Genomic DNA, 115,343 nt, shown 5'->3' with positions numbered 1-115,343 from the left:
CCAAAAAAGGAATTAGTTTTTGAGGAAGAATAAGATTATTAAAAAAAAATACAAAAAAACACCATACTGTATAGGTATGATGTTAATTTTTGATGTTTTTGATTCTAATTAAAGAATACTATGATGTATTATTTAAATTTTTAAGAGGATTAAAAATCTAATTTTAATGCAGATTGCACGGCATTAAAATCAGATAAATCTATTTTGGTGTTTTTTGCAAATTCTGAAGGTACAACTACAACTCTAAACTTTTGATTATTAGTGAGGTCAGCTGGAACTAAATCTAGATTGTTACTCTCAAGAATTACATCAACATCTCCAGAAGTGAAGTTATATCTGTATTGTACAGAAGTGTCGTCAACATCATTTAAAAATATAGTTACTGTAGGTAATGGTTCCCATACTTCAAGACCATTGTCTACATTTTCAAGACGATATACTAGTACAACATCTGAGTCAAATATATTTTCGGGAAACATAAAACGATCGCTATATTCATTAGAAGGGCTAAAAGTTGTTGTGAAATCAAAAGTCTGTCCAATGGTATCTGTATCGATAAAATCATCGTCATTGGAGCAAGAAGTAAATATAAATGTTGCTAGGCATAGTAATGTGAAAATTTTTCTCATGAATTTTAAATTTATTTATTGTGATTTTATTTTTTATCAAAATTTATACTGATAGAGTTCACGCAGTATCGTTGTCCTGTGGTGGTTGGTCCGTCATTAAATACATGACCTAAGTGACTCCCACAATTCGTACAAACAATTTCTGTACGTATCATACCGTGTGTGGTATCTCTAATATATTCAACATTTCCTTCTATAGATTCATCAAAACTTGGCCATCCACAACCCGAATCAAATTTAGTAACACTTTTGAATAGTGGAGTATCACATGCCATACAGGTATATACTCCTTCTTCAAAATGCATATTGTACTCTCCTGTAAAAGGTCTTTCGGTTCCTTTTTGCCTTAATACTCTATACTGCTCATCAGTAAGTTTTTCTTTCCATTCTCCTTCTGATTTTTGAACTGGATATTTACTCATCTTTTTATTAATTTGATTTGAATACCAGTGCATCACCATTGATGCAATGTCTCATACCTGTTGTCTCTCTGGGCCCATCATTAAAAACATGTCCCAAATGGCCACCACATGTTGCGCACAATAATTCTGATCTGGCATATCCTAATTTATGATCTATATCTCTATCAACGCTTCCTTTTACAGATCGGTCAAAACTTGGCCAACCAGTACCACTATCAAATTTATGTTTGCTCTCGTATAATGGTGTTTCACAAGCAGCACAGAAAAATGTACCTGCTTTATATAGTTTGTTTAACGGGCTTGAAAAAGGTTTTTCTGTACCTGCCAGTCTTAGCACATAGTATTGCTCTGCAGTCAAAATATTTTTCCATTCAGCATTAGTCTTAGATACTTTATAGATTTTTTTCTCTTTTGTTTCTTTTTGAGCAGTAGTTGTACAACTAATAGCTAAAACTCCTATCAATAATAAAATAAAACGTCTCATAGATTTCTAATTTTTATTTAATAAAGCAATTATTAAATAATAGTCGTACAAATTCATAATCAATAACACATCAATAATTATTCCAAAATAAAGGTTGTAATTTTAGAGATGACTTCAGGGTTTCCTAGTATTTTTCTATGTCCCAGATTTTCAGTAATTAATAATTTACCATTTTCTAGATTATCAACAATTTCGTGTGCGGCACTATAATGTACATCAACATCGTTTTTATCATGAATTACTAATGTAGGTATTTTGATTCCTTTGGCAGAAACAGCACCAGAATAATTATCAAGATCTTCTCCAAACTTTGTGTCAAAATAAGATTTTAAGAGCTCCCCTGCTTTTTGATCCAATTGTAGGTTATATGCAAAATTTTTGGCTATGGCAGTAATGCTATTTGCTGTACCAATAATGATTAGTTTTTTTATCTGTAAATTGTATTTTGTAGCTCGTAGTAACGACATTCCTCCTAGAGAATGTCCTATTGCACTTTCAAAAGGGCCATGAGTTTTTTCTAATTGATGTATTGTTTCTATAAAATGAGGCATTATAGTTCTTTTTCCAGGAGCTCTACCATGAGCAGGAGCATCAAAACTTATTGTGCTATACCCATGTTCTAATAATTGATCTGCAATTTTGGAAAGTTGTGTGCCGCTTCCTGACCAGCCGTGGGCTAGTAAAATTTTCTTAGGAGAATTACCATACGAATAGACGATAACTTGTCTATTGATTTTTTTTATATAAACTTTTTCCTTTTTACTCTTTTCATACATTACCTTTTCTCTAGTAGGCATTTTGTATCCAAATGGCGTCAAAAATATTCTTGCAACAAACCTAGAAGCGAGGAAAGGAGATATCCGATTTAATAGTTTAGCAGTATTTACTATTGATTTTGGAATCAATAGTCGTTGTACAGGAATTAAATCTTTATCTTTTTTTTGCATTCGTACTATTATTTAAAAAATTAAAATTACTATAAGAATAATTTTGCAGTCTATACATTATGAATAATTAACATTTTTTGTCAAAAATGAATATATAAATAAAATACTTATACTATAAATTTCTAGTGATATTGATGTGGTTTAAAATTACGTATACGTAAATATATTGCCTTAATTCTTTCGTATAACCTTTTAAAGTGTTTAATTTTGTAGCTTATTTTAACCGAGATATTCATGGGGTCACGATCTATAGGGACTGATAAAAAGCAACAAAAAGTACTATATGACTATCAGAAACGAGATATTGATAAGATATTTAGTAGGTTAGAAGAGTTTCCTGAAAAATACAATTTACTATATCAACTCCCTACAGGAGGTGGAAAAACTGTGATTTTTTCTGAAATTGTAAGGAGATATATAGAAACTACACAGAAAAAAGTAATTGTTCTTACACACCGAATTGAGTTATGTGCACAGACATCTAAAATGTTGTCAGAATTTGGTGTGAAAAATAAAATTATAAACAGTGCTGTAAAAGAGCTTGACGATCAAAATGAATATACATGTTTTGTAGCCATGGTCGAAACTCTTAATAATCGACTTAATGAGGATCATCAAGAATTGTATGATATAGGGATGGTTATTATTGATGAGGCACATTATAATTCATTTAGAAAGTTATTTCGGTTTTTTAAGAATTGCTTTATACTTGGGGTAACAGCTACACCACTGAGTTCTAACATGAAGTTGCCAATGAAGGATAACTACCATGAATTGATTGTGGGAGATACGATAAATTCGCTGATTGGTAGTGGTTTTCTTGCAAAACCTGTTACATATACTTATGATGTGGGCTTAGGAGCGTTGAAAATAGGGATGAATGGTGACTATACAGTAAAATCTTCTGAAGATTTATATACAAATATGTTAATGCAAGATAAGTTGTTGCATGCATATGAAGAAAGATCTAAAGGGAAAAAAACATTAATCTTTAATAATGGGATTAATACTTCTGTATATGTATACGAAACTTTTAAAAAGGCGGGATATCCAATTCGTCATTTGGATAACACAAACAGTAAACAAGAGCGAGAGGATATTTTATTATGGTTCAAACATACTAGTGATGCAATATTAACTTCTGTAAGTATTTTGACTACTGGATTTGATGAACCTACTGTAGAGAGTATTATTCTTAATAGAGCAACAAAATCTCTTACGTTATATTTTCAGATGATTGGTAGAGGGTCTCGTATCCTTCCATCAAAACAAGAATTTGCTATTCTTGATTTGGGTAATAATACGGCAAGATTTGGGTTGTGGAATTCAGAGGTAGATTGGCAATCTATATTTAAATCTCCTGATTTTTATTATGATAATTTAGTAGGAGATGAAGAGATAGAAAGAAATTTTAAGTACGTACTTCCTGAAGAATTAAGAAAGGAGTTTTCAAAATCTGAAGATATTGATTTTGACATCGAAGAAGAATATGCGAGGACAAAAAAATATGGATTGAGAAGCCTTACAGTTCTTGATAATTCTATAGTGCAACATGCTAAGATGTGTGTGCAAAATAGTGAAGATGTTTTTGATGCTCGAATTTTGAGTAAACTGTTGGATCAAGACATAGAATATCGTGTACGTCGGTATTCATATTGTATTAGTAAGAGTACAAAAAACTATAGAGATTGGCTCGAAGAGGATTATAAGCGAAAATTAAGATCTAAGATCAATCAATTATTTATGGACTAATCTTAGACCTTAAAAAGTGCTAAATATCTATTTCTCCAATTAAATAAGAAACAGCATAACCACTTAGAAACACACGATCACCTTCTATAGCACACTGTATTTCTCCTCTTCTTGTAGATAATTGTTGGGCCAGAAGTTTTGTTTTGTTAAGTTTTTCTGCCCAAAAAGGCACTAGAGAGGCATGTGCAGATCCAGTCACAGGATCTTCTGGCAGAATAGTAGCATTGGCATCAAACACACGAGAAACAAAATCAACATCTTGCCCTTTTGCGGTAATTATAATGCATAAATAAGGAAGCTCTTTTAATAAATTTAGATCAAGAGTAGCGTTTAATATTTCTTTTTCTGATGAAAGTGTTATGATTAAATCGCGTGCGGCATAAGCTGATAAAGGTTTTACATTAAGAGCTTTATGTACCTGTGAAGGTATTTCTATAGCAACAGGGGGTCTAGAAGGGAAATCTAAGGTTATGGCTCCGTTATCTTCTTTTTTAGCTTTTAGAAGGCCGCTTTTTGAAGAGAATGTAATTTCTGTAATAGATGAATCTATATAGTTAAAAATTACATAAGCAGATGCAAGAGTGGCATGACCGCATAAATCAATCTCATCATGAGGCATAAACCATCTAATCTCATAGATTTCATCTTTTTGTACAAAGTAAGCTGTTTCAGCCAAATTATTTTCTATTGCGATATTTTGTAATGTTTGGTCATCTAACCAATGTGGTAAATGACATACAGCTGCGGGATTGCCACCAAATAACTTTTGAGTAAAAGCGTCGATTTGATAAATTGGAATTTTCATGAATTTTGGTTTTAGTATTTTTTATAAATAGTACCTGTGCTTTTATTTATAAGTAGTTGTTTGTAACATGCTACTACGTCCTGGATAGTTACAGGAAAATGACCTGCGAACTTTTGATTATTAGGAAAATCTCCTGCAATAGCTCCTGGAGCGACGGCATTAAGACGAATTCCACGTTTCAACTCATTTGATGCGGTGTTTATAAAGCTGTGTATTGCACCATTGATAAATGATAATGCTGTGGTGTTGGGTTCATAGTGTTCTGCTAGAATACCTGTTGTCAATGTTATAGAAGCATTGTCATTAAGATACTCTTGAGCAATGTGTACTAGATTAATTTGCCCCATTAATTTACTATGAATTCCTGTATAATAATCTTGTTCTGATAGTTCAGAAAAAGATTTCCAAACAGCTGTGCCTGCGGTATTAATTACAGCATCTAATTTTGGTAAATTTTTAAAAAGTCCTTCTATAGAGCTCTTGTGGGTAATATCTATAGGATAAGATACACTATTTCTATGAGCCCCATATACCTCATTATACTGTTCTTTAAGAGTATTGTATACTGCTGATCCAATCGTTCCTGTTGCGCCTATAACTAATATTTTCATAAACTTATAATTGAAGTTTTTACTTAATTTACATTATTATATATTTAATTTTATGAATATGTATTTTTAAATTTTTTATAATTCTTTTTGCATTGCAGTTAGAAACTCTTTGATTACCCCCTCATTTCTTTTAAAATATGTCCATTTACCATGTCTTGTTGTAGTAAGTAAACCAGCTTTTTGCATACCTGTAAGATAATGAGATATAGTAGGCTGTGATAATCCAGATTTATTTTTTATAAAAAGGCCACACACACCATCATCAAAATGACCTAAATCTTTATGAGGAGGGAAGTGTACTTCAGGTTTTTTTAACCATTTAAGAATCTCTAAACGAGTAGAATTGGATAAAGCCTTATTTATTTCAAGTATTCTTTGAGTATTCATTTTACAAATGTATATATTTAATTTTATAAATATGTTAAAAGTTAGATGTAAATTACTTTTTTTGAAGGATGTTTTTTAAAAAAATAATATATGGTTATTTTTTTTTATTTTTTGTGTAACAAAATTCATACATGGGCGTCTAGTAAGTATAAGTAAATTAGCTTTAACGGTACATGTAGGGCGCTTATCTTGATACTTATTGAGATGAGTGCTTTTCAAAAGGAAATTAAAAAATCATAATTAGAGCGCTTATCTTGATATTTCTTGAGATAAGTGCTTTTTTATTTGTACCCTATAAATTCCTTTTTATTTTATGATTTTGTTTTTTTAAAATTAATTATAGCATGGATTACTATATGTGAGTAAAATAATTATTATTCTTGCAGAAGATGAAGATTGTTCCAGATATAAAGACAAAAAGAATTGCTATTAAGCTAAGACCATCTGCAGAGAAGATGGTAAAACGCAAGCACCCTTGGATTTTTGAAGATAGTATTATCAAACAAAATGTAGAAGGAGAAGCTGGAGATTTAGTAATTGTATATGATACCAAAAAGAATGCATTTTTAGCCTGTGGATTGTATGATCCATATTCTCCTATACGAGTTAAATTAATTCAATTTGGGAAAACTGCACAGATAAATAAAGAATGGTTTGAAGGCACTATTTCTAATGCATATGATCAGAGAAAACCTTTATTAGAAACAGATACTAATAGTTATCGATTATTATTTGGAGAAAATGACTATTTACCTGGTTTTATTGCAGATGTTTATGATAAGGTTTTGGTTATCAAATTGTATTCGCATATATGGTTTCCATATCTTAATTGGATTATTCAATCTTTGATTGATACTACAAATTGTGATTGTGTTGTTATTAGATTGAGTAGATTGCTGCAATCGCAAGGAGAAGTATTTGGTTTTAAGGATGGTCAAGTGATTTATGGTACTCTTGAAAATGAAGTGGTCATTTTTAAAGAACATGGTGTTCTGTTTTCTGCCAATGTAATTAAGGGGCATAAAACTGGATATTTTTTAGACCATCGCCATAATAGGAAAAGAGTAGGGGAGCTAGCTGGTGATAAAACTGTTCTTGATGTTTTTTCGTACGCAGGAGGTTTTTCTGTTCATGCATTAGCAGGAGGAGCAAAAAGAGTGGTAAGTCTTGATATTAGTAAGCAAGCTTTGGATATGGCAAAAGGAAATGTAGATTTAAATAGCCATAAAGGGATACATGAAATAATGGCAATAGATGCTTTTGTGGGGTTACAAACGTTAGTAGAAACTAATCAAAAGTTTGATATTGTTGTAATAGATCCGCCATCATTTGCAAAAAGAGAAAGCGAAATTCATAAAGCTAAAATTAGTTATGCTAGATTAGCTGAATTAGGAGCAAGATTAGTATCCTCAAACGGAATATTGGTTTTAGCTTCCTGTTCTTCACGAGTATTGGCAGATGAATTTTTTGAAATCTCTGAAGAAAACATTCTTACATCTGGAAGGAATTTTACGATACTCGAAAAAACGCATCATGATATAGATCATCCTATTTCTTTTCCTGAGGGTGCTTACTTGAAATGTGGCTATTATCTATTGGATTGAACCCTACATAAAATGAATAATAAGGTTGATTACTAGTTGCTAAAAAATGTATTCAACCTTATTCTGATTTCAATGTTTACCAAAAACATGAATTTTCGCCTTTTTTATTGATGACTTTTTAGTATCATAAATAAAAGTGATATTTCTAATAATACGTTTGTTTCCTTTTAAATCAATAATTCTTGTTTCACTTTTTCTTGAAAAATTATGTTTTAATTGGATGATATCTTTTTTTCCATTCCCGTATTGAACTACCATTTTATGCATTGTAAGAGATCCGCCTGTAATTTTAATTTTTAATTTCCTAAAGCTTCCTTCTTTGGCAGTTAGTTTTATTACGTCTTTATCTAACCTATAATTGACAGTTCTTGACCCCAAATGTTTCCAATCAATTCTGGTAGTTGTAAAGCTGCTACTTATAAGTAGAATAGTTAAGATGGATAAGAAGAAAGAAAATCGTGGTAATGTAAGACTTTTCATAGTTTCTGTAATTTTGATTTATAATAAGACAGCAGAACTACAAAAAAGTTTAAAATGAAGTAATAGAAAAGCGGGATAATTATAAAACTTATCCCGCTTTTTATATGTTTAAAAATATGTTTTTCTTATACTAGTTAGAAGATAACATAGCAAAAAACTTATCCATATTTGGTAATAAGACAATTCTTGTACGTCTGTTAATCGCCATATTTTCTTTAGAATCATTTTCTACCAATGGCTTATAACTACTTCTACCAGATGCAATTAATTTAGCAGGGTCAACACTATAAGAAGATTGTAATTTTCTAATAATAGATGTTGCTCTTTTTACACTTAAGTCCCAGTTGTCTTGTACGACAGCATTGTTAATTGTTCTAGAGTCAGTATGACCTTCTACCATAACTTCTAAGCTTGGCTCAGAATTGATAACTTCTGCTAATTTCTTTAGTATGTTATCTGCTTTACTGCTAACTCTATAACTACCACTATTGAATAACATTTTATCAGAGATAGAAATCATTACTACAGTGTTGTCTATATCTATTGAGATATCTTCATCATTTTTTAAATCATCAGATAAAGAATTTTTTAAATTATAAGATACAGCAAGATTCATTGAATCTTTTAAAGAAGTAGCATTTTGTAATTTTTGCTGATCAACTTTAGCCAATGTAGCTTTCATTTTTTCTTTAGTATTGTTAGATATTGCGGCTACACCACCATCTACCATTACCATTTTTTCGTTATTCTCATCTCTCAAAGAGTTGATTTTCGCATTATAGTCTGCTACTCTAGCTTCAATCTTCGCAAATTTATCTTCTAGTTCATCTTTCTCTACGGCAGTTTTTTGTAGCGTACTACGTGTTTCCTGTAATTCTTGTTCTAAAGCAACATACTTCTTTTTTGATACACAAGATGTCATAATCAATGCTCCTGACATTACAATTAACGTGGATAATCTTTTCATGGTTATTTAATTAATAATTAGTTTTTATCTAAACTGTCACTTGCGAGATTTATTGTTTTATTAATTATTAATATTTTCATATGAATTTCTTAAAAAGTGTTAATATTGCATCTGGAAAATAAAGGCTATAAAAACTATACAGAAATGGTATATTTTTTATGAGTAAATAACTGTTTGATATTCAAAAAAATATAAGTTTTGTTAAGCTATTGATTGTATGAATTACTAATGTAATCTATGTTTTTTTTGTAACAACATGTTATTTTAGCAGTTTTATATAAAGTAGAATTGATACAGCCCTAAATTGTTTTGAATTGATAAAATGTATAATAATTAGATGTTTTTAATGAAAAAAAGGTTCGTATCCTGTTGTTTGTTATTTATATCCTTTTTTGTGATCTCTGGTCAAGAAACGGTAACACAAGAAGAGAATAAAGTAATTGATTATAAAAAGATGGTATTAGAAGGTAAAATAATATGTTTACCTATCTATCCAAGAAAAGCTAAACAGTTTCCTGTAGAAGATATTTTGTCTGACCATATGGAAACATATAATACCAAATGGGATACTCTGAATTTTAATCCATATTGGGATGAACATCTTAGTTTTCCTTTTCAATTAGAATTTGATGAAAAAGATTTCTCACCACCAGTTTCTGGTAAAATGGTGATTACTTCTCGTTTTGGATGGAGAAGAGGGCGTGCTCATAAAGGTATAGATATTGATCTTCAAGTAGGAGATACTGTGAAAACAATATTAGATGGTAAAATACGATATGTAGGATATCATGGTGGGTATGGTAATACTATAGTGGTACGACATCATAATGGATTAGAAACGGTCTATGCACATCTTTCTAAAACAATAGTAAAAAAAAATGACAATGTAAAAAAAGGTCAAATGATTGGTGAAGGAGGGGTTACTGGAAATGCTAGAGGTAGTCATTTGCATCTAGAAGTACGGTATCATGGCAAAGGAATCAATCCAGAATATTTATTTGAATTTACAAAAGATAGAAAAATACGATCAGATACGCTTATGGTGACCAAAAGGTGGGTTACCCCAAGATACCATCGGTCTACGCGTATGAGTAAAATAGTGGTTTATAAAACAAAGGATGATATTGCAAAGGCAGAAGAAGAGAAAAAGAAGATTTATACTGTAAAAAAGGGAGATACACTTTCTCGTATAGCAAATAAATATGGGTTGGCAATCTCTGAAATATGTAAAACAAACTCTTTACGACATAATTCTATTTTGAGAATTGGACAACAAATAATTATATATTAATTTTCTTTTACAGAAGAACTATTTATGTATTTATGAATCATTTTTAATAAATGATTTTTGTTATAAGGTTTTAAAATATAATCATTGAGCCCAGCTCTTACAATTTGCCTGTTTAATTGAGTAACATCTACAGCAGTAAGTGCAATGATAGGAGTTGATGTATTGAATTTTCTTATTCTTTTGGTGGTTCCAATCCCATTCAGTCTTGGCATATTGATATCCATAAGTATAATATCATATTCATTTTCTTTGGCAAGGTCTATTGCATCAAAACCATTATCAATAGTGGTACAGTCAAATTGCTCTTTAGATAATATTTTGTCGGCTACAAGAAGATTTAGTTTGTTATCATCTACAATTAAAACCTTGTAATTGGTAGATTGTAGAGAATCATCAAAAATAACTTTCTTAATCCCATTACTTGTTGGTTGTTGTTGAAATTCAAAGTCCATAATCAAGATATATTCAGAACCTGAATGAGCATTATTTTTTATTACAATTTCAGCACCTATAGCCTTAGCAAGGCGATTGATGATTTTTGAATTAATTCCAGTACCAAGAAAAGATTCTTTGGTGTTTTCTGTATTAATAAACTCTTGATAAATGGATTTTTCATCTTCTTTAGAGATATCATAACCATTATGATTAATTTTGAAATGAATAGTGGCCGTATTTTCAACTTGCTTATTTGAGCTAACCAAAAAATATACATTTCCGTTTTTTGTATATCGAAGCGAATTACTTATTAGGTTCATAAGGATTTGCGAAATAATAGCAGCATCTCCATAAACCATATAATCTATTTTAGAGTCAAATTCAAAATGAAGGGTGTTGTCACTATTTTCTGTAGCGTAACCAAATGAATTAATTAGATTTTGAGTAACCTCTTTTAAATTAAATAAGTTGTTCTGAACAATCATTTCTTTCGAGTCCAAAAAATTTACATGAAGTACATTATTGATCAATGTAAAAAGATAATCTCCAGAAAATTTTAGAGACTTGAGATTTTTATCATTTTTGATTTCAGGATATTCTTCTTCTATGAGATTAGTTAATCCCATAATACCATATAAAGGAGTTCTTAACTCTTGGCTAAGAGTAGAGATAAAATCTTGCTGTAAACGAAATTGTTCGTTAGCTTTTTGCTGTAGTTCGATGTTTTTTTTATCAAGCTTTTTACTGTTCTTTTTATAGATAAACCACAAAAAAAGAAGCCCAACAAGAAGTGTTCCTTCTATTATATAATGAATCATATCATTTTTAATAACAAAATAAGAAATATACCACTCATCATACAAGTTTGTTAGTGTGTTTTTTTTGATTACTAGAATAACTTAACAATTATGTGTAATTATTAAGAATTAATAGGGTCTTTATAGGTAAATGCGATTGATCAATAAAAAAGATATAATGTAATTTATGATCCTTAGACTTTAATAATTACCTTTGTATATTGATGGTGGAATATGAATATGTTATGAAAACTTACTTATTTTTACTTTTATTTTTATGTTGTGGTATAGTGATGTATGCACAAATAGAGAATACATTACCTGCTTTGGGTGGTGATATTAATAATACAGTACCATCTAGATTATCTGGTGGGATATTAACTTCCGAACCAGAATCTTCTCCTTTATTGCACGATTCTTCAAAAAAGTTAGGTGAATATGATCGAAATGAACCTAATTTTGATATGAGAGGTAATACTGGCTTTTTTGAACCAGAAATAGAAAAAACACCTAAATGGTTTACAAAAGATAAAGAGATTAAAGATGCCTATAAGAGTGACCAATATTTTGGCGATTTTAAAAGTAAAGGAGAATTTGTTAGATTATTATATAGGGATCATGAATATGTAGACGGTGATGTAGTTAGGATTTATCTTAATGATACAATGATTGTTTCAAAAGTATTTTTAGGTGGTGATTTTAAGGGGATAGGTATTGATTTGATAAAAGGGTTTAATAAGATTGATATAGAAGCGTTAAACCAAGGAGAGTCTGGTCCTAATACTGCAGAGTTTCATCTTTATGATGACCAAGGTAGTCTCATAACCAGTAATGAATGGAATCTTACCACTGGAGTTAAAGCTACATTGATTGTAGTTAAAGAGTAATATTTTTGTTTATTGAGTTAGACTTTAATGTTCTGAAGCTTGTTTTAAACAAATACTTCATGGGGTTTCCTAGATGTAGTTTATTTTAAAAAATCTAACTGTTAAGAAATCCAAAGATTAGATTGTGATTTTTTTGCAAACCAAACTAGAAAAAAAGCAACCACAATAACAATACATGGCATTATAACTCTACTTCCTGATAGTGCTATATAATCTTGTATAAAGAAATTGTATACTGCTTGTCCTAAGACACCTAGTAGAGATGCTATAAAAAGAAAAGAAGCCCATTTTCTTCTTACTAATAAAGCAATACATCCTAAAGTACCTGAGAATACAGCTATTGCAAAAGCAGCAGTGACCCAAATAGGAGTGTTTTTATAAAAATTTTGTTCATTTTCTGGTAAAAGAGCCAATGCTTCATTAGTTATAAAAGCCTGACCAATATAAGCCATTACTCCCATAATATTCCATAATAATGCTATGATACCTATAACCCAAAACCACACAGGGGGTTTGTTTGTGTTTTTCATAAGATATTGATATTAAGTTGTTTTGTGGATTGCAATGTACTTAGAAACTGAGTGAAATACAAATTTAGATAATTTTCTATGAGAGGTATAGATGAAAAATATTTCAATTAAAAAGATTAACTTTTATCTAAATATGTATTTAGGTTATCTAAAGTATCATCCCAAAATTCTTCATAGGTTTTTAACCATTGATTTACTTCTTTCAAAGGGTGCGTGTCAGCATAGCAATATCGTTCTCTTCCATTAGTGTTTATACGAATTAACCCAGCGTTTTCTAAAGTTTTTAAGTGTTTGGTAATACCTTGTCTGCTGATTTCAAACTGATCAGATATTTGAGTTATTGGTAAAGCAGTTGCAGATATTACCAAAGCATGAAATATTTCGCGTCTAGTAGGATCTGCAATAGCCTTTAATATTGTGGTAATGTTATTGTGCATGAATAGTTTGTTTTAGGTAATCAAAGAGACCAGAGATACAATGATCCCATCCGTTGGTAAAACTACTAAACATTTCGATAGCAGTCTCTCCTTTGTAGTTTGATATTCCCGAATGTTCAAGATACAATTTGGTACCACCTTCAATTTCTTCCAAAATCCACTTTACTGTAGTTTCTACAGGAGCCTCTTTTACAATCCAGGAATAAACCAATGTATAGGGATCTGCTTTTTTTACTTCCCCTTCGATAGGAGAGCATTCTTTTTTTGTAGAAATAAAAGTGTACTGATACCCTTTTTCTGCCTTGAAATCGGCTTGCAAAAACCAAGTTGAAATTTCTGTAGCATTGGTGATTGCATTCCAAACTTTTTCTATAGGATGATTAAATATTCTTTCTTTTGTGATTAAGTCTTTCATAATGTTTATTTTAAAATTAATACGCAACTATATAGTTGCTAAATTACTGATATTTTTTTAATAAGCAACTTTTTGGTTGCCTATTTGTTGTTTTGCTATAATTTAACCTTGAAATTCAAAGAAACAATTGTGTAATTATCAAAAATAGAATACTTTACGTAAATGCAAGCTATTCTTGATTATTTTGAAACGATACCTTCTTCGCACCGCAGTTTTATTCTAGTAGGAGGAATTGCCTTTTTTTGGCTTATAGAGTATAACGCACCATTATTTAGGTTTAGGTACAAGAAATTTAAACATGCATGGCCTAATTTGTTTTTTACATTAACTACTATAATCATCAATTTCTTGTTGGCATTTATCTTGCTTAAAACAAGTGATTGGACAGTAAGTCATAAGTTTGGAGTGCTACAATGGTTGGTGTTGCCAACTTGGGCTACAGTATTGTTAGGTGTTGCGTTACTTGATTTGGTTGGAGCATGGGTGGCACATTATATTCAACATATGATAAAACCACTATGGATGTTTCATTTGGTGCATCATACAGATAATCAAGTTGATACTACAACAGCCAATAGGCATCATCCAGGAGAAAGTATTGTTCGTTTTTTATTTACTACACTCGCAATTTTTATTACTGGAGCGCCAATTGGGGTAATTATGTTGTACCAATCTCTATCAGTACTATTGTCACAATTTAACCATGCAAATATTTCTTTGCCTAAAAAAGTAGATACAGCCCTTAGCTGGGTTATTGTTTCGCCAAATATGCATAAGGTACATCATCATTATAAATTACCTTATACAGATACTAATTATGGGAATATTTTTTCTATTTGGGATCGGATTTTTAAAACATATTCTAAAATATCTAGTAATAATTTGGTATATGGTGTTGATAGTTACCCTAATATCAATTCAACTACAGATATTAAAAAGTTACTTAAATTACCTTTTTCTAAATATCGTTCACCCACCGAAATTGATTTTGAATCAAAAGAATTTTAAATCAAACTGTTAGGTGTGTTAAGTCTTTTAGAGAATAAAAATAATAAAATATGAAAATAATATCGATTGCTTGTTGTATTCTTATATATAACTTAGGTTTTTCTCAAGAAGTGATTGCTATAGATGATATTGTACCAAATGAGAATTATAATAATATTTTAGTAAAAAAAGTATATACAGATGCAAACGCTTCTACATTTGTAATTTGGATAAAAGATAAAGTGAATCCACACATTCATAAAGAGCATACAGAACAGGTATTTGTACTAGAAGGAAAAGCAAAAGTTTGGTTGAATGGCAAAGAGCAAGTAATAAAAAAAGGAGACTGGATTACAATACCTAAACAGACAATACATAGAGTAGCAGTGTTGTCAAAAATCCCTCTAAAAGTAATCTCTATTCAAGCCCCAAAATTTGAAGGGAAAGATCGAATATTTATAGATTAAATACCCCTTTTATTATCGGGTAGGATTCACCTTTTACTTCTTATTTATTTTTAGTATTCGCTTTTGCTTGAATTTAGTATCTTTAGGTACAATAGATTATGCAAATTATCTTAATGTTTTTTATGTTAATTCATTAATTAACTCAACTTAAACTATTCTTAAAACCAATGAAAAAAAGTACCATCTTTATGCTGGTGATATCGTGTATCATCAGTATTTCTCTTTATGCACAAAAAAGTAATAAAGAGCTCGCCAAAGAGTATTTAAATCTAAAGGGAGAAGTAATCTTTGATTTTACAATTACTCAAAAATCACAATTAAACCTCATAAGCAAAGAATTAGCTATCGTGCATTATGATGAAAACACAAATACGGTCAAAGTAATGGCTAATAAAAATCAATTCTCTTCCTTTTTGCAAAAAAATATTCCTTTTACTGTTACTACAGAAGATAATATTATTGGATATAGAACCATGACTTCGGATTTAGCTGGTAAAGCAACTACATTTCCGCTTACAGCATATCCAACCTATTCAGATTATGAGACAATGATGAATGATTTTGCTATCAATTATCCAACTCTGTGTAAAGTAGAGAATATTGGTGTTACTACAGAAGGAGATAAATCTTTATTATTTGTGAAACTGTCAGACAATGTAAATCTTAATGAGCAAGAACCGCGGGTAATGTATACCTCGTCTATGCATGGAGATGAAATTGCTGGATATCCTATGATGCTTAATCTTATTGATTATTTACTAGACGCTTATTCTAATACTGCGCATCCTAAACATAATGATATCAAGAATTTATTAGATAACAATGAAGTTTGGATTAATCCTTTAGCAAATCCAGATGGCACTTTTCGTAATAGCCCAAACAATACATCTGTGGCCAATGCTACTAGAGGAAATGCTAATAATGTAGACTTAAATAGGAATTATCCAGATCCTGATGATGGAGCTCACCCTGATGGCAATACGTACCAGACAGAAACTATTGCATTTATGAATTTTGCAGATGCTCAACACTTTGTGTTATCAGCAAATTTTCATGGAGGAATAGAGCTGGTTAATTACCCTTGGGATACGTATGCAGGAGCACATCCTGATGAAGATTATTTTGTACATGTTTCTGAAGAGTATAGAAATCACTGCCAAGCCAATAGTCCAGCAGGATATTTTGATGATATAAACAATGGAATTACCAATGGTTTTGCATGGTATGAAGTACAAGGAGGAAGGCAAGATTACCAAATATATAATCAAAAAGGAAAAGAAATAACCGTTGAATTATCAACCAATAAGACTCCGCCAGCAAATCAATTAGTAAACTTTTGGAATTATAATAAAGAAGCGTTAATTTCTTTTTTAAAACAAATAAATTATGGCATCAGAGGGGTAGTTACAGATGTAGTAACAAATCAGCCTATACAAGCAAAAATTACTGTAATAGGTAAAGAAAGTTATGAAACATGGACTCCCACAGAATTACCAGAAGGAGATTATTATAGACCTATAAAAGCAGGAACATATGATCTTTTGTTTGAAGCCGCTTGTTATGAGTCGCTTACACTTACAGGAGTAACCGTAGCAGATTATGCTGCTGTAATCAAGAATGTACAATTAACTCCAATAGGAGGTGTGGCACCTACAGGATTGGTAGCTTCAAGTATTCAGCCTACAACGGCTACATTAAGCTGGAATACAAGCTCAGGAGCCACATATGATATAAGATACCGTGTGATAGGTAGTGCTAATTGGGTAAACGTATCGTCTACTACAAATACGATTAATATTACAGGTTTGGTAGCGAGCACTTCTTATGAATCTCAAGTAAGAAGTAATTGTGCTGGAGGAACTAGTTCTCCATATAGTACATCTACAAACTTTACAACACTCGGTACTCCTACTTGTGCAGGAATAAATTCATTTCCATATATAGAAAGTTTTGAGGCAGGTTTAGGGCTTTGGACCAATGTGTCAGGGGATGATATAAACTGGACAAGAGATTCTGGAGGAACTTCTTCTTCATCAACAGGCCCTTCTACTGGCCAAGAAGGAGCTTTTTACCTCTATACAGAAGCTTCATCCTCTGGTAGCCCTAATAAAACAGCACTTCTTGAGAGTCCTTGTATTGATTTAGGAGTTTTGTCAGGAATTTCTTTAGAATTTGGGTATCATATGTATGGTAGTCAAATGGGGATATTAGAAGTCTTAATCAGTACAAATGATGGCGGTACGTATACTTCATTATGGAGCAAGAGTGGTAATTTAGGAAATATATGGAACACAGCAACTGTTGATCTTAGTGCATATGCTGGGTCTGTGATCAAATTGCAATTTAAGGGAATTACAGGAACAGGTTTTAGAAGTGATATGGCTATAGATAACATTACTATAAAATCTTCTACACCAGATACAGAACCTCCTTCTGTTCCTACAAATCTAACTACATCATCTATTACGTCTACTAGTATTGGACTTTTATGGAATTCATCTACAGATAATATTGGAGTATCTGGATATGAAATATATCAAGGAGCAACTTTATTAACTACAGTAACAAATACAAATTATACTGTTACAGGATTAAGCCCTAATACAACATATACGTTTTCTGTAAAAGCAAAAGATGTAGCAGGAAATGTCTCTGCTCATAGTGCTATAATTAATGCAACTACATTAGATCAGGCTATTTCATATTGTGTATCCAAAGGAAATAATGTAAGCTATGAATATATTGACTATGTTGGGTTGGGTGAAATAACAAATACAACAACAGCAAATTCTGGATATGGTGATTTTACTAGTTTAGTGGCAAATATAGGATATGGGGCAAACACCATTATAGTAAGTGCAGGATTTACAAATACAGCATATAGAGAATATTGGAGTGTATGGATAGATTATAATCAGAACGGTAGCTTTGAAGCCACAGAACAAATAGTATCGAATCAATCAAATAGTAGTGCAAATCAATCTTTTAATTTTAATATTCCCACAACAGCATTATCAGGCACAACCAGAATGAGGGTTTCTATGAAATATAATGTAGAACCAGGAGCATGTGAAACATTTACATACGGTGAAGTAGAAGATTATGCTGTAAATATAAGTACAACTCCAGCTGCAAAAGAAGGGGGAACTATAAGAAAAGATAATAGTGATATATCGGTATATCCAAATCCTGTGAAAGACGGAATCTTATTTGTACAGACAAAACATGTTAAAAATAATTTATCATATAAGATTATTAATTATATCGGTCAAACAGTAATGGAGAATCAATTATCAGAAAACAAGATTGATATTTCTTCATTGCCAGAAGGTGTCTATATCTTGAGAATAGATATAGACACAAAAATGATTACCAAAAAAATTATGATTACGAGGTAATCAAATAGAGTTTTCAAAAATATAGTAAAAGCCTCTGGATCTCCAGAGGCTTTTATATTTCCATATAGGTTGAAAAAAATATACTGCAAAAACCTCGTAACATACGAGGTGAGATAATACTATATCAAAATAGTTTAGTGGTATTCTAAAAAAAAAGACTTATCAAGTTTGTATTTAGAATTTTATTGATCCTTATAATCAATAATATCTTTTATATCAACATCCATATAGTTGGCAATTTTTTGCAGTCTTTCAAAATCTTTTACAAGATCTTTTCGCTTCACAACATAATCACCTGCCTGCGGACTTACTCCTAAAGCTTTTGATATACCATATACCGTTTTAGCTCCTTTACTTTTTTTAAGGAGCTTTTTTAGTTTCCTGTTTACCATATCGCAAACATACATATAACATTTGATTATTCAAATAAATTTTTATTAAAAAAATACTTGTATATTAAAAATATGTTTGTATATTCGTTGCATACAAATCAAATCATCTAATTATGAAACTTTTATTAGCAACAGTAGTGTTTTGCGTATCTATGGTGAGCGCAACTCCATTAAAAACTGAACCTTTTTTTGGAGGTAAAGAAAAAATTGAGCGTAAGAAAAAAGCTAAAGAAAGAACATCAGCAAATAAGAATGTTCACTCTATAAAGAAGTGGAAAATAACAATAGAGTATACGAATGGTAATACAATATCAAAAACTATCGTTGTCAGTCAAAATTCAAAATTAAGTGCCTTAGAAACCGCATTTGAAGAAGCAGAGAAGCACTTAAAAAACACAAAAAACATAAAAGATTATAGTATATCTCCTGTAACAGATTCTTATGTGCTATTAGCAGGAAATTAAAAGTTAATCAATACCAGGAACTTACCTATTATTACATTAAGAGATCACATTGCGTGGTCTCTTTTTTTATGTTCAAATTAGGGTACTATAAAAAAGAAACTATTTTTGTACCCCATACGTATGTAACTATTTTAAAGCATAGTCGTCATATAAGGTAAGGAATAAGGAATATAAGTAAGTCGAGGTATACACAAGTAATGAATTTATAAGCATTACATATATCTCTATATAGTAGAAGAACACAATTAAGTGAGGGAAAATATATGTCAAAACTTTTTACAATTACAGCGCTAAAAAACTTAAAGCAAACAGGAAGTTTGTTTAGAAGCTCTAAGAAATTAGCGAGTCAACTGGTCAAACCTTTGGATGCAGATAAGAAATTGACAGTTGTCGAGCTAGGTGCTGGTGATGGAGTGATAACAAAACCTATTTTGAATAAAATAGGAATAAATTCATGTTTGCATTCTTTTGAGATTAACCTCTCATTTATTCCAAAATTAAAATCTATAAAAGATAATCGGCTAACAATACATAATACATGTGTATCTAATTTGAGTTCTATTTTTGCAGAGAACAAAGTAGACTTTGTAATATCTTGCTTGCCTTTGGCTAATATTGAATATAATTTCAAGAAGCAGTTGATAGATGATATCAAGTTTATACTTAAAGAAGGAGGGAGCTTTATTCAATATCAATACACAAAAAAAGATCAGGAACTTTTAAAAACTAATTTTTTAGAAGCCAAAACAACACTTTGTATTAAAAATATTCCGCCAGCTTTTATCTATAATTGTCAGAATTGATAAGACCTCATAAAGTAAATAAGAATCATTAAACTTCTGTTAAACAAGGTGAGGTATTTCATTTTTTCGTAAATTTGTTGCGTAAATGAAAGAAATCATTCAAAAAATATCAGCAGTTTGCATGACATTAGTAGTATTATTTTCTACAATGTCATTTACTATTGATATGCATTATTGTGGAACTACCTTAGTGGATATTGCGCTATATAAAGAAGCAAAGACATGTGGTATGAAACAGCAGGTTTCTGACAAATCAACTTGTTCTATACTACTCAAAAAAAGTTGTTGTAGTGATAAACAATTAACGATTGATGGGCAAGATGAGCTACAAAACTCATTTGATAGCCTAACTTTTGAACAACAAGTTTTTATCAGCTCTTTTTATTATTCTTTTATAGACCTTTTTGAAGGGTTAGAAGCCAATATAGTCCCTTTTAAGGAGCACTCACCACCTTTTCTGGTCAAGGATATTCATATCCTCAACGAGACTTTTCTTATTTGATGAATTAAATAATTAAAAATTGCCTAATATAATTTATAAATTGGGTTAGGTTGTTGTATCCTATAAACAACAATTTTCTTTAATTGTTTAATAATCAAATAATATGCTAAATAAAAGCATCAAATTTATTATAGAGAATAAGCTTGTAGCCTTGCTTATGCTTATACTATTTGTAGGGTGGGGTATTATAAATGCACCTTTTTCATGGCAAACAGGACTATTACCTACAGACCCTGTAGCTGTTGATGCCATACCTGATATAGGCGAAAATCAGCAAATTGTATATACAAAATGGCAGGGTCGATCCCCACAAGACATAGAAGATCAGGTTACCTATCCATTAACAACATCACTTCTGGGAGTTCCAGGGGTAAAAACTATTCGTAGTTCCTCAATGTTTGGTTTTTCTAGCATCTATATCATTTTTGAAGAAGATATAGAATTCTATTGGGGTCGAAGCCGTATTCTAGAAAAACTTAATTCGTTACCAGGTAATTTATTGCCAAAAGGAGTGAAGCCATCCCTAGGGCCGGATGCAACTGGATTGGGTCAGATTTTTTGGTATACTATAGAGGGAAGAGATGAAAACGGAGAAGTAACAGGAGGATGGGATTTACAAGAAATAAGAAGTGTTCAGGATTATTATATAAAATACGCATTATCATCTGCAAGTGGTGTAGCCGAAGTAGCATCAGTAGGAGGGCATGTTAAAGAATATCAGATAGATGTAGACCCTGAATTGATGCGACAATATAATGTAAGTCTTCGAGATGTTGTACAGGCAATAAAACAATCTAATAAAGATATTGGTGCACAAACACTAGAGATCAATCAGGCAGAATATCTGGTTCGTGGTCTTGGGTATATACAATCTATTGCTGATATAGAAAATGCCGTAGTCACATCAGAAGAATATACTTCTATCCGTATTAAAGATATTGCCCATGTGCATATAGGTCCAGCAACCAGAAGAGGAATATTAGATAAAGAAGGAGCAGAAGTAGTAGGAGGTGTTGTTGTAGCTAGATATGGTGCAAATCCAATGGAAGTCATTAATAATGTAAAAAATAAAATAAAAGAACTTAGTACAGGGCTTCCATCAAAAAAATTAAAAGACGGGCGTACATCACAATTAACGATTGTTCCATTTTATGATCGTACAGAACTTATTCAAGAAACTCTGGGAACATTAAGCGAAGCCTTAACTCTAGAAATTTTGATAACCATTCTAGTAATTATTATAATGGTATTTAACCTCAGAGCATCTATTCTTATTTCAGGACTTTTACCAGTAGCAGTTCTAATGGTGTTTATAGCCATGAAAATTTTTAATGTAGAAGCCAATATCGTTGCATTATCAGGTATTGCCATTGCTATAGGTACTATGGTTGATGTAGGGGTTATTCTATCAGAAAATATAATCAGACATATTGATGATGATAAAGAGAGTGTACCGATCAATACTGTAGTTTATAACGCAACAGCAGAAGTTTCAGGGGCTATCCTTACAGCGGTTTTGACAACGATTATTAGTTTTATTCCTGTATTTACTATGATTGGTGCAGAAGGTAAATTATTCAGACCTCTAGCATTTACAAAAACAATGGCACTCTCAGCGTCAATTATTGTCGCTTTATTTCTTATTCCACCATTTGCAGCATTCTTATTTCAAAAAAGACGCATAAAAACGATTGTACAATATATAATCAATGGTTTATTGATATTGTTAGGAGTACTAGCTATTTTTAATAAAATATGGCTAGGTATACTTATAATTGTTTTTGCAATAACTTCAATTCTTGGTTTACAAAAGAAACTCTCTTCAAAACGATCTAATCAGATTTATATAGGAGCCTTTATTATTACAATAGTGTGTTTATTAACAATACATTGGCGTCCATTGGGAGTAGGAGAAAATATGTTTTGGAATCTCATTTTTGTACTAATAATCTGTGTAAGTATATTAGGGATTTTTACTTTTTTTCAGAAGTATTATGCAGTAATTTTGCAATGGGCATTAGAACACAAGATAGCTTTTTTGTCACTACCAGCTATAATTGTACTTCTTGGTTTTGTGATTATGAAAAACACAGCAAAAGAGTTTATGCCATCCTTAGACGAAGGATCTTTCCTATTAATGCCAACAACTTTACCCCATGCTGGTATCGAAGAAAACAAAAGGATTTTGAAACAATTAGATATGGCTGTAGCAAGTATTCCTGAAATAAAAACAGTGGTAGGTAAAGCAGGAAAAACAGAATCTGCTCTAGACCCAGCACCCTTATCTATGTATGAAAATATCATTCAATATAAGCCTGAATACATGCTTAGTCATAAAGGAAAAAGACAACGATACAAAACCAATGATGAGGGCTTTTTTATAGGAAAAGATAATGCACTTATTTATAATGAAAATAATATTATTGACGCTACCGATATTCTAAACGCAAAGAAAGAAGGAAAGGTTGTTTTGAATTCATTACACATTAAAAAGAAACAACTTATTCCAGATGATGAAGGAGAGTTTTTTCGTAATTGGCGTCCAGAAATACATTCTAGAGATGATATATGGAAAAAAATAGTACAAGTCACCAAATTACCAGGAGTTACTTCTGCTCCCAAATTACAACCTATAGAAACTCGATTAATCATGTTACAAACAGGAATGAGAGCACCTATGGGGATCAAAATAAAAGGCCAAGACCTTAAACAGATCGAGAAATTTGGAATTAGATTAGAAGAAATAATAAAAGAAGTAACAGGAGTAAAAAAAGAAGCTGTCTTTGCAGATCGTATTGTAGGAAAACCTTATCTACTCATAGATATAGATAGACAGCAACTAACCCGTTATGGTGTATCAGTAGCGCAAGTACAAGAAGTACTTGAAGTAGCAGTAGGAGGGATGCCTCTTACTCAAACTGTAGAAGGCAGAGAACGCTATCAAGTACGTGTACGCTATCCTCGTGAACTTAGAGCAAACCCAACAGATTTAGAAAAAATATATGTGCCTGTAGAAAAAGGCAATACCGTTCCCTTGAGTGAATTGGTCAATATACGTTATCAACAAGGACCACAGGTAATCAAAAGTGAAGATACTTTTTTGGTAGGATATGTATTATTTGATAAACTCGATGAATTTGCAGAAATCAATGTAGTAGAAAATGCTCAAAAACAGATTGAAACGAAAATAAATAAAGGAGAACTTCATATCCCAAAAGGAATAAGTTACGAGTTTACAGGAACCTATGAAAATCAACTACGAGCAGAAAAAACTTTATCTATGGTGGTTCCTCTTGCTTTAGCGATCATTTTTTTGATACTATATTTTCAGTTTCGCTCTGCTATAACATCAATGATAGTATTTACAGGTATTGCTGTAGCATTTGCAGGAGGATTTATAATGATTTGGTTATATGGCCAAGAGTGGTTTCTAGATATAAATATATTTGATATAAATTTGAGAGAAGTATTTCAAATACAAACAATCAATCTAAGTGTGGCAGTATGGGTTGGTTTTATAGCACTCTTTGGTATTGCAACAGATGACGGAGTTGTAATGGCAACCTACCTTACTCAAACTTTTGATAAGAATAAACCACAATCACTATCCCAGATTAGAGCATCGGTAATAGAAGCAGGAGAAAAGAGAATTCGTCCATGTCTTATGACAACTGCAACTACGATTCTTGCATTATTACCTATTCTTACATCAACAGGAAGAGGAAGTGATATAATGATACCTATGGCAATTCCATCTTTTGGAGGAATGAGTATTGCTTTAATCACATTATTTGTTGTCCCCATTTTATATGCATGGACAAAAGAAATTAAACTTAAAAGAAAAACAGTATGAGATATCTAAGTATTATTATAGGTAGTCTGCTCTTTTTTTATACCGCAGAAGCACAGCAACTAGAAGCATATATACAAGAAGCCATGATAAATAATTCTCAAATTCAATCCTTTGAGATTCGTCATGCTATTGCAAAAGAAAAAGAGAATGAAACACATACATTACCCAACACACAAATAAGTGTTGGATATTTTGTAAGCGAACCCGAAACGAGAACAGGAGCACAACGAGCAAAAATTTCTGTACAACAAATGTTACCATGGTTTGGAACACTCACTGCAAGAGAGCACTATGCAAATACAATAACAGAAAAAGAATATTTAGAAGTTGTTGTTATTAAAAGAAAAATAGCACTCGCAATAGCTCAATCCTATTATAAATTATATGCTATCCAGTCAAAACAAAAAATAGTTACCGAAAATATAAATTTATTACAAACCTATGAAAAACTAGCATTAACATCGGTAGAGGTGGGTAAGGCCTCTGTAGTAGATGTATTAAAATTACAAATTCGACAAAATGAATTGCAACAATATAGAGATGTACTTAAAGAGCAAGTAACAGCAGAACAAGCAAGTTTTATTGCACTAATCAACAAAAAAAAAGATAGTATCGTGGTATCTCATAGACTAAAAATCCCACTACAAGACACAGAAGCTCAAAGTGAGGAAATAGCATTAAATCCAGAAATACTTACTTATGATGCACTATATCAAAGTGTATTACAATCAGAACAGCTCAATAAAAAAGAAAGTGCTCCTCAAATTGGTTTTGGGTTGAGTTACATTCCTGTGTCAGAACGATCTGATATGATCATATCGGATAATGGTAAAGATATTATAATGCCAATGGTCTCTCTCTCTATCCCGATATTTAATAAGCAATATAACTCTATAACACGGCAAAATGAGCTCCATCAAGAAAGAATAACAGCAGAAAAAGAAGAGAGAATAAATCAGCTTACCACAATATTAGCCAATGCATTATCAAATAGAAATAAAGCAAGAATCCAAAATAACACACAACAAAAGAACTTGGAACAAGCCAAAAATGCTGAGAAAATTCTAGTAAAAAGTTATGAAACTGGAACCATAGATTTTAATGATATACTTGATATTCAAGAACTACAACTTAAGTTTCAGCTCAATCAAATAGAAAGTATACAGCAATACTATATGCAAACAGCAATCATTAATTATTTAACAAACCAATAGAAGTAAATAAACATTCAAAAAAGTAGAACAATGAGAATTTCAAAAATTAATCTAATACTAATCGCAACAATAATATTTACAACCATATCATGTAAACAAGGAAATACCACTATAGATAATGAAAAAGAGCAGCATTCAGAAATAAAAAATGATAGTGAAATGCCTAATAAAAATCAGGAAACAGAGGTTGTAAAAAATGTGAAGTTTAACAATGCAACAGCCGATGCTATTTTTCAACATTATATACATATCAAAACAGCATTAGTTAACACAGATGTAAATGAAGCTAAACAAGGAGCAGATATGCTAGCAGAAGCAACAGAAAATACTGTCCTTAAAAAAGTAGCTAAAACAATTAGTGATAATGTAGATGTAGAAAAGCAAAGAATAGCATTTGTAGATCTCACAGCTCGGGTAGAAAAAATATTGAAAGGAAATGTATCATCAGGAGAGATATATAAACAATACTGCCCAATGGCATTTGATAATACTGGAGCATATTGGTTATCAAAAGAAAAAGAAATAAGAAACCCTTATTTTGGTGATCGTATGCTAAAATGTGGAAGTATCACCGAAACCATACAGTAAAAACAAACCACGGTTATCAAACAGAAAAAGGTAAGAATTCAATAATTTTACAACACAATTTTTAAAAACTAAAAGATACAATAAGTCTGCGATAGTTTACTAGATAGAAAAGAGATGATGGTAGACTTATTGTATCTAATTATTGAATGATAATACATATAAACTAAATGGAATATACATATAAAATATCTGGAATGACCTGTAATGGGTGCCGTACAAGTGTTGAAGAAAAGTTATCCAAGGTAGAAGGAGTTCATAAAGTATCTGTTAATCTTGAAAAAGCAGAAGCTACAATCGATATGGCATCAAGTATCACTATTTCTCAACTACAAAAAGGATTACCAGAAAAATTTACAATTTCAGAAAGTTTTACACAGAAAACAATCCCTGAAATAAAAGCAAAAACCAAATTACAACAGTTACAACCTCTATTCATCATATTTGCATACATTATCATAACCAGTATCTTATTACATTATAAACAATGGAGTATTAGTGAGGCAATGTTAGATTTTATGGGGTTATTTTATATTGTATTTAGTTTTTTTAAAATGTTGGATTTAAAAGGGTTTCCAGCTTCTTTTGCTATGTATGACCCAATCGCAAAGCAAATACCTATCTATGGTTGGATATATCCTTTTATAGAAACAGCCCTAGGAATCATGTTTTTAATGAGAATTCAAATACCTATAGCATTAGTAGTAACATTGGTTATTCTTGGAGCAACAACCATAGGAGTAGTAAAAACATTGATGAGTAAAAAAACAATACAATGCGCTTGTTTAGGCACAGCTCTCAAATTACCAATGACAGAAGCTACTTTTATAGAAAACTCTATAATGATAGTTATGGCAATAATTATGGGAATTCAATTGTTTTAAAAAAATGGTACAAAGACAAACTGCAACAAAAATTAGAAAAACACATAGATACTTAGGTATCTTTTTAGGAATTCAGTTCTTATTATGGACTATTAGTGGTCTCTATTTTAGCTGGACAGATATTGATGAGATTCATGGAGATGAATTTAGAAACAAGAATAGTTCACTACAATCTTTTGATAATTTACTAAGTCCAACTCAAATAAAAACAGAAGACCCTATTCAATCATTAGAACTCAAGGAAATAGGAGGGAATCCTTATTATTGGATAAATGATAAAAACCTTTTTGATGCAGTGACAGGAATATATAAATCAGAAATTACAGATACAGAAGCTTTAAAAATAGGAAAGAAAAATATGTCTTCTCATCTCAAAGTAAAAGATATAGAAAAAATAACAGAAGTAGGTAATCATCATGAATATAGAGGCAGACCATTACCAGCTTATGTGATTTCTTATGATCATCCACAAAATGTGCGTGCATATATCTCTGTAAAAGACGGAAGTTTTCAACGAGTAAGACATAGATCATGGAGATGGTTTGACTTTCTATGGATGACACATACAATGGATTATGAGGGAAGAGACGATTTTAATACGATACTTCTTAGAGCTTTTTCTTTATTAGGAGTAGTAACAGTACTGAGCGGTTTTGTATTATGGTTTATTTCATCACCAACCATTAGAAAAATTAAAAAAAAATGATAATATGAATAAGAATATCATTTATATCATAATAGCAGTAGTTGTAGGATTTATAGTAGGATATCTTGTTTTTGGTAATGAGAAAGAGCAACAAGATAAAATCAATCAACAAGACAAAGAACATCAGGCAAAAGAAATGTGGACATGCTCCATGCACCCACAGATTAAGAAAACAGAACCTGGTGATTGCCCTATCTGTGGGATGGATTTAATACTAGCAGAAATTGGTGAAGGAGCACTAGCAGAGAATCAATTTAAGATGACCGCCAATGCCATAGCATTAGCAAATATTCAAACCACTATTATAGGAAATCATACAACCGATAAAAACAGAACTACGCTATCAGGAAAAATAATAGAAAATGAAGAAGAAAATGGAGTGCAAGCAAGTTATTTTGATGGTAGAATAGAGCGATTAATAATCAATTATAAAGGTCAGAAAATAAAAAAAGGACAAAAACTGGCTACTATATACTCACCAGATCTTATTGCAGCTCAACAAGAGCTTATAACTGCTTCATCATTAAAAAAATCACAACCATCGTTATACAAAGCAGTCCGTAATAAATTAAAACTATGGAAATTATCAGATAAACAAATCAATACCATAGAAATATCTGGTAAAGCTCAGGAGAATTTTACAATTTATGCAACCGTTTCTGGAACAGTATCAGAATTAATAAGTGCAGAAGGAGATTATGTAAAACAAGGACAACCCATTTTAAAAGTAAGTAACCTAAAAACAGTATGGGCAGAATTTGATGTCTACGAAAATCAAATTTCACAATTCAAAAAAGGGCAGAACGTAATAGTAAAAACCAAGGCATACCCAGATAAAAATTTTAAAGCTACCATCTCATTTATAAACCCTGTATTAAACAATAAAACAAGAACGGTAAGTATACGAGTAACACTTGTTAATCATGATAATATTTTAAAACCAGGAATGTTTGTTACGGGAGAAGTAAAAGGAACTACCATAACAGGAGCAAAACAGCTTATGATACCTTCTAGTGCTATACTATGGACAGGAAAACGTTCTATTATCTACCGTAAAGTAAATGCAGAAACCCCAATTTTTGAAATGAGAGAAGTTACATTAGGCAACAATGTAGATAATCAATACGTAATCCTTGAAGGGCTTAATGATGGAGATGAGATTGTTACCAATGGCACTTTTACAGTAGATGCAGCAGCACAATTGCAAGGCAAAAAATCGATGATGAATCAAAAAACAGATCGTATAAGTAATACCGATAAAGAAAGAGAAACTAGTTTGAAATTATCAAAAGCATTTCAAAAAGATTTCTTACCAGCAATTACAGAATATCTGTATATGAAAGAAGCTTTTATAACATCAGACGCTACTCAAGTTATTGTATATGCAACTAAGATGGTGAACATACTAGAAGCAATAAAAAGTATAGACATAGGTAATGCAGGAAAAAAACACCTTTCAAAAAGTATAGAAATACTAAATAGCATTTCAAAAAAAGACAATATAGACAATCAGCGCACACAATTTATTTCTTTAAATGAAGAAATAATTAAACTGATATCAAATTTTGATACAGTAGATATGACAATATATATACAGCAATGCCCAATGGCTAATAGAAATAAGGGTGCAGTATGGATAAGCTCAGAAAAAGAAATCAGAAATCCGTATTTTGGGGATAAAATGCTTACTTGTGGTAGTATAATTGATACAATTAACTAATTGTAGAAATATTTTATATAAATTATAAATAAGAACAAAAAGCCACCATATTTCTTTATTTTAGTATGTAAAACAATGAGTTATCATTTTTTTTATGACCAAAAAACTTGCTCAAAATAGCATTTATGATATTTTATATTAGAAACTTTAATATTTTTCATCATAAAATTCTTTAAAAAACCACGAAAGGCATTAATTTTACACCCCAAAAAAAAGAAGGCTATGTCAGAGATAACTACGGAACCAGAAGATAAAAAAACGGGAAAAGAATTATATAGCTACCAGAAGGGAGCAATAGATAGAATTTTTAAAAGTTTTGAAGATGCGCCCGAAGATTATCACTTGTTATATCAATTACCAACAGGAGGAGGTAAGACTGTAATATTCTCTGAAATAGTTAGACAATACCTAAAACATCACAATAAAAAAGTATTAGTGATGACTCACCGTATAGAACTTTGTAGACAAACCTCTAGTATGCTTACGGGTTTTGGAGTTCTAAATAAAGTAGTGGATAGTAAAGCCAATTTGGATGACCAAAGTAAGTATAGTTGTTTTGTGGCTATGGTAGAGACTTTGAATAATAGATTAACAGAAGGTAAGTTAGATATTTCTGATGTTGGTTTAGTGATAATAGATGAAGCACATTATAATTCATTTACAAAACTATTTAAGTTCTTTGAGAAGTCTTTTATACTAGGAGTTACTGCTACACCATTGAGCTCGAATATGAAGCTACCAATGAAAAACAATTATAATGAATTAATTGTTGGAGAAACGATTGAATCTTTGATCAATAATGAGTTTTTGGCACGCGCAGAAACTTTTGCATATAATATGGGACTAACCTCATTAGAAATTGGTTCTAATGGAGATTATACCGTAAAATCTTCAGAAGATTTGTACACAAACAAAGATATGTTGGATAAGTTATTAGATACTTATAAAAGACATTCTTTGAATAAAAAAACATTGATTTTTAATAATGGAATTAATACCTCTCTACATGTTTACGATACATTTAGAGCAGGAGGATATCCTATTGCTCACTTAGATAATACAGCGACCAAAAAACAAAGAGCTCAAATATTGAAATGGTTTAAAGAAACCCCAAATGCAATTCTTACCTCTGTAAGTATTTTGACAACAGGGTTTGATGAACCTACAGTAGATACAATTATACTGAATAGAGCAACAAAATCATTGACATTGTATTACCAAATGATAGGTCGTGGCTCTCGTATCCTTAAAAATAAATCTAAATTTTCAGTAATAGATTTAGGAAACAACCTCTATCGTTTTGGTCCTTGGGGAGCAGATTTAGACTGGCAAAAAATCTTTAACTCTCCTAATTACTATATGGATAAACTCCTTAGTGATGAAGAGATAGAAGGAAAATTCAGGCATGAAATGCCAGAAGAATTACGCGCAGAATTTGCAAACTCTGAAGAAGTTTATTTTGATATCAAAGAAACATACATAGAATCAGTAAAAAAAGGAGAATCATCTAAAGTGGTATTAGAGCGATCCATTGCACAACATGCCAAAATATGTGTTGAGAATAGTGAAGATGTATATGACGCATTAGCTCTTGCCAAAATGTTAGGAGAAGATATAGACCATAGAATTCAAGAATATGCCAAGTGTATAAGTAAGAGTACCTATAACTTTTTAAGCTGGTTAAAAGACGATTACAGAAAAAAGTTAAACGCCTCTTTACGTGATAATTTTGATACCTTGTTTGAAGAAATCCACGGGCACCCTCCTGAAGAATAGGAGTGTGGTTTAAAACTTCCAGAGGATAAAACGACTTTTTTTATTCCCTTGTGTCATCGGTATAATGGTGTGCTGCGCTTTTAGTTTAGTCAATTGTTTTTCTAATTTAGGTAAGTGTTCTTTTTTAGAAACCAAACTCGTGAAAAAACCAACTTGATTTGCAAAAGCAACACTTTGTTTAATCATACGTTTCAAAAACAATGCTTCGCCACCATTACACCATAATTCATTTGCTTGACCACCAAAGTTAAGTTTTAGGTTTTGTGAGTCTCCCAAATTCTTTAATTTGCGTAGTGTTCCCTTGGAAGCCTCTTCTTTTGATGTATGAAAAGGAGGATTACACATGGTAAAATCAAAATAGTCATCATCATTAATAATACCCTCAAAAATATGAGCATTATTAGTTTGATGGCGTATATCAATATTTTTTGATAGCTGTTGATTACTATCCATATTATTTTTTGCAGCTGTTACGGCATTTATACTAATATCAGAACCTACCATATACCAATCATATATCTGTACTCCTAAAATAGGATAAATACAATTAGCCCCCATACCAATATCCAAGCCTCTTACTTTTTTATCACTCTTCTCTTTTTCAAGAATATCATTCAGATGATGAATATAATCAGCTCTGCCAGGAATAGCAGGACAAAGATATCCTTCAGGAATATTCCAATCATTTAAACCATAATGATATTTTAAAATAGCCTTGTTTAACTCTAGAACAGCCTTTGGATTCGAAAAATCAATCGTTAGATTTCCAAAAGTATTTGTATGTAGAAAAGATTCTAAAATAGAATGGCTATTTGCTAGCGCTAAAAAATCGTAAGAAGTATGGTGAATATTATTTGGATGCAAACTAGTATATTTTTGATAGCAAAGATATAGTTAATCCTTAAATTTTCTAATGCATAAAATTAGGTTTAAGAAAGCGTATATTCCTAATAAATATGAAAACTGAAAATTATAAAAAGCAGTCAAATATCATTATTTCCAATAATTTTATCATATTTGCACCATAATTACAAACCAAAAGAAACAAGTTTTATACCTATGATGTTGTATTGTTTACATAAAAAGGACGTGAAGAATGAGGAGTATGAATCCCGATGATAAGGTAAAAAGACTATAAATCATATAAAACAAAGAGCGTCCATCATATTGGACGCTTTTTTTATGCAATTTTTTTAAATGCTTTATTAAATCTTTAAAATTATTCGCCAATCGATAAGTCCAAGACCCTTAGGGATTTGTCTTAAAATTCCTTTCTCCGTATAAAACGGAAAGGGATTCCTATATCTTAAATTAAAATTAACTAACTGATAATCAGTAAAATAAATTTATTTTTTATTTGGATTTTTAAAAAACAAGATTCATATTTGCACCATCAAAATAACCATGTATAACCTTTAAAAACCGAAGTACTATGACTTTTATTAAAACATATGACAGTACTGCAAAAGAGCTAGGTTCTTTTACAGGAACGCTTCGGGACTTCCTTCAATAATACATAAACTGCATTATATATGAAGTCCGAAGCCATAAAGTTTCGGACTTTTTTATTCAATCTTCAAGTAAGGTCAAAAAACTTCTGAAACCGATATCAGTTTATTAATAATCAAAAAAATAAAACAAGTGCAATCATATTCGAATCATTAATAGCGATTTCGAACATTCAAGAGAATAACCGGAATCATTTATAAGAAGACATTCTAAATTAAAAAATATGTCTAATGAAACCGGCACATATAAAAAGCCAAAGACAAAAAGAAGTTCGTAGTATTCGCAAGAGGCAATATCAAATCTTGCTAGAGCAAAAAGCACTGGGATACATTAAATTAGAAAAACCAATACGTCATGGTTGGTTTAAAGAATTAGTGATTACTACTCATGTAGAACGCTATAAAAATCAAGAACATATTCTTGAAATATATAAATCACTAATAAAATCATTTTGGGGAAGAACAAAAGAAGAAGCCGATAGAAAATGGAAGGCAGAAACCTCAAAATATTTGATCAACAAAGATATTCCAACGCTAAGCAAAAGGAGATATAATCAATTAAGTGATGAAGCAAAGTGCTTATGTGTTCCTTTTTATTATTACACAGAGAAGAAAAAACTAAAACTAAGGTTTTATGTTAATCTTCCTCAAGGAACCTATAAAATAAAATTTACAAGAGCATATGTAACTCACAGTAAGAGAATAGATCCTGAACTAGAAAGCGAAGCAGCACTTTTGAGTCAAGAACTCTTAAAAAACGAATACTACAATATAAGTCATAAAGGATTAGGGTGGAGAGACCGTTGGCAAACCTCTCTAAATAGAAAAGAAAAATTAAAAATCAATTGTATACTTAGGGAACTTAAAAAACACCCTATACAATCGATTTGTAACCAGATATTATCATGGGAAAGAAATTAAGCGGAAAGGACCTAATAAAATTAGGTTTTCCAAAAAACAATAGTATTAATGTGACTTTGGGTCAAATTAATAGATATCAGAAACGAGTAAAAAAAGAAAAAATATTAGCAGAAGCCAAAAGAGTATTACTTAATCCAGCATCATACCAAGGAGATGGCGTGTGGGGTAAGATTGCAGAAAGTTTATTAAAACCAGTAGAAGTCAAAAAACACAGCTTGAAGCCAGTACGATCACCATTTACAATATATGGAGCAAATGAGATAGAAGAACAAGCAAAATACCAATTGTTTGATGCACTCAAGCTACCAGTTTCTGTAGCAGGAGCACTAATGCCCGATGCACATGCAGGATATGGATTGCCTATAGGAGGTGTACTAGCAACAAAAAATGCAGTAATTCCTTACGCAGTAGGAGTAGATATAGGCTGTAGAATGTGTTTAACCATGTATCCAATTGCAATCTCTTACCTCAAAGGAAAAAAGCAACAGTTAGAAAATATACTATCTGAGCATACCAAGTTTGGCATGTATGAAACCCATAAAGTAAAGCATGATCACCCAATCTTTGAACGAGATGAATTCAAAACCATTCCGTTGGTAAAAAGATTAAAAGATAAAGCTTATAAGCAATTGGGAACCTCAGGAGGGGGAAATCATTTTGTAGAATTTGGTGTTGTTACAATTACCGATACGTCAAATGAATGGGGATTAGATGCAGGAGAGTATCTAGGAGTATTATCACACAGTGGTTCGAGAGGTTTAGGTGCAAATATAGCAAAGCACTATACCTATTTAGCCACCAAGCAATGTCCGTTACCAAAACATGTACAACAATTAGCATGGTTAGATTTGAATACACATGACGGTCAAGAATATTGGATGGCTATGAATCTTGCTGGTGATTATGCGCAAGCATGTCATGATAATATTCATTTCAGGATTGGCAAATTATTAGGAGCAAAACCTGTAGTGAAAATTGAGAACCACCACAATTTTGCATGGAAACAAGAAGTGAATGGAGAAGAGTGTATAGTACATAGAAAAGGAGCAACACCAGCGGGAAAAGGAGAATTAGGCATTATTCCGGGATCCATGACAGCACCAGGATATATAGTGAGAGGATTAGGTAATGAAGAAAGTCTAGAATCTGCATCACATGGAGCAGGGCGGTTACTATCCAGAAGAAAATGCAAAGAAACCTTAACCAAAAGTGAGATCAAAAAACAATTAAAATCTCATGATGTCACCCTAATTGGTGGCGGGGTAGATGAAGCACCTATGGCATACAAAGACATTAATAAGGTGATGGCTAATCAAAAAGAGCTAGTAGAAGTTCTGGGAACATTTACACCCAAAATTGTTCGAATGGACAAATAAAAAGATATAAAATGAATCAAAAAATAATACAAATAACAGCAGGTAGAGGCCCAGCAGAATGTTGCTGGGTAGTTGCCAAGGTTTTAAAATATTTTCTTCAGGAGGCACAAAGTATAGGGGTAACATATACGATACTTCAAAGAGAAAAAGGGATAGAAAATGGTACAGTACAATCTGCCAGTATTCGACTGGAAGGAAAAGAAGTGGCATCGTTTTTAAAATCGTGGATAGGTACTATCCAATGGATTGGTAATTCAACTTTTCGTAAATATCATAAACGAAAAAATTGGTTTATAGCCATGTATGAAGTAGAACAATTTTATCATGACAAGGTCAATGAAAAAGATATTACATATCAAGCCATGCGTAGCTCTGGACCAGGAGGTCAGCATGTAAACAAAGTATCTTCTGCCATTCGGGCAATACATCAACCTACGGGGATAAATGTAGTAGCAATGGATAGCCGTTCTCAACATCAAAACAAAAAAATCGCAACCAAACGATTGATAGAAAAGATACAAGAAGCTGAATTAGAAAAGATAAAGAAATCATTAGCCACACAATGGGAAAATCACCTTGCAATACAACGAGGTAATCCTATAAGAGTGTTTAAAGGAACAGACTTTAAAAAGCAAACTAAAATCAAAAATTATAAAAATCAACGAAATCAGTTAAAACAAGAGTTGAAAAATAAATTAAAGACATAAAAAATGAACAATTTATTAGATAAGTACATATTTCAGGCATTAGACGCCTATCCATATAATCTAGAGGAAGCTGTAGAATCTTTGAATTATGCACTGTCTTATGATGACAAAAACCCAATAGCATTAGGCTTAATGGGACAGATATATGCCGAAAATTTGAAGAATTACGAAACCGCAAAAGAATATTATCAGCAAGCATTGGCAGAAGATATGTATACACTTGATGTGTACCCAAAATATATCAATGTTCTGTTATGGAACGAAGATTATGACGAAGCAGAAAAATTAATTGATTTTGCACTTACCATCAAAGGGACTGATAAAGCAGTGTTACAGGTAAAAAAGGCAATTCTTTTTGAACAAAAAAGGCAGTATAAAAAAGCATTAAAATGCTTAAAAATCGCAAAAGGATATACATATAACACTCATTATATCAATACTATTGAGGATGAGAAAATGAGAATTAAAAACAAAAAACCTAAGAAGAAGAAAACTTCAAAAAAAGGAAAAAAGAAATAACAATGGGAGCACCACATAATAAAAATAGATACGGAGAGCTCTGGCCAGCGTATAGAATTCAATATGCTCTAAAGGCTCTAGAACCACTACAAAAATTAGTCACATTATCAGGAGGATGGGCATGGCATTTTTTATCTCCAGTAGGGCATATAGAGTATAAGCATGCCCACGATCATAAGGATATAGACCTGTTTGTACACCCAATAAATGTAGCAGAAGTCATGTCTATATTGTTGCAAACAGGTTTTAAAAAAGTATGGACACGCTATGATAGGTTACCAAGTAAAGAAAACTTTAGAAGATATGAGAAAATCATAACCGCAAAAGAAAATGTAACTTTTAGGATTACCATAGATTTTTTTGTGAGAGAAGTACCGTATAAGATTGTAAAAGGGTGGAATGTATTAGAACCATCATTCTTACTAGAGTTATATAGCAATATACATTCTAGTGATAAATGCTGGGCAGTACAATCTGCTATAAAATTATTAAACAAAAATATAGCCCCTCTTGATAGAGAAGAATTGGTCGCAGTTCCCAAATGATAAAGCTTAAAATGATACGTGCCATTTAATAGTTAAAGGGATTAAAAACATATTATACATGAAAACAACAAATACAATTATAATTATAGATCTTGAAGCCACTTGCTGGAAAGGGCCTGTACCAAAAGGTCAGGTCAATGAAATTATCGAAATTGGCATTTGCCTTCTAGATACGCAAACAGGAAACATATCAAAGAATCAAGGAATATTAATAAAGCCAGAAAGATCAGAAGTAAGCCCGTTTTGTACAGAACTTACTACAATTACTCAGGAATTATTGGATGCAGAAGGGGTTTCTTTTGAAGAAGCTTGCAAAATTCTAAGAACAGAATATCTGGGATATCAATATACTTGGGCAAGTTACGGACAATATGATTTAAATATGATACGAAAACAATGCTCAATACGAGGAGTTGATTATCCATTATCTGCCAATCATATCAATGTGAAAACACGATTCTCTGAGGTCAAAGGACTAAGAAGAAAAGTTGGTATGAAAGGAGCTTTAGGTATATTAGAAATACCACTAGAAGGCACACATCATAGAGGAGTAGATGATGCCAAAAATATAGCCAAAATTTTAAATTGGTGTTTGAAGCAACAAAATGATAGATTATAAAAGGTAAAAGCTCTATTTTTAGATTACATTTCTTAACACTAAGATTTTTTACAATAATTTATAAAATAACAAAAAAATGTATGCATATTTGTATAACAAAATGAAACAGAATAGAATACATACCACGTTAAAACCACTGTATAATCAGTGTGTATCCCGAGAAATCTATAAGATGTATACTCAAAACAGGACGTTATGTAGCTATTTTAATCATCATTCTATAAAGTGATTTAAAAACAAAAACTAGATATAACTACAAACGTCCAAGAAATTGGACGTTTTTTTTATGATTTTTTTTTTAAGAATATGAATAAATAATAATTAGTACATACAAAGTAATAGTTGGAAAGTAAGCATCAGAGAGACAGACGATTGCCAAAATATCCAATATCTGTTGAGAAACGGACTGGAATTCTCATGTTTAATTTCGTGTTTAAAACATTGATAATCAATAAAGTAAATAGAGAATAAATTTGTGTATTAAAAAAAAGTTTTCATCTTTGCATGGCAATCAAGAAATAAGAAGAGATTGTATTTATAAATATAAAATAATAGAAATGACACTAAATAATCTGCAACATAGTACCCGTCTCATTCTCAAACAAAGGGTGTATTGTTCTAATAAGAACATAAAAGGTGTCTGTTTTATAAAAAAGATGAATATAAGAACATAACTTATACAAACATCAAGATATATAGAAGGCATCCTAATAAGGTGCCTTTTTTTATTTATACAATCTAGACATAGTAACAAACATAATGATGCACACAGTTGTGTGTTCTATACCTCAAATTCAATCAATACTATATAAAAAATATCGTAACACAATAGAGAGTGTACTCAACTATCTCTTAGAAAAGTTACGGGTTTGAATACCGTTGATACTGCAACGTCCAAATAATAAGAATAACAAGTGTAAAAAATTGAATAGGTAAATCAGCTTCAAAAAAATAGACAGGAATAATATTGTAATCAGCTAATTTTAAAATTATTAATTATGAAAACTTACTTAAATACCACAAAAGGAGAAATGAAAAAAAAGAAGCCATGGATCATAAGAATACTAGCAAAGTGGGCTTCTAATTACATAAATGCAATGAGTAAAGCACTATACCCTCCAGAAACCAATGGAGTAACAAGTAAAAATGATAGACATCGTACTTTTCATAAGTAAAAGAAATCTATAACTGCCAGTTGATAGTAATGCATGAATTGGGTTCAATAATATGGTATGAAAATCACTGATAATTTAAACTAAAGCTCTGCTATAATACATAAGTTAAGCAGAGCTTTAGTAATTGTATAGCACCATTAAAATCATAGATCATCTATTTTGATTATTCAATTGTGTTTCACCGATAGTTTTTGTTTATAAATGTATTTGTTTATAATATCCAGAATCATTGTTAGGAAGCCTAACAATGACTTAATTTGTTAGAGCTAAGCAATACTTCTTAATCAGAAAAATTCACGCAAGAATGTCATATCCTAATTACTAGAAAGTAGATCCAAACTATAAATAAAGGTCAAATAAAGCCTTATAAAAAAAACTACCAATCTAGATTTGATATCACCTGAAAAAAAGGAGTATTCAAGATAAAACAATAACAAACACAACTCCTAAAACAATGTTCAAAAACATTGGGGCTGGGAGACTAAACTCAAAACTTACAATGAAAAGAAGAATTTTAGTATTCGCATGCATGGCAGTATCAGTACTGGCCTTTGCCCAGAAAAAAATGGACAACAATATGACCTCTAGCGGAGGAGCACCATTAAATGGAGATAAAGAATCTCTAACGATTGGTGAAAATGGTCCTGTACTATTAGAAGACGTACATTTAATAGAAAAGCTACAACACTTTAGTAGAGAGAGGATTCCAGAACGAGTAATGCACCCCAGAGGAACAGGGGCGCAAGGGTATTTTGTAACGACCAAAAGTATCAAGAACTTAACAAAAGCCAAGATATTCTCAGAAGTCAATAAAAAAACCCCCATATTAATACGTTTTTCTAGTGTTATTCATTCAAAAGGATCACCAGAAACAGCAAGAGACCCAAGAGGATTTGCTGTAAAATTTTATACAGAAGAAGGAAACTGGGATTTAGTAGGAAACCATATTCCAACCTTTTTTATCAGAGATGCAATCAAATTCCCTGATTTTACACACGCAAATAAACCATCACCTATAACCAATATTCAAGACGAGAATAGAGTGTTCGATTATTTTTCGCTAACCCCAGAAGCCATACAAACGCTTACTTGGTTATACTCAGACAACGGAACCCCTAAATCATATAGAGAAATGGATGGTTTTGGAGTAAACACCTTTAAGTTTATCAATGACAAAGGAGATATTCACTGGGTGAAATTTCATTTTAAATCTCATCAAGGCATCAAAAACCTATCTGCAGATGAATTAGTCGAGGTACAAGGAAGAGACTTTAACCATATGACTCGAGATTTATATGATAATATTGGTAAAGGGAATTTCCCAAAATGGGATTTAATGGTAAAAGTGATACCTAATAAAGATATCAATAAGTTTGACTTTAATATTTTTGATGATACCAAGCAATGGTTTGATGTAGAAGAGTTTAAAGTAGGTACCTTAGTACTAGACCGCATTCCTCCAAATTTCTTTCAATACACAGAAAGTGCAGCCTATGCACCATCAAGAGTAGTACCTGGTATTGGGTTTTCACCAGATAAAATGCTTCAAGGAAGAAACTTTTCATATGCAGATGCACAAATGTATCGCTTAGGAAAAAATCATCAATTGCTACCAGCCAACAGACCTGTGGTAGAAGTAAAGAATTATCATATTGATGGCCCTATGAATTTTGAAGAAAGAACTGGTGATATCAACTATTTCCCAAGTCGTAAAAGTAAATTGACAACCACTTTTAAGCCAGAAGATAAAAGATTGATTCAAGGCTATATGGTACGAGAAGAAATAAAAAGACCCAGAAATTTTTATCAAGCCGGAATTTTATATAGAGGATATTCTAAACAAGAAAAAGATAACCTGATCAGGAATTGGGTAGGTGCTTTACAAAAGGTAAAAAGTAAAAAAGTACAATCAAAAATGGTAAGCTATTTATATAAAGCTGATAAAGAATACGGAACTAGAGTAGGTAAGGGCTTGAGTTTATCTAAAGAAATGTATACAAAATAAAAACCCAGAAAACACAATGGAAAATATAATCAAATCAAAATATTTGGGAATTATTACCATGTTGCTATTGCTATTAAATATACAGAGTACTACAGCTCAAAACGAATTAACAGCGCAGCAAGAATTAGAGAAATCTTTTTTTCATGGAGCCAGAACCTCAGATATGGAGTTATTAAACAAGTTCATTGAATCAGGAGTAGATATAAACTACCAAGGAGAGAATGGATATACAGGCCTAATGGTTGCTGCCTATAATGGACAAAAAGAAGCCGTAGAGTTTCTCTTGGATAAAGGTGCAAACCTTTGTATAAAAGATAAAAGAGGAAATACTGCATTAATGGGAGCTATAGTTGCAGCAGAAGACGAAATCTCAGAAATTTTAATAAAAAAAGGAAACTGTGATGAATCTATAAGTCAGAGAACCTTGGAGTTTGCAACTCGTTTTGATAGGAAAAAAATTATCACTCTTTTAAAAACAAAAAAGTGACTCATTTTAAAATGTTAGACCATTTACAACATAAAATTTAACATTTGTTACTAATTAAGCAGGAATCTTAACAAAAGATTCCTGCTATTTATGTTAAATTTGGGTTAATTAAGCTTTTATATTTTATATAGTTAGGATTCCTAACTATATTTGAATTATAATTAAAAAATGCTAGAATGAAGAAAAAATTATTACTCCTTTTCTCAATATTAATGTTTGTTTCTTGTAAAGCACAGGTTAAAACCAATGAAGATCCATCGTTTAAATCATCAGATGATTTAAAAATTACAACCGCTACAGTTACTTACGATAAAGATCTTGAACATCATATTTTTGAGATTAAAGTAAAAGGAAAAGCTGGAGAAAATAAACCAGTCGCAATTGGTAACGTTAATGGAGCACCAGTACTAGGTTACGTATTTCCAACCAATTTAAAATCAACAGATGTTGGTTTTTCTAAAACCGAAGGAATTGTTGCGTTAGCCCTGACATCACATCCAGATTTTGATGATACGCCATTGTGGGATGAGGATTTTGATTTTAATTACGCAAATGACGGTGTTATATGGCATCCACATTGGGTTGTTTTGATCAAGGACAAAAGAGTACCAGGTGGATTAAGTGTGAAAACTTTTGATGCCAAAGACAAAAGTATCAAACTTCCTGCTACCAACCCTGGAATGCCAATGTACATGGATTCTCCAGGGTACAATGTGATTATCAGAGGAAATAGCATTAAAACAGTGGTACCAAAATTTAGAATTAATAATGTAACAGATTTTTCTTTTGATGGAGTTGCCGCTTATATGCAAGTAAATACAGAATGGAAAGAGAAAGATATGCCAATGTTAGGAGTATATGCAGTGTACAGTATAGCATCAGGAGATTTATCTCTTCCATACAAAGTAAAAAATATCAATTAGAAATAAATGTTAACCCTTTAAAATAATTAAAATCATGAGTAAATCAATTTTCTATCATGCTGGATGTTCAGTTTGTACTAGTGCAGAACACGATATCATAAACTTGCTCGGAAATGAAAATGTAGAAGTAGTTAATATTGGTGAAGTTAGAAACCGTATTGATGAAGCCGAAAAGGTAGGAGTTAAATCTGTACCAGCACTTCTTACTCCAAATGGAAATGTATTACACCTTAATTTTGGAGCATCAATGGCAGATGTAAAAGGCTAAGTTCAAACATTATTGTTATGTAGGCGGTGTTAAAACTACACCGCTTACTTTTTTAAAGATAAAAATAGAAAACATGAAAGTTTCAGTTTATAACACCTATATGCCAAAAGAAAATTACCATTGATTTGAAGTGATTTAAACTTTTTTATTTATTATTTAAAGAATAGCATTATGACTCAAGAAATTTGGTTACATAATTTACAAACCAAAACACCACAAGAAGGTTTTGAATTAGCAATAAAATTATCAAGAATGGGGGTTAAATATACACAACCAGATATAGAGGTATTAAAAGAATTAAGAAGTAAATATGCAAATGATGCAAGTCGATTAACAGCTGCTTCGCAGGTGGTTGCTCTACATTTTCAAACAGTATCTGCAGCAAATAACTATTGGAAAAAATAAAGTTTTGAAGAAATTAGATTTACATTTTAATCAAGCCTTACAAGGAGAATTTGTTTTGAGAAAGCTAAATTTTCTTTTCGTTTTTCAAGTAAACTGCCCTGGTTGCTTTTTATATGGAATTCCGTTTGTAAATGAGTTACATAACGAGTATAACAAGGATATATCGTTTTTAGGGTTATCCACTGCTTTTGAAGATTTTGATTATAATAACGAAACAAATACTAATCTATTGATTAATTCTGGGCAAATCGTAGGAGAAACTAAAAAAGCTATGATTGAGCAAGGTTTTGATCGCTACCCTAAGAATATAGATTTTCCGGTAGCAATGGATAAAATGGCTGATGAGTCATTTGATTTTTCTATTGCAGCGGCTAAAATTTGTCAAATTAATCCAAATTATAAGATTTGGCCAGAGTTTGAGCAACGTGCACTTCTAAAAAAAGTAATTGAATACTTGAAATCTCAAGAGAAAATTGCATTAACATTTATATTAAATCAGTTAAAAGGAACACCTTCTATGCTTGTTTTTAATGATAGTTATGAAATATTGTTTGAACAATTTGGGCATGTTGAAAATACAGTAGTTACAACCAAGTTAGAAAGCCTTATCGATACATATGGTAAGGATTGTTAACTTTGTGTGAATAATTTTAACATAAATGGATTTAAATTCAAAAGTTACGGCAGGTTTAAGTAGACTCTCAGAAGTATTTAAAATACTTTTGTGGGAACAAGCAAAAGAACTGAAATTAAGTCCTATACAAATACAAATACTTAATTTTATAGTATATCATAAACAAGAATTATGTAATGTAAGCTATTTATCAAGAGAGTTTAATGTAACAAAGCCAACCATAAGTGATGCCATACGAGTATTGGTAAAAAAAGAAATATTAATTAAAGATTATTCCTCTAGTGATAATAGAAGCTATACATTGATGTTATCTCTAAAAGGTAAAAAAATAGTAGACCAAACAAAGAATTATACAAACCCAATAAAAAAACAACTAAGTAAAGTAGAAGAAGAAGATCTAAAGTCTATTTATAAAACAGTAAGCAAGTTAATTTATCAATTAAACCGTACAGGGGTACTTTCTGTACAAAGAACCTGTTTTGGTTGTACATTTTATAAAGAAAAAAAAGAAGGGCATTACTGCAACCTTTTAAAATCAGAGCTTCAGGATATAGAAATAAGATTAGATTGCCCAGAATATCAAGAAACTGTAAAATAACCAAATAATGATCTGTTGTTATGTTGTCTTTTATAGTAATTTACCTATTTCGATCAACCCTTTTCTGAGATCCTCTGAAGAAAGTGATGCATACCCCAAACGCAAGCCCTGTACCTCTTTTTGATAACTGAATTTATTAGGATGAATTATTTCAATTCTTTTTTGTAACAATGAAGTATAGACATTCTCATAATCTATGACCTCATTTGATTGTACCCAAAAAGCCAATCCTCCTTCAGGAATGGTATAAGTGATCTTACCAGACAAATGTTTTTCCAATAAGCATTTAAAAGCTTCTCGTTTCTCTTTGTAATAAGCAGTAGCACGTTTTAGGTGTTTTCGTATCTCACCAGAATGAATCAAATCAAGTACAGCAAGCTCCATAATAATATCCCCTTGAACATCAATAGTCTCGCGCAAAGACCCAATTTTATGTATAAAATCAGGACTACCTACCAGATAACCAATACGCAATGCAGGAGCTACCACTTTACTCATTGACCCAATATACAAGTAGTTTTGAATCTCCTTATGGCTAGATATAGGAAGCACAGGCCTTTGTCCGAAATGAAATTCATGATCATAATCATCCTCTATAATGGTAAAACCATACATATTAGAAAGTTCAATAAGTTTTAATCTACGAGTTAAACTCATCGTTACTGTAGTTGGATATTGATGATGTGGTGTCACAAAAACTGCTTTAATTTTTGTGTTCTTTTTTAGAATCAACTCTATGTGATCCACCAAGAGTCCTTCACGATCAATCTCTACAGGTATAACTGTTACCTCAGATGTTTCAAAAGCTTTCCATGCAGAAAGGTACCCCGGGTTTTCTACAATAACAACATCCCCCTTGGTAAAAAGAATTTGTGCAATTAGATACATAGCCATTTGGCTACCACGAGTAATACAAATATGATCAACATCAATACACAACCCTCTTTTGAAATATAACATTTGTGCAATAGCCTCTCTAAACTCTACAGAACCCAATGCATTACTATAATTCATTAATCTTCTACGTGCTTTTTGATTAAAAACTCTTCTATATGCGCGCGACAAGGACTCCATAGGAGCAATATTTGTATCAGGGATACCATCATCAAAAATAATATCAGCCTGTATTATTTTTTTTCTAGTGTATTTAGGAATTTCAGAGACACTAGTATTTGTATGCATTTCAGGAATGTTGCCAGCCACAAAAATTCCTTTTCTTTCTATAGAAACCAACCAACCTTCAGCCGTTAGAATATTCAATGCTTTTACAATCGTATTACGATTTAAATTTAGTAATTCAGCAAGATTTCTACTACCAGGAAGCACCGTATCTTTTTGTAAAACCCCTGATTTTATACCATGAATAATAGCATTCACTATTTGCATGTAGATAGGAATTTTGCTATCAGGATCAGTTTTTATTTGAAGATTCCAAGGACGTAACACTGGACTATATATTTATGTTAAAACTGTATCATTTAGATAGTCCAAATATATAGTAATTTTGTCATTTGATCTTTATATGATTTGTTATATCAACGTATATTAGGTGCAACTTAAAAAAACATTCAATTACAATAACTATTAATGGCATATAATTATAACACTACTTTTTTTGAAAACAAGGAAGAACATCACTTAACCGATGTTTTTGCAGATCAAGATACAGCAACTCAACTAGCACTTTTTATAAAAGAATACAATCAAAGAGAATTACTCGATCAGTATAATTTACCTGTAAGTAGGAAACTATTATTTTTTGGACCTAGTGGGTGCGGAAAGACGTTTGCAGCAAAAGCACTGGCAACAGAGTTAAACAGAAAATTACATACCATAAATCTATCATCAATAGTATCAGCCAGATTAGGGCAAACAGCACAAAATATATCCGAACTTTTTCAAAAAGCAAAAAGAGCCAAATCAGTATTATTTCTAGATGAATTTGATTCATTAGGTTCTATTCGTGAAATAGATAGTAAAGAATCCGGCGAAATGAGAAGAGTGGCAAATGCGATTATACAACTAATAGATTATCTTGATAAAGACATTCTATTAGTAGCAGCTACCAATCAAGTTAAACTTATTGATCACGCCTTAATAAGGCGTTTTGAACATAAAATAGAATTTACATTACCAAACAATGAGCTACTAGATACGTATTATGACCAGCAATTATCTCGTTTTCCTTCTCGGTTTCGTGACATAGATAGACAATATGCCATCTCATTTGCCGAAGCAAAAGTAAAAGTCATTAATACGGTAAAAAAAATGGTACTAGAAGAAGGAGAAAAAATCAATACTTCAAACAATATAGAAAATCAATGAAAAACCCCATCAAAGAAAATCTCGAAATACTAGAAAAAAGAATACAAACAGCATGTGAGAATTCGGGCAGAGATCCGAAAGAAGTAAAAATATTGCTTTCTACCAAAACTGTTGAAACAGAAAGAATACAACATGCCATAGATGCAGGTTATACACTAGTAGGAGAAAACAAAGTAAAAGAAGCAGAAGGCAAATACGAACTACTAAAAGAGCAAAATTGTACTTGGCATATGATAGGGCATTTACAAACCAATAAGGTAAAATATGTACTCAAGTATGCAAATTTGATCCAATCTATAGATCGAATACGATTGGTAGAAAAATTACAAAATCGTTGTGAATATGATCAGAGAGATATTGATATATTTATTCAAGTAAATACCTCATATGAGCATAGCAAATTTGGGGTTCCGCCAGAAAAAGCATTAGAATTTATAAAACAAGTTTCAAAATACCCTCGATTACATATCAAAGGGCTCATGACTATCGGGATTCTATCTTCACAAAATGATAAAGTACGTGATTGTTTTAAACGCCTAAAAGAAATTCAATCAAAAGCTATAGCATTACAGCTACCCAATACAAGTTTTGATGAACTCTCAATGGGAATGTCAAACGATTTAGAAATAGCCATTGCAGAAGGTAGTACTATGATACGAGTAGGTACAGCAGTTTTCGGAAAACGCCCATATCCAGATAGTTATTACTGGAACGAAGGGTAATACGATATAATTATCTATGAAATATATTTTTTGATACGCCCCCTAGTTGTGAATAAAAATTGTATGTTTTTATAATAGGTACTTTTTTTGTAGTAAATAACCTCATACATTTATACAAAATAAAACAACCAAATAGTATAATTATGACTCTTATTATAAAAAATATGGAAATTATTAGACGTATAGATGATTCCATTAGAGAAGGAGCTACAGGAAGACCAGAAGATTTTGCCGCTAACATCGGAATCTCAAGAACAAAACTACATAGATTACTCAATGTGATGAAATCCCTAAACGCTCCAATTATATTCGACTCAGAGAAGAAGAGTTATTTATATACAGAACCAGTTACATTTAATTTTGGTTTTTATAAAAACAAACCTTAAAACTTAGAGATAAATACCTAAGAAGTTTTAAGTTTAAATTCATAATTTTGCGTATATGATACGCCAAAATATTAAAGTCGCCGTAGATGCAGTAGTCTTTGGATACAAAGACAAATCATTAAATGTATTATTAATCAAAAGAAACATTGATCCTTTTAAGGATTCTTGGGCATTACCAGGAGGATTAGTAGTAGAAAATGAAAGTTTAGAACACGCTGTAGAACGAGAACTAAAAGAAGAAACCAATGTAACTGTAGATTATATGGAGCAGTTATATTCTTTTGGTACACCCGATAGAGACCCTAGAAATAGAGTAATAAGTATTACCTATTTTGCATTGGTAAAACCAGAACATCATAAAATCAAAGCAGATACAGATGCCAAAGATGTAGCCTGGTTTGATCTTCAAAAACTCCCTGAGTTAGCTTTTGATCATAAAATGATTTTACAAAAAGCAAAAGAACGACTACAAAATAAACTAACATACGAACCCATAGGGTTTGACTTATTAGAAGATAAATTTCTGTTTTCTGATCTAGAACGACTGTATATGATCATTTTAGAAAAACAAATAGATAGAAGAAACTTTAGAAAGAAAATACTCAGTTTTGATATACTAGAAGAACTAGACGAAAAAGTATCTGAAGGAAGAGGAAGACCTGCAAACCTCTTTAGATTCAATAAAAAACAATACTTCACCCTAAAAAGAGAAGGGTTTCTGTTTGATATAAAGTAGTTATTTTTCTTAACGATCTCTGTCTTTTTAATAATAACTATGCTTTCTTATAGATACCATTTAGTGAAATAATACATGAAGTAAAACTTGAGTAACATGAAGCAATGCTTGGGCAATGTGAAGCAATGCTTGAGCAACGTGAAGCAATGCTTGGGCAACGTGAAGCAACGCTTGGGCAACGTGAAGCAATGCTTGAGCAACGTGAAGCAATGCTTGAGCAACGTGAAGCAATGCTTGAGCAACATGAAGCAATGCTTGGGCAACATGAAGCAATGCTTGGGCAACGTGAAGCAATGCTTGGGCAACATGAAGCTAGAGACTGTTCATTAAAGTGTGTCATAAAGATTCAACTATATAAGGTAGTGTTCAATTAAGTGTGTCAATATTTTAAGCATAAATAGGGTATATATAAGCAAGGAATTTATTTTATTGTAATTTTTACGCAAAATATTTGGTAGAATATAAATAGTATTCTAAATTTGCGTAAAAATAACACAATTATGAAGTATTTACATCTTGATCCAGCATTTACCCCATATAAAGAATCTATAGTATTTGAAGCCTTTGTGTTTAATGGGGGAGAACCTCATATAAAAATTTTAGAGCAAAACATAGGAGAAGAAATAACCATAACACACCGTATCAATTCATTTAATGATCTAGGGTTGCTACTTATTGCAACAGATGCACTAAGAAGAATGGATGTAAAAATTATAAATGTATTTATACCCTATTTTCCAGCAGCAAGGCAAGATAGAGTGATGGTAGCCGGAGAACCCTTATCAGTAAAAGTATATGCAGATTGTATCAATGCGCAACAATACGATCAGGTAACCATTTTTGATCCACATTCTGAAGTAACCCCCGCATTGCTAAACAATGTAAAAGTGATTCATAATTATGACTTTGTAAAACAATGCTTAGATACAATTAATGAGGATGTTTTACTAATCTCTCCAGATGGAGGAGCACTAAAAAAGATTTATAAAGTTTCTGAATACCTAGGCGGAATAGAAGTAGTAGAATGCTCTAAAAAAAGAGATGTCAAAACAGGTCAGTTATCTGGTTTTACAGTATATCAAGAAGACCTAGAAGGAAAACACTGTGTGATAGTAGATGATATATGTGACGGAGGAGGAACTTTCTTAGGATTAGCAAAAGCACTTAAAGATAAAAATGCAGGAAGACTTAGTTTAATCGTAAGTCACGGTATTTTTAGTAAAGGAACAACAGTAGTACAACAAAGTTTTGATACTGTATATACAACAAACTCTTTTAGAGATATTACAGAAGAAAAAGTAGTACAGATACCCATACAGTAATGAACGTAATAGAAGCCCCAGAAGAAGTAAATATAAACAACCAATTCAGTGTCTTTCTAGCAGGAAGTATAGAAGGAGACAAAGCAACCAAATGGCAGGATATTATTATCCAAAACCTGACCAAAGAAGAAATAGTAATATTAAACCCCAGAAGGTTAAGTTGGGATAGTAGTTGGAAACAAGAAATAAGCAACCCAATATTTAAAGAGCAAGTAACTTGGGAGTTACAAGCATTAGAGCAAGCAGATATGATTATTATGTACTTTGATAAAACCACAAAGTCCCCCATAACATTATTAGAATTGGGACTGTTTGCAAAAAGTAAAAAGTTGACCGTATGTTGCCCAAAAGGATTTTGGAGAAAAGGAAATGTAGATATTGTATGCGAACATTACAATATTAAACAAGTAGATACCATAGAGGAGTTAATTGAGAAAGTAAAGAAGGAATTGAAATGAAATACACATTACAAGGAATACAAGAACAATTCAATAAAGGAAAAAGTATCAAATACCTATTTTTCTGGGGGCATACACCCAATAAAGATGGCAGTATAGGAAAAAGCTGTTTCAGCCAATGGTGGAAATCTGCCTTTATAGTAGATCAAGAAACTTATAAAACAGCTGAACATTGGATGATGGCAGGAAAAGCAAAACTATTTGGAGATACCGATATACAAAAACAAATAATAGCATGTAATGACCCTATGGAAGCCAAACAGCTAGGAAGAAAAGTAAAGAATTTTGACCCAGAAGTTTGGAACCAACATAAATATCAAATAGTAAAAGAAGGAAACCTATATAAGTTTTCTCAACATAAAGATCTAAAAGAATTTTTGTTGAGTACAAAAAAGCAAGTATTGGTAGAAGCCAGTCCAAGAGATAGAATTTGGGGGATTGGTATGGGGCAAAGCAATGAAAAAGCACAAAACCCTAACCTGTGGAGAGGACAAAATCTATTAGGGTTTGTTCTAATGGAAGTCAGAGATGAATTAAGTCCATGAGGACTATAAAAGAAATTAAAAAATGCAAAAAACATTACGAAAAATAACAGCAAAAGAAACCCTTAAAATTACAGAGCAAGGGTTCTATATATTTGACAAAAGTATCAAAGTTTCTATTGCCAAAATACAAGAAGAAGCCGTTCAAGGAACCAAATATTATTCTTCTCAAGAATTAGATACTATAGTAAATGATCTAGAAATGCCTAACAACCATGACACATCATTTGAAGTTGTTGAAGAGACAACTATTCAGAGTGTTCAAAGGCTTATAAAAGAAGGATATAATAACCCGATGTGTTTAAATTTTGCTTCGGCAAAAAATCCAGGAGGTGGTTTTTTTAATGGCGCACAAGCACAAGAAGAAAGTATAGCAAGATCTTCAGGCTTATATCCCTGTCAGATTTCGGCAATAGAGTTTTATGAACTACATAGAGGAATGAAATCCTGTATCTATACAGATGGAATGATTTATAGCCCCAAGGTACCTGTTTTTAGAAAAGATAATGGTCAATTACTAGAGACACCATTGCAGAGTTCTATAATAACATCTGCCGCAGTAAATACAGGGGTAGTAAAACGTTTTGAATCTCATAAAATATCGGCAATAGAAGAAATTATGAGGATACGAATAGATAAACTTTTAGCATTATCAACACTATATAAACACGATACCCTCATTTTGGGAGCTTGGGGGTGTGGCGTATTTCAAAACGAACCAAAAATGATAGCCAGATTATTTTCAGAATTGTTGAAAAATAAATATAAAGGAGTATTCAAAAAAGTAGTTTTTGCAATTTATGCTAAGAATAAAAAGTTTTTAGAAGCTTTTCAAAATGAATTTGAGTAATGAAATTAGAATTAGAAAAATATACAGAACAACAAAAAAAGTGGCCACAACAAGGATATCATATTATGGGACAATATAATGATGATAAAATTGTAGTGTACCAGTCGTATCGACCTGAAATAGGAAATTTTGCAGTAAAGAATCAGTATTTCGGAGGAGCATTCAGTCTGGAACGAATGACATGGATCAAGCCAAATTTTTTATGGATGATGTATCGTAATGGTTGGGGAACCAAAGAAGGACAAGAAGTAGTCTTGGCAATACACCTCAAAAAAAAGGTTTTTGAAAAATACCTGAAAAATGCAGTATATTCTTCTTTCAAACCAGAATTGTATACATCCTATGAATCATGGCAAGAAGATATACAACAATCAAATATACGATTGCAGTGGGACCCAGACCATGATCCATACGGAGCTAAACTAGAACGAAGAGCCATACAAATAGGGTTGAGAAAAGAGTTTATAAAATCATTTGCACAAGAAGATATTATAGAAATCGAAGATATCTCAGCATTTGTTAACGAGCAATATCAATTAGTGAAATCTCAAAATATTGATAAACTCATGATTCCTAAAGAAAAACCATTGGTTTTTGAGGATGAAAAATTAAATACATACCTAATGTTAAAATGAATATGACACATTACATAAAAGGAGATGCTACAGCTCCAAACGTTAAAGGAGTAAATTGCTGTTGAAGCATAAAAATTAGAAGCAAATATACATATGCCTAGAATAAGTTGTGGATTAGCGGGTGGAAAGTGGGAAAAAATAGAATCCATAATAGTAGAAGCATTGCTAAACAATAATATATAGGTATATGGGTATGATTTTGAATAGAACATGAAAATTTCAGTAATTCAATCAGATATAACAATAATAGACACTGAGGCTATTGTAAATGCGGCAAATTCTTCTCTTTTAGGGGGTGGAGGGGTAGATGGTGCCATCCACCGTAAAGGAGGAGAGGAAATCCTAAAAGCATGTCAAGCTATCAGAGCAAAACAAGGGAAATGTAAAGTAGGAGAAGCGGTAATAACTACAGCTGGTAATCTACCCGCAAAATATGTGATTCATACAGTAGGACCTGTGTGGAATCAAGGAGGAAAGGAAAAAGAAATGTTATTGGCAGATTGTTATAAAAACACAATGAATCTTGCATTAGACAATAAAATAAGTACTATAGCTTTTCCAGGGATAAGTACAGGTATTTATAGGTTTCCAAAAGAATTAGCTGCACAAATTGCAATAAAAACTATTAAAGAATACAAACAACAAAAAATAATAAAAGAAGTAATCTTTGTATGTTTTGATCAAGAAAACTTTGAGCAGTACACAACATTAATATCAGAATAAAATAGTAAACTATGAAACTTCATAAAATAACTGATAAAATATGGACTATAGATAATTTTCTTTCTATAAAAGAGTGCGAAGACCTCATTTTATTTAGCGAGCATAAAGGGTATGATGAAGCAGACGTTAGCCTAGCAACAGGAGCCAAAATAATGAAAAACGTTAGGAATAATGAACGTTTGATTTATGAGGATAGTAATTTTAGGGATAAGATTTGGTTAAAATTAGCTTCATTTATTCCCACACGGGTAGGAAATATGAGAATAGGTGGATTAAACGAAAGGTTCAGGTTTTATAAATACGATACTGGGCAAAAATTTAAAAGACATATAGATGGTCGTTTTAAAAGAAATGAAGAAGAAGAGAGTAGAATCACTTTTCTCGTTTATTTGAACGATAACTTTACAGGAGGTAAAACAAAATTTGATGACCTTACCATTCACCCAGTTCAAGGAAAAGCATTATGTTTTATCCACGAACAAAAACATGAAAGTACTCCTATACAGGATGGGGTTAAATACGTATTGCGAAGCGATATTATGTATAAAAAATTAAAAAATGAAACCAAACCATAAACAAATAAGTAAATTTTTAAGCCTTATTCTTAGGCATAATCCCGATAAAATAGGATTACAACTAGATCAAAACGGTTGGGCTAATGTAGATGAATTACTAATAAAAGTAAAAAAACACCAGCCACAACTAGATAGAGATATATTACAAGAAATTGTTGATACCAACGATAAAAAACGTTTTGCTTTTAATGACGATCAATCAAAAATAAGAGCAAATCAAGGACATTCTATAACCGTTGATTTAGAATATAAACCCATAAAACCACCAGGATATTTATATCATGGTACTGTAGCAAAATTTATGCCTGCAATCAAGCAGCAGGGATTACTCAAAATGAATAGACATCATGTACACCTTAGTGAGGAACTAGAAACAGCTACAAAAGTAGGTTCAAGAAGAGGAAAACCTATTATATTAACTATTAGGTCAGGAGAAATGTATGCTCAGGGAATTGAGTTTTTTCAATCAGAAAACGGTGTTTGGTTAACCGATACCGTACTTCCTGAGTACATTCATTTTAAATAAAAAATGTAAAGTGATTGTAGTATGAGAACGCTAGTAATAGGGGATATACATGGCGGATGTAAAGCATTACTTCAAGTGCTAGATAGGGCAGATGTAACCCCCAATGATACATTGATCTTTTTGGGAGACTATGTAGATGGGTGGAGTGAAGCAGTAGAAACAATCGAAAAATTAATCGAGCTATCGCAATCAAATACCTGTATTTTTATAAGAGGAAATCATGATTTTTGGTGTGGATCGTGGTTAGAAACAGGAGTAACAGACCCTATATGGATGGCTCATGGGGGAAAAGAAACTATAAACAGTTATATCCAATCAGGGTATCAATCCCTATATACATATACTCATAAACCCTTTTTTAATACCCTACAAAACTATTATATAGATCAGGATAACAGATTGTTTCTACATGCAGGATTTACTTCAATGCATGGAGTAGGGCGTGAGGAGTATGAATCTAATTACTATTGGGATAGAACATTGTGGGAATCGGCATTATTGGCAGATAAAGTAGACAAGCATACTCTAGAAGATATTCTAACCAAACCCAAAAGACTAAATCATTATAAAGAAATATATATAGGTCATACACCTACTATACACCATGATAGAGATACCCCAATAAAAGCATACAACTTATGGAACATTGATACAGGTACCGCTTTTACTGGTAAACTTACAATACTAGATATAGACACCAAAGATTTTTGGCAAAGTGATCCGCTACCCTCATTATACCCAACAGAAAAAGGAAGGAATTAGACTTACTATTACAGGACAAAAATCGATCCTTAAAAAAAGAACAACACACTTTTTTACTATATCTTTATGATTCCTCAACATGTAATTAATACCCAAAAATAGTGTTTTAAAAAATTATATTTTAACTGAAAACAGGGGGTATAAAGCACATGAATGATTCTACCTTAGTCTTTTTAAAAAATCAAGAATTATGAGTTTATATACAAAAGAAATATCCCCTAGCATTTTTTATAAAACTCTGGTAATAGTTCTGGTTATTTTTCAATATAATTATATGGAAGCACAAGAAAAGGAACAAATTAAAAGAGATAGCTCTTATGTAATCTTAGAAAATCCTCAGGATTTTTATGAAGGAACTTATAAAGAAGAGAAACCATACAAAGGGTATTTTAAGCAAGGAGAAGACGAGTTTTTTACAGTAGATTATTATGAAAAAGGAATAAAGAAATATACATACTCATTAGATGTGATGCATATGTTTGATGGAGGAATGGAATCAGAATTAAATGTAAAAACTACTTATAAAAATGATGAAATTTATACAGGGGTAAAGCTATACAAGGCAAAAGACAGAATTGTAACAGAAGAGTATGAAAAAGGAATCGTTATTGGGGTTTATGTCGATATTTTTGCGGTACATTATTATAATAGAATACATTTTAAGAAAGAAAATGATGCTATTACTATCAAGTCGTTTAGAGAAAAAGACCAGAGCATTCGAGTTTTTCAAAAAAACCAAAATGTAGTAGCAGAATTATTGAATAATGATGTCATACTAACCAGAGTACAAAGTGTTAATAAAGACCAATCTGTTTTTCCCGTAGATAGTGATATAAGAATGTATGAAGAAGAAGGAATTGTAAAAGGAATAGCATATCAAAATTTTGATACATCAGAAGAAGTGTATAGTAAATCAGAATTGATGTTAAGGATTTTTAATCAAATAGATGTACAGTCTACAAAAAAACAATGGGGGATCTTTGAACAGTTTAAAAACTCTTTAATTTCTGGGAAAGATTTTATAGAAGAAAGAACTTACGATCATTCTTCAAAAATAATGGGGTACTTTGTTACAAACAACGATGGTACAATTAAAAACGGAATTCGTTTTTTGAATGATAAAAAAGAAGGCTATTATCAAATATTCAAAGACAGTAAAAAGATCAAAGAAGAAAAGACTAATGTAGATACATTTCAAGAAGTTTTTGAGGCATATGTAAAAACACTCTATCCTGAAGATGATGAATAACAAACCTAGCTATAAAAGTGAAACAACCGCTTTGTAGGTAGTCAACAAATATGAGCTACAACCAATAAACAGATCTGTATAAATAGATATTTACTTACATGTAAACCATTTTGGGGTATCTAATGAAATCCAAACATACGGACTAAAATTATAAGAATGATACACTGTAGCACCATATCCATTTACACTGGTATTTTCACTCATAGGGTTTGAACCCATAGCCATTAACAAATCATACTTATATCCACTAGAAGTGGTCATATTTTCCTTAATTCTAATCTTTACCTTTTTATTATTAGGGTTGATTGCTTCAATTACTGCAGTACTATTAAAGTTGTATAATCCATTTTTGCCAACTACAGTAAAACCACCTCTGAAACATAATTCATCACCTTCATAAACTGTTCCCAGGTTCTTTCTTCGTTGGGTATTCCATTGAAGATACATAAGATCGGTTGAGGATACATCAATATGCGAATACAGATGATCAATATTAGTAGCCATCTTGTATCCTTTGTTTACCAATTCATTTGTCGACTCTAAAGTCTTTTTCATTTTATCAGGAGCATCACTTTTTACGATAGAAGCTGCAGCCATAAAAAGAGCATCCAAACTACCACTTATTTGGTAGGCTTTGTAATAATTCTCAGCCGCTTTGGTCATATATTCAGGCTTAGTTCCTCTTTTCTCCCAATATTTTCCATAAGAAAAATAATAGGTATTTTCATTTTTTTTGGTCTCTCCAAAAAATAGATCAAAATAGCGTTCAGCCTTATCCAAATTATCATTGTTAAGATATAAATTTGCTAATTGGAATTTTGCCAGATGTACATTCTTTTCCAAAGCAAGCTTAAATTGTTTTTCTGCAGAAGAGTTGGCTAAAAACTCATCAGAATGCAAATAATATATTCCTTCTAGATAATACGATTCAGGAAAACCATATGAATGAGTTTTTTCAGCTAATTTTTTTAATTCATCAAGCTTTTTTTCTCTTACTAGTGTCATCGCTTTATCGTGATAAAACTGTTCAGACTTTTTATGGGAGTTTAATTTTACAATTCCAGAAGAATTGATTTGCCCATCTACTTTAGTAACTATAGGAGTATTTCTTTTAATATCTTTTTGAAGGACTTCCAGTTTAAAATTTCCATCCTTATCTACTACTACCTTATATTTATCAATATTTTTTCTTAAACTAAAACCAGTACGATTGTAATTTGTTTTAATGTGAACAAATTGTACAAATACCTCTCCTACAGGAATTCCTTGGTCATATACACCTTCAAAAAATATAGGGTTGTTATCATAATTGATCATTCCAACACCTTTACCATGTAATTTCCCATTTTGAACCTCTCCAGTCCAAGCAGATGTTTCAAAATTTTCAAAAACAAATTGTCCTTCTTTTTTAAAAAAAGGTAGTAATCCAGTAGCTTTTGTTTCGTAATATGCTTTATTCGAAAAACGTTCAAAGAAATAACTTAGGTCATTCTCAGGCAAGAAACTGAACTCAATAACATACGTAGAAGAAGAACCACTTTTTTTATTCTTAATTGTCCTTTTTTTATAGGAAAGAACACGATACTGGGAGTTCCTATGAAAATTTGTAATTTTTGAAGGGGTTAAAGGATCAATAAATGATCTTGGAGCAATAGGATCTTGTTTATAAACATACGCATTTTGATATATACGCCCTTTGACAATTATTTTATCTATTTTTTTCTGTCGTTGCCCATAAAAATTAAAGACAATAAAAAAAGTAGATAAAAAAAGAAGTAGCCGTATCATATGATTTTGTTTTTATAGGCCTAAGTTGAGTTTTGTATGCTGTCAAAATTATTTTTTTTTAAATAAAATTACAAGTATTTTGCTCTAAAATAATGAGCCTTTATTTTTATTCAAAAATTTATAAATTAAACTTATTTATTTTGACTACTCGAAAAAATAATATATATTTGCGTATGATTAACGCAAAATAAATTTAAGTATGAATCCATTACTATTAACAGACGGTTATAAATTAGGTCACAAAGAACAATATCCACAAGGAACTACTTTGGTATATTCTAATTGGACACCACGTAAGAGTAGAGTAGAAGGAGTTGATAAAGTAGTATTTTTTGGATTACAATATTTTGTCAAGGAATATTTGATCAAACGATTTAATCAAGAGTTTTTTGAACAACCCAAAGTAAAAGTAACAGCAGAATACAAAAAATATGTAGACCATTACCTAGGAGTTGATTATGATATAGCTCACATAGCAGCATTGCATGACTTGGGATATTTACCTATAGAAATAAAAGCAATACCAGAAGGCACAGAAGTACCCATACGAGTACCTATGTTTACAATGGTCAATACCAAACCAGAGTTTTTTTGGTTGACAAACTACCTAGAGACATTATTATCTTGTATTATCTGGCAACCCTGCACTTCTGCAACCATTGCAAAACAATACAAAAAAATACTAAATCAATATGCAAAAGAAACGGATCAGGCAAATCAGGAATTTGTAACCTGGCAGGGTCATGATTTCTCCATGAGAGGAATGTCTGGTACAGAATCGTCATTACTAAGTGGAATGGGACATGCATTATCGTTTTCTGGGAGTGATACCCTTCCAGTAGCCAAAGCATATGAGGTTTTTTATAATGCTGATGTAACCAAAGAACTTGTGATAGGTAGTGTGAATGCAACAGAGCATAGTGTTATGTGTGCAGGTAGTAAAGATGATGAGATAGGTACATTCAAAAGGCTACTAGATACGTATCCTACAGGAATCCTGTCTGTAGTATCTGATACCTGGGATTTATGGAAAGTACTTACAGAGTACTTGCCACAATTAAAACAAGAAATACTAGAACGTGATGGTAAACTAGTAATAAGACCAGATTCTGGAGATCCAGTAGATATAATCTGTGGATGTGAGCATGAAAACCCTGTCGTAGCCAAAGGTGTAATAGAATTGCTATGGGATGAGTTTGGAGGAACCATAAACGAACAAGGCTATAAAGTGCTTGATCCTAAGATAGGAGCTATTTATGGTGATAGTATTACACTGGAGAGAGCTACACAAATATGTGAACGTCTAAAACAAAAAGGATTTGCCTCTACCAATGTAGTTTTAGGAATCGGTAGTTTTACATATCAATATAACACTAGAGATACTTTTGGGTTTGCTATGAAAGCAACATATGTAGAAGTGAATGGAGAAGGAAGAGAAATTTTTAAAGATCCTATTACCGATGACGGTACCAAAAAATCTGCAAAAGGTCGTATTCAACTATACGAACACAATGGTGAGATTGTTTATAAAGATCAGGTAACCAAAGCAGAGGAAGAAGAAGGGCTTTTGCAAACAGTGTTTATAGATGGTAAATTGGTTGTTGATGATACATTACAACAAATAAGAGAACGATTATCATAATATAGTACTCAAAAAAACATAAAAACAGCGCTTGTAGTTCGTTGCTACAAGTGCTGTTTTTTTTATACAATTATCTAGAAGAAATTAATATTTTACTGTCAAACCAAGTCCAAACTGATCTCCTTGGTTAAAATTGGGAGCACCACTACCATTCTCATATTTCAAATCAATAGCCATGGTATCATCATTGGTCAAGGTCATTCTAAAGTTTCCAGCAATGCGGTGATAAAAATCATCAGAAAGAATATCATACCATCCTGTAGCATCTCCCACAATGCTAAATTTAAAAGTTCCTAATTCAAATAATTTTTTGCTATCAAATAGAAAAACTCCTTTCGCTCTAAAAATAGGATCTTCTATATCTTCTTCACTTTCATCTTTATCTCCACCCACATTGATGTCCTCAGCATTAATAAAATCAAATTTATACCCTCCTTGAGCAAAGATTGCAATACTAGTAGTCTCTTTAATGATTTTAGGCATTTTTTTATTGAAACTAAATAGGGGTTCATATCCAACTTCTGCAATACTATTAAGAATAGTAAAATCATTATTGGTTTCTACTCCAGCAGCAAAATGAATAAGGTGTAAAGTACAATCAGAGCACCCTGTAGGGGTTCCTCCAACCTCTACAACTCTTACAGGAACATAGGTAGCTTTTGCCTGTAGATCAATACTAGAAAAAGCATCTTCTCCTCCAGATCTCATGGTCAAATCAGGAGCTAATAACCAAAAACCTTTTGGTCGTATCATTTCTGTAGCTATCTCATCAATTTTTTTATCAAAAAAATCAAAAGCATAACTAATTGCATTATTTTTTAATTCTGTTTTTATGGTTGATAATGATATTGTAATAGGCTTTTCATCCTGCGCATACGATATATACTGAAAACATAGAATCAATATAGTAATTAGGGTTGTTTTTTTTAAATCCATTAGTCTAATAATTTAGTAGCAAGATCTTCCAATGATTTGTCAAACCATGATTTTGGCCAAGGTTTATCTTCTCGATCATTTATCAATAAAGTATATCGAATAAATCCTTTATATAATCTTTTGGCTTGCAATGAAGTTACACCCACATCACGATTCAATACATCTTTATGAATGGTGTCTTTTGTAATATCAGTATCAGTATCAGTCAGATTTTTAGCATGATAGATCATTACTTCAATTAAATTTTCTTTTGTCATCATACAATAGTTAGTAGTTTATAGTATTTAAAGAATACATAGTGTATTCAAACATAATATTATTTGGTGATAGGTATAATTGAAAAATAACCAGTTAAAATGGTAATAAGTATTGAAATTTACTAAAAATTAGTGATTGAATATTTGTATGATTTTTGATTAGTATTTATTTAACATAAGAAGTGAAAATCAATTATTTTTTAAGTATTAGAAGCCATAATTGATAATAAATAGGGGGTAAGATGATAAGGTTTCGTTAAAAAAATAAAGAATATTCATACAATTTCTATTTTTAACCGAAAATGAATTGAAATTTGATCAGATGAGGCACTTTTTGAAAGCCATAGCAGCGCTACGGGTAAGAAAAGTAACGAAATATGAGTGGATTTTAGCCATTTTTTAGGAAATAGAAAGTCAAGTGAGTTCAATAAATAACAATACTCATTAAGCAAATAAGCAGATTTAAAATAGATCAATCATTTTATGAAAACTAATACCATTTATTTATTTCTAATAACTACCGTACTCTTTATGGCATGTTCCAAAGAAAAAAAACAGGCAGAAAAAAAACAGGTATCTATAAAAGCTCCTGTAGCCAAAAAAATACCTAAAAAACTAGAAGCGCACGGTGACACACGTGTAGATGATTATTTCTGGATGCGTTTAAGTGATGCACAAAAGAATGCTGAAACTCCAGACGCACAAACCCAAGACGTATTAGATTATCTGATTGCAGAAAATACCTACAAGGATAGTGTAATGAAACATACACAAGGTATTCAGGAAAAATTATATAATGAGATCGTTGGGAGAATTAAAAAAGATGATGCTTCTGTACCTTATAATGATAATGGGTATTCATATTATACACGATATGAAAAAGGAATGGATTATGCCTTATACTGTCGTAAAAAACTTACTGATAAAGAAGCAAAAGAAGAGATCATACTTAACGGGCCAAAATTAGCAAAAGGCCACTCATATTTTGCAGTAGGAACTCGTACAATAAGTACAAACAATACACTGCTAGCTTATAGTGTTGATACAGTTTCTCGTCGTCGATATACAATTTATTTTAAAAATTTAGAGTCTGGAGAATTACTATCGGATAGATTAGAAAATACAAGTGGTAATATTGTATGGGCAAATGATAATAAAACCGTTTTTTATGCCTCAAAAGACCCTGTAACGTTACGACAGAATAAAATCTACAAACACATCTTAGGAACAAAACAATCTGAAGATGTATTAGTTTTTGACGAAAAAGATGAAACTTATCTTTGTTTTGTATTTAAATCAAAATCTAGTAAATATATAATGATAGGTAGCAGCCAAACATTATCAACAGAATATAGATATGTAAGTGCAGATACCCCTAATGACGATTGGAAAGTTATTCAACCAAGAGAAAAAGATTTAGAATATAGTGTAGATCACTATAAAGATCATTTTTATATCAGAACCAATCTCGACGCACGAAATTTTCGTTTAGTAAAAACACCAATTACGGCTACAACAAAAGAAAACTGGGTAGATGTAATCCCCCATAGAGAAGATGTTTTACTACAAAGTTTTGTAGTGTTTAAAGAACATTTGGTATTACAAGAGCGTGTAAATGGATTACGTACCCTAAGAACAATGAAATGGAATGGAGACGACGATCACTACATAGAGTTTAATGATCCTGCGTATGCTACTTATTTGCGTGATAACCTTGATTTTGATACCAATATTTTACGATATGTATATACCTCTTTGACTACTCCAAGTAGTACTATAGATTATAATATGGATACCAAAGAAAAAGTGGTGCTAAAAGAGCAAGAGGTGTTAGATCCTAATTTTTCTAAAGATAACTATGTATCAGAACGGGTATATGCTACAGCCAAAGATGGTGTTAAAGTTCCAATCTCGATAGTATATAAAAAAGGAATCGAGAAAAGTAGTACAACTCCACTATTATTATACTCTTATGGATCATATGGTAGTAGTTCTGAACCAACATTTAGATCCAATAGACTTAGTTTATTAGATAGAGGTTTTGTATATGCAATAGCACATATACGAGGAGGTCAGGAAATGGGTAGACATTGGTATGAGGATGGAAAACTACTAAAAAAGAAAAATACATTTACTGATTTTATTGATTGTGGAGAGTTTTTGGTAGAAAAAGGGTATACGAGCCCTAAACATATGTATGCAATGGGAGGCAGTGCCGGAGGATTATTAATGGGAGCCGTTCTAAATATGAAACCAGAATTATGGAATGGTGTAGTTGCCGCCGTACCTTTTGTAGATGTAGTTTCTACTATGATGGATGAAACAATACCCTTGACCACATTTGAATTTGATGAATGGGGAAATCCAAAAAATAAAGAGTACTATGATTATATGAAATCCTACTCACCTTATGATAATGTAGAAGCAAAGGAATATCCTAATATTATGATTACTACAGGTTATTGGGATAGCCAAGTGCAATACTGGGAACCTGCCAAATGGACAGCAAAACTTAGAGAACTCAAAACCGATGATAATCTGTTGATTATGGATTGTGATATGAAAACTGGTCATGGTGGCGCATCAGGTCGTTTTGAGCGTTATAAACGTACAGCCTTAAATTATGCATTTATGATGGATCTAGAAGGAATAAAAAAATAGATAATTTATCATTTTTTTTAAGAAAACTACCGTAAATCAACGGTAGTTTTCTTTTTTATATATTTAGCAACATGATAATTACCAAAGGAATTAGTGTAGGGAAATTGATAAAATGGTCAGGGCATCATATTATCTGGTTATTGATTTTTATGAGTTTGATAACAACATTGTATTATTTTAAAATTATAAACATTGTTATTCCTTGGTTACCTGTATCAGTTATTGGTACAGCTGTTGCCTTTTATGTTGGTTTCAAAAATAATCAAGCCTATGACAGAATGTGGGAGGCTCGTAAAATTTGGGGAGGAATTGTTAATGATAGTCGTTCCTGGGGAATGATGGTAGATGGATTTATTACAAATCAATTTACAGAAAAAAAGATATCAGAAGATAAAATTAAAGGGATTAAAAAAAGATTACTATATCGCCACATAGGTTGGTTATATGCACATAGAAGTCAACTTTTGGTTGCTACCCCTTGGGAACATATAAGTCAAAGTGGGCATATTGCTAAGACAGCAAAAATGTATCAAAGAAAATTTGGGATTGGTTTAGTAGATGATGAAGTAACCCGTACCGAACTTAAATTGTTTTTACCACCAGAAGAATACGATCGATTAATTGGATATGTAAATACAGCTACTCAGATAATTAATGAACAATCCAGAGATTTAAAGAAATTGAGAGAACTAGGTGTGATAGAAGACTTTCGCCATATGGAAATGGTAAACTTGTTAAAAAACTTTTATACATTACAAGGTAAAAATGAAAGAATAAAAAAGTTTCCTTTACCCCGGCAGTATGCCAATATGAGTAGGTACTTTGTTGCAATTTTTATATTTCTATTACCGTTTAGTATGATCCCAGAGTTAATGAAACTAACAAATTTTGGAATCTGGTTATCCATTCCTATTGCAACGTTAATAGGCTGGATTTATGTAATGATGGAGGTGGTAGGAGATTATTCAGAAAACCCATTTCAAGGAATGGCCAATGATATCCCTATGTTATCTTTATGTAGAATAATTGAGATAGATTTACGAGAAATCCTAGAAGAAACCGATTTACCACCTGCCATAGAAGCAAAAAAAGGAATATTAATGTGATATAGAAACAATATACTCAGGAAAAGGAATTATACCCCAAGTATATTGTCATGTTACAATTGTGTATCAAACCTTTCTTTTTCAGGTTCAGGGATTTTGTTTTCATCATCATCAATCATTTGTCGGATATCAATTTCTATACCTCTAGACATAGTTGTTATAGGCACATCATTAGGGTTACCTTCAAAAGGGTTCTCTGTTGACTCGCCAATACGTTCCATTGTATGAAATACCCACGATAAAATAGCACTAAAAGGTACAGTAAACCAAACGAAATGTTTACCTATTAATTCAATAATATAGTGGTATCCTCCAATAGGATACGGTTTATATTGATTCATATTCTCAACAATTTTTATACCTATTTCATCAAACTCATTCATCATTCCAAATGGTAATAGAAATATGAATATCCATACAAAAATATAATTCAGTGTGGCAAATTGTCTAGGGTAAGGGAAATTTTTAATCCGTTCACATTTACCTTGGAGCGTATATAATTCTACTAATATTTTTTCTATTTCCAGGTATGAAAACTGCCAGATTAACCCTTGTTCTTTTATATTTCTTAAATGTTTAGACTGTAGATTTATACATGCAGTTTGCTTATTTCTTTTACTTAAAATATACTGTTTTTCATCATTAGAAACATATCCTTCTAATTCATCTTCTAAAGTATAAGTTCGCTCTCGTACTTTATGACGCTTCATATATTCTTTATCAGCTTTATTACGTATAGAAACCTCCCATGGTTTTGGAGTTCGTAGTGCATGGCGCAAAGAGGTCATCCATGCTATATGTCTAAGTATCATTTTTTTTCTTATAGAAAATAATTCTTCATCTGATAGTTTTTTGATAGCATGCTCATTTGTGATAAAATCATTAACCATAATGGTAAAAGAACGAGAAGTATTTACAATACCTCCCCAAATCTTACGAGCTTCCCATAAACGATCATAAGATGCATTGTTCTTAAAACCAATAACAAAAGCTACCGCGGTACCCAAAACTCCGATAGGTAACCATGGTAGATGCAACCAATACCAATGTAGTTGAGTATATAAAACAACAGGTATAGCTGAAAGAATAATAAATACATAAATATTTCTACGAGTCCATAGTAACATAGCTCGTAAAGGATAATTTTTTCTAGTAAGCATGTGAGTTGTGTTTTTAAGAAAAGTATAACTATTTAAAAGACAATGTACAAAAAAAGAAATATTAATAGGAATGTATTAGTTTTAGGATATTTTGAGTATTTCCATACATAAAAAACGATTGTGTTTTTTCCTGAAGAAGTGTTGTATATGAGAAGTTGATGATTTAAGTAAACATAAAAGATAAATTATGAATTGATATTACCCCTGTTTTCAGGGGGTAATATCTTATTATAAAAAGCTATTTTCCCGCTATTAAAAGCAGCCATACCTGTATGGTATATTATCAATTGTTTAAAATAAAGAACTTCGGGGCAAGCCAAGAATTCGTTTGAAACCAACCTTTAATTTTGAGGCAAGCTTAGGAACATTAAAACCTCACTTAGTGAGTAAAATAGCATATTATGATTAAAAATGATTTACAAAAATACCTTGTAGTTAAGAAAGATAAAAACACCCATTTTTGTCTTATTATATCAAAAAAAAATATCAGTATTATTACTACTGGAACATCAGAACAAACAGTAACGTTCGAAATAAAGAAATATGAAGATAGCGAAACTTTACAGAAAGAAGTAAATAGCCTTATTCATATTAAACTAGAACAAGGATATAAAGAAGAAATACAACCTGAGGAGCTTTCTGTCTTTTCTATTGCCATAGAACGGTTAAAAACTGAAGATATAGTTCAATTTGAGAATAACCTTCTTACTTTAAAAAACCTTGTAGATATCTATGATAACAGAAATGATCATCCTTTTGTTAAATTTCTTGAGATAGAGATGAAAGATGAAGAGTTGGTAACAACTCCTATACTAGATGAATTTCTACAAAAGCATATGAGTGCTCTTTCGTCATCATCATTAGTACATGTGTTTAAGATGACACTACAGAATATTTATTTTAATTTTGAAGCTACAAGTCTTGTAGTAGAAGAGATTATTAAAAGAAAAGATCTAGAGGCACAAATAGCTATTATAGACCAATTTTTTGAAGCTTGTGAGTATTATGATGCGGGTCATCGATTTTGGAGTAGTACCAATCAAGATGAATTAATAGATACCTTTTTTCCTAAATTCGAATCAGAAGCATTATTGAAATTATTAAAAAATATTTCAAGAGATATGCTTCATAGTGATGAGATGGATGGTCTTTTTATTCATGCATTACATAATACAGATGACAAAGACATCCAACAAAAGATACTAGATATTCTGGAAGCTTATAAAAAAGAATATGAAGAAGAAGAATATGTAGACGAGGAGTATTTTGACACCTTATTAAAAGGAATCTTGGAGGTTGATTCTACCAATGATACTATTGTTGAGGGTATTGAACGTATAAAAGAAAATAAACAAAAAAAAGAAGTCTTACTTGATGCAATTGAAGAATTTAACCTCTTAAAAATAGAAGAACTACTTGATCAGGAAATACTATTTGATGAGCAATTAATCGAAAAAGTACTTGAGAAAACATTAGAAAAAAATGATTTATCCTTTGTTAAGCTATTTAAAAATAAAGGAATCCAATTTAATATAGAAGAGCTTTTTAAGAACCCAGAAGAACATATAGGTCTATTAATTGAAGGTATAGAAACAGATATAATAGCGATTGATTATATAGCTAAAGAATCAAACAAGAACTTATTATTCTTTGTAGATGAAAACAAAGACCTTTTAGAAGTATTATTAAAAAAAGGAGTAAATGTAAACCATAGAGATAGTAAAGGGGATACTATATTAAGGAGCGTATGCTCTTATGCAAAAGGAGAGAATCAAAAGTATATAGATGTAGTAAAACTTCTTTTAGAGCATATGGCAAACCCAAATATTAGTTTAAATGAAGAGGGTTGGGAAAAAGGTATGATGCCACTTCATTATGCAGTAAAAAATGAAGCTGTAGAAATTACTAAATTACTTATTAATGCTGCTGCAGATGTAAATGCAATGCCTAGTAATGGTAAGAACCCTCTAATGCTAGCACATCAGGGTGCTAATGCTATGTTGATTGATATATTGACTCAGGCTGGTGCAACTGCACCCGAAAGAGAGCTTCTTAAAATTAAGTTTATAAGATGTGCCTCCAAACAAGAATGGGATCAACTTGTTGAAATGGAAGAAGAGATCATTGCAGAGTATCCTGAAGAGTTTATCATTATCCTTAATCTAGCCCAAGCACATTATTTCTCAGAAGCGAATTATAGAAAAGCTTTAGAATATGCAAAACGTGCGCTATCACTAGAATCCAATAACAAATCATTAAATATTCTTTTTATGAGCCTTATAAGACTTGGTCAGGCTCAGGAAAGTATCGATTTATTTTTAATACATAAGAAAAACTTTCAACCAGAAAGAGCATTAGCAAGTAATATTATAGCCAATCTTATTGTAGCTTATTGTGCTAGTAATCAAATAAAAGAAGGTATTGAAGTTTTAAGTCCTTTTTTTAGTATATGTACAGAATCTAAGCATGAAAAAGGAGTGATGAATTTTAATATTGCCTGTATGTATGCATTAGCAAATGACATACACGAAATGTTACCATATGTTATAAATGCTTTAGAACGTAAATATACCAAAGAAGATTTTATTAACGAGAGCGATTTTACAGCATATCATGCAAATGAATTATTTCTGTTTGTACTAAATCAGGATCATAAAAATACCATAGAATTAGAAGAATACGCAGAAGATTCTGAATCTAAAACTTTTAAGAAAATCAATGTAAAAGCCTTTTACAATACAGGAACGTTTTCTTTTGAAAATGAAGAACATGAAGTAAGTTACACAACAGGAACTATTGGAGAAGAAGGAAAAGTAATAGAACGTTTATATACATCAAAAGCACAGGCATTGGTGATGTATTTTAAAAAGCTAAAAGAGCAATCACCTTATGGTAAAAATAATTATTTTATCTTGAAAGAAGACACTTCTTCAGATTCAAAAATAAGGATTAAAGCTCCCGAAGAAGTATTAGGTAAAATAGATTTCTTATCAGGAAATAAAGTTGAATTGCCTATGGATACTCCAATAGTATTTGTTACCAACGCAAAAGCAGGAGATACAATACGTGATTTTAATAGTGGTAAAATCCCTGTTATATCCAAAAAATTTCTTGATTTGCTTCTAGAGGCTGGTGTAGATACCATACAAACATTTCCTGTGAGCATCAAAAGTAAAAAAGATGGAACCGTATGGGAAGATTATTTCGCAATAAATCTTTTAGATGTAATTGCTTGTGGCGCTTTTCCTAAATCTATATTTAAAGAAAATAAACCAAAGGATTGGATACGTTGTGAACTTGTAATAGATGCAGAGAAAGCTAATGGAGCATTATTCTTTCGGTTGAAAGAGCATTTACCAACAATACTGTTTCACCGTAGTGTGGGTAGATATATCATAGATAATGATCCAGATGAAATGATCAATTGGGAATTTGAGGGTATTGTTCAATAAAAAAAGTAAGAAGTATTATCGAGTCATTCGACCAGAATATAAAATATAATTATTACGATCTATCACTAGTCTAATAAACATAGGGAGATAAGAATAATAAAATAAGAATGAGGCTGTCTAAAAAGTAATTTAGGCAGTCTTTGTTTTTGGGTTATTTTGAGATACCCACAAATTTTCAAAACATTTGTGATTATATGTTTTTCAATAAAGGGGGAGTTGTTTTTTTGTTAAAATTAAGATTTCCTTATGTTAAAATACTATTAATCAAGGTGTTTGTTGAGTTAAAGTGTGTTTTGAAAGCCTGCCTTTTTGTATATTTAAGTAATATCAATAGGTAAAGTGCTTTTTGAATGCAATTTACGATAGCTTTTTAGTATGAGTGAAATTTCTACATCGCCAGATCATCTCAAAACATTTTCTATACTAAGGACAATTCTAATTTTTATAACTATTGTATTTGTATATACTACCGCTTTTACGCAAGGAATAGGTACTATAGACCCATATGATAATAGAAGAATTGAAGAAGTACAAATAATCATTTCTAATCCATCAAAGGATTCAATTCTCAATAATCGAATTCAAGAAAAAGTACGACAAGATTTAAATGTATTTCCAGATAATAAATTTTCAAGAAATCAGGTTGAATTTTCTTTATCCTTATCACGTCGTGATTCTAGAATAGCATCCACTATGATAGAACCTCAATTTGGTGCTACTGGTGGCGTAATTCTTACTATTTATGTGGTAATAGGAACTGATGTAGGGGAGTTATCAGAAAAAGGTTTTTTGAAAACAAAAGAAATAACAGATTTACCCAGACTGTATGACTCTAGAGGTACATTTATTAGATTAAAATTAGAAGCACTAGCCATTCATTATAGTAATACAGATGCTTGGTATGGTGATCCAGATGCACTTCTTGATGGTAATCCGCTTGTTTCTGGAAGACCATCAGGAAAAGGGTATAAAGATTGGGTAGAAGGTTTTACTCATCTGGGAGTATACGGTATTACGCCTTTATATAAGAACCTGCATCTGTATGGTGGTTTTAGTACAATAATAAGCGGATCAACAGGAAATGAACTTTTTACCAATGAATCTAGAGCTTATATAGGTGTTGAAGATGCATATATTGGTTTAATAACAGGTAAAACATGGAGCAATGGTGATCGTCTTGTAATAAATGCATCTGCAGGGCGACAACGATTTACACTGGGAGAAGGGTTTCTTATCGTAAATACTTCTGCAAATGGAAGCAAACGAGCATCACTACAATCAAATCCAAGATGGGCTACAGATATGCTCGCCCGCGGTAGTATAAAATATAATAATAACTTACTTGAATTCTTTTATTTAGATCCAGATGAATTACCTGTTGTAGATTCCAAAACAAGAATTATGGGGGTCAATGCAGAAGTAAAACCATTTACAGGAGTTTCTCTGGGAGGAAGTTTTTTGTATGTACCAAAATCTGAATATGGGTATTTTACACCTACAGAAGTTTTGAGTAGAGAAGGGCTTCAAGTTATAGATGCACGTTTTAGATGGCAACCACAACCTTCTGGACATTCAGGGATGTTCTTGGCTGGAGAAGGGGGAATACAAACAAATACAGATTTCCCAATGCATGCTTATGGTTTTTTTGGAGAAATAGGCTGGAATTTTTCAAAATTACCTTGGAAACCCACATTTAGTTATCGTCATGCTCATTTTTCTGGAGATGATATAAATACAGATAGGTTTGAACGTTGGGATCCATTATTATCTGGAGGAACGGGAGAACAATGGGTACAAGGAATAAATCATTTTAAAGTAGTACAAATATCAAATGTTATTGCTCATAGATTTCAACTACGTTTACGCCCAAAACCAAAGCTAGAATTGGTACCTCAGTTTTGGCTATTTAGAGCAGATAGTAAAACAAACCTAGGAGGTAACCCTGCATTATCATTTCTAGAATCAAAAGATTATGGATTCGAAGGAAATTTGACTTTTAAAGTATTCATGTCCCGTAAAATTTTTATTCAAGGGCATGTAGCAGCAACATTTCCTGGGGATGCAGTAGAAAGAAACCTAGAACAGAAAGCTTCTAATTGGTGGAGTACTATGTTGTTTATACGATATGCATTATAGAATTAAATCACACTCACTAACTTATAAAAACGAAAGGCATGAACCGAAGAAATATGTTAAAAAACACCACTTTAGCTACCATAGGTGCTACGGCTGGTATAAGTTGTACTAATGATCCAAATACACCAGAAACTATTGCTGGAATAGCTACACAAGATACTACTGATAATACAGACGTTTCCCCAATAAATCCAAATTATTTTATTTCTGATCGCTTTAAAGGAAAAACAATTATTGTAACTGGTTGTGCTAGAGGTATGGGAGCAGCCGCAGTAAGAAGAGCGGCTAAAGAAGGAGCAAATGTAGTGGGAGTAGATTGGTTAAAGGATGAAGGAAGTACCGTAATTCAAGAAATAAATAAGCAAGGGGGGACTGCCAAATTTGTTTATGGGGATGTTTCTACCAATGAGACCTGTAAAGAAATGGTAAAAACAGCAGTAGAATCATATGGTAGATTAGATTATGCCATAAATAATGCGGGAGTGATGGATGCTATTTTTCCAGGAGATGCTATAGATTATGATAAACAAAAACACCTTACATTTAGTAGGTGTCATGAAGCCACAGATGAATATTGGGATGTCGTCATGCGAGTAAATACCACAGGAGTATTTAAGTGCATGCGGGAACAACTAAAGCAAATGGTAGCACAAAATCAAGGAGGTGCTATCGTAAATGTAGCTTCTGTAGCTGGTTTACGTGGGTTTTCGGGAACACCTTCATATGTAGCTAGTAAACATGCTGTTAATGGGCTTACCAAAAATGCAGCTATTGATTATGCAGAATATGGCATACGAATTAACTCTGTATGCATGGCAAATACTGCTACACCAATGGTAGAACGTGCATATAAACTAGTTATGGCCAAAGTTAAGGCTAGTAAAGGAGCAGTTGGAATGGGAAATATCAAAACAAAAAGCTTGTTACAGTATACTGACTCTAATCAAAGAGATGCTACTCCAGAAGAACAAGTAGCAGTAATGTTATTTTTGTTATCTGATGAAGCATCAAACATTACTGGAGCAAATTATGCTACAGATGGAGGGTTTACTTCCTATTGAATTTATAACATTACTTTGAAATGAAAATAATAAAGAAGCTAGGTGTTTTGTTTACAATCTATTTAATTATTAGCTCTTGTTCTCATAAGCTAGGGTCTAGTTGGACAAAAGAGGGATATTATGGGGATACTTTTACTAAAATTGCCGTTATAGGAATTAGTGATAACCTAAAAGCACGAAATGAGTTTGAGAAAACTGCTGTTCAAAAACTGGCAGATCAAGGGTATAATGCAATCGAAGGGGTCACTATTTTTCCTCCTAAAATGACTAAAGAAAAATTAACCCCAGAAAATTTGATTGCTATTATAAAAGAAAATAAAGTAGATGCAGTAATCACTATTAGTCTTATCGATTCAAAAGAAAATTCACGTTATAAACATGGTCAGGATTATGTAATGCCAGGGGGGTATTATCGTGTAGGAAAATATGTAGTAAGACGCTATGAAACGATTAGAACTCCAGGCTACTATGTTCCGTCAAAATCATATTTGATAGAAGCCATCTTATACAACCTTAAAGAAGAAATATACAAAGGAAAAGAGACTGTTGTCTGGACTGGGCAATCTTCATTAATTGATCCATCTTCTATAGAATCTGCGGCTAGTAGTTTTACAAATAAAATGGTACATCATTTAGTAAATGATTCAATTCTCAAAAAATAAATTAGCTTGAAGTTAGCCCATGAAGTATTCATTTGAAGAGAACCTTTAATTTAGAAGCAAACTTTGAAGCATAAAAATCTTACTGAGTGAGTAATAATAGAGTATTATAATATCTTTTTTATTCTATGAGTAGCTCTAAATGAGAAATCTAAGTATAGATGATCTTGTACTACTGAATAGAAGTACTTTTTTAGTACTTGTTTGTGTGTTTTTATCTTAATTTGCACTTATGAAAACATTCATTTCTCTCTTTATAGTAATTTTTTGTAGCTCGTTTATTCAAGCACAAAAATTGCTAGATGATCCAGGCGAAAGTTTGACAGAACGTTGGCAAATCCATAATGATTCTACTAAATTATTCAAAATAATACCGTATAAACCAGTCTATTTCTTATTGGCTAATTATACATCAGATATGAATAATCAGCCAATGAGCGGTAATTCACTTAATTCTGTAGAAGAACCTTCTGATTTTTTTAATACAGAATTAAAATTTCAGCTGAGTTTTAAGACGAGAGCAGTACGCAATTTACTCGGTAAAAAAATAGGTGGAGATTTGTGGGTTGCATACACTCAATCTTCGAGATGGCAATTGTATAGCCCTCATATTTCCAGACCTTTTAGAGAGACCAATTATGAGCCAGAAGTTATGTTGATTTTTCCAACTCCGTACAAGTTTTTTGGGATTAATGGCACATTTGCAGGAATTGGGATTAACCATGAGAGTAATGGAAGATCAAATCCTTTATCTCGAAGTTGGAATCGAGTTGTAATGCAATTAGGATTAGAGACTCCTTCTTGGAGTGTAGTATTACGTCCATGGTGGCGAATTCCAGAAGATCCTATAGAAAATAATAACCCTGGAATAGAAAATTACATAGGACGCATGGAGGTACTATCTGCATTTTCTAGAGGGCGACATGATGTTAGTATTCTGGCAAAACATTCGTTGCGTGGAGGTAGCAAGAGTAGAGGGAGTGTTACATTGGATTATGCAGTTAGAATACTAGGGCATTTGCAAGTTCATGCTCAGGTATTTCACGGATATGGAGAAAGTCTTATTGATTATAATCATAAACAAACAACTTTTGGAGTAGGTTTATCTCTTTTACAATGGAGATAAATACTTAATTAAGAATACAAAATCAGAAATACACCCATCATAATACCCAATAAAGGAATTAACTTTTTGCGTTTGTTTTTCTCTTTAAATACTAAACCACCAATGACAACTGCAATTAGTATCTGACTTCTTTTTATAGCAGATAATAACATAATTAATGCATCAGGGTCTTGAAGTGCTTTATAATAGAAATAATCTGCAGCCTGTAATAAAACTCCAACAGCAGGAATACTCCATCGCCATTTAAATGCTTTTCTTTTTTCTTTATTAGGAAACCAAGTAATCGATAAGATGATTAGCAGAATTATACTCATGTAGAAACAAAACCAAAATTGTAATGTCTGTGGATTTAATTGTAAGCTCTGAATCAAGAATTTATCATACAATCCACTAGAAGCCCCTAAGAAAGTAGCACCAATAATTGCAAATATCCATTTATTCTTTTTAAAATTTATACCTTCTTTTTTTCCAATTCTAGAATATAGTAATACCGAGAAAATAATAAGGAAAAAGCCAATCCATTGTAAAAAATTAGGTTTTTCCTGATAAATTAAAATAGCTCCTATAAATGTAAAAAAAGGACCTGCCGAACGTATAGGAGTAACAATCGTAATAGGTAAATGTTTTAAAGCTTGATAGGCTAAAACCCAAGATCCAGCCATAATCATTGATTTTATAAAAATAAAACCATGAATTTTCCATGAAATATCAGTAATAGTAAACCCAATTTTATTAATATAATCAGGGAAATAGACTGAGCCAATAAAAACAGGAAGTAGTACTAAAAAACCTGATCCTATTGTGCCCAACAGCACTGGGAATACCTCGTTTCCTTGTACTGCATGTTTTTTACATAAGTTGTGTAATCCTAAAAATAAAGCTGTCAAAAGACCTAAATACATCCACATGGGCGCGAAGATAAGTTTTTAAACAACTTTGCAAAGTGAAGTATTTATAAAAGTTAATCTAGAGAAATTTATTACAGACAATACATAGGTTTGTTTATATATCAAATAGTTGTTACCAACCATCCAGCACACATTGCATAGTATATGTTGTGGTTTCTGATAAAGGTATTTCTTCTAGCGTATCTTCCAGAAGATTACCACTAGCAGAACCCGTAACTTCTTTAAAACGATATGACCAGCAAAACCTTAAGTTAGGATGTTCTTGAGAATAAGTAACTAGGTTATCAATTAACACTACATTTTTAAAATCACTAAAAGCTACAAAATAGCCAAGAAATTTATTACGTCGAACATCTGCATCAGCACTTTTATACATATACATACCACAATTATTACAAACATTATCATGTACATAAGTGGCTCGGTTATGCCCTTTATCACCACCACTTGAGTATTGAATGTACCCTAATCGTCCATTAACTGATCCAGAATCCATAGTAATGGTATTTCTAGCAATAATAGTATGAGTTTTATGCCAACTTACTATAGGGCCATCTACATAAGTATTTCCATCACCCTGTTCCATACTATTATCCAGAATATACACATTTTCTCCACTGGTATTTACAATATCACCACCAGTATTGTGATGAAAATAGTTTTTATGAATTAATATATCTTCATCTATACGTCCAGGGCCTTCAATATCAATACCAAATTGAGGAGTTGTACCATTAATATGGTGTATCTCATTATCTTTTATTTCAATACGTGTACCTCCAACGATAGATATACCTTGTCGTCTGTTGTTATAAATATTATTATCTATAAAAGTGACATCATTTGCATCTAGTACCAAAGAGCCATCTCCTGTCAAATTATGAATAATCATGTTTTTTACTAATACCTGATTACTTTTATTCCAAACACAAATACCATGACCTTCATCATGCGCAGTTTTCCCATCATTTTCGCGAGGTGTAAAAACATGCGTATCTCTATCTCCTTTTATAGTACCATCTCGAATAATAATATTATCTCCTTTGAGGCTGATAACACAATAGTTCCATTTATTATTAGTGTCAATTTCTAAAATTGCACCTGGGCTAAATACAAATTCAGTATTCTCATAAATTTCTATCCCTCCTTGGTAAATATTATTTACATCTTCACCAACCAGATATTCCCCAGTAGGTAATATAACTCTACTATAGCCTTCTTGGTGAGCCCAATCTATTGCCGCTTGTAAATTTGCCGTAGTTTTAATTGCATCTGTTCTATTATTAGGAATATCCCAACGAGCCAAATCAATAATATACTCTTGATCATTGGACATAGTAGGTAATTGTATATCAAAAATAATTTTTGGTAATCCGTTTTCGTCTAAATCTTCAGAACTGGTTCCATTTCCAGAATCATTAGTATCTATATCTTCATTACTACATGAAGCAATAAAAATCATAGCAAGAATAAGTAGGTAATTGGTTAGGTTTTTCATGAGAGGGTGTAAAAATTAAGTTCGTTAATAGTTTACAATCTATTAAAATCAATTGATAATGACAAGTTATAGTATATGATATAGAACAAGAAGTATGTAGGTTATTTCTTAGTTATATAAATGTAAATACACTGATTATCTGGTGATTTAAAGACATATTTCAGGAAAAAAAAGAATAAACAAAAAGCTCTTTTGAAAAAATAATGGATTATTTAGTTATAAATCAAATAATTGGCATCATCTTTGCAAAACTAATAGTATTATAAATTTTAATTAAATTACAATGAGTAAAGGAACAGTAAAATTCTTCAATGACGCTAAAGGTTTTGGTTTTATCACTGAAGAAGGTGCTAACAAAGATCACTTTGTACACATTTCTGGATTAATAGATGAAATTCGTGAAGGCGATGAAGTTGAGTTTGATCTAAAAGAAGGAAACAAAGGATTAAATGCAGTAAACGTAAAAGTTATTTAATACATATACTTTCAAGTTTAATTTTAAAAGCTCATCATATTGATGGGCTTTTATTGTTTTATATTTTGAGCACAGCTATTTTTATCTTTATAAGGAAAAGAATATAGTACTTATTACAAACAAAAGAATCATAAAAATATGAATCTCAACCAAATTACAGTACCGTCACTAGATGTCTCAAAATCCATTATTTTCTATAAAAAATTAGGATTACATCTTATTGTAGAGTCTTTACCTCATTATGCTCGTTTTGAATGTATAGAAGGAGGAGCTACTTTTTCTATTCATCAAGTAGAAAAAATACCCACTATAGATGGAATATACATCTATTTTGAAATTGAAGAATTAGATCAAGAAGTGGCTCGTCTTATTACCAAAGGAATTCAATTTGATCAAATGCCAACAGATCAGCGTTGGTTATGGCGTGAAGCCAGATTAAAAGATCCTGATGGAAATCAAATCATTTTGTATTTTGCAGGGGATAATAGAAAAAATCCACCTTGGAGAATCAATTAACCTATGAATATGAGTAAACCGATTATAGATACAACTTTTGAAAATAAGGATTTTTCTGAACAAAAACTCCCCTCTAAGGAATATGACAATTGTATATTTATTAACTGTAATTTTAGCAATACAGATATGTCTGTAGTTTCGTTTTTAGAATGTAGGTTTGATACTTGTAATTTTAATAAAACACTTAATAAAAAAACATCTTTTCAAGAGGTGATTTTTTACTCTTGTAAAATGTTAGGAATGAATTTTAGTAGCTGTAGTGATTTTTTATTTCAAGTAGAGTTTGATCATTGTCATATGGATTATACTTCTTTTTATGATTTTCCTATCAAAAACACATTGTTCAATCATTGTAGTTTAAAAGAGGTTGATTTTACAGCAGCAAATATTAGTGGATCTATATTAAATGAGTGTAATTTATATGGTGCTATTTTTGATAATACAATCGCAGAAAAAACTGATTTTAAGTCAGCTATCAATTACACGATAGATCCAGAAAGAAATAAAATACGAAAAGCAAGATTTAATATATCAGGAGTATTAGGTTTATTGTCTAAATATGATTTAGAAATAGAACTATAAGTAAACATACATTATAATTTTTATACATAATGTTTAGATTCGAAAAAAAAAATTTCACCTTTACGGTATCTTTATTTCTTATAGAAGTTATCATTGCAGTTTTTATTGATGATGTTATTATACGTCCACATATAGGAGATACTATATTTGTTATTCTGTTGTATTGTGCAGTAAAAAGCTTTTTTGAGATAAAAACAATACCATTGGTTATAGTAGTTCTCATGGTATGTTATATACTCGAGATTTTACAATATTTTGATATTATTGGTATAATGGGATTAAAAGAGTGTACATTAGCCCCAATTATATTAGGTAAATCGTTCTCTTGGTTGGATATAATAGCATATACTTTTGGTGCGATAGTGGTAATTTGGTTTGAAAAAGAGAATAACTATAATAAGGATATAAAAAAGCAATAAAAGACCATGTAGAATAAGGTTCTTTTTACTATGATTCAATCAATTCAAACACTTTTACTAGTTTATCAATAACCTGATAAATTTCTTGTTCATTCAGAGAGGCAAACCCCATACGAATACCATTATGTCCAGAGTTATTATTATCATAACGCCTCCAGTTAGTACTTAAGTTTAGGCCAATAGCAGTAGCTTTCTCAGAAACATCATCCCAATTATAAGAAGTATGCAATTTTACCCATACAGCCATACCACCTTTAGGAATTTCAAAATCAAAATAAAAGCTGAGTTTTTCTTCTAGTAATTTACAAAATAGATCTCGACGGGATTTATAAATTTTAAGTACTTTACTACAATGTCTTTGTATATCTCCTGTAGTAATCATTTGACTCAAGGTTTGTTCTAATATAGTATCTCCTTGACGATCAATAATTCGCCTTAATCTGGCTGCTTCTTCAACAAAATCAGTAGGAGCAACGAGATATCCAATTCGCATTGAAGGAGCAATAAGCTTGGTGAAACCACCTATATAAATTACATTTCCATCCTCATCATTACTAGCTAGTGGCAAGATAGGAGCATTACTATAATGAAAATCATAATCATAATCATCTTCTATAATAGCAAAATGATACTGTTGTGCAAGTTGTAATAAATGCATACGCCGTTTAGCAGATAGGGTTACAGTAGTTGGGTGATGATGATGAGAAGTAACATATACAACATCAATCTTTCTGGTTTCACATAATTTTTTAAGAGCATAAGTATCCAACCCTTCCTTATCTACAGGAATATATATAATTTTACCTCCTGCTTCTTCAAATGTATTATCGGCAGTCATATAATTTGTATTACCAACAACAATAAACTTATTTTTAGAGGATAGTAATAATTGACTCACCAAATAGATTCCCATCTGGCTACCACGTGTAATTAAAATATTGTCTATAGTAACACGTAACCCTCTGGTTTGATTAAGAAAAGTTGCCAGAGTTTTTCTAAGGTCCAGATTACCATATATAGAACCATAAGTCAATAACTCTTGATAATGTGTTTTCTTGGTAATATTTCTATATACTTTGGCAATTTCCTCAATAGGAGCTAACCTGTGGTCGGGTATTCCATCATCAATTTTTATAGAATGTTGAGCAACATTAGTAGGTCTACGTACCAGATGTGGTCTGGTGGTATAAGAAAAATTACTTTTATTTTTTGTTTTAGATTTGGTTACCGATAGATCAAAGTTTTTAGGTTTGATGACAGGTAATGATGCCATTACAAAAGTTCCTCTAGCAGGAATTGTTTCTATCCAACCTTGAGATGCAAGCTCCTCATATGCAGCAATAACAGTTTTGCGGTGTATGTTTAAGTCATCTGCTAATTTCCTAGACCCTGGTAATTTTGTAGACGGAGGCAATTTTCCAGATTTTATAAATCCGATAATCTGATCACATAGCTGTAAATATAAATTACGAGTATGATTACGAACAAGTATAATATTATTTTTAAAAGGAAACATAACTGGACTATTAGTTTTGTGCAAACTGGATTATTATAGCACACCATAAAACTATTATTTTTGGTCAAGAAATAAAAGGAAATTATGGGAGAATATTCAATATCAAAACTCAATAAAGTAATTCGTGGCTCAAAAAGGGCAACTTATGATGTGACAAGTATTCATAAAATATTAGATGATGCATTTTTATGCAATATTGGATATGTATATGATGATAAAGCAATTGTTATACCTACAGCTTATGGTAGAATAGACGATAAAATATACATACATGGCTCATTAAAAAACCGAATGATGTTGAGTTTACTCAAAGCAGGAGAAGCTAGTGTATCTGTCACACATTTAGATGGTTTAGTATTGGCACGATCTGCATTTCATCATTCTGCAAATTATAGATCGGTCAATATTTTTGGTAAAGTAAATAGAGTAGATGATCCTGACACAAAAATGGACGCTCTAAAATGTATATTAAATCATATGGTTCCAGGTCATTGGGATAATGTGCGATATCCTAATGATAAAGAGTTTAATGCTACTTTGATATTAGAGATTTCTATAGAAACAGCATCTGCAAAAGTTAGGGCAGAAGGAGTAGTCGATGAGCAAAAGGATCTAGAGCTACCAATTTGGGCAGGAATTGTACCATTAAAAATGGTAGCAGAACCAGCAATCTCTGATCCAGCTTTGGATAAAGGAATAAAAATACCAGATGCGGTACTTAATTATGTAAAAGAAAATACCTATTAAATTCGCTTTATGCATTAGAAAATCTATTTCATCTTGTAAGTTTTGTAAAAATGAATGTTACACTGTGTTTTTAAATTGAACCGTACGGTGCATGCTAAAATTAACCCCCACCTTTTTATTGTACTTTCTAGCTTCATAACGAAGTTCTAATATATAAAGAGGATTAAAATAAAAACTATGTTGACTGATGAAATAAAAATGTATATCGATAAAAGTGTTTTGTGCTGGCTGGCAACTTCATCAGAAGACAATATTCCTAATGTATCACCAAAAGAAGTATTTACATATTTTGGTGAATCTGAAATTATAGTAGCTAATATAGCTTCACCGCAAACGATCAGAAATATAAAACAAAACTCTAATGTATGTATCAGTTTTATAGATGTATTTATCCAAAAAGGATATCAATTAAAAGGGAAAGCAAAGATACTGACAAAAGAGAATGCAAATTTTGAATCCATGAAAGCGTCTTTATCAATACTAACTACAGACAAATACCCTTTTTCTAGTATAACCAATATTTATATAGAAAAAGTAAAACCTATTCTTGCGCCAAAATATATCATATATCCTGAGACGACAGAACAACAGCAAATAGAAGAAGCAATAAAACAATATAAACCATAAAAAGAACACACATATGTTAGAAATGAGACCCACTTGTGAAAATTGTAATAAAGCGTTACCTAATACTAGTGATGAAGCTATGATTTGTACTTTTGAGTGTACTTATTGTACGAATTGTGTAGATACAATTCTATATAATGTGTGTCCTAATTGTGGTGGTGGTTTTGAAAAAAGACCTACCCGACCAACAAATTGCTTTACTGGTGCTTGCATAGAAAAATATCCTACAAGTACCAAAATAGTACATAAACCTATAAATAAAAGCAAGTTTGAAAAAGTTTTAGAGGTTTTCATAAATATAAACCCTCGTAAACGATAGTACTTATTTTTTAGGAAAATACGTGCCAAAAACCTTATCCCAAATTACTGTATAAAAACCAAAGTTATATTTAGAATATTCATGGTGGTTTTTATGAAAAACATTGTTTCCAAATACTATTGTAGCTCTATTAGAAGAAGTGTTTAGGTGTGATAATACGCCTATTAACCAATTAAATACAAGAAAAACAATAAAACTATATAAATTAAGTGGTAACAAATAGGGGATGATTGTCAATACAAAACCAAATAGAATAGCCTCAGCAGGATGCATTACATATAAACTGATCTCATTAAAATTATAATGTTCATGATGTGCTTCATGAAATAGTTTGAATGGCCAGATATAATGAGATGCATAATGAAATAAATACATCAAAATATCTACAACAAAAAAAAGTACTATAAAATCTCTTAAAAAATTGGTGTCAGTAAAAGTAATTTTAGAATTAATAAATAATAAATAACCTGGAATTGCAATAATTACATTGATGAATACTACCAGAATAGATGCAATAATATCGTTCTTTTCCAGTGGTAATTTTTTATGTTTATAAACAGAAGACCATACATAACTGGTTATGATTGTGAGTAAAAACATTATTATGTTAGCAACAAATAATATTCCCCAAAAAGACCAAGGATTTTGTATATAATCGAGATATTTTGTAATAGACATTCTTAAAGTTGGGTTCTATTTCCTATTTTATAATTAGGAATTATAAAAATCATTGTAATATACGAATTTGCTTTTTTTAATGATATATCAGTATCTAATACCATATATTTTCACTGAAAAAGGGGGGATTTCATAGTATTAATAGCGCATATATTTGTAATAAACTTATTCTACCAAAAATGACAAAAATAATAATTTGGAATAGTTTGATTATAACCACTCTTAGTGTATTGTATTAAAGAGTATTACTGATGCCTAGAAACCCAAAAGTTGAAATAAAAGAAAGCCATACAATAGGATGGTGGTCTAAACAAAATACCCTAACTGTTGAAACTTTTGAAGTTAAAATAATTGAAAGTAAACTTAATTTATTCAATAGTCAATCTCTTATAAGTTATCATATAAAGGGAAAATTATGTTATGAGAACAATAGGAAGCCATTTATAAAAAATATTCATGTATCCGAAAGGTTTCTAGACCATACCAATGATTCAATTCATAACAAACAAGCAATCATAGAAATAACACCGATAGTAGGTGTTAAAAAAGATAAAGATTATGAAGGAGAACAACTGGAATTTGATGTTACAAATGAAAAAATCATTAATTCGTTTCAATGGGGAGAGAATCCAGTAAAATTTAAATGCTTGAATATTATAAATAATATTATAGTATCACAGCGAAAGTGAGAAGTAATATAATTATAGTTTTTACACCCTGTTAAAATAAAGTTACGAATACACATACTAATAATTTAAACTATTGAAAAAACTTATAATGAGAAACATACAATGTTTTTTAATCTTATTTTTATGCTCATTAATTAACGTAAGGGGACAACGATATAGTGAAGAATACATTTTTAATGTTGATCAAGCGTATCACATGTTTGGTGATAATGTCAAACTAAGAGAAGCCCCAAATACTAATTCTGAAACTATCATTTTATTACCTATAGGAAGTGAAGTGAAAATATTAGAAAAAACAAAAGTAACATATACTTATAAAGGAATTGTATCGCTCTGGTATAAGGTAGCTTATAAAAACACTATTGGATATGTTGTAGGAGGGTTAATAGCTATGGATAAACTTGTTGGGAGTACTAATAAAGAAGACTCTTTTCTATTTATTTTATCCAAAAAAGATGAAATTACTTCTGTAAATGTCAGAGCTATAAATAAAAATAAACTCATAAATGAATTGTCTATACGATTAGTTGGTAATGGAGGATTTAGTATTAAAAACGAAGGTAATAAAGGAGTGAAAAATATTCGTGATATTCTTATTGTTGACAATGAGAGCGAATCTTGTGGGGTTGATGGAGGGAAGTCATATCTTTTTTGGAATGGAATAAAATTAAGCAATATTGCCAATACATCAGAAATTAGTGATGGAGATTTATATCATTACGAATCAAAATATATATTTCCTGATGATGATAGAGGAATACCTAATGTAATTGTTTATCAAGAAGAACAAGGAGAAATGAAAGATGAAGAAACAGAATGGTATGTAACTATAAAACAACAATGTAATCTTACATGGGATGGAGAAAAGTTGTTACCAGAGAACTATAAAAGCAGAAAATAAATTTTGTTAAAAACTTGTTTTTACTTTCCCGAAAAAATGTGATTTCTTTGCCATCGGGAAAAAAAGAAAAGATTGGAACAACAGGAAAAGGAACACGTAAAAGTATATACACGATATAACTTTTTTAATAAAACGTATTGTGTATTTAGAGGAGCTTCGTTACGAGAAATATCAAGAAGAAAACCTAATTACAGGAGTGACTCAGGTAGTACTTATTATTATACTAAGCATGGTGTATACAGATTATCAAACCATTGGGGTAGAGCTGCAAATTGCCAATGGCGTTTGGTATCTGATTTACCAGTAGAGATAGATGATTTAAGATTAGGATTTGCGGATTGGTCAGATTTTAGAGAAAACCTTGATCCAGATGTCGATGCTTACTATATTTCTGTAGATTTTGAATACAAAAAAGTAAGCTACATGCATAAAGACAACCCTGATTATGATCAAGTAGCTGTGTTGCGCTCTGCTGATGCCACAAGAAAACTTATCAAGCAGATAAAAAATCTTCTAGAAACTCATAAATGGGCAAAATATTATGATTATGATGACTTAGAAGAGTTTCGTGAAGAAGTAATTACAAGGCTTATTAATAGTAATATTACGCTAAATGAATTAAGAAGAGAATTGGTGTAATATTATATGTTTTTTCCTTTCATCATTTTATTCCAATATAGATAAGGGAGTCCTATTTTTTTGAATACCCAGAGTCTCCAATGTTCTTTACTACTATCAAAGATGAACATTCGTTTGAGTTTGGGGTCTGGTACGAATTGGCTTTTATAATCAAATTCTGCAAGAACCATTTTTCCGTATCCAGTAACCAAAGGACAGGAGGAGTAGCCATTGTATGATTTAACACCTAATTTATTTTGTCGTAGTAATAGTAAAATATTGTCTACAATAACGGGAACTTGTTTTCTAATTGCCGCCCCAGTTTTGGCGGTGGGCAATCCAGCTACATCTCCTACACCAAATATATTTATAAATTTATTATGTTGTAATGAGTAGTGATCCACATCTAGCCATCCTTCTTTATTTGCCAAAATAGAATCTTTTATAAATTTAGGAGCTGTTTGAGGTGGTGCAATATGTAATAAATCAAAAGGAATTGCTATCGTTTCAGGATTATTATTTGTAGTTGATGTAGCATCTTTGTTTATAATACATTTGTTCTCATCTGGGCTATTATTTTTAAAATATATAATTTTATTTTCTGAATCAATTTTATATAAGGTATAAAAAGGCTTAAAATCAATACCATAACGTTTGATTACTTTCATTAAAGTTTTTTTAATTGGTTCTACACCAAAGATGACGCTTCCAGGAGTTGCAAAAGTAATATTTACAGTGTTTTGTAGTTTCTTTCGTTTAAAATAATCGGCAGTTAAATATGCGATTTTCTGCGGAGCGCCACCACACTTTATTGGTGTAGCGGGTTGTGTAAAAACTGCATTTTTTCCTTTAAAATTCCTTATACTAGACCAAACATATTCTGGATCAATATAGATACTACATGCAACACCTTTATCTATGGCTTCAGGTAAACCTTCTATAAGCTCAGGAGCCATAATCAATCCAGGAGCTATAACAAGATAATTATAAGTTATTACACCATTTGACTCAGTTGTCACACTATTATTTTCAGGATTAATTACAATGGCATAATCCTTTACCCAAGTTGTTTTTTCAGGAATTAAATCAGCCATAAAACGCCATGTATTTTTAAATTTATAAGCACCTCCAGCTACCAAGGTCCATGCTGGTTGATAATAATGTTTTTCTGAGGGTTCTATAATTCCTATATTCAAGTTTTTATCCCTTTTTAATAGTTGAGTAGCAGTCATTATACCTGCTGTTCCTCCTCCAACAATTAAGATTTGATGATGTGTGGTCATTTTCTTTACTATTTTTATTCCTAATAAAATTAGAAGATAAAAGAATGGATATATGTAACATAAGTTACATAAAGAAGAAATAATATAAAAATGGATTTATTTAGTAAAAACCTGCATTTCTGGAAGATAGTTTTATCAGTCGACAAACAGAATAAAAGTAAACCACTTACTTTAAAATAATTTACTATCTTTTCGTTCAATTATAGAATCAACTTAATATAATCAACCTTTAAACCTATCTATGGAAATTTTTTCTTCATACAATGTCATTATAGGAGTTTCACTTATCATCATACTGTCTTTTGTTTTTAATGGAGTAGCAAAAAAAACAAACGTTCCCGCAGTATTATTATTAATCATTCTAGGAATTGTAATCCAATATATCCTTAAATCTTTTGGAGGTGATATTATTGATTTTTTCCCCATGCTTGAGATATTAGGTATTGTTGGGCTGATTATGATTGTACTCGAAGCTGCTCTAGAGCTAGAGCTCAAAAGTGATAAGCTCATGCCCATTCTTAAATCTATGGCTATTGCTTTAATCGGATTAGTCGCTTCTACATTTATAGCCGCAGTGATTCTAAAAGCATTGGTGGAAGGAATGACGATGGAGTCTGCATGGTTGTATGCCACCCCTTTATCTATATTATCTAGTGCTATTATAATCCCTAGTGTTTCTTCATTATCACTTGCCAAAAAAGAATTCCATATTTATGAGAGTACATTTTCTGATATTTTAGGGATTATGTTATTCTATTTCTTGACAGGTAGATTAAATCCAGCAGAAGATGCTGGGGTAGGGGGATTTTTCTTAAATCTGATTATTACCATAGTAATTTCTCTAATAGCGAGTTATGCAATTATATTGATATTTCAAAAAATTAAAAGTCAAGTAAAGTTATTTTTATTGATTGCCGTGTTATTGTTGTTATATGCACTAGGAAAAAAGATGCATCTATCGTCATTGATAATAATTTTGATTTTTGGATTGGTTATAGCAAATATGAAATTATTTTTTCAAGGTAAACTTCGAGGATATCTAGATCTAGAAAAAGCAAAATCAATTTATCATGAATTACATGTAATTACCGCAGAGACTGCATTTGTAGTACGTACCTTATTTTTTGTGATTTTTGGAATTACAATTGTGCTTTCTTCATTATTAAGTCTTAAGGTTACTTTGATTAGTCTTTTGATATTAATCTCTATTTATGTCATACGCTATGGGTTGTTACGTGTTTTTATGGGAAAAGATATTTCTCCCCAATTATTTATAGCTCCAAGAGGATTAATTACGGTACTTTTATTTTATGCAATTCCAGCAGAAGCAATGATAGAAGGTTTTGAACCAGGAATTTTATTATTTGTTATTATTGGAACCAGTTTAATAATGACTGGGGGAATGATAAGAGATAAAAAGAAAAGGCCAGTAGAAGAATTGGTAACCGATGAACCAATAGAAAGTATAGAAGAAACAGAATATTTTATTAATAATACAACCGATTTGAGTGATTTAAGTGATACTACTTCCTCTGATCAACATGAAACAGAGTAATGAAACGGTTACATCGATTAACAGCGATATTAGTAAAATTACAATCCAAAAAAATTGTTCAGGCATCAGAACTTGCTGATAAGTTTGATGTAAGTATGCGAACGATCTATAGAGATATGCAAGCACTTACAGAAGCGGGGGTTCCTATTGGTGCAGAAGCAGGTACAGGATATTATCTGGTAGATGGGTATTCACTACCACCAATTATGTTTACAGAAAAAGAAGCTAATGCCTTGCTTACTGCCTCAAAGATTATAAAAACAAATAATGATCAATCATTAATTAATGAGTATCAGGAGGCAATTGATAAAGTAATTGCTGTACTCAAAACGACGCAAAAAGAAAAGCTAAAGATTCTTGAACAACGTGTTTTTACATATAATAAAATTCAAACGCAACCCAGTACTTCTTTATCAGTAATTCAACAAGCAATTACAGATAATAGAGTATTAGAAATGGAGTATACCAAAGCTTCTGGAGAATATAGTAAAAGAAAGGTAGAGCCATTAGGTGTGTATTTTACAAATAATACCTGGATAATGATTACTTATTGTCGGTTGAGAAAAGAATATCGAGAGTTTAGAACAGATCGTATACATAACCTTATTGAAACTCATGAAATATTTTCTTCTAAGCATTTTAGTCTAGAAGAATACTATAAAAAACAAGCAGAAGCATATAATTTTTCTTCAACTTTTCCTTAAAATAAATACTACTGACATAGGGTTGTCATTTACTGGATTTACTTTTGGTTAAAATAAATACTCAATTTTAATTAATCATGGTCAACCTATTATTTAATACTACACAAAAACCCAATTCTTTTTCTTCTATACATACCCAAGCCAAAGTAGTAGAGGTCGTATTGTTTGAAATAAATCCTGGGTATTCTAAAAAAGAAGCAGAAAAGGCATTGTCATCTTTTAATGATGTTATAAAGTTATATTATGGATTTGTAGAACGAATTACAGCTAGTAACGAAGATGGAAGATATATTGATATTATTTATTGGAGCGATATAGACTCTGCCAAATCTTCTGCTATAGACATAAAAAATAATAAGGAAGCAACAGCAATTTTTAGTATTATAAAACCTGAATCTATCCAGATGTATCATTTTGATACGTTTAATAGATTCGAAGAATAATTTTGAATACTATTATTTTAATTCTGAAATAACACCAATAAACTCGATTTCTATATGTGAAATTTCAAGGCTAAAAAAAGAATAAATAATAAACTACTAAATTTGAGTACATACTAAATATTGATTATAACTAGATAATATGATTCCACAACACATAAGTAATAGAAAAGGGGCGAGAAGTTTTAAAGATATTGATGACGAGGTCATGGAGTATTTAAATAATGGATTGATAGAGACAGCAAATCTTACAGAATGGTTATCTGTAAATCAATTAGCACTTCTTAAAAAGGTATTAGATGAGATCAAAAAACCAGCATGGTATGATAGTTTTTATGAAGCAATAGCTGTGCAAAAAAAACCTTCTGCAAATTCTAATACCAAAGTCATAGGAGCTACATTTTTTCAATTAACTCACGATAAAGATATACTTACATATCTATACAATCATGTATCTGATGTTCCTAGGTGTTGGGCAGCACAATGGATCGGTTTAAAAGAAACTGAAATTGATAAAAAATTAGAAGCAATACGCCCTTATGCTGCTGACTCTCATTTTGGAGTTAGAGAAGTAGCGATTTTTGCAAGTAAAGATGCGATTATCAAAAATTTAGACAAAACAATTGAGATATTATCAAAATGGGTTCTTGATAAAGATGAAAATATAAGACGATATGCTATAGAAGCCATTCGACCTATTGGAGTGTGGACAAAAAAGATTGATGCTCTTAAAGAGCATCCAGAAAAAGCAATCTCATTATTAGCTCCTCTCAAATCTGATACTTCAAAATATGTAAGAGATTCTGTTGGTAACTGGTTAAATGATGCTAGTAAAACAAGACCTGATTGGGTACAAAAAATATGTAATGAATGGGAAAAAGACTCTCCTTCAAAAGAAACAGCATATATTCTTAAAAAAGCCTTACGTACAATCAATAAATAGATGTTTTTTTGTGGGGTTAAAGTATTTGTAATAAGGGTTTAAACTGTTGTTTGTAAGTGTTTTGCGTAATACATGAAAGGGTAAAATGTTTTACTGTAAAGTATATATAAATTCATCAATATTAATAATGAAATTTTTTAGTTATTTTTTTATTAAATAATCATTAATACTGCTTCTTTTTATAGGTAATACAACTGGTTTCTAGTAGGTTTTTTATAGCTTTAAAATAATTAAAAAACTAAAGAAACCAGCTGATTTTATTTTATGAATATTCTTCACACAAGTTTTGAGTGCTATCCTATTGCAAAGGTTGGTGGGTTAGCTGATGTAGTAGGCGCTTTACCAAAATATCAAAACAATGTAGGTGTTACAGCAAGTATTATAACACCGTATTATGACAATCAATTTAATAGTACGTCACGACGTAAATCAATATATAAAAATACGATTCACCTTGGTGATACTTCATATCGATATTCTATAGAAAAAATATTGTCTCCACAATTAGGATTCGAGGCTTACCGTGTATATATCAAAGGGCTTTTAGATAGACCTAATGTATATAATTATGATGATGATGCAGAAAGATGTATTGCTTTCCAGCTAGCAGTTCTTGATTGGATAACCAATACAGACAATATCCCAGACATTATTCATTGCCATGATCATCATACAGGTTTAATCCCTTTTTTGGTTTCTCATTGTGACCAGTTTGCAAAGCTACAAAAAACACCTACTGTTCTTACGATTCACAATGCTCAATATCAAGGACAACTATCCTATGATAAGTTGCATTATTTACCTCCTTTTGATCATAATAAAATAGGTCTGTTAGATTGGAGTAATTGTATAAATCCACTAGCGTCTGGGATAAAGTGTGCATGGAGAGTTACTGCAGTTTCACCTACTTATATGCAAGAATTACAACAAAAAGCAAATGGGTTAGAACAACTTTTACGCCACGAGAAGAAAAAATGCATTGGAATTCTTAATGGCATTGATACGCATACATGGAATACCGAAACCGATCCAATGATTATTAAAAATTATAAAGAAACCACGGTTGTATCAGGAAAAAAAGAAAATAAAAAATGGATTTGTAATCACTTTGGTTTAGACATAAATAAACCTCTTTTTGGTTTTATAGGACGACTAGTAGAAGAAAAAGGAGCCGATCTATTACCAGAAATTATAAGAGAAACCTTAACAAATTTTGATTGTAGTATAGTTGTTTTAGGCTCAGGTAACTTAGAAGTAGAAGAAGAGTTGCAATCCTTGATAAACGAGTTTACAGGGAAATACAATACACATATTGGATATGATGAGAGGTTATCCCACATTATTTATGCAGGAGTTGATTTTTTGCTGATGCCATCTAGAGTAGAACCATGTGGTTTAAATCAGCTATATGCCTTACGATACGGAACAGTACCAATTACTAGAAAAACAGGAGGGCTCAAAGATACAGTTATTGATATCGGAGAAAATGGCTTTGGTATATGCCATGAGAATACCTCTGTTTGGGATGTTTGTTACTCTATACAACGGGCTATAAACTTGTATGAAGATCAACAAAAATACAGAGGAATACAACATCAAATTATGAAAATAGATCATTCTTGGAGCCAGTCAGCTCATCAATATATTACTATATATGAATCACTAACCAACCAATAGACAATAAATGATCAACAAAAAAGTTCTAGCCATTATTCTAGGAGGAGGCCAAGGTACTAGATTATCACCTCTTACAGACCAGCGATCTAAACCCGCTGTCTCTATTGCCGGAAAATATCGATTAGTAGATATACCAATTTCTAATTGTATTCATTGCGATATAAAACGAATGTTTGTGCTCACACAATTTAATTCGGCATCGCTAAACAGGCATATAAAAAACACCTACATTTTTAGTAATTTTAGTGGTGCATTTGTTGATATTCTGGCAGCAGAACAAACTCCAGATAATAAAACATGGTATCAAGGTACTGCAGATGCAGTACGACAATCAATGTATCAGTTATTAAATCATGAATTTGAATATGCATTGATTTTATCAGGAGATCAATTATATCAAATGGATTTAAACGAAATGCTGGATGCTCATATACAAAAAAAAGCAGATATTTCTATTGCTACCATACCTGTTAAGGCAAAAGAAGCAACACAGTTTGGAATTCTAAAAACAGATGACCATAGTTTTATCTCATCTTTTATAGAAAAACCAAAAGCAGAAGAACTATCAGGGTGGGAATCTGAGGTACATGAGGATATGAAAAAAGAGAACCGAAACTACCTGGCATCCATGGGGATTTATATTTTCAACAGACAATTATTAATTGATATTTTGTCTAACCCTGATACAGTAGATTTTGGAAAAGAAATAATTCCAGAATCTATCAATAAGCACAAAGTATTAGCCTATCAATACACAGGATATTGGACAGATATAGGGACTGTATCTTCATTTTTTGAAGCTAATATTAGTTTAACCGATGATATTCCTCAATTTGATCTATTTAATAAAGAAAATACGGTGTTAACACGTCCTAGAATACTGCCACCATCAAAAATATCAGGGACACAATTGGATAAATCAATGATTGCAGAAGGATGTATCATTAATGCTAAAGAAATTGAACATTCTGTGATAGGAATACGATCTAGAATAGGAAATGACACTACTATCAAGAATACCTATATGATAGGAAGTAATTCATATCAAAGCTTAACAGAATTAGAAAATGATCGTATGAAAGGGATTCCAGCTATTGGAGTAGGAAACAGATGTACAATTACAAATACAATTATAGATAAAGATGCAAGAATAGGTGATGATGTCATCATTAACGGAGGGGCACATCTTGTAGATACAGAACAAGAATCATATGTAGTAAGAGAAGGAGTTGTTGTCATCAAAAATGGAACTATAATCCCTAATGGGTTTAAACTATAATAAAAAGCAATATATGAGCAAGGTAGTTTCTTATAGTTTTTTTTCTGAATTTGATATCAACCTCTTTAAGGCAGGGAAGCACTATCGCTTATACGAAAAATTAGGATCACATATCACTAGTGTAAATGGAGTAGAAGGAACCTATTTTTCGGTTTGGGCACCCTCTGCCAAGTCTGTTGCTGTAATTGGAGATTTTAATCATTGGAATGAAACAGAACATCAATTGTTTGTGCGATGGGATAAATCAGGTATTTGGGAAGGGTTTATTCCAAAAATAGGAAAAGGAACCTTGTACAAATATAAAATTCACTCTAATCACAATCAGATTATTACTGAAAAAGCAGATCCATACGCCCGACGATTTGAGCACCCTCCCAAAACTGCCTCTGTGGTCTGGGAAGATCATTATCAATGGAATGATATTGAGTGGATCAATACACGTAAAAAAAATAATGCACTCAATGCTCCATGGTCTGTATATGAAGTACATTTAGGGTCTTGGAGAAAAAAAATAGAAGAAAATAGATCTCTGTCCTATATAGAATTAGCAGACGAATTAGTAGCGTATGTAAAAGAAATGGGATTTACTCATGTAGAATTAATGCCAGTAATGGAGCATCCTTATGATCCCTCATGGGGATATCAGATTACTGGATATTTTGCACCAACATCACGTTTTGGGTACCCCGAAGAGTTTAAAGTATTGGTAGATAAATTTCATCAAAACAGAATAGGAGTTTTATTAGATTGGGTACCTTCTCATTTTCCAGAAGATAGCCATGGATTAGGTTTATTTGATGGTACATGCTTATATGAACACCCTGATAGAAAAAAAGGATATCACCCAGACTGGAAAAGTCTGATTTTTAATTATGGTAGAAATGAAGTAAAGAGTTTTTTGATAAGCAATGCTATTTTCTGGTTAGATCAATACCACGTAGATGGATTACGTGTAGATGCCGTTGCATCCATGTTATATTTAGATTATTCTAGAGAAGAAGGAGAATGGGATGCCAATATATACGGCGAAAGAGAAAACCTTGAAGCCATAGCTTTCATTAGAGAGCTCAATGAGGAGGTATATCGTTGTTTTCCTGATGTACAAACAATAGCAGAAGAATCTACCTCTTTTTCTATGGTTTCTAGCCCAACAGATATAGGAGGATTAGGTTTTGGTATGAAATGGATGATGGGGTGGATGAATGATACACTTCAGTATTTTGCAAAAGAATCAATTTACAGAAAACACCACCAAAATGAAATTACCTTTAGCCTCACCTATGCATTTACAGAAAACTTTATGCTTCCTTTATCGCATGATGAAGTAGTGCATGGCAAAAGTAGTATACTTAATAAAATGCCTGGTGATGAATGGCAACAATTTGCCAATTTAAGGTTGCTATATACCTATATGTTTACCCACCCTGGAAGTAATCTCTTATTTATGGGAGGAGAATTTGGGCAACGAGAAGAATGGAATTTTCGGCAAAGCTTGGATTGGTATGTATTACAATATGAATATCATTATGGAGTTAAAAAAATTGTTACCGATTTAAACACGTTATACAAAGAAACTCCTGCATTGTATGAAAGACAATTTGAAGATGCTGGTTTTGAATGGATTTCTTATGATGACCATGAGAACTCTGTAATAGCTTATATAAGAGAGGGGAACCAAATAAATGATCGTCTAGTGATAGTGTGTAATTTTACTCCTGTTCCTAGAAATAGTTATCGAATAGGACTACCAGATACAGGAAAGTTAATAGAATTATTTAATAGTGATGCTGTTATATATGGTGGTAGTGGAGTATCTAATTCAAAAGCGATAAGTATAGAATCAGTAGCATCTCATTTTAGAGAATATTCAGTAGAAATTGTAATACCTCCACTAGCAGCACTTATTTTTAGAATAGAGAATTAAAAAAACATAACCTAATTAGAAAAAGAGAAACATATGATCATTAATACAGAATTAGAACAAAAAGGAAATATGTTTCCCGGTAAGATTATTTCCTTTTCACAGCATGTTGATACACTAAATTTTACTACAGAAAACGGAGTTATTTTACAACTTACAATTTTACGGGGTAGTGTAATCCGGTTTAGGTATGCTACAGATAATAATTTTGAAAAAGATTTCTCGTATGCTATCAGCAAATATGGTGTAAGAGGATATAGTATTCTTAAAGTAGAAGAAGGAGATGATGAATATATTATAATCACCGCAAAAATTACCATTCGTATTGCAAAAGCTAATATTCATGTGGCAATCTATGATAATGATGGCAATGTGATTTGCAAAGATGATTGGGGGTTTCATTGGGAACAAAGCTATGAATACGGAGGTAACATAGTAAAAATGAGTAAATCTGCGCCTCAAGGAGAATGTTATTACGGATTAGGTGATAAACCTATGCATCTTAACCTAAAAGGAAAACGATTACAAAACTGGGCTACTGATCAATATGCATATGGTAAAGACCAAGACCCTTTATATAAAAGTGTTCCTTTTTATATAGGGATGTATGAAGAAAGAGCGTATGGGATATTTTTTGATAATACTTTCAAGACATTTTTTGACTTTTGTCATGAGAGGCGTAATGTAACTAGTTTTTGGGCGCAAGGAGGAGAAATGAACTACTATTTCTTCTATGGCCCCAATATGCAGGATGTAGTAACACGGTATACAGATCTCACTGGTAAACCAGAACTACCCCCATTATGGGCATTAGGGTATCATCAATGTAAATGGAGTTATTATCCCGAAAAAAAAGTAAAAGAAGTAACTCAAAAATTCAGAGAACTAAGGATTCCATGTGATGCTATTTATCTGGATATTGACTATATGGATGGTTTTAGGTGTTTTACCTGGAATAAAGAATATTTTCCTGATCCAAAACGTATGGTCGCAGAATTGGCAGAAGATGGTTTTAAAACTATAGTAATTATTGACCCAGGAATCAAGATAGATGATGAGTATTCTGTATATCAAGAAGCTATGCAGAATGATTATTTCTGTAAAAGAGCCGATGGCCCTTATATGAGAGGTAAAGTATGGCCTGGAGAATGCTTTTTTCCAGATTTTACAAATCCGAAAGTAAGAGAATGGTGGGCAGGTTTATTTAAAGAAATTATAGATGAGATTGGTGTAAAAGGGGTGTGGAATGATATGAATGAACCTGCAGTAATGGAGGTTCCAGATAAAACATTTCCCAATGATGTTCGTCATAGCTATGATGGTAATTACTGTAGTCATAGAAAAGCACACAATATTTATGGTACTCAGATGGCTAGAGCAACATACGAAGGCGTAAAACGTTTTGCATACCCTAAGCGACCATTTATCATTACAAGATCAGCATATTCTGGAGCACAACGATATACTTCTTCTTGGACTGGGGATAACATTGCCACTTGGGAACATCTCTGGATAGCCAATATACAAGCACAGCGAATGAGTATGAGTGGTATGTCGTTTACTGGTAGTGATATAGGCGGTTTTGCAGAACATCCAACAGGAGAATTATATGCTAGATGGATTCAATTGGGAGTATTTCATCCATTTTGTAGAACACATTCTTCAGGAGATCATGGTAATCAAGAACCTTGGACATTTGGAGAAGAAGTAGTAGATGTAACAAGAAAATATGTTGAATTACGATATCAATTGTTGCCCTATTTATACACCATGTTTTGGGAGTATGCAGAAGAAGGGATACCTATGTTAAAATCATTAGTACTATATGATCAGAATGATTTACAAACACACTATAGAACAGATGAATTTGTTTTTGGAAACCAAATTTTGGTATGTCCAATACAAGAACCTAATGCAAAAGGAAGAAGAATGTACGTTCCTAGAGGTAATTGGTACAACTATTGGACTCGTGAGTATGTAAAAGGAGGAATGGAACAATGGGTTGATGCAGATTTGGATATTATTCCGTTATTTATAAAAGAAGGGGCAATTATTCCAAAATATCCAGTACAACAATATGTAGGAGAGAAAGAAATAGACGAATTAAAACTGGAAGTATATTATAAACTTGGAGATAAAGAAGTGTCCAAAGTATATGAAGATGCACAGGATGGATATGATTATACAAAAGGTAGATATAGTCTTAGAAGTTTTTCATTTACAGGAAAAGAAAATGAAATTATCATTCAACAACATAAAAATGGAAGCTATATCACCGATTATGATTTTATAAAAATAGAACTAATAGGAATTCCTTTTACTATCCAAGAGATTGAGATTGACAATGTGGTAGTTTCTTTTGACAGTGTACAATTTGATGTGAATAATAATATAGTTATAGTTCCTAAAAACTTTACAGAAGTACATATTACAGCTGGATAATAGTGCGCTTTATCGGTATTTTAGGTATTATATAGATTATTTAATGTAAATATTATCCTATGTTTTTTGAAGTTAGACTGTTATTTTTGTAAATTTAACAGAAAGAATCTTACGATAACTATGAATACACGAAACACTATAGCCCTTGCAGGAACTATTTTATTATTTATGTCCTGTGCGACAAATCCATTTACAGGTAAACAAACACTGGCATTAGTACCCAATTCTCAGATTTTACCAATGGCTTTTCAACAATATAATCAGTTTTTGGGAGAGAATAAGGTGATACGTGGTACATCTGATGCACAAATGATTAGTAGAGTTGGTCAGAAAATAGCAAAAGCATCAGAACGTTGGTTGAATGCCAATGGATATCAAGGATATCTTAAAGATTATAAATGGGAATACAATCTAGTAGATGATAAAAATGTAAATGCTTGGTGTATGCCTGGGGGTAAAATTGTATTTTATACAGGAATTTTACCTATTGCAAAAAATGAAAATGGGATAGCCGCAATAATGGGACATGAAGTCGCACATGCATTAGCAAATCATGGACAACAACGCATGAGTGCAGGTCAACTTCAACAAGTAGCAGGAGCCGCCACAGCGATTGCTATAAGTGGTAAAGATGAAAAAACACAACAAATTGTAGGTACTGCCTTTGGTTTAGGTAGTCAATTTGGAGTAATGTTACCTTTTAGCAGAAGTCATGAGACAGAAGCAGATCGTATAGGGTTACAGCTAATGGCAATTGCAGGATATAATCCTGATGAAGCAGCAGAGTTATGGAGACGTATGAAAGCAAATAGTGGCGGACAAGCACCACCAGAGTTTATGAGTACTCACCCTTCAAGTGATACACGTATTGCAAACCTTACCGCATGGGCTCCTTCTGCTAAAGCAGAAGCTAGAAAATTTGGAATTACTTCCTTTAAATAATTGTAAAGACTACATTCTTAAAAAGATTATACTTATTTTAGAAGCTGTTCTGGGAATTCCCAGAACAGCTTTTTTTATGTGATATTTTTTTGTTTTTTCAAGACTTGATTTTTTTTTCTTTAAAAACAATCACTTAGATTCGTTTTTGTATTACAACTTTAAAAATAATTATGAAAAAAATACTACCAAAAGGACATAAAAAGTTATTGAATGCCTGGGCTTTTTATGACTGGGCAAACTCAGTATATAATCTAACCATATCATCAGCTGTATTTCCTATTTTTTGGGGAGCATTGACCATAACAAAAGATGATGATGGTACTATAATTAATGATACAGTCCGGTTTTTGGGATATGACTTCAATAATGATTCTCTAATTAGCTATGTCACAGCATTAGCGTTCTTGGTAGTTTCTATTATTAGCCCACTCTTATCTGGTATTGCTGATTATGTTGGTAATAAAAAGAATTTTTTAAAGTTTTTCTGCTATTTGGGTGCATTATCTTGTATAGGACTTTATTTTTTTGACCTTGACCTTAATGAGGATCCCGATTATTTATGGTTCGGACTACTATGTTATTTTCTAGCATTAATAGGATTCTGGTCAAGCTTGGTTTTTTATAATTCATATTTGCCAGATATAGCTTTTCCTGAGCAACAAGATGCTATCAGTGCCAAAGGCTATTCGTTGGGGTATATAGGGAGTGTTATCCTACTTATTTTAAATTTAATAATGATAATGAAATACGATTGGTTTGGTTTTGAAAATGAATGGATGCCTATGAAGATTTCTTTTGCCATGGTAGGGATATGGTGGATAGGATTTAGCCAATATACCTACTATCACCTTCCAAAAGGAAATAAAAAAGATGTGTTGACCAAAGCAGTAGTTTTTAATGGTTTCAAAGAGTTGAAAATGATCTGGAAATCTTTGAAACAAGACAAAAGACTACGTAGATATCTAGGTGCTTTTTTTGTATACAGCATGGCAGTGCAAACCATAATGCTGATAGCTACTTATTTTGGTATAGAAGAATTAGATTGGGGAGAGCAAAATGCTACTACAGGATTAATTATAAGTATTTTATTAATTCAATTAGTAGCAGTATTAGGAGCTATATTAACTTCTAAAGCATCTTCAAAATTTGGAAACATCAATACGCTAATCGTAATTAATATTATTTGGATTGGAATCTGTATATATGCATACACCGTTACTACTCCCAATCAGTTTTATGTAACCGCCGCTATAGTAGGGTTGGTTATGGGAGGAATACAAGCACTATCAAGATCAACATATTCTAAATTCTTACCTAAAGACGCTATAGATACAGCATCATATTTCAGTTTTTATGATGTATCAGAAAAAATAGGAATTGTGATAGGAATGTTTTCTTATGGTATTATTGCTCAAGTAACAGGAAGTGTAAGGTATTCTATTCTTTTTCTTATCCTCTTCTTTGTAATAGGGCTTATTTTGTTATTCAGAGTCCCAAAAACAAATTCCTAAAAAGATATTATTTAGTAACTGTACGGTTTAAACGACTTTGTAAAAAAGGATAGTACGCTATAAGATGTTTTATCCTTTTTTTATGCATTTTATCTACTTTTTTGAGATTTAATATAGTTTGTTATTAAATATAATTTTGAAATATAATAATATTGGAAACCTTATCGTTATTAGCTACTTTTATATAATAAAACTCATTACAATGAAAAAAATCATCTTATTATTGGCTGTTGTATTAATGGCCTCTTGTAATACTACTCAGCAAACTGTTATTGCTGCCAAAAAAACACTAAAAGGAGAATGGTCTCTTGATGAAATCACGTATGATCGCTCAGGGATATTTGAAGTAAACCTTTATAATGATGCTCCAGCAGAGTGTTTTAGCGGAAGTGTTTGGAAGTTTATCCCAAATAACAATACAGGAAAATATGTAGTAAACCAAAGTAGTTGTGTTTCTACAGGAGCTAGAAATTTTAGATTTACAATCCCTAAGCCAGAATCAAATGGTGATTATAGCTTTTTATTTAAACCTATAAACGAAAAGAAAAAAAGCACGAATAACAATGCAGGGTATAGAATGTTGTTAAAACATTTAGATACAACAACAATGACATGGACAATGACTGTGAGTCTAGAAGGGAAACCTTTTGTAATCACGATGAACTTTAATAAACTACAATAACACTCAAATTTTTAAATGATGAATGCAAATCTCAAAAAATTAGCGGTTGCAGTTATGGCTGTTTCAATGTTTACAAGCTGTGAAGCCGTTAAAAATTCAAACAATACACAAAGAGGAGCTGTAATAGGTACTACAGCAGGAGCTGTGCTTGGAGGAATTATAGGAAATAATGTAAAAAAGAAGAATTCTGCTCTAGGTGCTGTAATTGGCGGTGTTGTAGGTGGTGTTGCCGGGGGGGTAATCGGTAAACAAATGGATAAACAAGCTCAAAAAATAGAATCAGAAATACCAGGAGCCGAAGTAACTAGAGTAGGAGAAGGTATTGATGTAGTATTTGATGAGAATAGTGGAGTTTATTTTGATACTAATAAATCAGCTATCAATGCAAAGTCAAAAGCAAATCTTAATAAACTTGCTGGTATTTTTAAAGAATATCCAGATACCAATATTGTTGTAGAAGGACATACAGATAATACAGGTAATGATAGTTACAATATGACATTGTCTCAAAAAAGAGCAAATGCAGTAACTAACTATTTAGTATCTCAGGGAATAAGTAAAAATAGATTAACAACCTATGCACATGGAGAAACATTGCCTAAATATGACAATGCAACACCAGAAGGAAGAGCAAAAAATAGAAGAGTAGAACTTGGTATTGTAGCGAATGAAAAAATGAAGCAAGATGCAGAAAAACAAGTGAAACAATAAAATTTTGTAATATTTGATTCAAAATCCCGACTATACAGTCGGGATTTTTTTATGCTCTAATTTTACGTATCTTCATTACATAAATATGCATTCACACGTTATAATTATAGGAGGAGGATTGGCAGGGTTAACTAGCGCTATCCATTTGGCAAGAGCAGGAGTCCCTGTTACTCTGGTAGAAAAAAATGTATACCCTAAACACAAAGTCTGTGGAGAATATATATCTAATGAGGTGCTTCCTTATTTTGATTTTCTAGATATCGATGTTCAGAGTTTACAACCCACTAATATTTCAAAATTTGTTATTACTACGCAAAAAGGGAATCGTATAGAGAGTGAATTACCTCTAGGTGGATTTGGTATAAGTAGATATACGCTAGATTATTATCTCTGGAACAAAGCCGCAGTTTCTGGGGTACAATTAATACAAGATCAGGTAATAGATATAAAATATAAGCAGAGTATAGGTTTTAAAATAGAAACCGCAAAAAATCAAATGCTCACAAGTGATTATATAATTGGCGCATATGGAAAACGTGCACAGTTAGATAAAAAATTACAACGTGATTTTAGCTTTAAAAAATCATCTTGGCTAGCGGTAAAAGCCCATTATACTGCTAATTTTGATCCCAATACGGTTTCCTTACATAATTTTGATGGAGGATATTGTGGCCTTTCTATGATAGAAGAACAAAAGGTGAATGCTTGTTATCTTGTAGCATATGATAGTTTTAAAAAGCATAAAAATATTACAGATTTTCAAAAAGAAATAATGGAGCAAAATCCATATTTACATAGTTTTTTTAAAGAAGCTACATTGCTTTTTGAAAAACCAATAACGATCAGTCAAATCAATTTTGATAAAAAGAAAGCGGTAGATAATCATATCTTAATGGTAGGAGATGCTGCAGGTTTAATTCATCCACTTTGTGGTAATGGAATGGCAATGGCTATACAAGGTGCTCAAATAGCTAGTAAGCTATTGGCTACTAATTATTTTGAAACTACAAAAAAATCAAGAAAAGAGATAGAAAAACTATATAAAAAGCAATGGGATCAAGCATTCTCTAAACGATTATATACAGGTAGGATTTTGCAAAAAATACTACTCAATGATACGCTACAAGAATTCTCTTATACGTTGGCAAATACGATACCTGCCATTGTACCAAAAATTATAAAACAAACTCATGGAGCTCCATTGATATGCTAGTAAATCTTAAACATAGAAGCAATGAGGTAGAACTTATGGATGATCCAAAAGTCAATAAAAAAGACCTCTTGGTAGCTTTATCAGATATATCTAGAGCTAATCAACTACTAGGGGGGAATAAAATAACAATTAGAGCTGTAGATAAGTTGAGTAAAGATGTGCTCAATAATAGCTGTATAAGTATTCTTGATTTAGGATGTGGAAATGGGGAGATGTTGAGGGCAATAGCAGATTCCTTTAGAAAACAGAAAAGAGCTGTAAAATTGATAGGTGTAGATGTAAATAAAAAGAGCATAGAATCTGGTAAAAAATTAAATATCTCATATCCAGAAATATCAATATATCAACAAGATATTATAGATATAGAGCCATCTCAATTTTCATGCGATATTGTTATTTGTACATTAACGCTACATCATCTCAGCAATCAAGAGATAGAGAAAGTGATAAATAAAGCTATAAAATTAAGCACTATTGGAGTAATTATAAACGATCTTCATCGTAGTACAATAGCCTATTATTTGTTTAAATTATTTAGTTTCTTTTTTATAAGAGGATTTATAGCAAAAAATGATGGGTTGGTTTCTATAAAAAGAGGGTTTAAAAAGAGTGAGCTACTAGATTTAGCAAACAATCTTAATTTGAATACTTATTCCATTGACTGGAAATGGGCTTTTAGGTATAGATGGATCATAAAACAACAATCACAAAGATAAAACTGTAAATAATTTGAGTGTAAAAATTGCTGCCGTAACCAAAGAGCTCCCACAATACAAAAGAGAGACCAAAGAAATAGTACCCTTTGTTTCTAGGTGGTTATCGGATCAGAACGATCGTTTCAAACGGAAGGTTCTCAAAATTTTTGAAAATGCTGCTGTAGACAAACGCTATGGCATCATGAGTATAGAAGAAGTGTTTTCTGCAACTTCGTTTGAAGAGAAAAATAATATCTATGTGCGAGAGATTAAAAAACTAGGAGTTTCTGTGCTAAAAAAAGCTTTAGAAGAAATAAATTGGACACCAGAGTCTATAGATTATATTATAACAGTAAGCTGTACAGGCATCATGATTCCTTCTGTAGATGCATATATTATCAATGAGCTACAACTCAAACAAGATATTGTACGACTTCCTGTTACAGAAATGGGATGTGTTGCAGGGGTTTCAGGAATTATTTATGCCAGAAACTTTCTACAAGCCAATCCAGGTAAAAGAGCAGCTGTAATAGCGTTAGAATCTCCAACTGCAACATTTCAACTAGATGATTATAGTATGACCAATATGGTAAGTGCTGCCATTTTTGGTGATGGTGCTGCTTGTGCTTTATTATCTTCAGAAGAAAATATAGTTGGGCCTAAAATAATAGGCGATGAAATGTATCATTTTTATGATGTGACTACAATGATGGGATTTAAGCTTAGTAATGGAGGTTTGCAAATGATTTTGGACCCAAAGGTTCCTGAAACCATCGCTTCACATTTTCCACAAATCATTCATCCATTCTTATCAAAACATAATACAACGATAGAAGAAGTCGATCATCTAATTTTTCACCCAGGAGGAAAAAAAATTGTACAAACAGTAGAAGAGCTTTTTGGACATATGGGCAAAAATATTGAGGATACAAAGGCGGTTTTAAAAGAATATGGTAATATGAGTAGCGCAACAGTTTTATACGTGCTAGAACGATTTATGAGGCAAAAACCTTCCTCTGGAGAAACAGGGTTGATGCTTAGTTTTGGTCCTGGTTTTTCTGCTCAACGTATATTATTGGAATGGTAATTTTTTTGATGAATTAAACAGCATTTAAATTTCAGTATGAGTAAAGATTTTATAAATAAAAATGAATGGGCACTTATTCTAGGTGGTAGTAGTGGTTTAGGACTAGCATCAGCCAAAAAACTAGCACTTCATGGTATGAATATTATCATTGTGCATCGCAACCGAAAAAGCGAAATGAAACAGATAGACACTGATTTTAATGAGATTAGAGAAATTGGTATTGAATTCCTTTCGTTTAATATAGATCTACTGAAAGAAGATAAACAAAAAGAAGTAATTACAAACATCAAGAATACGATTGGTAACGGATTGATAAAAACAATTATACACAGTGTTGCCAAAGGAAACCTAAAACCAATGGTAGATGCGACACATGTGCTAAAAAATGATGATTTTCGATTGACAATTGATGCTATGGCAATTAGTCTTTATGACTGGGTGTCAGCTGTATTTAAAGCCCAATTATTTACAAAAGATACGAGAGTTATCTCTTTTACAAGTGAAGGAAATACAAAAGCATGGACTAATTATGCAGCAGTTTCTGCCGCCAAAGTTGCGCTGGAAGCGATAAGTAGAAGTATTGCTCTAGAATTTGCACCTTATGGGGTGAAAGCAAACTGCTTACAACCTGGCGCTGTAGATACACAATCATTACGAATGATACCGGGATATGAGCAACTTATAGCAAATAGCCTGCAACGTAATCCGTTTAATAGAATAACAACCCCAGAAGATGTAGCTAATGCTGTATATTTATTATGTAAAGATGAAGCCGCATGGATTAATGGTTGCATCATACCAGTAAACGGAGGAGAACATTTAAATTAAAATAAATAGATGATGAAAAATATATTAGTACTGTGTTTGCCCATGCTATTCTATAGTATGTCGTGTAAAGAAGATAATACAATAGCAGAGGGTGATATTTCTGAACCTAATTTTCAGGCAGAAATTATTAGTGTTACTGTTTCTGGGGATGAAGGCAACTATTCTTTTGCCGTAGGGATTAAAAGCCCTGATAAGGGTTGTGAGCAATATGCAGATTGGTGGGAGGTTATTTCTGATGAGGGAGCACTTTTATACAGGAGAATTTTGGCACATAGTCATGTGAATGAACAACCTTTTGTAAGATCTGGAGGGCCGATAGCAATAAATAAAGAGCAAACAGTCTATATACGCGTTCATATGAATACGAGTGGATATAGTGATAAAGTTTTTACAGGTAATGTAAACCAAGGGTTTAAAAAAGGTACTTTAGAAAGTACGTTTGCCGTTGATTTACAAACAAAAGAACCACTTCCTGATGGGTGTGCATTTTAAATCAATTTTATTTTGAATAAAGAAAATATCATACAGAAATTACCATATACCAAACCTTTTCTATTTGTAGATGAAATAATAGAGATAGATGATATACATATTAAAGGGGCGTATACATTTTTGCAAGATGAGTATTTCTACAAAGGTCATTTTAAAGATAACCCTATAACTCCTGGAGTTATTCTTACCGAATGTATGGCTCAAATAGGAATGGCATGTTTTGGGATTTATCTATTAAAAGGAGAGTGGAATCAAGCAAAGAATGGGATTGCCATAACTAGTAGTGATATGAATTTTTATAAACCAGTGTATCCAACAGAAAAGGTGGTTGTAATTGCAGAGAAGGAATATTTTAGATTTAATAAGCTTAAATGCAAAGTAGCGATGTATAACTCAGAAGATATTTTGGTTGCCAAAGGAATTGTTTCAGGAATGACTTTTATAAAAAATGATGAATAAAAGAAGAGTAGTTATAACAGGTTTAGGTGTAGTTGCTCCAAATGGAACGAGCGTTTCAGATTTTAATAATAATATCCAAAAAGGAAAAAGTGGAATTCGTTATATTGAAAAACTAAAAGAATTAAATTTTTCATGTCAAATAGCTGGAAAACCATTATATAAAGAATCTTATTTAAACAATTACTTTAATAATATTCAGTTAAAAGGATTGAATGCTTCTGGAATGGAATATGGAGTTATCGCAGGAATGGATGCATGGAAAGATGCTGGATTATCAATCAATAATTCTCAAACTCCTCTTTGGGATACAGGAGTAATTTTTGGAACAGGAATCTTAGGAGTTGATAAATTTCGTGAAGCAATTTATAAAGTAGATGAAGGAAAAGTAAGAAGGTTAGGTAGTACTAGTGTCACACAAACAATGGCAAGTGGTATTAGTGCTTTTTTAGGAGGAATGCTTGGGTGTGGTAATATAGTTACCACAAATTCCTCTGCCTGTAGTACAGGAACTGAAGCTATCTTGATGGCCTATAATCATATTGCACAAGGTAATGCCGAAATTATTCTTGCTGGAAGCACAAGCGATAGCGGGCCGTATGTATGGGGAGGTTTTGATGCGATGCGTATTTTGCCTTATAAATATAATGATAACCCTACCAAAGCATCGCGACCAATGAGCGCAACAGCCAGTGGCTTTGTTCCTGGTAGTGGAGCGGGAGCTTTAGTTATAGAAAGTTTAGAAAGTGCGCAAAAAAGAGGAGCTACTATTTATGCAGAAATTTTAGGAGGACATGTAAACAGTGGTGGGCAACGTAATGGAGGGAGTATGACTGCTCCTAATAGTCAAGCAGTACAATACTGTATTCAAAAGGCTATTACCAATGCACATATTAACTCTAAAGATATCGATGCTATCAATGGTCATTTGACTGCCACCACTATGGATAGTATAGAAATACAAAACTGGAGCGAAGCCTTGGGGAGAAAAGGGAAAGATTTTCCTTATATTAATTCACTCAAAAGTCTTGTTGGCCATTGTCTTGCAGCTTCAGGTAGTATAGAAAGTGTTGCCGCGGTATTACAACTCAAAAATGGATATGTTTTTGGAAACATTAATTCTGAAGATTTACACCCCGCTATAGAAGCTTTGATACCACGAGATCAAATTCCTCTTAAAACAATTAATAAACCTCTTACCATTATAGCAAAAGCTAGTTTTGGATTTGGAGATGTGAATGCTTGTGTTATTTTTAAAAAATACTAGATTAAAAAACAATTATTTTAATACATCACAATGCATATAATTTTTTTCAATAAAATATAGAATACAACGGTATGAATAAAGAAGAATTACTATCAAAATTAAAGGCTATTATAACTCCTTATGTACAAAATGAAGAAGGACTTAAAAATCTCAATATACATACTGATTTTATTAAAGATCTAGAGATAAACTCAGCAAATTTGGTAGATGTAGTGCTAGATGTAGAAGATGAATTTGATATAGAGATAGATAATGAATCTATGGAGAAAATGCTTACCGTAGAAGCTTCTATTGCTATTATAGAAAGTAAATTACAAGAAAAATGATTGGTAATGATATCGTTGATTTTCAAGTAGCCACCCAACAAAGCAATTGGCAGAGGAGGGGGTGGTTACAAAAAATATATACAGGTGTTGAGCAACACTATATTTTGACTTCAGAAAACCCAGAAACATTGATTTGGAAGTTTTGGAGTATGAAAGAAGCTACGTATAAGGCTCACCAGAGACGTTTTGGGTTTTCCCCTAGGTACAACCCCAAAAGTTTTGAATGTACGCTCAAAAATAAAGTAAATGTAGACTCAGAGCAATATGATCTTAATGTTCAAGTCTTTAAATACTATGTTCATAGTATTGCTTTTACTTCAAAAGTATCATATACTACTGCAGTCTATAAAAATGAGAGAGAGATTTATACTAAAATAAAAGAAAAAATCGCAGAAGAATTTGATATATCAACAGTCTCTATAGTAAAAGATAAAAATCGAATCCCTGTGATTTGCATAAATAAAGAAAATACTACTATTCCTGTATCATTGACACATCATGGTGATTATACTGCATTTGTCTTTCAGAAATCAAAATAATTAAAAATAGTATGGAGTTAAAATTTATCTACCCTAGATGGGGAAGTGCAGATATGAAATGGGAAACCTTTTTGAAGAAGGTGAAAAACGCGGGATATCATGGTGTTGAGATTGATTTACCACTAAACCCCCATGCGAAAAAAGAAATCTTATCAATCCTTGCTGATTACGAGTTAGAATTTGTGGGGCAACATTGGGAGACAAAAGAACTTGATTTTAAAACACATTTGGATACATTCAAGAAACACCTGTACAACTTAGCAGAAGCCCAGCCCTTACTCATAAACTCGCATACGGGACTGGATTTCTTTTCAATTGATAAAAATACTTTATTACTTCAAGCGGCGGCAGATATCGAAAACGAAACAGGAGTACCTATAGCACATGAAACTCATAGATCTCGATTTTCTTTTGCATCGCATGTTTGCTATTCATATTTAAAAGAATTTCCGGATCTAAAACTTACTTCCGATTTTTCACATTGGTGTTGTGTAGCAGAATCATTGTTAGAAAATCAAACAGAAGCTGTTACCAAAGCTATTGAACATACCTATCATATACATGCCAGAGTGGGTTCTTCACAAAGTCCTCAGCTATTAGATCCAAGAGATCAGCGATATGGTATAGAACTATCTACATTCAAAAAATGGTGGAAAGCTATGATTGATAATGCTGAATTACAAGGTAGAACGTTTATAACCATCACTCCTGAATACGGCCCTTATCCATATGCTAATTACCTACCTAATACAAATGAACTAATGGGGGATCAATGGGAAATTAATCAATTTATAAAAGAAGAAATTATAAGTAATCAAAGTAAAGGGAAATAGAAATGTATTTTTAATTTATTCTTTTTGTGATCATCATGAATATGAATATTAAAATCACTGGTGTAAATTATTGTTTTTCCTAAAAGTTTTTTATCATATAGAGAAAAGGTAATAATTACTTCTTTTTGAATTCCTTTGATTGTAAGAAGACCAATAACCTTGTATGTATTTTGCTCAAAAGCGACTACTTGCGTGCTTACAAAGGATATTTTAGGGTATTTTTTTTTATGGAAAAACTTTTCCCACATCAAATGACCATCACGCAAAAAATTATTGGTATCTAATGTTTTAACAAGTGCTGTACCACTAAATACAGCATTTTCTACATTTTTAGGACTAAAATTAATTTTAAAATCTAATCCAGAGATTGTTCCAGAAGTCTGGTCTTCAATAAAATTAAAAGATATTTTAGAATTCTCTTTATCAATATCTAATTTTTGTGAATCATCGATTAAGGCATAATCTGCCGCACTAAAATCTTGACTAAATCCTTGGATAGAAAGAATACTGATTAAAATATAAAAAAGTGTTTTCATATGTTATGATTCATGTTACAAGATAAAAAATAATGAAGAACTCATTACATAAATGCATCTCATTTTGACTAATGTATAGTATAAAAGAGAATTTTTTATTTTTTTAGAGTATAACAACTCTTAAAATAAATATAAATCATTAATAAGTAGTGGGTTAAAATCAAAAAAAAGTGATAAATTAGAAAGAGAGTTCATTGTTAATTAGGTAATTCATATAAAACTTAATGATTATGAGTAATAAAGAGAATCACACTAAAAAAAGACGATTTGCAGATTTCCAAAATAAATATAGAAGATCTTCTAATTTTGGATATGGGTCAAAAAGAGATCGTTTTGCTATTGCCGGAAATGGTGATTTATCGGTATCAAATAACCTTAATGATCTAGAAAAAAGTACATCTTAAAATTAAATACTAGGGTGTTATTGTCTTTTTTCTTGATATTTTGATATAGATAAGAATGCAAACAGAAAGGACTGCACAGGTCAAAAAACCTACGAATAGAGGTAGGGTAGTACCTGTAACAAATCTACCTATGTAAGTACTTATAGGAACAGCCATAATGGTTGAGATAAATCCCGTAATTGCCGCTCCAATTCCTGCAATATGTCCAATAGGTTGCATAGCCAAAGCTCTTAAATTTCCAAACAGAAAGCCAATCGCAAAAAACTGCAAACCAAAAAAAAGGAGTAAAACTTCAATCCTTGGATTTGGGGAATTATAAAACAATACTATATAGAGAAAAGAAATGCTTAAAAAAGAAATGAGAGAAATGGTAACTAGTTTTTCCATTCCATATTTTACAACCAATGTTCCATTTAGAAAAATAGCTGTACCTATAGAAATTGCCAAAAGACCAAATATATAGGGAAATTCATCTTTGAGATGGTACTGTTGCTCAAATATTTGTTGAGAAGTACTCAAATACACCATAAAAGAACCTGTAATAAAACCTGAAATAATAGTAAAACCGATCGTTGTTTTCTGTTTAATCAGTTCCAGAAATCCATCAATAAAAATAGAAGGAGTAAACTTAATGCGCTTTGATTCTATGAGTGTTTCTGGTTGTCTTTTCCAAAACCAAAATGAAATTAGTAGACTAAATAGTAGCTGTATATAGAATATTGCTTGCCAATTATAATGATCCAAAACAGCTTTACCCAAAGCTGGAGCAATAATAGGAACCAGAATAAAAACTACCGTAATAAAAGACATAATACGTGCCATATAATCACCACTATAAATATCACGAATCATGGCAATACTGATCGTTCTAGGTGCAGAGAGTCCAATACCTTGTAATATTCTCCCTAAAATCATCATTTCTACACTTGAAGAAAAAACACAAATAAAACTTGCAATAATAAATAGAAAAATACCAATGTATACAATGGGTTTTCTACCCAGACTGTCAGATATAGGGCCAAAAATTAACGGACCAATACCAAGACCTAAAAAGATCATGGTGATTAATAATTGATTATCGGCAACCTCGGTAGTTCCAATGGTCGTACCTATAATATCTAATGCTGGCAAAAGCGCATCAATAGCCAAAGCTACTATAGACATTAAAGATGCCATAAGGGTTACAAATTCAAACTGAGCTAACTTACTTTTTTGCATCTGGCAAAAGTAATGTATTTGGATCACAAAGATTTAAAGTAAAATGTTATAATTATGTAACGTTATATCATTTTTGATAGTCCTTAATGGGAATGTTTTTTGAATCAATACCAATCACATAATTATGAGAAATAGTAACTCTATAATATCTAATAAACACAAATTAAAACTGTTTCAAATATCTAAGAAAAGGTGTAATGTGCTTGTAATAGGAATTGTATGTTCTATTTTTTTATCAGGAAAACAAATATATGCGCAGAAAAGAGAAAAAGCTGTAAATGATGTAGGGCATGAGAAGTCAAAATTAGCAATCGGTGGATTTTCATATTCTGGACTGTCAAGTCGTGAACAACATTCATATTTTACAATTAACTATAAAGTAAATTCGAATTTATTTATAGAAGTACAGGGATATAATGATACATATCTATTTGCAGGTGTTTTTAAAGTACCAATTAGAGGAAAATTGTATTTGACAGATAAATTCCATCTTTCTTCTGGTTTGGAAATAGAATATACACAAAATGCTGATATTTATGATAAAATAACAGCTCCGTTACTACAGACTAAAGTTATAAATGGTATGGGGTATGATTTTGATACTAATTTTTCTTTAGAGGTAAATCATAATCTAAACTTTGGTGCATCAGAGCTTGGATATTATGGAACCTCAAACTTATTATATGTGAAAGGAAGGTTTAAGTTTTAGAAATTAAAATAGCATATTTATAAACTGATTAACTGGGTTTTAGGTGTTAATATTTTAAAAAATGGTATGTTATTTGATACAATTATTAGTATATTTTCAATAAAAATGAAAACTCTTTTTTTAATATTTACAAGCTGTTTACTAGTTAGTTGCGGAAGCTCACAAAATCTGGAGATATCTACAGGGAAAAGTAAGGTTTTAGACGAATTGGTGGCACAAAAAAAACTCGAAATCATCTCTGATTGGGCATCTCCGTTAGCGAGTAGTAGTCTTAATGCATTGTCGAATAGTGGTTTATTTCCAGCAGGAAGTACAGCAAATAATATAAACCTAATCGGAAACTTCAATCATTTTAGAATTCTGGGAGATAGTATTTCTGTGTATTTACCATACTACGGTGAACGTCGAATATCTACAGGCTTTAATAATAGGAATAATAATATAGAATTTGATGGTGTGCCAGAAGATGTTAAGATTACCTATAATGAGAAAAAACAACGGTATTTGATGAAATTTGGAATTAGGAATGCTACAGAATGGCTTAGAGTATCAGTAACACTATATCCAAATATGAGAAGTGATATCATGATACAGAGTAACCACCGAACATCAATACAATATAGAGGTAAAGTAGTAAAGCTTGAAGAAAAAAGTAATAATACAGTATCGAATAATTAGTTGTAATTTGAATCAATAACAGGGGAGTTTTTAAATACACTATTTTACATAATATAAATTATAGTACAAATATATATTGTAGCAAATTGGCGTATACGTAGTATTTTACATAATTGCAGATATAACGACACCGTTAGGTGTTTTATATCGTCAGCAATTATGTAAAAGCCAATTTGCGGCATCTATAGTTCTATTGTAACTATAATGTAGTATTATGTAAAATATCCCACTGTGATTCTATTTCGTTATAAACTTAGCTACTGGGGTCATTAATATTTCTTTAAGACGTTTATGATTAAACCTCACGTTTGACATTTGTAGCTATAATTTGCCGTTATGTAAAATTGCCGCGCCCAACCGCTTTATTGTTTTGTAAATAAAAATGCTTAATGCATTTTTCTCTACACACAATTTGCCATCGCTTGGCCACACCAAAAAAAGCAAAACTTTTAGGAAGTTTATAAATCGCGTATTTGATCAATCATACGTAAAAAAAGTTTTTATGCGATTCTCGTGAAGTTCCCGCAAGAGTATAAAATTACTCTGCGAGATAATTTCTATACACTTGCTATAATTCTGCTATGATTCAACATTTTTAAAAGTTTGCATTATCTTTTTCCTTGATGAAAAAGAAACAAAAAATCAAGGCTGCACAAAACTTTGGAAACAATGTACGGCGCAGTCGCTATATTTTAGAAAGCATTCTGACTTATAATATTGCTTAGAACTAGAATTAATACTTATAGCTTTGGTTAAACTTTAGTACTAAACCTCTAAAATATAAACGCTCCTTTACCTATTGTTTTCTCCAAAGTTTTCTGAGGCCGTTTTACCAACGCTACATCTGGGTAAAAACGCACTAGTTCTATTTTACATAATATTATAAAACTAAACTTTTAGTTTATCAGTCATCTTTTCTAACGAGTTTTGCTCTAATTCTGGGATTGTATTACTAGATACTTTAATCTCCCAATTAGATAAACTAGGTATTAAACTTACTTCGTTCTCTATGAATATGTTACTTTCAGAATGTGATAAATCTTTCGAAGGAATTAAATAAACAACCTTTGGTGCTGCTCTATTATTAAAACTAAAACGATAAACAAGTTATCTTTTAGTTCTCCTAAATCTTGTTTTGCTATTTTAATACTGCGTTGCGAAGTATCTAAATCTATGGATTGTAGATATATTTCGTTACCCCCAATTAAAAAATCTACTCCTTCCCTCCCATTATTGAAAAACTTTATGATATATAAAAACCACCTTCTTTTACTTTTGGAGTAATTGAAGGACAATACTCTTTAAAAACATTTATAAATATTTCAGAAATTTTAACTTTTAAATCTTCAAAATCAATTGATTTGCATTGATAAAGAGCTGCATCATGCATAGGTAAAATGAAATCTACATTTTTTATTGTCTTATCGACTTCAATCAATGCTGTTTTAAATATTAAAGAAGCTGTAGCTTGTATTTTATGGCTTAGAGCAATATGGTAATCCTCAGTAATAATTCTATTATTACCCATATCCGTTCCAATTTTACCTTTTTTCTTTGCTTCAGCTATAATATCTCTAGTATATTTTTGAACATCTATAAATTGTAAGAAATAGGCTTTTTCTTTTTTTTCTAAAGATTTATCTCCGTAAATATTTCGGTAAAATAGAGTTTTGGCTTTCCCTCTTTTTTCGTCCGTACCATTCACAAATTCAGATATATCTTTATAAATATCTGAATCATATAGATTTATGAGTAATTTATCTTTACTTAAATGAGCCAATATTCCAGCTTCAAATTGCGAAAAATCTATATAAAGTAATTTATATCCAGGATCTGCGGATATTATTTCTCTCGTTCTTCGCCTTAGGTTTTGTAAAGCAGGTTCTCTTAGTGTAATTCTGGAAGTTATTGTGCCAAACCCAATGTAAGAAGGAAAAGTTCTTGTCTGAGAACCTTTTGCTGCTTTTAGATAAAGTAAACAATCTAAATCCTTTTTTGTACGCAATTGTTGATAAAACAAACCGCATGCATCAGAATGATCTTGATGATTTTTAAAAGTCCTCTCTAAACTTCCCACAACATTTATATTATTTTCCTCTAAAAAATTAAGTTGAACTATTTTATTTTCGGGAGAATAGACATTATGTGTTAATTGCAAAGTGTTTTTTAGCGAATACAATTCTTTTTCTAATTTTTGAATTTTTGAATTTAAAATGGTTGAATTTATAGCAATCCCTAATCTTTGTCTCTTATAAATTAAATCATTTATTGGAATTTCAATTTTAAAAAACCTATCCAATTCTTCCGCTTTAGTTTTGTTAAGTATATCTTGAATAAATACTGCAATATATTTTAAATAATCATCAATATTTTCAGCATCGATTTGATATTCATTTAATAAAATATCCATTTCTTTCATTAACTTAAATAGGCTCCATCTTTTTTGAAGAGTCAAAGGCTTAGCTTTTTGAATGAATTGTTTAGAGAAAGATTCAATATCTACTAATTTTGGCGAATCTATTGAAGAATTATATTCTTCAATATCTTTAAGAAATATTTCAATTTGGATAGAAAAAATAATTTCACCCTTTTCTATATCATTTAAAAGTTTATCTATTTTATATCTCTTAGATAACTCGTCTTTAAATGAAAATGAGAACCAATCATCTCCATACTTTAATATCGCTCTACCTTTCATAATGAATATATTTGTTGTAATTCGATTTCTAATTCTTCATTATCCTGTTCACCAGCTATATACACTAATTCTTTGTTTTTATATTTATGTAGACTTTTATGAATAGCTTCATGAGGAGATCTTTTGTTGAAAATATCTTCTGTTTCAAATCCTCTAAGGACTATTAAAGTTATTCTTTCTTGAAAATGACCTCTGGCAAAACCCTCTTTGTATTTACTAAGGATTATTCTCCTATAGTTTATGTCAATACTACCCATATAAATCATCAATCCAGCAACGACTGGTTTATTAATCTCATCATTAGATTTTAATAATTTTGATGCAAATTGTGAGAGATTTACAGATTTTATTTTGTGCTTTGCAAATAATAACCATAAATGATAGCACTGCCATGAATAGATATTATAGGAGTCCTTGAGAACAATTTGCTCGATTTTAACCCAGAATTCTTTTGGAATACTTTCTTTATCTAGGATTCCAATTAATGAACATAGTTGTGGTGTAATCCATGGTTTTTCTATTAGTAAATTAAAAGCTTCTGAGAATAGATTTTGAAATTTACTTTTTTCATCAATTGTAACTCCTTTTGCGTAACATTTTTTAATAGTCGTAAGTGCTAAAGATAGTGTTCTTTCATCTTTCAATCTTCCTTCCGAATCTTCTTT

At 31.5% G+C, this 115,343-nt stretch carries 118 protein-coding genes (1 of these 118 cut by a window edge); 89 read left to right on the top strand and 29 right to left on the bottom strand.

What is annotated here, in order from left to right:
* Window positions 1-149 precede the first annotated feature (149 nt).
* The 4 genes from DG508_RS16680 to DG508_RS16665 all read right to left on the bottom strand — a co-directional run bounded on the left by DG508_RS16680 (window position 150) and on the right by DG508_RS16665 (window position 2,482).
* Window positions 150-629, bottom strand: a complete 480-nt coding sequence (locus tag DG508_RS16680) for a hypothetical protein (RefSeq protein ID WP_108869234.1) — start codon at window positions 627-629, stop codon at window positions 150-152.
* Window positions 630-655: 26 nt separating this feature from the next.
* Window positions 656-1,051: a peptide-methionine (R)-S-oxide reductase MsrB gene (gene msrB / locus DG508_RS16675; protein ID WP_108869304.1), complete on the bottom strand. Its 396-nt coding sequence runs from the start codon at window positions 1,049-1,051 to the stop codon at window positions 656-658.
* A gap of 7 nt (window positions 1,052-1,058) precedes the next feature.
* On the bottom strand, window positions 1,059-1,535 hold the full coding sequence (gene msrB, locus DG508_RS16670; RefSeq protein WP_108869233.1) for a peptide-methionine (R)-S-oxide reductase MsrB: 477 nt from the start codon (window positions 1,533-1,535) through the stop codon (window positions 1,059-1,061).
* A gap of 77 nt (window positions 1,536-1,612) precedes the next feature.
* Entirely contained in the window at window positions 1,613-2,482 is an 870-nt protein-coding gene (locus DG508_RS16665) for an alpha/beta fold hydrolase (protein ID WP_108869232.1), read from the bottom strand.
* 234 nt (window positions 2,483-2,716) lie between these two features.
* On the opposite strand from DG508_RS16665, the gene DG508_RS16660 reads away from it, so the two are divergent.
* A complete protein-coding gene (locus DG508_RS16660; RefSeq protein WP_108869231.1) occupies window positions 2,717-4,234 on the top strand; it encodes a DEAD/DEAH box helicase in 1,518 nt (505 codons plus the stop codon).
* Between the two features lie 19 nt (window positions 4,235-4,253).
* Here DG508_RS16660 and DG508_RS16655 read toward each other — a convergent pair whose 3' ends face one another.
* The 3 genes from DG508_RS16655 to DG508_RS16645 all read right to left on the bottom strand — a co-directional run bounded on the left by DG508_RS16655 (window position 4,254) and on the right by DG508_RS16645 (window position 6,037).
* On the bottom strand, window positions 4,254-5,039 hold the full coding sequence (locus DG508_RS16655) for a PhzF family phenazine biosynthesis protein (protein ID WP_108869230.1): 786 nt from the start codon (window positions 5,037-5,039) through the stop codon (window positions 4,254-4,256).
* A gap of 11 nt (window positions 5,040-5,050) precedes the next feature.
* Window positions 5,051-5,650 carry a short chain dehydrogenase gene (locus tag DG508_RS16650; RefSeq protein WP_108869229.1) on the bottom strand — a complete coding sequence of 200 codons (600 nt, stop codon included), beginning with the start codon at window positions 5,648-5,650 and terminating at the stop codon, window positions 5,051-5,053.
* Between the two features lie 75 nt (window positions 5,651-5,725).
* Entirely contained in the window at window positions 5,726-6,037 is a 312-nt protein-coding gene (locus DG508_RS16645; RefSeq protein WP_108869228.1) for an ArsR/SmtB family transcription factor, read from the bottom strand.
* Window positions 6,038-6,426: 389 nt separating this feature from the next.
* On the opposite strand from DG508_RS16645, the gene DG508_RS16640 reads away from it, so the two are divergent.
* A complete protein-coding gene (locus DG508_RS16640) occupies window positions 6,427-7,641 on the top strand; it encodes a class I SAM-dependent rRNA methyltransferase (RefSeq protein ID WP_108869227.1) in 1,215 nt (404 codons plus the stop codon).
* A gap of 69 nt (window positions 7,642-7,710) precedes the next feature.
* Here DG508_RS16640 and DG508_RS16635 read toward each other — a convergent pair whose 3' ends face one another.
* Complete coding sequence (locus DG508_RS16635; RefSeq protein WP_108869226.1) at window positions 7,711-8,121, bottom strand: DUF2541 family protein; 411 nt, start codon at window positions 8,119-8,121, stop codon at window positions 7,711-7,713.
* A gap of 130 nt (window positions 8,122-8,251) precedes the next feature.
* Complete coding sequence (locus tag DG508_RS16630) at window positions 8,252-9,088, bottom strand: OmpA/MotB family protein (protein ID WP_108869225.1); 837 nt, start codon at window positions 9,086-9,088, stop codon at window positions 8,252-8,254.
* A gap of 346 nt (window positions 9,089-9,434) precedes the next feature.
* Here DG508_RS16630 and DG508_RS16625 point away from each other — a divergent pair, with 346 nt between their 5' ends.
* Window positions 9,435-10,379 carry a peptidoglycan DD-metalloendopeptidase family protein gene (locus DG508_RS16625; protein ID WP_159090877.1) on the top strand — a complete coding sequence of 315 codons (945 nt, stop codon included), beginning with the start codon at window positions 9,435-9,437 and terminating at the stop codon, window positions 10,377-10,379.
* On the opposite strand, the gene DG508_RS16620 is transcribed toward DG508_RS16625, so the two are convergent.
* Window positions 10,376-11,632 (bottom strand): response regulator, encoded by a 1,257-nt coding sequence (locus DG508_RS16620; protein ID WP_108869223.1) that lies wholly within the window; start codon window positions 11,630-11,632, stop codon window positions 10,376-10,378. The two genes, DG508_RS16625 and DG508_RS16620, sit on opposite strands and share 4 nt — an antisense overlap.
* A 224-nt stretch (window positions 11,633-11,856) precedes the next feature.
* Between DG508_RS16620 and DG508_RS16615 the strand changes: the two genes are divergently transcribed.
* Window positions 11,857-12,498: a hypothetical protein gene (locus tag DG508_RS16615; RefSeq protein WP_159090876.1), complete on the top strand. Its 642-nt coding sequence runs from the start codon at window positions 11,857-11,859 to the stop codon at window positions 12,496-12,498.
* A 101-nt stretch (window positions 12,499-12,599) separates the two neighbouring features.
* On the opposite strand, the gene DG508_RS16610 is transcribed toward DG508_RS16615, so the two are convergent.
* The 3 genes from DG508_RS16610 to DG508_RS16600 all read right to left on the bottom strand — a co-directional run bounded on the left by DG508_RS16610 (window position 12,600) and on the right by DG508_RS16600 (window position 13,880).
* Window positions 12,600-13,028, bottom strand: a complete 429-nt coding sequence (locus tag DG508_RS16610; RefSeq protein ID WP_108869221.1) for a hypothetical protein — start codon at window positions 13,026-13,028, stop codon at window positions 12,600-12,602.
* A gap of 116 nt (window positions 13,029-13,144) precedes the next feature.
* Window positions 13,145-13,465 (bottom strand): ArsR/SmtB family transcription factor, encoded by a 321-nt coding sequence (locus tag DG508_RS16605; RefSeq protein ID WP_108869220.1) that lies wholly within the window; start codon window positions 13,463-13,465, stop codon window positions 13,145-13,147.
* Window positions 13,455-13,880 carry an SRPBCC family protein gene (locus DG508_RS16600; RefSeq protein ID WP_108869219.1) on the bottom strand — a complete coding sequence of 142 codons (426 nt, stop codon included), beginning with the start codon at window positions 13,878-13,880 and terminating at the stop codon, window positions 13,455-13,457. The genes DG508_RS16605 and DG508_RS16600 overlap by 11 nt, the downstream gene beginning before the upstream one ends.
* A 162-nt stretch (window positions 13,881-14,042) precedes the next feature.
* Between DG508_RS16600 and DG508_RS16595 the strand changes: the two genes are divergently transcribed.
* The 3 genes from DG508_RS16595 to DG508_RS16585 all read left to right on the top strand — a co-directional run bounded on the left by DG508_RS16595 (window position 14,043) and on the right by DG508_RS16585 (window position 18,732).
* Window positions 14,043-14,888 (top strand): sterol desaturase family protein, encoded by an 846-nt coding sequence (locus tag DG508_RS16595; protein WP_108869218.1) that lies wholly within the window; start codon window positions 14,043-14,045, stop codon window positions 14,886-14,888.
* Window positions 14,889-14,938: 50 nt separating this feature from the next.
* A complete protein-coding gene (locus DG508_RS16590) occupies window positions 14,939-15,334 on the top strand; it encodes a cupin domain-containing protein (protein WP_108869217.1) in 396 nt (131 codons plus the stop codon).
* Window positions 15,335-15,501: 167 nt separating this feature from the next.
* Window positions 15,502-18,732, top strand: coding sequence for a M14 family zinc carboxypeptidase (locus DG508_RS16585; protein ID WP_108869216.1), 3,231 nt, complete (start codon window positions 15,502-15,504; stop codon window positions 18,730-18,732).
* Between the two features lie 182 nt (window positions 18,733-18,914).
* On the opposite strand, the gene DG508_RS16580 is transcribed toward DG508_RS16585, so the two are convergent.
* Window positions 18,915-19,139, bottom strand: coding sequence for a hypothetical protein (locus DG508_RS16580; protein WP_108869215.1), 225 nt, complete (start codon window positions 19,137-19,139; stop codon window positions 18,915-18,917).
* A 98-nt stretch (window positions 19,140-19,237) separates the two neighbouring features.
* Between DG508_RS16580 and DG508_RS16575 the strand changes: the two genes are divergently transcribed.
* The 10 genes from DG508_RS16575 to DG508_RS16530 all read left to right on the top strand — a co-directional run bounded on the left by DG508_RS16575 (window position 19,238) and on the right by DG508_RS16530 (window position 31,631).
* Complete coding sequence (locus tag DG508_RS16575; RefSeq protein ID WP_108869214.1) at window positions 19,238-19,588, top strand: hypothetical protein; 351 nt, start codon at window positions 19,238-19,240, stop codon at window positions 19,586-19,588.
* Between the two features lie 263 nt (window positions 19,589-19,851).
* A complete protein-coding gene (locus tag DG508_RS16570) occupies window positions 19,852-20,391 on the top strand; it encodes a class I SAM-dependent methyltransferase (protein WP_108869213.1) in 540 nt (179 codons plus the stop codon).
* Between the two features lie 85 nt (window positions 20,392-20,476).
* The gene (locus DG508_RS16565; RefSeq protein WP_108869212.1) at window positions 20,477-20,893 is read left to right on the top strand and encodes an HYC_CC_PP family protein; all 417 of its coding nucleotides are present in this window, start codon (window positions 20,477-20,479) and stop codon (window positions 20,891-20,893) included.
* 103 nt (window positions 20,894-20,996) lie between these two features.
* Window positions 20,997-24,746, top strand: coding sequence for an efflux RND transporter permease subunit (locus DG508_RS16560; protein WP_108869211.1), 3,750 nt, complete (start codon window positions 20,997-20,999; stop codon window positions 24,744-24,746).
* Window positions 24,743-25,960 carry a TolC family protein gene (locus tag DG508_RS16555; protein WP_108869210.1) on the top strand — a complete coding sequence of 406 codons (1,218 nt, stop codon included), beginning with the start codon at window positions 24,743-24,745 and terminating at the stop codon, window positions 25,958-25,960. Before DG508_RS16560 ends, DG508_RS16555 begins: the two co-directional genes overlap by 4 nt.
* A 30-nt stretch (window positions 25,961-25,990) precedes the next feature.
* The gene (locus tag DG508_RS16550) at window positions 25,991-26,548 is read left to right on the top strand and encodes a DUF3347 domain-containing protein (protein WP_108869209.1); all 558 of its coding nucleotides are present in this window, start codon (window positions 25,991-25,993) and stop codon (window positions 26,546-26,548) included.
* Between the two features lie 167 nt (window positions 26,549-26,715).
* A complete protein-coding gene (locus DG508_RS16545; RefSeq protein ID WP_108869208.1) occupies window positions 26,716-27,429 on the top strand; it encodes a heavy metal translocating P-type ATPase in 714 nt (237 codons plus the stop codon).
* Window positions 27,430-27,433: 4 nt separating this feature from the next.
* Window positions 27,434-28,135, top strand: a complete 702-nt coding sequence (locus DG508_RS16540; protein ID WP_108869207.1) for a PepSY domain-containing protein — start codon at window positions 27,434-27,436, stop codon at window positions 28,133-28,135.
* 4 nt (window positions 28,136-28,139) lie between these two features.
* Window positions 28,140-29,855 carry an efflux RND transporter periplasmic adaptor subunit gene (locus tag DG508_RS16535; protein WP_108869303.1) on the top strand — a complete coding sequence of 572 codons (1,716 nt, stop codon included), beginning with the start codon at window positions 28,140-28,142 and terminating at the stop codon, window positions 29,853-29,855.
* 222 nt (window positions 29,856-30,077) lie between these two features.
* The gene (locus DG508_RS16530) at window positions 30,078-31,631 is read left to right on the top strand and encodes a DEAD/DEAH box helicase (protein WP_108869206.1); all 1,554 of its coding nucleotides are present in this window, start codon (window positions 30,078-30,080) and stop codon (window positions 31,629-31,631) included.
* A gap of 9 nt (window positions 31,632-31,640) precedes the next feature.
* Here DG508_RS16530 and rlmF read toward each other — a convergent pair whose 3' ends face one another.
* A complete protein-coding gene (rlmF, locus tag DG508_RS16525; protein ID WP_108869205.1) occupies window positions 31,641-32,495 on the bottom strand; it encodes a 23S rRNA (adenine(1618)-N(6))-methyltransferase RlmF in 855 nt (284 codons plus the stop codon).
* Window positions 32,496-33,370: 875 nt separating this feature from the next.
* Between rlmF and DG508_RS16520 the strand changes: the two genes are divergently transcribed.
* The 14 genes from DG508_RS16520 to DG508_RS16460 all read left to right on the top strand — a co-directional run bounded on the left by DG508_RS16520 (window position 33,371) and on the right by DG508_RS16460 (window position 44,321).
* The gene (locus tag DG508_RS16520) at window positions 33,371-34,060 is read left to right on the top strand and encodes a hypothetical protein (RefSeq protein WP_108869204.1); all 690 of its coding nucleotides are present in this window, start codon (window positions 33,371-33,373) and stop codon (window positions 34,058-34,060) included.
* Entirely contained in the window at window positions 34,045-35,436 is a 1,392-nt protein-coding gene (locus tag DG508_RS16515; protein ID WP_108869203.1) for an RtcB family protein, read from the top strand. Before DG508_RS16520 ends, DG508_RS16515 begins: the two co-directional genes overlap by 16 nt.
* Window positions 35,437-35,447: 11 nt before the next feature.
* Entirely contained in the window at window positions 35,448-36,143 is a 696-nt protein-coding gene (gene prfH / locus DG508_RS16510) for a peptide chain release factor H (RefSeq protein ID WP_108869202.1), read from the top strand.
* Between the two features lie 3 nt (window positions 36,144-36,146).
* Window positions 36,147-36,662, top strand: coding sequence for a tetratricopeptide repeat protein (locus DG508_RS16505; RefSeq protein ID WP_108869201.1), 516 nt, complete (start codon window positions 36,147-36,149; stop codon window positions 36,660-36,662).
* Between the two features lie 2 nt (window positions 36,663-36,664).
* Window positions 36,665-37,207, top strand: coding sequence for a hypothetical protein (locus DG508_RS16500; RefSeq protein ID WP_108869200.1), 543 nt, complete (start codon window positions 36,665-36,667; stop codon window positions 37,205-37,207).
* Between the two features lie 58 nt (window positions 37,208-37,265).
* The gene (locus DG508_RS16495) at window positions 37,266-37,826 is read left to right on the top strand and encodes a 3'-5' exonuclease (protein ID WP_108869199.1); all 561 of its coding nucleotides are present in this window, start codon (window positions 37,266-37,268) and stop codon (window positions 37,824-37,826) included.
* Between the two features lie 998 nt (window positions 37,827-38,824).
* Window positions 38,825-39,001, top strand: coding sequence for a hypothetical protein (locus DG508_RS21075; RefSeq protein ID WP_159090875.1), 177 nt, complete (start codon window positions 38,825-38,827; stop codon window positions 38,999-39,001).
* 499 nt (window positions 39,002-39,500) lie between these two features.
* Entirely contained in the window at window positions 39,501-41,006 is a 1,506-nt protein-coding gene (locus tag DG508_RS16490) for a catalase (RefSeq protein WP_108869198.1), read from the top strand.
* Between the two features lie 16 nt (window positions 41,007-41,022).
* On the top strand, window positions 41,023-41,493 hold the full coding sequence (locus DG508_RS16485; protein WP_199912803.1) for an ankyrin repeat domain-containing protein: 471 nt from the start codon (window positions 41,023-41,025) through the stop codon (window positions 41,491-41,493).
* A 176-nt stretch (window positions 41,494-41,669) separates the two neighbouring features.
* Window positions 41,670-42,416: a hypothetical protein gene (locus DG508_RS16480; protein WP_199912802.1), complete on the top strand. Its 747-nt coding sequence runs from the start codon at window positions 41,670-41,672 to the stop codon at window positions 42,414-42,416.
* Between the two features lie 34 nt (window positions 42,417-42,450).
* Window positions 42,451-42,684 (top strand): thioredoxin family protein, encoded by a 234-nt coding sequence (locus tag DG508_RS16475; RefSeq protein ID WP_103866131.1) that lies wholly within the window; start codon window positions 42,451-42,453, stop codon window positions 42,682-42,684.
* A 171-nt stretch (window positions 42,685-42,855) separates the two neighbouring features.
* A complete protein-coding gene (locus DG508_RS16470) occupies window positions 42,856-43,089 on the top strand; it encodes a hexameric tyrosine-coordinated heme protein (protein ID WP_108869196.1) in 234 nt (77 codons plus the stop codon).
* 4 nt (window positions 43,090-43,093) lie between these two features.
* On the top strand, window positions 43,094-43,723 hold the full coding sequence (locus DG508_RS16465) for a hypothetical protein (protein ID WP_108869195.1): 630 nt from the start codon (window positions 43,094-43,096) through the stop codon (window positions 43,721-43,723).
* Between the two features lie 25 nt (window positions 43,724-43,748).
* Window positions 43,749-44,321: a MarR family winged helix-turn-helix transcriptional regulator gene (locus DG508_RS16460; protein ID WP_108869194.1), complete on the top strand. Its 573-nt coding sequence runs from the start codon at window positions 43,749-43,751 to the stop codon at window positions 44,319-44,321.
* Between the two features lie 30 nt (window positions 44,322-44,351).
* On the opposite strand, the gene pdxR (DG508_RS16455) is transcribed toward DG508_RS16460, so the two are convergent.
* Complete coding sequence (gene pdxR, locus DG508_RS16455; RefSeq protein ID WP_328515278.1) at window positions 44,352-45,707, bottom strand: MocR-like pyridoxine biosynthesis transcription factor PdxR; 1,356 nt, start codon at window positions 45,705-45,707, stop codon at window positions 44,352-44,354.
* Window positions 45,708-45,908: 201 nt separating this feature from the next.
* On the opposite strand from pdxR (DG508_RS16455), the gene DG508_RS16450 reads away from it, so the two are divergent.
* From DG508_RS16450 to DG508_RS16380, 15 genes are all read left to right on the top strand, one after another.
* Complete coding sequence (locus tag DG508_RS16450) at window positions 45,909-46,646, top strand: AAA family ATPase (RefSeq protein ID WP_108869192.1); 738 nt, start codon at window positions 45,909-45,911, stop codon at window positions 46,644-46,646.
* Window positions 46,643-47,368, top strand: a complete 726-nt coding sequence (locus DG508_RS16445; RefSeq protein WP_108869191.1) for a YggS family pyridoxal phosphate-dependent enzyme — start codon at window positions 46,643-46,645, stop codon at window positions 47,366-47,368. Before DG508_RS16450 ends, DG508_RS16445 begins: the two co-directional genes overlap by 4 nt.
* A 164-nt stretch (window positions 47,369-47,532) precedes the next feature.
* Window positions 47,533-47,754, top strand: a complete 222-nt coding sequence (locus DG508_RS16440; RefSeq protein ID WP_159090874.1) for a hypothetical protein — start codon at window positions 47,533-47,535, stop codon at window positions 47,752-47,754.
* A gap of 55 nt (window positions 47,755-47,809) precedes the next feature.
* The gene (locus DG508_RS16435; protein WP_103866139.1) at window positions 47,810-48,490 is read left to right on the top strand and encodes an NUDIX hydrolase; all 681 of its coding nucleotides are present in this window, start codon (window positions 47,810-47,812) and stop codon (window positions 48,488-48,490) included.
* A gap of 104 nt (window positions 48,491-48,594) precedes the next feature.
* Window positions 48,595-48,864, top strand: coding sequence for a DUF3552 domain-containing protein (locus DG508_RS16430; protein WP_108869190.1), 270 nt, complete (start codon window positions 48,595-48,597; stop codon window positions 48,862-48,864).
* 126 nt (window positions 48,865-48,990) lie between these two features.
* A complete protein-coding gene (prs, locus tag DG508_RS16425; RefSeq protein WP_108869189.1) occupies window positions 48,991-49,812 on the top strand; it encodes a ribose-phosphate diphosphokinase in 822 nt (273 codons plus the stop codon).
* Window positions 49,812-50,270 (top strand): nucleoside 2-deoxyribosyltransferase domain-containing protein, encoded by a 459-nt coding sequence (locus DG508_RS16420; protein WP_108869188.1) that lies wholly within the window; start codon window positions 49,812-49,814, stop codon window positions 50,268-50,270. Before prs ends, DG508_RS16420 begins: the two co-directional genes overlap by 1 nt.
* Entirely contained in the window at window positions 50,267-50,815 is a 549-nt protein-coding gene (locus DG508_RS16415) for an NADAR family protein (RefSeq protein ID WP_108869187.1), read from the top strand. Before DG508_RS16420 ends, DG508_RS16415 begins: the two co-directional genes overlap by 4 nt.
* Window positions 50,816-50,837: 22 nt before the next feature.
* Window positions 50,838-51,662, top strand: a complete 825-nt coding sequence (locus tag DG508_RS16410) for a TIGR02452 family protein (RefSeq protein WP_108869186.1) — start codon at window positions 50,838-50,840, stop codon at window positions 51,660-51,662.
* Window positions 51,662-52,297 carry a DUF4291 domain-containing protein gene (locus DG508_RS16405; RefSeq protein ID WP_108869185.1) on the top strand — a complete coding sequence of 212 codons (636 nt, stop codon included), beginning with the start codon at window positions 51,662-51,664 and terminating at the stop codon, window positions 52,295-52,297. The genes DG508_RS16410 and DG508_RS16405 overlap by 1 nt, the downstream gene beginning before the upstream one ends.
* Window positions 52,298-52,507: 210 nt before the next feature.
* Window positions 52,508-53,020, top strand: coding sequence for an O-acetyl-ADP-ribose deacetylase (locus DG508_RS16400; protein WP_108869184.1), 513 nt, complete (start codon window positions 52,508-52,510; stop codon window positions 53,018-53,020).
* An 11-nt stretch (window positions 53,021-53,031) separates the two neighbouring features.
* Complete coding sequence (locus DG508_RS16395) at window positions 53,032-53,595, top strand: 2OG-Fe(II) oxygenase (RefSeq protein ID WP_108869183.1); 564 nt, start codon at window positions 53,032-53,034, stop codon at window positions 53,593-53,595.
* Window positions 53,579-54,121 carry an RNA 2'-phosphotransferase gene (locus DG508_RS16390; protein ID WP_103866147.1) on the top strand — a complete coding sequence of 181 codons (543 nt, stop codon included), beginning with the start codon at window positions 53,579-53,581 and terminating at the stop codon, window positions 54,119-54,121. Before DG508_RS16395 ends, DG508_RS16390 begins: the two co-directional genes overlap by 17 nt.
* 21 nt (window positions 54,122-54,142) lie before the next feature.
* The gene (locus DG508_RS16385) at window positions 54,143-54,883 is read left to right on the top strand and encodes a metallophosphoesterase family protein (RefSeq protein WP_108869182.1); all 741 of its coding nucleotides are present in this window, start codon (window positions 54,143-54,145) and stop codon (window positions 54,881-54,883) included.
* A gap of 190 nt (window positions 54,884-55,073) precedes the next feature.
* Entirely contained in the window at window positions 55,074-56,132 is a 1,059-nt protein-coding gene (locus tag DG508_RS16380) for a hypothetical protein (protein WP_108869181.1), read from the top strand.
* Window positions 56,133-56,222: 90 nt separating this feature from the next.
* On the opposite strand, the gene DG508_RS16375 is transcribed toward DG508_RS16380, so the two are convergent.
* The gene (locus DG508_RS16375; protein ID WP_108869180.1) at window positions 56,223-57,920 is read right to left on the bottom strand and encodes a tetratricopeptide repeat protein; all 1,698 of its coding nucleotides are present in this window, start codon (window positions 57,918-57,920) and stop codon (window positions 56,223-56,225) included.
* 199 nt (window positions 57,921-58,119) lie between these two features.
* Between DG508_RS16375 and DG508_RS16370 the strand changes: the two genes are divergently transcribed.
* Entirely contained in the window at window positions 58,120-59,562 is a 1,443-nt protein-coding gene (locus DG508_RS16370) for a nicotinate phosphoribosyltransferase (RefSeq protein WP_108869179.1), read from the top strand.
* An 84-nt stretch (window positions 59,563-59,646) separates the two neighbouring features.
* Here DG508_RS16370 and DG508_RS16365 read toward each other — a convergent pair whose 3' ends face one another.
* Window positions 59,647-60,498: a hypothetical protein gene (locus DG508_RS16365; protein WP_108869178.1), complete on the bottom strand. Its 852-nt coding sequence runs from the start codon at window positions 60,496-60,498 to the stop codon at window positions 59,647-59,649.
* Entirely contained in the window at window positions 60,498-60,758 is a 261-nt protein-coding gene (locus tag DG508_RS16360; RefSeq protein WP_159090873.1) for a hypothetical protein, read from the bottom strand. Before DG508_RS16360 ends, DG508_RS16365 begins: the two co-directional genes overlap by 1 nt.
* Window positions 60,759-61,238: 480 nt before the next feature.
* Between DG508_RS16360 and DG508_RS16355 the strand changes: the two genes are divergently transcribed.
* A complete protein-coding gene (locus DG508_RS16355; protein WP_108869176.1) occupies window positions 61,239-63,416 on the top strand; it encodes a S9 family peptidase in 2,178 nt (725 codons plus the stop codon).
* Between the two features lie 71 nt (window positions 63,417-63,487).
* Window positions 63,488-64,522 carry a bestrophin family protein gene (locus tag DG508_RS16350; RefSeq protein WP_108869175.1) on the top strand — a complete coding sequence of 345 codons (1,035 nt, stop codon included), beginning with the start codon at window positions 63,488-63,490 and terminating at the stop codon, window positions 64,520-64,522.
* 53 nt (window positions 64,523-64,575) lie between these two features.
* Here DG508_RS16350 and DG508_RS16345 read toward each other — a convergent pair whose 3' ends face one another.
* A complete protein-coding gene (locus DG508_RS16345; RefSeq protein ID WP_108869174.1) occupies window positions 64,576-65,682 on the bottom strand; it encodes a bestrophin family protein in 1,107 nt (368 codons plus the stop codon).
* A 401-nt stretch (window positions 65,683-66,083) separates the two neighbouring features.
* On the opposite strand from DG508_RS16345, the gene DG508_RS16340 reads away from it, so the two are divergent.
* The 5 genes from DG508_RS16340 to DG508_RS16320 all read left to right on the top strand — a co-directional run bounded on the left by DG508_RS16340 (window position 66,084) and on the right by DG508_RS16320 (window position 74,116).
* Window positions 66,084-69,134 (top strand): ankyrin repeat domain-containing protein, encoded by a 3,051-nt coding sequence (locus DG508_RS16340; protein ID WP_108869173.1) that lies wholly within the window; start codon window positions 66,084-66,086, stop codon window positions 69,132-69,134.
* A 375-nt stretch (window positions 69,135-69,509) separates the two neighbouring features.
* On the top strand, window positions 69,510-71,270 hold the full coding sequence (locus DG508_RS16335; RefSeq protein WP_108869172.1) for an alginate export family protein: 1,761 nt from the start codon (window positions 69,510-69,512) through the stop codon (window positions 71,268-71,270).
* Between the two features lie 38 nt (window positions 71,271-71,308).
* Window positions 71,309-72,331 (top strand): SDR family NAD(P)-dependent oxidoreductase, encoded by a 1,023-nt coding sequence (locus DG508_RS16330; protein WP_199912801.1) that lies wholly within the window; start codon window positions 71,309-71,311, stop codon window positions 72,329-72,331.
* A gap of 20 nt (window positions 72,332-72,351) precedes the next feature.
* Window positions 72,352-72,993 carry a hypothetical protein gene (locus tag DG508_RS16325; RefSeq protein WP_108869170.1) on the top strand — a complete coding sequence of 214 codons (642 nt, stop codon included), beginning with the start codon at window positions 72,352-72,354 and terminating at the stop codon, window positions 72,991-72,993.
* Window positions 72,994-73,222: 229 nt separating this feature from the next.
* The gene (locus tag DG508_RS16320; protein ID WP_108869169.1) at window positions 73,223-74,116 is read left to right on the top strand and encodes a phospholipase A; all 894 of its coding nucleotides are present in this window, start codon (window positions 73,223-73,225) and stop codon (window positions 74,114-74,116) included.
* 8 nt (window positions 74,117-74,124) lie between these two features.
* Here DG508_RS16320 and DG508_RS16315 read toward each other — a convergent pair whose 3' ends face one another.
* Both DG508_RS16315 and DG508_RS16310 read right to left on the bottom strand, forming a co-directional pair.
* Complete coding sequence (locus tag DG508_RS16315) at window positions 74,125-75,024, bottom strand: EamA family transporter (protein ID WP_108869168.1); 900 nt, start codon at window positions 75,022-75,024, stop codon at window positions 74,125-74,127.
* A gap of 112 nt (window positions 75,025-75,136) precedes the next feature.
* On the bottom strand, window positions 75,137-76,522 hold the full coding sequence (locus tag DG508_RS16310) for a right-handed parallel beta-helix repeat-containing protein (RefSeq protein WP_108869167.1): 1,386 nt from the start codon (window positions 76,520-76,522) through the stop codon (window positions 75,137-75,139).
* Between the two features lie 283 nt (window positions 76,523-76,805).
* On the opposite strand from DG508_RS16310, the gene DG508_RS16305 reads away from it, so the two are divergent.
* From DG508_RS16305 to DG508_RS16290, 4 genes are all read left to right on the top strand, one after another.
* The gene (locus DG508_RS16305) at window positions 76,806-76,997 is read left to right on the top strand and encodes a cold-shock protein (protein WP_103867056.1); all 192 of its coding nucleotides are present in this window, start codon (window positions 76,806-76,808) and stop codon (window positions 76,995-76,997) included.
* Between the two features lie 138 nt (window positions 76,998-77,135).
* On the top strand, window positions 77,136-77,513 hold the full coding sequence (locus tag DG508_RS16300; RefSeq protein ID WP_108869166.1) for a VOC family protein: 378 nt from the start codon (window positions 77,136-77,138) through the stop codon (window positions 77,511-77,513).
* A gap of 9 nt (window positions 77,514-77,522) precedes the next feature.
* A complete protein-coding gene (locus DG508_RS16295; RefSeq protein WP_159090872.1) occupies window positions 77,523-78,095 on the top strand; it encodes a pentapeptide repeat-containing protein in 573 nt (190 codons plus the stop codon).
* A gap of 29 nt (window positions 78,096-78,124) precedes the next feature.
* Complete coding sequence (locus DG508_RS16290) at window positions 78,125-78,514, top strand: ribosomal maturation YjgA family protein (protein WP_108869164.1); 390 nt, start codon at window positions 78,125-78,127, stop codon at window positions 78,512-78,514.
* Between the two features lie 28 nt (window positions 78,515-78,542).
* Here DG508_RS16290 and pdxR (DG508_RS16285) read toward each other — a convergent pair whose 3' ends face one another.
* Entirely contained in the window at window positions 78,543-80,030 is a 1,488-nt protein-coding gene (gene pdxR / locus DG508_RS16285) for a MocR-like pyridoxine biosynthesis transcription factor PdxR (RefSeq protein WP_108869163.1), read from the bottom strand.
* A gap of 84 nt (window positions 80,031-80,114) precedes the next feature.
* Here pdxR (DG508_RS16285) and DG508_RS16280 point away from each other — a divergent pair, with 84 nt between their 5' ends.
* From DG508_RS16280 to DG508_RS16270, 3 genes are all read left to right on the top strand, one after another.
* Complete coding sequence (locus DG508_RS16280) at window positions 80,115-80,777, top strand: pyridoxamine 5'-phosphate oxidase family protein (protein WP_103867050.1); 663 nt, start codon at window positions 80,115-80,117, stop codon at window positions 80,775-80,777.
* 177 nt (window positions 80,778-80,954) lie between these two features.
* Entirely contained in the window at window positions 80,955-81,404 is a 450-nt protein-coding gene (locus DG508_RS16275; RefSeq protein WP_108869162.1) for a pyridoxamine 5'-phosphate oxidase family protein, read from the top strand.
* 13 nt (window positions 81,405-81,417) lie between these two features.
* Window positions 81,418-81,723 carry a DUF1272 domain-containing protein gene (locus DG508_RS16270; protein ID WP_108869161.1) on the top strand — a complete coding sequence of 102 codons (306 nt, stop codon included), beginning with the start codon at window positions 81,418-81,420 and terminating at the stop codon, window positions 81,721-81,723.
* Window positions 81,724-81,726: 3 nt separating this feature from the next.
* On the opposite strand, the gene DG508_RS16265 is transcribed toward DG508_RS16270, so the two are convergent.
* Window positions 81,727-82,401: a sterol desaturase family protein gene (locus DG508_RS16265; protein ID WP_108869160.1), complete on the bottom strand. Its 675-nt coding sequence runs from the start codon at window positions 82,399-82,401 to the stop codon at window positions 81,727-81,729.
* A gap of 251 nt (window positions 82,402-82,652) precedes the next feature.
* Between DG508_RS16265 and DG508_RS16260 the strand changes: the two genes are divergently transcribed.
* The 3 genes from DG508_RS16260 to DG508_RS16250 all read left to right on the top strand — a co-directional run bounded on the left by DG508_RS16260 (window position 82,653) and on the right by DG508_RS16250 (window position 84,630).
* Window positions 82,653-83,090 carry a hypothetical protein gene (locus DG508_RS16260; protein WP_108869159.1) on the top strand — a complete coding sequence of 146 codons (438 nt, stop codon included), beginning with the start codon at window positions 82,653-82,655 and terminating at the stop codon, window positions 83,088-83,090.
* An 88-nt stretch (window positions 83,091-83,178) separates the two neighbouring features.
* The gene (locus DG508_RS16255) at window positions 83,179-83,991 is read left to right on the top strand and encodes an SH3 domain-containing protein (protein WP_108869158.1); all 813 of its coding nucleotides are present in this window, start codon (window positions 83,179-83,181) and stop codon (window positions 83,989-83,991) included.
* 72 nt (window positions 83,992-84,063) lie between these two features.
* Window positions 84,064-84,630 (top strand): hypothetical protein, encoded by a 567-nt coding sequence (locus DG508_RS16250; RefSeq protein WP_234418252.1) that lies wholly within the window; start codon window positions 84,064-84,066, stop codon window positions 84,628-84,630.
* Between the two features lie 2 nt (window positions 84,631-84,632).
* Here DG508_RS16250 and DG508_RS16245 read toward each other — a convergent pair whose 3' ends face one another.
* Window positions 84,633-85,892 carry an NAD(P)/FAD-dependent oxidoreductase gene (locus tag DG508_RS16245; protein ID WP_108869157.1) on the bottom strand — a complete coding sequence of 420 codons (1,260 nt, stop codon included), beginning with the start codon at window positions 85,890-85,892 and terminating at the stop codon, window positions 84,633-84,635.
* 241 nt (window positions 85,893-86,133) lie between these two features.
* Here DG508_RS16245 and DG508_RS16240 point away from each other — a divergent pair, with 241 nt between their 5' ends.
* From DG508_RS16240 to DG508_RS16135, 22 genes are all read left to right on the top strand, one after another.
* Window positions 86,134-87,447 carry a cation:proton antiporter domain-containing protein gene (locus DG508_RS16240; protein WP_108869156.1) on the top strand — a complete coding sequence of 438 codons (1,314 nt, stop codon included), beginning with the start codon at window positions 86,134-86,136 and terminating at the stop codon, window positions 87,445-87,447.
* A complete protein-coding gene (locus tag DG508_RS16235) occupies window positions 87,447-88,151 on the top strand; it encodes a helix-turn-helix transcriptional regulator (RefSeq protein ID WP_108869155.1) in 705 nt (234 codons plus the stop codon). The genes DG508_RS16240 and DG508_RS16235 overlap by 1 nt, the downstream gene beginning before the upstream one ends.
* A 77-nt stretch (window positions 88,152-88,228) precedes the next feature.
* Window positions 88,229-88,594, top strand: a complete 366-nt coding sequence (locus DG508_RS16230) for a hypothetical protein (RefSeq protein WP_108869154.1) — start codon at window positions 88,229-88,231, stop codon at window positions 88,592-88,594.
* 139 nt (window positions 88,595-88,733) lie between these two features.
* Window positions 88,734-89,534 carry a DNA alkylation repair protein gene (locus tag DG508_RS16225; RefSeq protein ID WP_108869153.1) on the top strand — a complete coding sequence of 267 codons (801 nt, stop codon included), beginning with the start codon at window positions 88,734-88,736 and terminating at the stop codon, window positions 89,532-89,534.
* A 264-nt stretch (window positions 89,535-89,798) separates the two neighbouring features.
* Window positions 89,799-91,211 carry a glycogen synthase gene (locus DG508_RS16220; protein WP_108869152.1) on the top strand — a complete coding sequence of 471 codons (1,413 nt, stop codon included), beginning with the start codon at window positions 89,799-89,801 and terminating at the stop codon, window positions 91,209-91,211.
* 7 nt (window positions 91,212-91,218) lie between these two features.
* Window positions 91,219-92,490 (top strand): glucose-1-phosphate adenylyltransferase, encoded by a 1,272-nt coding sequence (locus DG508_RS16215; protein WP_108869151.1) that lies wholly within the window; start codon window positions 91,219-91,221, stop codon window positions 92,488-92,490.
* 13 nt (window positions 92,491-92,503) lie between these two features.
* Window positions 92,504-94,414 (top strand): 1,4-alpha-glucan branching protein GlgB, encoded by a 1,911-nt coding sequence (gene glgB / locus DG508_RS16210; protein WP_108869301.1) that lies wholly within the window; start codon window positions 92,504-92,506, stop codon window positions 94,412-94,414.
* A 33-nt stretch (window positions 94,415-94,447) separates the two neighbouring features.
* Window positions 94,448-96,853 carry a glycoside hydrolase family 31 protein gene (locus DG508_RS16205; protein ID WP_108869150.1) on the top strand — a complete coding sequence of 802 codons (2,406 nt, stop codon included), beginning with the start codon at window positions 94,448-94,450 and terminating at the stop codon, window positions 96,851-96,853.
* A 120-nt stretch (window positions 96,854-96,973) separates the two neighbouring features.
* Window positions 96,974-97,795: a M48 family metallopeptidase gene (locus DG508_RS16200; RefSeq protein ID WP_108869149.1), complete on the top strand. Its 822-nt coding sequence runs from the start codon at window positions 96,974-96,976 to the stop codon at window positions 97,793-97,795.
* A gap of 170 nt (window positions 97,796-97,965) precedes the next feature.
* On the top strand, window positions 97,966-99,306 hold the full coding sequence (locus DG508_RS16195) for an MFS transporter (RefSeq protein ID WP_108869148.1): 1,341 nt from the start codon (window positions 97,966-97,968) through the stop codon (window positions 99,304-99,306).
* 202 nt (window positions 99,307-99,508) lie between these two features.
* Complete coding sequence (locus DG508_RS16190; RefSeq protein ID WP_108869147.1) at window positions 99,509-99,988, top strand: lipocalin family protein; 480 nt, start codon at window positions 99,509-99,511, stop codon at window positions 99,986-99,988.
* Window positions 99,989-100,006: 18 nt separating this feature from the next.
* Complete coding sequence (locus DG508_RS16185) at window positions 100,007-100,699, top strand: YiaD family glycine zipper/OmpA-like lipoprotein (protein WP_108869146.1); 693 nt, start codon at window positions 100,007-100,009, stop codon at window positions 100,697-100,699.
* An 85-nt stretch (window positions 100,700-100,784) separates the two neighbouring features.
* Window positions 100,785-101,912 (top strand): NAD(P)/FAD-dependent oxidoreductase, encoded by a 1,128-nt coding sequence (locus DG508_RS16180; RefSeq protein ID WP_108869145.1) that lies wholly within the window; start codon window positions 100,785-100,787, stop codon window positions 101,910-101,912.
* Window positions 101,906-102,628, top strand: coding sequence for a methyltransferase domain-containing protein (locus DG508_RS16175; RefSeq protein ID WP_108869144.1), 723 nt, complete (start codon window positions 101,906-101,908; stop codon window positions 102,626-102,628). The genes DG508_RS16180 and DG508_RS16175 overlap by 7 nt, the downstream gene beginning before the upstream one ends.
* Before the next feature lie 13 nt (window positions 102,629-102,641).
* A complete protein-coding gene (locus DG508_RS16170) occupies window positions 102,642-103,694 on the top strand; it encodes a type III polyketide synthase (protein ID WP_108869143.1) in 1,053 nt (350 codons plus the stop codon).
* A 36-nt stretch (window positions 103,695-103,730) separates the two neighbouring features.
* Entirely contained in the window at window positions 103,731-104,522 is a 792-nt protein-coding gene (locus DG508_RS16165) for an SDR family oxidoreductase (RefSeq protein WP_108869142.1), read from the top strand.
* 9 nt (window positions 104,523-104,531) lie between these two features.
* A complete protein-coding gene (locus DG508_RS16160) occupies window positions 104,532-105,014 on the top strand; it encodes a hypothetical protein (protein WP_159090871.1) in 483 nt (160 codons plus the stop codon).
* 12 nt (window positions 105,015-105,026) lie between these two features.
* On the top strand, window positions 105,027-105,473 hold the full coding sequence (locus DG508_RS16155; protein ID WP_108869141.1) for a 3-hydroxyacyl-ACP dehydratase FabZ family protein: 447 nt from the start codon (window positions 105,027-105,029) through the stop codon (window positions 105,471-105,473).
* On the top strand, window positions 105,466-106,737 hold the full coding sequence (locus DG508_RS16150; protein ID WP_108869140.1) for a beta-ketoacyl-[acyl-carrier-protein] synthase family protein: 1,272 nt from the start codon (window positions 105,466-105,468) through the stop codon (window positions 106,735-106,737). The genes DG508_RS16155 and DG508_RS16150 overlap by 8 nt, the downstream gene beginning before the upstream one ends.
* 71 nt (window positions 106,738-106,808) lie before the next feature.
* Window positions 106,809-107,063 (top strand): acyl carrier protein, encoded by a 255-nt coding sequence (locus DG508_RS16145; protein WP_108869139.1) that lies wholly within the window; start codon window positions 106,809-106,811, stop codon window positions 107,061-107,063.
* Entirely contained in the window at window positions 107,060-107,602 is a 543-nt protein-coding gene (locus tag DG508_RS16140) for a 4'-phosphopantetheinyl transferase family protein (protein ID WP_108869138.1), read from the top strand. Before DG508_RS16145 ends, DG508_RS16140 begins: the two co-directional genes overlap by 4 nt.
* A gap of 11 nt (window positions 107,603-107,613) precedes the next feature.
* Window positions 107,614-108,435, top strand: a complete 822-nt coding sequence (locus DG508_RS16135; protein ID WP_108869137.1) for a sugar phosphate isomerase/epimerase family protein — start codon at window positions 107,614-107,616, stop codon at window positions 108,433-108,435.
* On the opposite strand, the gene DG508_RS16130 is transcribed toward DG508_RS16135, so the two are convergent.
* On the bottom strand, window positions 108,417-108,971 hold the full coding sequence (locus DG508_RS16130; RefSeq protein ID WP_108869136.1) for a YceI family protein: 555 nt from the start codon (window positions 108,969-108,971) through the stop codon (window positions 108,417-108,419). The genes DG508_RS16135 and DG508_RS16130 overlap by 19 nt on opposite strands.
* 230 nt (window positions 108,972-109,201) lie before the next feature.
* Here DG508_RS16130 and DG508_RS21070 point away from each other — a divergent pair, with 230 nt between their 5' ends.
* A complete protein-coding gene (locus tag DG508_RS21070) occupies window positions 109,202-109,375 on the top strand; it encodes a hypothetical protein (protein ID WP_159090870.1) in 174 nt (57 codons plus the stop codon).
* Between the two features lie 9 nt (window positions 109,376-109,384).
* Here the strand turns inward: DG508_RS21070 and DG508_RS16125 are convergent, their stop codons facing one another.
* On the bottom strand, window positions 109,385-110,593 hold the full coding sequence (locus tag DG508_RS16125) for a multidrug effflux MFS transporter (RefSeq protein WP_108869135.1): 1,209 nt from the start codon (window positions 110,591-110,593) through the stop codon (window positions 109,385-109,387).
* 124 nt (window positions 110,594-110,717) lie between these two features.
* Here DG508_RS16125 and DG508_RS16120 point away from each other — a divergent pair, with 124 nt between their 5' ends.
* Together DG508_RS16120 and DG508_RS16115 are read left to right on the top strand one after the other, a co-directional pair.
* The gene (locus DG508_RS16120) at window positions 110,718-111,302 is read left to right on the top strand and encodes a hypothetical protein (protein ID WP_108869134.1); all 585 of its coding nucleotides are present in this window, start codon (window positions 110,718-110,720) and stop codon (window positions 111,300-111,302) included.
* Window positions 111,303-111,407: 105 nt separating this feature from the next.
* Window positions 111,408-111,980 (top strand): DUF4251 domain-containing protein, encoded by a 573-nt coding sequence (locus tag DG508_RS16115; protein ID WP_159090869.1) that lies wholly within the window; start codon window positions 111,408-111,410, stop codon window positions 111,978-111,980.
* Between the two features lie 1,243 nt (window positions 111,981-113,223).
* Here the strand turns inward: DG508_RS16115 and DG508_RS16110 are convergent.
* Both DG508_RS16110 and DG508_RS16105 read right to left on the bottom strand, forming a co-directional pair.
* Window positions 113,224-114,678, bottom strand: a complete 1,455-nt coding sequence (locus DG508_RS16110) for a DNA polymerase (protein ID WP_108869132.1) — start codon at window positions 114,676-114,678, stop codon at window positions 113,224-113,226.
* Window positions 114,675-115,343, bottom strand: the 3' portion of a protein-coding gene (locus tag DG508_RS16105) for an RNA-directed DNA polymerase (RefSeq protein ID WP_108869131.1). Its footprint extends 1,683 nt past the window's final position; the window shows 669 of its 2,352 coding nt (coding positions 1,684-2,352); its start codon lies beyond the right edge, outside the window — the gene reads right to left on this strand; the stop codon is at window positions 114,675-114,677. The genes DG508_RS16110 and DG508_RS16105 overlap by 4 nt, the downstream gene beginning before the upstream one ends.

Origin of the sequence: Aquimarina aquimarini, assembly GCF_900299535.1 — a bacterium.
Classification (GTDB): domain Bacteria; phylum Bacteroidota; class Bacteroidia; order Flavobacteriales; family Flavobacteriaceae; genus Aquimarina; species Aquimarina aquimarini.
The sequence above is the reverse complement of the archived record's forward strand: the minus strand, read 5'-3'. Positions and strand labels throughout refer to the sequence as shown.

Coding starts and splice junctions, on each gene's coding strand:
- DG508_RS16680 (WP_108869234.1), bottom strand. CDS start 629: ATGAGAAAAATTTTCACATTACTATGCCTAGCAACATTTATATTTACT.
- msrB (WP_108869304.1), bottom strand. CDS start 1,051: ATGAGTAAATATCCAGTTCAAAAATCAGAAGGAGAATGGAAAGAAAAA.
- msrB (WP_108869233.1), bottom strand. CDS start 1,535: ATGAGACGTTTTATTTTATTATTGATAGGAGTTTTAGCTATTAGTTGT.
- DG508_RS16665 (WP_108869232.1), bottom strand. CDS start 2,482: ATGCAAAAAAAAGATAAAGATTTAATTCCTGTACAACGACTATTGATT.
- DG508_RS16660 (WP_108869231.1), top strand. CDS start 2,717: ATGGGGTCACGATCTATAGGGACTGATAAAAAGCAACAAAAAGTACTA.
- DG508_RS16655 (WP_108869230.1), bottom strand. CDS start 5,039: ATGAAAATTCCAATTTATCAAATCGACGCTTTTACTCAAAAGTTATTT.
- DG508_RS16650 (WP_108869229.1), bottom strand. CDS start 5,650: ATGAAAATATTAGTTATAGGCGCAACAGGAACGATTGGATCAGCAGTA.
- DG508_RS16645 (WP_108869228.1), bottom strand. CDS start 6,037: ATGAATACTCAAAGAATACTTGAAATAAATAAGGCTTTATCCAATTCT.
- DG508_RS16640 (WP_108869227.1), top strand. CDS start 6,427: ATGAAGATTGTTCCAGATATAAAGACAAAAAGAATTGCTATTAAGCTA.
- DG508_RS16635 (WP_108869226.1), bottom strand. CDS start 8,121: ATGAAAAGTCTTACATTACCACGATTTTCTTTCTTCTTATCCATCTTA.
- DG508_RS16630 (WP_108869225.1), bottom strand. CDS start 9,088: ATGAAAAGATTATCCACGTTAATTGTAATGTCAGGAGCATTGATTATG.
- DG508_RS16625 (WP_159090877.1), top strand. CDS start 9,435: ATGAAAAAAAGGTTCGTATCCTGTTGTTTGTTATTTATATCCTTTTTT.
- DG508_RS16620 (WP_108869223.1), bottom strand. CDS start 11,632: ATGATTCATTATATAATAGAAGGAACACTTCTTGTTGGGCTTCTTTTT.
- DG508_RS16615 (WP_159090876.1), top strand. CDS start 11,857: ATGAAAACTTACTTATTTTTACTTTTATTTTTATGTTGTGGTATAGTG.
- DG508_RS16610 (WP_108869221.1), bottom strand. CDS start 13,028: ATGAAAAACACAAACAAACCCCCTGTGTGGTTTTGGGTTATAGGTATC.
- DG508_RS16605 (WP_108869220.1), bottom strand. CDS start 13,465: ATGCACAATAACATTACCACAATATTAAAGGCTATTGCAGATCCTACT.
- DG508_RS16600 (WP_108869219.1), bottom strand. CDS start 13,880: ATGAAAGACTTAATCACAAAAGAAAGAATATTTAATCATCCTATAGAA.
- DG508_RS16595 (WP_108869218.1), top strand. CDS start 14,043: ATGCAAGCTATTCTTGATTATTTTGAAACGATACCTTCTTCGCACCGC.
- DG508_RS16590 (WP_108869217.1), top strand. CDS start 14,939: ATGAAAATAATATCGATTGCTTGTTGTATTCTTATATATAACTTAGGT.
- DG508_RS16585 (WP_108869216.1), top strand. CDS start 15,502: ATGAAAAAAAGTACCATCTTTATGCTGGTGATATCGTGTATCATCAGT.
- DG508_RS16580 (WP_108869215.1), bottom strand. CDS start 19,139: ATGTATGTTTGCGATATGGTAAACAGGAAACTAAAAAAGCTCCTTAAA.
- DG508_RS16575 (WP_108869214.1), top strand. CDS start 19,238: ATGAAACTTTTATTAGCAACAGTAGTGTTTTGCGTATCTATGGTGAGC.
- DG508_RS16570 (WP_108869213.1), top strand. CDS start 19,852: ATGTCAAAACTTTTTACAATTACAGCGCTAAAAAACTTAAAGCAAACA.
- DG508_RS16565 (WP_108869212.1), top strand. CDS start 20,477: ATGAAAGAAATCATTCAAAAAATATCAGCAGTTTGCATGACATTAGTA.
- DG508_RS16560 (WP_108869211.1), top strand. CDS start 20,997: ATGCTAAATAAAAGCATCAAATTTATTATAGAGAATAAGCTTGTAGCC.
- DG508_RS16555 (WP_108869210.1), top strand. CDS start 24,743: ATGAGATATCTAAGTATTATTATAGGTAGTCTGCTCTTTTTTTATACC.
- DG508_RS16550 (WP_108869209.1), top strand. CDS start 25,991: ATGAGAATTTCAAAAATTAATCTAATACTAATCGCAACAATAATATTT.
- DG508_RS16545 (WP_108869208.1), top strand. CDS start 26,716: ATGGAATATACATATAAAATATCTGGAATGACCTGTAATGGGTGCCGT.
- DG508_RS16540 (WP_108869207.1), top strand. CDS start 27,434: ATGGTACAAAGACAAACTGCAACAAAAATTAGAAAAACACATAGATAC.
- DG508_RS16535 (WP_108869303.1), top strand. CDS start 28,140: ATGAATAAGAATATCATTTATATCATAATAGCAGTAGTTGTAGGATTT.
- DG508_RS16530 (WP_108869206.1), top strand. CDS start 30,078: ATGTCAGAGATAACTACGGAACCAGAAGATAAAAAAACGGGAAAAGAA.
- DG508_RS16520 (WP_108869204.1), top strand. CDS start 33,371: ATGAAACCGGCACATATAAAAAGCCAAAGACAAAAAGAAGTTCGTAGT.
- DG508_RS16515 (WP_108869203.1), top strand. CDS start 34,045: ATGGGAAAGAAATTAAGCGGAAAGGACCTAATAAAATTAGGTTTTCCA.
- prfH (WP_108869202.1), top strand. CDS start 35,448: ATGAATCAAAAAATAATACAAATAACAGCAGGTAGAGGCCCAGCAGAA.
- DG508_RS16505 (WP_108869201.1), top strand. CDS start 36,147: ATGAACAATTTATTAGATAAGTACATATTTCAGGCATTAGACGCCTAT.
- DG508_RS16500 (WP_108869200.1), top strand. CDS start 36,665: ATGGGAGCACCACATAATAAAAATAGATACGGAGAGCTCTGGCCAGCG.
- DG508_RS16495 (WP_108869199.1), top strand. CDS start 37,266: ATGAAAACAACAAATACAATTATAATTATAGATCTTGAAGCCACTTGC.
- DG508_RS21075 (WP_159090875.1), top strand. CDS start 38,825: ATGAAAACTTACTTAAATACCACAAAAGGAGAAATGAAAAAAAAGAAG.
- DG508_RS16490 (WP_108869198.1), top strand. CDS start 39,501: ATGAAAAGAAGAATTTTAGTATTCGCATGCATGGCAGTATCAGTACTG.
- DG508_RS16485 (WP_199912803.1), top strand. CDS start 41,023: ATGGAAAATATAATCAAATCAAAATATTTGGGAATTATTACCATGTTG.
- DG508_RS16480 (WP_199912802.1), top strand. CDS start 41,670: ATGAAGAAAAAATTATTACTCCTTTTCTCAATATTAATGTTTGTTTCT.
- DG508_RS16475 (WP_103866131.1), top strand. CDS start 42,451: ATGAGTAAATCAATTTTCTATCATGCTGGATGTTCAGTTTGTACTAGT.
- DG508_RS16470 (WP_108869196.1), top strand. CDS start 42,856: ATGACTCAAGAAATTTGGTTACATAATTTACAAACCAAAACACCACAA.
- DG508_RS16460 (WP_108869194.1), top strand. CDS start 43,749: ATGGATTTAAATTCAAAAGTTACGGCAGGTTTAAGTAGACTCTCAGAA.
- pdxR (WP_328515278.1), bottom strand. CDS start 45,707: ATGCAAATAGTGAATGCTATTATTCATGGTATAAAATCAGGGGTTTTA.
- DG508_RS16450 (WP_108869192.1), top strand. CDS start 45,909: ATGGCATATAATTATAACACTACTTTTTTTGAAAACAAGGAAGAACAT.
- DG508_RS16445 (WP_108869191.1), top strand. CDS start 46,643: ATGAAAAACCCCATCAAAGAAAATCTCGAAATACTAGAAAAAAGAATA.
- DG508_RS16440 (WP_159090874.1), top strand. CDS start 47,533: ATGGAAATTATTAGACGTATAGATGATTCCATTAGAGAAGGAGCTACA.
- DG508_RS16435 (WP_103866139.1), top strand. CDS start 47,810: ATGATACGCCAAAATATTAAAGTCGCCGTAGATGCAGTAGTCTTTGGA.
- DG508_RS16430 (WP_108869190.1), top strand. CDS start 48,595: ATGCTTGGGCAATGTGAAGCAATGCTTGAGCAACGTGAAGCAATGCTT.
- prs (WP_108869189.1), top strand. CDS start 48,991: ATGAAGTATTTACATCTTGATCCAGCATTTACCCCATATAAAGAATCT.
- DG508_RS16420 (WP_108869188.1), top strand. CDS start 49,812: ATGAACGTAATAGAAGCCCCAGAAGAAGTAAATATAAACAACCAATTC.
- DG508_RS16415 (WP_108869187.1), top strand. CDS start 50,267: ATGAAATACACATTACAAGGAATACAAGAACAATTCAATAAAGGAAAA.
- DG508_RS16410 (WP_108869186.1), top strand. CDS start 50,838: ATGCAAAAAACATTACGAAAAATAACAGCAAAAGAAACCCTTAAAATT.
- DG508_RS16405 (WP_108869185.1), top strand. CDS start 51,662: ATGAAATTAGAATTAGAAAAATATACAGAACAACAAAAAAAGTGGCCA.
- DG508_RS16400 (WP_108869184.1), top strand. CDS start 52,508: ATGAAAATTTCAGTAATTCAATCAGATATAACAATAATAGACACTGAG.
- DG508_RS16395 (WP_108869183.1), top strand. CDS start 53,032: ATGAAACTTCATAAAATAACTGATAAAATATGGACTATAGATAATTTT.
- DG508_RS16390 (WP_103866147.1), top strand. CDS start 53,579: ATGAAACCAAACCATAAACAAATAAGTAAATTTTTAAGCCTTATTCTT.
- DG508_RS16385 (WP_108869182.1), top strand. CDS start 54,143: ATGAGAACGCTAGTAATAGGGGATATACATGGCGGATGTAAAGCATTA.
- DG508_RS16380 (WP_108869181.1), top strand. CDS start 55,074: ATGAGTTTATATACAAAAGAAATATCCCCTAGCATTTTTTATAAAACT.
- DG508_RS16375 (WP_108869180.1), bottom strand. CDS start 57,920: ATGATACGGCTACTTCTTTTTTTATCTACTTTTTTTATTGTCTTTAAT.
- DG508_RS16370 (WP_108869179.1), top strand. CDS start 58,120: ATGAATCCATTACTATTAACAGACGGTTATAAATTAGGTCACAAAGAA.
- DG508_RS16365 (WP_108869178.1), bottom strand. CDS start 60,498: ATGGATTTAAAAAAAACAACCCTAATTACTATATTGATTCTATGTTTT.
- DG508_RS16360 (WP_159090873.1), bottom strand. CDS start 60,758: ATGATGACAAAAGAAAATTTAATTGAAGTAATGATCTATCATGCTAAA.
- DG508_RS16355 (WP_108869176.1), top strand. CDS start 61,239: ATGAAAACTAATACCATTTATTTATTTCTAATAACTACCGTACTCTTT.
- DG508_RS16350 (WP_108869175.1), top strand. CDS start 63,488: ATGATAATTACCAAAGGAATTAGTGTAGGGAAATTGATAAAATGGTCA.
- DG508_RS16345 (WP_108869174.1), bottom strand. CDS start 65,682: ATGCTTACTAGAAAAAATTATCCTTTACGAGCTATGTTACTATGGACT.
- DG508_RS16340 (WP_108869173.1), top strand. CDS start 66,084: ATGATTAAAAATGATTTACAAAAATACCTTGTAGTTAAGAAAGATAAA.
- DG508_RS16335 (WP_108869172.1), top strand. CDS start 69,510: ATGAGTGAAATTTCTACATCGCCAGATCATCTCAAAACATTTTCTATA.
- DG508_RS16330 (WP_199912801.1), top strand. CDS start 71,309: ATGAACCGAAGAAATATGTTAAAAAACACCACTTTAGCTACCATAGGT.
- DG508_RS16325 (WP_108869170.1), top strand. CDS start 72,352: ATGAAAATAATAAAGAAGCTAGGTGTTTTGTTTACAATCTATTTAATT.
- DG508_RS16320 (WP_108869169.1), top strand. CDS start 73,223: ATGAAAACATTCATTTCTCTCTTTATAGTAATTTTTTGTAGCTCGTTT.
- DG508_RS16315 (WP_108869168.1), bottom strand. CDS start 75,024: ATGTGGATGTATTTAGGTCTTTTGACAGCTTTATTTTTAGGATTACAC.
- DG508_RS16310 (WP_108869167.1), bottom strand. CDS start 76,522: ATGAAAAACCTAACCAATTACCTACTTATTCTTGCTATGATTTTTATT.
- DG508_RS16305 (WP_103867056.1), top strand. CDS start 76,806: ATGAGTAAAGGAACAGTAAAATTCTTCAATGACGCTAAAGGTTTTGGT.
- DG508_RS16300 (WP_108869166.1), top strand. CDS start 77,136: ATGAATCTCAACCAAATTACAGTACCGTCACTAGATGTCTCAAAATCC.
- DG508_RS16295 (WP_159090872.1), top strand. CDS start 77,523: ATGAGTAAACCGATTATAGATACAACTTTTGAAAATAAGGATTTTTCT.
- DG508_RS16290 (WP_108869164.1), top strand. CDS start 78,125: ATGTTTAGATTCGAAAAAAAAAATTTCACCTTTACGGTATCTTTATTT.
- pdxR (WP_108869163.1), bottom strand. CDS start 80,030: ATGTTTCCTTTTAAAAATAATATTATACTTGTTCGTAATCATACTCGT.
- DG508_RS16280 (WP_103867050.1), top strand. CDS start 80,115: ATGGGAGAATATTCAATATCAAAACTCAATAAAGTAATTCGTGGCTCA.
- DG508_RS16275 (WP_108869162.1), top strand. CDS start 80,955: ATGTTGACTGATGAAATAAAAATGTATATCGATAAAAGTGTTTTGTGC.
- DG508_RS16270 (WP_108869161.1), top strand. CDS start 81,418: ATGTTAGAAATGAGACCCACTTGTGAAAATTGTAATAAAGCGTTACCT.
- DG508_RS16265 (WP_108869160.1), bottom strand. CDS start 82,401: ATGTCTATTACAAAATATCTCGATTATATACAAAATCCTTGGTCTTTT.
- DG508_RS16260 (WP_108869159.1), top strand. CDS start 82,653: ATGCCTAGAAACCCAAAAGTTGAAATAAAAGAAAGCCATACAATAGGA.
- DG508_RS16255 (WP_108869158.1), top strand. CDS start 83,179: ATGAGAAACATACAATGTTTTTTAATCTTATTTTTATGCTCATTAATT.
- DG508_RS16245 (WP_108869157.1), bottom strand. CDS start 85,892: ATGACCACACATCATCAAATCTTAATTGTTGGAGGAGGAACAGCAGGT.
- DG508_RS16240 (WP_108869156.1), top strand. CDS start 86,134: ATGGAAATTTTTTCTTCATACAATGTCATTATAGGAGTTTCACTTATC.
- DG508_RS16235 (WP_108869155.1), top strand. CDS start 87,447: ATGAAACGGTTACATCGATTAACAGCGATATTAGTAAAATTACAATCC.
- DG508_RS16230 (WP_108869154.1), top strand. CDS start 88,229: ATGGTCAACCTATTATTTAATACTACACAAAAACCCAATTCTTTTTCT.
- DG508_RS16225 (WP_108869153.1), top strand. CDS start 88,734: ATGATTCCACAACACATAAGTAATAGAAAAGGGGCGAGAAGTTTTAAA.
- DG508_RS16220 (WP_108869152.1), top strand. CDS start 89,799: ATGAATATTCTTCACACAAGTTTTGAGTGCTATCCTATTGCAAAGGTT.
- DG508_RS16215 (WP_108869151.1), top strand. CDS start 91,219: ATGATCAACAAAAAAGTTCTAGCCATTATTCTAGGAGGAGGCCAAGGT.
- glgB (WP_108869301.1), top strand. CDS start 92,504: ATGAGCAAGGTAGTTTCTTATAGTTTTTTTTCTGAATTTGATATCAAC.
- DG508_RS16205 (WP_108869150.1), top strand. CDS start 94,448: ATGATCATTAATACAGAATTAGAACAAAAAGGAAATATGTTTCCCGGT.
- DG508_RS16200 (WP_108869149.1), top strand. CDS start 96,974: ATGAATACACGAAACACTATAGCCCTTGCAGGAACTATTTTATTATTT.
- DG508_RS16195 (WP_108869148.1), top strand. CDS start 97,966: ATGAAAAAAATACTACCAAAAGGACATAAAAAGTTATTGAATGCCTGG.
- DG508_RS16190 (WP_108869147.1), top strand. CDS start 99,509: ATGAAAAAAATCATCTTATTATTGGCTGTTGTATTAATGGCCTCTTGT.
- DG508_RS16185 (WP_108869146.1), top strand. CDS start 100,007: ATGAATGCAAATCTCAAAAAATTAGCGGTTGCAGTTATGGCTGTTTCA.
- DG508_RS16180 (WP_108869145.1), top strand. CDS start 100,785: ATGCATTCACACGTTATAATTATAGGAGGAGGATTGGCAGGGTTAACT.
- DG508_RS16175 (WP_108869144.1), top strand. CDS start 101,906: ATGCTAGTAAATCTTAAACATAGAAGCAATGAGGTAGAACTTATGGAT.
- DG508_RS16165 (WP_108869142.1), top strand. CDS start 103,731: ATGAGTAAAGATTTTATAAATAAAAATGAATGGGCACTTATTCTAGGT.
- DG508_RS16160 (WP_159090871.1), top strand. CDS start 104,532: ATGATGAAAAATATATTAGTACTGTGTTTGCCCATGCTATTCTATAGT.
- DG508_RS16150 (WP_108869140.1), top strand. CDS start 105,466: ATGAATAAAAGAAGAGTAGTTATAACAGGTTTAGGTGTAGTTGCTCCA.
- DG508_RS16145 (WP_108869139.1), top strand. CDS start 106,809: ATGAATAAAGAAGAATTACTATCAAAATTAAAGGCTATTATAACTCCT.
- DG508_RS16140 (WP_108869138.1), top strand. CDS start 107,060: ATGATTGGTAATGATATCGTTGATTTTCAAGTAGCCACCCAACAAAGC.
- DG508_RS16135 (WP_108869137.1), top strand. CDS start 107,614: ATGGAGTTAAAATTTATCTACCCTAGATGGGGAAGTGCAGATATGAAA.
- DG508_RS16130 (WP_108869136.1), bottom strand. CDS start 108,971: ATGAAAACACTTTTTTATATTTTAATCAGTATTCTTTCTATCCAAGGA.
- DG508_RS21070 (WP_159090870.1), top strand. CDS start 109,202: ATGAGTAATAAAGAGAATCACACTAAAAAAAGACGATTTGCAGATTTC.
- DG508_RS16125 (WP_108869135.1), bottom strand. CDS start 110,593: ATGCAAAAAAGTAAGTTAGCTCAGTTTGAATTTGTAACCCTTATGGCA.
- DG508_RS16120 (WP_108869134.1), top strand. CDS start 110,718: ATGAGAAATAGTAACTCTATAATATCTAATAAACACAAATTAAAACTG.
- DG508_RS16115 (WP_159090869.1), top strand. CDS start 111,408: ATGAAAACTCTTTTTTTAATATTTACAAGCTGTTTACTAGTTAGTTGC.
- DG508_RS16110 (WP_108869132.1), bottom strand. CDS start 114,678: ATGAAAGGTAGAGCGATATTAAAGTATGGAGATGATTGGTTCTCATTT.